Source organism: Rhodococcus sp. 14-1411-2a, assembly GCF_002259485.1.
Classification (GTDB): domain Bacteria; phylum Actinomycetota; class Actinomycetes; order Mycobacteriales; family Mycobacteriaceae; genus Rhodococcoides.
The window spans coordinates 112173-223794 of record NZ_NPGA01000015.1; the positions used below are offsets into that span (position 1 = coordinate 112173).

Below are 111622 nucleotides of genomic sequence, written 5' to 3' on the forward strand. Positions count from 1 at the left end.
GTAGAAGCGGCGCAGGTCGTCCAACGTGATGTCGGTGCCGTAGTCGATGTTGCCGAGCAGGCGTACCTGAGGCTTGTCGAGCACCTTGTGCAGGGCGGTGATGATGCCCTTGATGCGTGGGTGGTCGGGGGCGACGCCGTAGCGGATGAGCCCGAACGGCGCGGGCATGCGCTCGAAGAGGTCGATGCTGACGCCCGGTCCGCTGACATTGTGGTCGGACTTCATGAGCGCGTCGGCGGCGTAGATGCCTGCCGGTCCGGCACCGACGATGGCGACGCGGAGTGGACGAGTCTGATCAGTCATGTGCAGCGAGCTACCTTCTTCGAGGGAAGTGCGGACACCCCAGCATAAATTAAGGACAACCTGAGCTGGGGCAGTGGGCAACTTGCCGGATTTCCCGGTTTCCGGTAGGAATTGCTCTGTGGAGACGACATACCTGGTCCGACGGTTCACCGTCGACTTCTGTCGTACCTGCACCAACATGTGTTGTCGGTGACAAGACCCGACGCCCTTCCCCCTCCCTGAACAGGACGGGACCCCTCTCTCGACGGCAGCGCTGCCTGAATCAGCCCATCTGCCGTGCACAGATTCGAGGACACATGACCACTCTGGAACAGCCCGTCACGCTCACTTTCGACAAACTCGGCCCGTCGTTCGGTGCCGAGGTCATCGGCCTCGACGTCGCCGCGGCGTCCGATGCGCAGATTCACGCCGTGCGCCGAGCCCTCGTCGAGCACAAGGTTCTGGTGCTGCGCGGGCAGACGCTCGACGACGCGGCACACGTCGAATTCGGTCGCAGACTCGGCGACCTGACGGCAGGCCACCCGGTGCACGACAGCGGCCACGTCGCCCCCGAGGTCTACGCGCTCGACAGTCAGGACAACGGATTCGCCGACGTCTGGCACACCGACGTCACGTTCATGGAACGTCCGCCGCTGGGTTCGATCCTGCGGCCCGTCGTCCTGCCACCGCACGGCGGCGACACCAACTGGGCCGACAGCCAGCTCGCGTACGAATCGCTGTCCGCGCCCGTACGTCGAATGATCGACGGGCTCACGGCAATTCACGACGGCAACCGTGAATTCGGCTACTACCTCGCGCAGAAGCGCGGCGGAAAAGGCAACGTGTGGGACGGCAAGGAAGTCACCGCGCTGGTCCCCGTCGAACATCCCGTCGTGCGGGTCCATCCGGAAACCGGCCGCAAGGGGTTGTTCGTCAATCCGGGTTTCACCTCTCACATCGTGGGTGTGTCGGAGGCCGAGAGTCGCGGGATCCTGGATCTGCTCTACGCGCACCTGACCAAACCCGAGCACATCGTGCGGCACCGCTGGCGGTTGGGCGACCTGGTGCTGTGGGACAACCGCAGCACCTCGCACTACGCCAACCGCGACTACGGCACCGAGCACCGCAAGATGCACCGCATCACGTTGCGTGGAGACATCCCCGTCGGCCCCTCTCGCTGAGAGGCCCCAGCTGAACGCGGACCCGTCGGATCGAGGAAGATTGGCTTCATGGCGTCGTGGAGTGAACGTAGGCAGCAGTGGGTCGACAGTCGTGAGGAAGCGCGCAACAACGCATCCCGGGCGGCTGCCGAGTCCGGTGAGCAGCGTCCGCCCAACGCGTGGCCGTTCATCATCGCCGTGGGCATCGTCGTCGTCTTGCTCGTCGGCATCTTCGCGGCCTCGAAGTTCGCTCCCGCGGAGGACAACGTGACGCAGGCCCAGTTGCTCACCGACAGCCTCGACGGGTTCCTCGAAGCGCAGAACACCGGTAACGCGGAGCTGCTGCGTCAGAACACCTGCTTCGATCAGGTCGAGCGCCTGATTCCGGGTGACGACGCGCAGTACCGAACCGATCGGGCCGGCGAGGTCGAGCGCAACGGCGAGACGTCCATCGACGGCGTGCCGACCGAGTACCAGGTCAACGGCGACCGCGGAATGGTCACGGTTCCGCTGAAGGAAGAGAAATCCGGAGTGCAGACCGACGACGTGTGGAATTTCGTCCGTGTGGACGACAAGTGGTTGGTGTGCAATGTCTGACCGGTACGTGTGTGATGTCGAAAAAGCGAGTGACGGAAGGCTGATCAAGTGACCTACGCAGGTGACATAACCCCGGAAGCTGCCTGGGAGTTGTTGCAGAGCAACCCCGAGGCCGTGCTCGTGGATGTTCGGACGCGCGCCGAGTGGCAGTACGTCGGTGTCCCGGACACCTCCGGCATCGACCGCCCGACGCACCTGATCGAGTGGGTCAGCTTTCCCGACGGTGCCCGCAACGCCAACTTCGTCGACGACCTGAAAGCCGCAGGCGTGGACGGCGATCGGCCGGTGGTGTTCCTGTGCCGCTCCGGTCAGCGATCCATCGGTGCCGCCGAAGCCGCGACCGCTGCGGGAATCGGCCCGTCCTACAACGTGCTCGACGGTTTCGAAGGTGCCACCGACGCCGACGGCCACCGCGGAGCCACGGGGTGGCGTGCGGTCGGGTTGCCTTGGAGGCAGTCGTGAGCGGGAATCCGAAAGGCGGGGGTTTCGACAAGCCGTTACCCGAGGGTGTGGGTCTGGGAACGCTGGGCGTTCGCGGTGGTCTGATGCGATCGGGCTTCGACGAGAACGCCGAGGCTCTCTATCTCTCTTCGGGTTTCGTGTACGAGAGTGCCGGAGCCGCCGAACAGGCGTTCACCGGAGACATCGATCATTTCGTGTACTCGCGCTACGGCAACCCGACGGTCAAGATGTTCGAGGAGCGACTGCGCCTGATCGAGGGTGCCGAGGCGTGCTTCGGTACCTCGAGTGGAATGTCGGCGGTGTTCACCGCGCTGGGTGCGCTGCTGAAGGCCGGTGACCGATTGGTTGCTGCGCGTAGCCTTTTCGGCTCGTGCTTCGTGGTCTGCAACGAAATCCTGCCGCGCTGGGGCGTCGAGACCGTCTTCGTCGACGGCGAGGACCTCGAGCAGTGGGAGCAGGCGCTGTCGGTGCCGACGACGGCGGTGTTCTTCGAGACTCCGTCCAACCCGATGCAGTCGTTGGTCGATGTTCGACGCGTCTCCGAGATGGCTCATGCCGCCGGTGCAACTGTGGTGCTGGACAACGTGTTCGCGACGCCGCTGTTGCAGCGCAGCCTCGAACTCGGTGCCGACGTGGTGGTGTATTCCGGTACCAAGCACATCGACGGTCAGGGTCGGGTGCTCGGCGGTGCGATCCTCGGATCGAAGGAGTACATCGACGGTCCGGTGCAGACCCTGATGCGGCACACCGGCCCGGCGCTGAGCCCGTTCAACGCGTGGACGCTGCTCAAGGGACTGGAGACGATGCCGGTGCGCGTGCGACATTCGGTGAACTCCGCGCTGCAGATCGCCGAGTTCCTCGAAGCTCACCCTGCGGTGCGTTGGGTGAAATATCCGTTCCTGCAGTCACATCCGCAGTACGAGCTGGCGAAGTCGCAGATGTCGGGCGGCGGTACCGTCGTCACGTTCGAGCTCGATGCTCCCGAGGGCGAGGCCAAGAAGCGTGCCTTCGAGGTGCTCGACGCGTTGCGCATCGTCGACATCTCGAACAACCTGGGTGACTCGAAGTCGCTCATCACCCACCCGGCCACCACCACGCACCGCGCGATGGGTCCGGAAGGTCGTGCGGCAGTGGGGATCACCGACGGTGTCGTACGCATCTCGATCGGCCTCGAGGACACCGAGGATCTGATCGGAGATCTGGACCAGGCCCTGAAGTAGTCGGCGCAGCGGACGAATCTACGCCCCGCGTGGAGATCCGCACCCCGTTCGGCGGGCGTGGATTTCTGCGCGGGGCGTCGATCTTGTGCGGACCGGATCGAATCAGCGGTCGAAGACGCTGAGCACGGTTCTGAATTTCGCTGTGGTTTCGTCGAGTTCGGCGTCGGGATCCGAATCCGCGACGATGCCGCCACCGGCGGTGGCCGTTCCGGTCAGCCCGTCGGCCGAAAGTTCGATGCAGCGAATGGTGACCATCCATTCGCCGTCGCCGCTGCCATCGGTCCATCCGACGGCTCCGGCGTAGAAGCCGCGGGATCCCTCGACGCTGTCGATGGTGTCCATCGCCGCAGTTCGGGGCACCCCGGCGACGGCGGCGGTGGGGTGCAGCGCAAGCGCCAGGTCGAGTGCCGAGGTCGCGGGATCGGCCAGCGTTCCGACGATGGGCGTCGACAGGTGCCACAGCTGCGGAGTGCTGCTGAGCTGCGGCGACTCGGGTACCTCGAGCGTCTCGCAGAACGGCGTCAACGCAGCCCTGATCTCGTCGACGACGAAGCGATGTTCTGCCTGATCCTTCGCACTCGCCGCCAACGCCGCGCAGATCCGCGCTTCCTCGTCGGGGTCGGTCGACCGTGCTGCCGTTCCCGCGAACGGATGGCAGGTGACGATATTGCCGCGCTTGCGAACCAGCAACTCGGGACTCGAGCCGACGATGTGCCCACCCGAGTCGCCAGTGGGAGACAGGTCCGCCAGAAATCCGTTGCCCATCGGGTCCCGGGAGACCAACGCGCTCAGCACCGAGACAGGGTCGATCGGCGAATCCGCGGTCACCTCGATGGCCCGCGCGAGCACGATCTTCTCGGCCACACCGGCTTTCAATTGCTCGACGACATCCCGGACTCGCTGCACGTGAACGCTCGGATCGGGAATCTGCCGCGCAACGGTCACGGTCGGCAATGGCGGGAGAGCATCGACCGTTGCCCACGGCCCGTCGAGGCGGTAGAACTCCTCCGGCTCGATCAGCGCGGTGGCGTCGGACATGTCGAAAGGGATTGCGCCGACGACGTTTCGGCCGTCTCGCACCGCGGCCACCGCATCGGCGATATCCGGGAAGCTCTGCTGCACGCCGAGGCCGACCACGTGGTGATCCTGCCGGGAGAGAACGAATTCAAGTGTCATCAGAACGGGTTCTGCGTGCGGCCCACCAGGTCTGCGACGGAATCGAGAACCTTGGTCGGCCGGTACGGATACTGCTCGACGGACTGGACCGTCGAGATGCCGGTGAGAACCAGAATGGTCTGCAGTCCGGCTTCGAGGCCCGAGAGCACGTCGGTGTCCATCCGGTCGCCGATCATGAGCGTGTTCTCGGAATGGCCACCGATTGCACGCAGCGCCGAACGCATCATCAACGCGTTGGGCTTGCCCACGTAGTACGGCTCTTTACCGGTGGCCTTGGTGATCAGCGCGGCAACCGAACCGGTCGCAGGCAGCGAGCCCTCACGGGACGGGCCGGTGGCGTCGGGGTTGGTGGCGATGAAGCGCGAACCCTTCTCGACGAGGCGGATGGCGGTGGTGATGGCCTCGAACGAGTAGGTCCGAGTCTCGCCGAGTACCACGTAGTCGGGGCTCGAATCGGTGAGGGTGTAGCCGATGTCGTGCAGGGCCGTCGTCAGACCCGACTCGCCGACGACGTATGCGCTGCCGCCGGGCCGCTGATTGCCGAGGAACGTCGCGGTGGCGAGAGCGGAGGTCCAGATCGACTTCTCCGGAATGTCCAGACCGGTGAATGCGAGACGTGCGCGCAGGTCACGAGGGGTGCGAATCGAATTGTTCGTCAACACGATGAACGGAATCTCGTTGGCCTGCAGCTCGGCGAGGAACGTGTCGGCACCGGGAATCAGATGATCCTCGTGGACGAGCACGCCGTCCATGTCCATCAGATACGTCCACTGCTGAGGCTTCTCGATTTCACTCACCTCCGTATTTTACCTACTCGCCCATTCCGCAGGCTCCACTCGCGCGTTCGGCTCGGCGGTAGGTCGGGAAAATTGTGACGTTGTCGATTTCCGGTAACGCCGAGTCGCGCGTGCGCTGGTCACGGCGTTCAATAACGGGCAAGGCAGACGTAACGACCACAGCAGCGTTGCTTGTTCGGCGACAGACGCCACTGCATTGCAGCACCTCCCGAGCTCGATTCCGAGCCGGTGTCCGTTGGCTGAGTGTTGACCCAGTGGGGATGATCGACATGAACGACGCTTTTCGCTTCGCCGCTTCGTGCAGTTCACCGAGGGAACTGATCGCCCGACTTCAGTTCGGGATGACGGAATTGTGGCCCCAAGGCGCGGCAATTCCCGTCCGCTGGCATTACATGGCAGACATGATCGATTCGGAGCGAGGCTTGCTCGCCGAATTGGACGGTGCGGTGTCGAGTCCGGTTGTGGATGTGCTCGCCGCGACAGCAGAATTGTGTAGGCAGTCGGCGACCGAAGCTGTGCCCCAGTCGGATTGGGCACTTCTTCGTCGTGCTGCGGCATGGCTCGATCGGAGTTGTTCCGAGACCGATCGTGCGCTGCTCTCGGTGGCAGAAGAAGTGGCACTGACAGGGCTCGACGGAGTGGAGCCGGACTTCTCGGTCGTGTCATGGCTGTGTCTGGAGATGCTCGCGCAGTTCGAGGCAGGCCGGGAAACAATCGACTATTGGGTCGAGCGCGCGAACCTGACGGAGTCGAGTGTCGTTCTTCACCGCGCAGGTTCGGTCCTGGAGCGGGACGAACGAAACCAGCTGTCCGTGGCCGTCTGAGTCGTCGGACAATGAGGGTCTGACCGGAACATTCTCCACCGTGTCGGTCGTTGTGCTTTGCATGACAAAAGCAGCAGTTGCAGCGTCCTACGGTGGTCCGGAAGTCGTCGAGATCGTCGAACGAGAATTACCCGAACCCTCCGAGGGCGAGGTTCTGGTCGAGCTGAAGGCGATCGGAGTCAATCCCTTCGACTTCAAGAGCTACAGCGGTGCGTTCGGTACCGACGAATCGAAGCTCCCGATCGCCCTGGGCAGTGAGGCGTCCGGAATCGTGGTGGCAGTCGGCGGCGCTGCCGAGGGCCCGGGCGGTTCGATAGCCGTCGGCGACGAGGTGATCGTCTCCGGCGTGAACGGCACGTACACCGAGAAGATTCTCGCGCCCGCGCGCTTCGTGTTCCCGAAGCCGGCGAATCTGGATTGGGAGGTCGCCGCCGGGGTGCTGGCCGTTGCCGGAACAGCCTACGACGCACTGGAATCCGTCGGCGTGAAGAGCGGCGACACGGTGCTCGTGCACGGGGCTGCGGGCGGTGTCGGATCTGTGGTGGCTCAGCTCGCGACGGCGCGTGGTGCCACCGTCATCGGGACTGCTCGCGCTCGGAATCACGAAGCGCTGCGTGCCTTCGAGGTCGAGCCGATCGAGTACGGCGACGGATTGCTGGACCGCGTGCGGGCGGCCGCACCGAACGGCATCGACGCAGCCATCGACACGGTGGGCACCGACGAGGCCATCGACGTGTCTCTCGAATTGCTCACGGATCGAGCAAGATTGGTGACGACGGCAGCCTTCGGGCGGGCCTCGGCAGACGGGTTTTCGACCGTCGGTGGGCCGGCGAGCATGGAGCGTCGACGCCTCGCCTCCCCGGTGCTGCTGGAGCAGGCGGGTGCGGGGGTGTTCGAGGTGACGGTGGCCAAGACCTTCCCACTCGATGACGTCGCCAGGGCGCACGCCGAACTGCAGACGGCACACCCTCGCGGGAAGTTCGTCCTGATTCCCTGATTGTTCGGGTAACTTCACACCCTTTCTCCCGACCGATCACTCGAACTCGGGTCAGATCAAGGGTGATCGGTCGGCATAAGGGGTGTGAGGTCTCGGCCGCTCGAGTCGTCAGGCATCGCGGGGTTGTCGGCCCGGCCGGTATCGACGGCGCTCAGGCGGTCCTGCGGCAGTTCGCTCGGGAGTCTCGTCCGTCTTCGAGGTCGAGGATTCTCGTTCGGCGGCCGATGCGCTCAACACGGTGCAGCTCGATTGGGATCGGCTCCGTGCTCACGCTTGTCGGTGCAGCACTCGCGTTCCTACAACGCGATCTGGCATGGATGTGGATCGGACTGTCGGTCGGTCTACTGGCACGAGCTCTGTGGCCGTATCGCACTGCTTCCGAGGGACGCGAATCCGGCGAGAGCCCGCTGGTCGAAATCTCGGCCCGCCGGACCTAGTTTTCGTCTTCGCGGACCTTTTCAGTTAACGATCGGGTCTCGACACGACCGGGGCACTGCTGTGCAGGCTCTACGATTGTCGGCATGACTGCCGATCCGACCACGCCCGCACCGTCGACCAGCTCGGCGAACTGGAAGAGGCGGGGCATTCTCGTCGGAGCCGGCATCGTCCTGCTGTTGATCGCCTACTTCATCCTGGCAGCGTTCCTTCCGCGCTGGTGGAGTCTGCGGGTGGAGACCCTGGCCGACCGCACGTTCACCAAGGGCATTCTGTGGGGCCTGCTGTTCGGCATCGTCTGCACGTTCGCGCCGCTGGTGTTCTTCTGGAGCGCCTGGTCGGTTCGGAAGGGCAGGGCGGGCAAGCAATTGGCGATCGGCTCGGTCATCCTGGCCGTCGTCACGGCCATCCCGAACCTGTTGACGCTCACGATCGTTCTCGGAACCAGCAACGCCGCTCATGCCGGCGAACGCACCCTCGACACCAGCGCGCCTGGCTTCCGCGGCGCTACGGCCCTCGGGGCCCTCATTGCCGTGGTTCTGTTTGCCTTGCTGGTGTTCGTGGTGGTCCGGCGGAAGCGTCGCCGCAGAGCTGCTGCTCTGTCGCAATAACTCTCAGGCGCTGCGCAATACCGTCGGTTGCGTGATGACGCGGATTCCCGGTTCCGGGTCGAAGCGATAGCCGGTTCCCCGGACCGTGGTGATCAGTCGACCGAACTGACCGAGTTTGGTGCGCACTCGGGAGAGGTGGACGTCGACACTGCGTCCGCCGTCGGAGGTGCTGAGTTCGGATCGTCCGACCACGACCCGAGGGTGCCGCGCCAGGTAGGCGAATATCTCGAACTCGGTGTGGGAGAGACGAACGCTCCTGCCGCCGAGGATCACATCGCGGGCAGGCAGATCGATCACCAGTGGAGCGTTGAGCCCGCTGACGCGTACATCGAAGCGCGTCAGGATCTTCGCGTGCGGGGCGTAGCTCTTGGCGGCACTGCGTAGGGCATCGGCGAGTGCATGCAGCTGTGGTCGAGTCAGTCCCTGCAGGGACGCCGTGCCGGAATCGGAGATACGGACGACGACGGTCGCTTCGGTGCTCATGATGGATGGCTCCTGTGACAAGGGTGCTGCGGATGCTGGACGGATGGTCAGCGGGAGCAGCGACAGTTCTCGTTCACAGTCACAGGCTCGTCGGCTAACGGCAGTTCCGCCAGGGATCCACTCACCGTGATCGCAACGGTTGACCCCGTGGCCGTCGACTCAGGATTTCGGCAACGTCATGATCTCTGCACCGTCGTCGGTGATGATCACGGTGTGCTCGCTGTGCGCGGTGAGGCACCCCGTCGTGCTCCGCAGGGTCCAGCCGTCGGGGTCGGTGACGAGTTCGGCGGTGTCTTCCATGACCCACGGCTCGAGAGCCAACATCAAGCCGGGGCGGAGGCGGTAGCCGCGGCCGGGCCGTCCGGAGTTGGAGACGTGGGGATCCTGGTGCATCGTCGAGCCGATGCCGTGGCCGCCGAACTGCATGTTGATCGGGTAACCGGCAGCGCTCAGCACCGTGCCGATGGCGTGCGAGATATCGCCGATCTTGTTGCCCGGTCGAGCTGCTTCGATTCCGGCGGCCAACGCCCGTTCGGTGGCATCGATCATCGTGAGGCTTTTCGCGGGCTTGTTCTCGCCCACGACGAAACTGATGGCCGAGTCCGCAGCGACGCCGCCGAGGATCACGGCCAGGTCCAGCGTCAGCAGATCGCCGTCAGCCAGCGCATAATCGTGTGGAAGGCCGTGCAGCACAGCATCGTTGACGGAAGTGCAGATGTAGTGACCGAACGGACCGCGGCCGAAGGACGGCGCGTAGTCGACGTAGCAGGACGTCGCCCCGGCTCCTTCGATGATGTCCTTGGTCCACTGATCGATCTCGAGCAGGTTGGTGCCGACTGTGGCGCGTTCGCGGACGGTTCGGAGAATTCCGGCCACCAGAGCGCCGGATTCGCGCGCGAGGGGGATCTTGGTGGGGGGAAGAATTTCGATCATGTGGAGCCTTTCGCCGTGTGCCGAACAACGATACCGGTATAAGTATTGGTGACGAGCCCGACGGCACGCATAGCCGTGAGCCGGATCGTGCGACGCTGTCTGTCGTGTCTGCTCATCCTCTCGACGATCCCGTTCGCAATTCCCTCGAGGGCCCACTGTCGCGGTTCGCGGTCCGGCGCGGACGGATCATGCGTGCCGATCCTGCGGTGTCTCCGTTTCTGGTGCACCCCGACGTCCTCGAGCCCAAGGACTGGGACGACATCGCTGCGCTGTTCGGCCCACGAACCGTCGTCGGGCTGAACGGTCCGGAACGCATACTGCCCGAGGGGTGGTCGCACCTGGAGACCTTCGGTCTGGTGCAGCTCGTCGGCACGCACCTGGAAACGCGGCCCTTCGCCGAGGCGGTCGAGCTGACAGCAGCGGATGTCCCGGAGATGCTCGATCTGGTGGGCCGCACCGAGCCCGGTCCGTTCCTGCCCCGCACCATCGAACTCGGCACGTACCTCGGTGTTCGACGCGATGGCGCGCTGATCGCGATGGCAGGCGAGCGCATGCATCCACCGGGGTGGACGGAGATCAGTGCCGTCTGTACCGACCCGGCGTTCCGTGGGCAGGGGTTGGCCACCGACCTGGTTCGAGCGGTCGGTCACGGAATTCGCGCCCGCGGTGAGGAGCCGTTCCTGCATGCGTCGGACGCGAACGTGCGCGCCATCGAGCTCTATCTCTCCATCGGATTCGAGTTGCGCCGCACCTCGCACCTGACGTTGGTGAGAACTCCGGAACGTGCGCTCGACGCCTGACGTCGGAACAGCGGTATCTCTTCGTCGCCTTGCCGTCATTGTGTGTCCACGAACAAGGTGAGGCCGGGGTTCGGTCGCGCGGGTGTTCCGGGGGCGGCAGACCGGTCGACCGCAAGAGCCCGCTCAGGGAGCGGGGGCGAGCAGGCGCTGCTCGGTGCGGTCGATGATCCGCAGGAAGGTCGCGTGGTCGCCGTAGGCACGGGCCAGGATCAGTCCGCCCTGAATCGACGCGACCGCGTCCAAGGCACGGGCCGCCGCCTCCTGGGTCGAGAGCCCGCCGCGTTGCAGTGCCTCGGCGAGAGCGTCGACCCAGTCCGTGAAGTAGTTCCGGACCGCTTCGGCGAATGTTGCCTTCTCCTGACCCAGCGTGATCGCCGCGAACAGGCACACGCTTTCGCGGGTCATGAAGTAGTCGGTGACCTCCCGTGACATCGCCTCGATCGCGCTCGTGGTGTTCTCGGTGGTGCGCAAGGGAACGAAGATCTGTTCCTCGAACCACTTGCCTACCTGCTCGAGGACCGCACGGGCCATGTCCGTCTTTCCTGCGGGAAAGAAGTGGTAGAGGCTGCCCCTGCCGAGCCCGGTCTCCTGCTGGATGACGGAAAGAGAGCCGCTCTCGAAACCGCGCTTGCGGAACACGTCGGCGAGGGCTCGGACCGCATCCGAGCGTTCGAGGACAGTTCGGGCCATTACAGTCCGAGGTCACTCAGGCCGGCGTGGTCGGCGGGACGGGGGCCGGATGCATCCCAGAAGAACTTGCGGTCGGACTCCGTGATCGCGACGTCGTTGATGCTCGCGTGGCGGTGCGTCATCAGTCCGTCCTTATCGAAGTGCCAGTTCTCGTTGCCGTAGGCGCGGAACCATTGTCCGGTGACGTCACGATACTCGTAGGCGAAGCGAACGGCGATCACGTCGCCCGTGTGCGCCCACAACTCTTTGATGAGCCGGTAATCGAGCTCGCGGTCCCATTTGTCGGTGAGGAACTCCACGATCTCGGTGCGGCCTCGAACGAAGGTCGTGCGGTTACGCCACCAGCTGTCCTCGCTGTACGCGAGAGAGATGCGCTCGGGGTCGCAGGTGTTCCACGCGTCTTCTGCGGCGCGGACTTTCTGGATGGCCGTGGCCTCGGTGAACGGCGGAAGCGGAGGACGAGACATGTGGGCTCCTATCGAAGCAGTCGGGTGCCAGTCGGGTGCCAGTCGGTACAGTGTGTACTGATCGATACACACTGTACCAAAAGGTACAGGCGAAGCCAATGGCTTCTTCTGACTGCTGATGCCCTCGCGCAGCGTGCAATCCGACCGATAGGGTCTGCTCGAACTCGAGTTCCGGGAGCGGACGTGGTGACTGTGGGGTTGCGCCGACAATCGATCAGTGGCTCCCGCTGGACGTGATGCGTCCCAAGAAGGACACTGCAGTGGTGCTCACTCTCCGCCGCATCTCGCCGGTCTTCACCCCCGACGACCCGGACCAGGTTGCCCATCTGATTCGCGAGCGCATGACCCCACGGGCGTGACGCGCCCCGACGAGCGGTTCACACTCGCCAGCGAACGCACATTTCTCGCCTGGCTGCGAACCTCTCTCGGCCTGCTCGCCGGCGGAATCGCGATCGTCCACCTGGTTCCCGATTTCAGCACCGGGTGGGTTCGGACGGCGCTGGGCCTGATTCTGATCGGTCTTGCTGCGGCGGCACCGATCATCGGTCTGCGACGGTGGATGCGCGTTCGCGATGCCCTCGAAAGTGGTGCACCGATGCCCGAGTCACGAGATCTGTGGATCTTCGCGGTAGGTATCGGCTTCGTAGCGGTACTGGCGGCAGTGGTCACGGTTCTGGGGATCCAGTAGAGCGTGGTGAACCACCACAGGTGCACAATCGAAGAACTAGGACGACCAACGACAGGAGTTCGGCGTGGCGCAGGGTCTCAAGCTGGGGTACAAGGCATCGGCGGAGCAGTTCGGACCGCGTGAGTTGGTCGAGCTCGGTGTGCTCGCCGAGCAGCACGGTATGGATTCGGCGACGGTCAGCGATCACTTCCAGCCGTGGCGGCACGAAGGCGGTCACGCACCGTTCTCGCTTGCCTGGATGACGGCCGTCGGGGAGCGGACGAACACGATTCAGCTCGGCACCTCGGTACTGACGCCGACGTTCCGTTACAACCCGTCGGTCATCGCGCAGGCGTTCGCGACGATGGGTTGCCTGTACCCCGGACGCATCATGCTGGGTGTGGGCACCGGAGAGGCGCTCAACGAGATCGCGACCGGATTCACCGGCGAATGGCCGGAGTTCAAGGAACGATTCGCGCGCCTGCGTGAGTCGGTGCGGTTGATGCGTGAGCTGTGGCTCGGCGACCGCGTCGACTTCGAGGGCGAGTACTACACCACCAAGGGCGCGTCGATCTACGACGTCCCCGAGGGCGGTATTCCGGTCTACATCGCGGCCGGCGGACCCGTGGTGGCGCGGTACGCAGGACGTGCGGGCGACGGATTCATCTGCACGTCGGGCAAGGGCATGGAGCTCTACACCGACAAGCTGCTTCCGGCCGTCGAAGAGGGCGCGGGCAAGGCCGAGCGCGACGCCGGCGAGATCGACAAGATGATCGAGATCAAGATCAGTTACGACACCGATCCCGAACTGGCGCTGGAGAACTGCCGTTTCTGGGCCCCGCTGTCACTGACGCCCGAGCAGAAGCACTCGATCGACGATCCGATCGAGATGGAGAAGGCCGCCGACGAGTTGCCGATCGAGCAGGTCGCCAAGCGCTGGATCGTCGCATCGGACCCGGACGAGGCAGTGGAGAAGGTCAAGCAGTACACCGATGCCGGCCTGAATCACTTGGTGTTCCACGCGCCCGGACACGATCAGAAGCGGTTCCTGGAGCTGTTCGAGAAGGACCTGGCCCCGCGCCTGCGCAAGCTCGGCTGAATCCCGAAGAGACTAGAGATCGGCCGCGAGTGCGAACAATCGCATGTCGCGGTCGGTCCGGGTCTCGTATTCGCCGTAGACCTCGACCATCGCGTCGAACTGCCGGTAGATACGAGCCTTCTCGTCGCCGGTGATCCGGGTGGCCGTCACCGGAATCTTCTTGCCGCCGATGGCCACCACGGCCTTCGGGTCTGCGAGGAGGTTCGACGTCCACGCCGGGTGGTGCTGCTGACCGAAATTGGATCCGACGACGTAGATCTTGTCGCCCTCCCGGTAGTACAGCAGCGGACTCGTCCTGGGCTTGCCGGATTTGCGGCCGGTGGTGGTCAGCAACACCACCGGAGTCGCGATCGGCCCGAGGACGGTGAAGCGGCCGTCGGATTTGGTCAAGAGCCACCGGTCGACGCCTGCGAGGTTCCGGATTACCCACGAACCGGGCTTCGTCGACGCGAACTTCACGGCGGGCTTGCGGATGAACGATGTTTCGCTGCCCCAGCGCACATCCGGGAACGGTGATTCGGCCATGGTTCATGGGACAACCCGACCGCGCCCGGTGTCAACACCCCACCTGCTGGGCAGGAGTGGAGCCTGCGGAACGAGCCCTACCAGCCAGGAGTGGAGCCCGCGGAACGACCCCTACTAGCCAGGAGTGGAGCCCGCGGAACGACCCCTACTAGGCTGGCGGTCATGGCTGAGCCCAGCGGCACCGACGCGTCGGACATGTATCCCTCGAGCATCTACATCGCGTCACCGGAAGGGGATACCGGGAAATCGACCATCGCGCTCGGTGTGCTGCAGATGCTCGCCGCTTCCGCGGCCCGGGTGGGGGTGTTCCGTCCCATTGCTCGATCGACCGACGAACCCGATTACATCCTCGAGTTGCTCGTCGAGCACACCACCGCAGATCTGACGTACGAGCAGTCGCTCGGTGTCACGTACGAGCAGGTGCACGCCGATCAGGATGCAGCGCTCAGTGAGATCGTCAATCGCTATCACGAGGTGGCGTCCCAGTGCGACGCCGTGGTGATCGTGGGCAGTGATTACACCGACGTCGGCAGCCCCAGTGAACTCGGCTTCAATGCGCGCATCGCGGTCAATCTCGGTGCCCCCGTGTTGCTTGCGCTGCGCGGGTCCGGTCGCATGCCCGACGAAATCGCGCAGTTGGCCACTCTGTGCCAGGGCGAACTGCGTCAGCATCATGCCCACCTGGCTGCGATCGTGGCGAACCGTTGCGCCCCCGAGGATCTCGATGCGGTCACCGACGCGTTGGCGTCGGTCGGCGTGCCCGCGTGGTCTCTGCCGGAGATTCCGCTCCTCGTCGCGCCGACGATGGCGGAACTGCTCGAGGCGGTGGACGGCAAACTGTACTCCGGTGATTCGTCGTTGCTGCAGCGAGAAGCGTTGCGGGTCATGGTCGGTGGCATGACGGCCGAGCACATCCTCGAACGCCTCACCGAGGGCGTCGTCGTCATCGCGCCTGCAGATCGATCCGACGTATTGCTCGCCCTCGTCAATGCCCATGAGGCGGAGGGCTTTCCGTCTCTCGCCGGAATCATCATGAACGGCGGCATCGAGCCCCATCCGGCGATCGCTCGTCTGGTGGCAGGGCTCGGCCCCCGGTTGCCGATCCTGACCACCGAGCTCGGCACCTTCGACACCGCTTCTGCTGCAGCGCAGACGCGCGGCCGCGTGGCGGTGGGTTCGCAGCGCAAGGTGGACACCGCGCTAGGTCTGATGGAACAGCGGGTCGACGCGAAAACTCTTCTGGAGCGGCTCGACATCGCCATTCCCACCATCACGACCCCGCAGATGTTCGAGTACCAGCTGATCCACCGGGCGCGCGCCGATCGCAAGCACATCGTGCTCCCCGAGGGCGGCGACGATCGCATCCTCCGGGCTGCCGGACGTCTGCTGCAGCGTCAGGTTGCGGACCTGACGATCCTCGGCGAGGAAGGCCCCATTCGACGACGCGCATCGGAACTGGGCGTGGATCTCGACAGTGCGACGGTTCTCGACCCCAAGAACTGCGACTACGCCGAGGACTTCGCGGCCGAGTACACCGAGCTGCGCAAGCACAAGGGTATGACGATCGACCGTGCCCGCGAGATCATGGCCGACATCTCGTACTTCGGAACGATGATGGTGCACAAGGGAATTGCCGATGGCATGGTTTCCGGTGCGGCGCACACCACCGCACATACCATCAAGCCGTCGTTCGAGATCATCAAGACGACCGAGGGCGTGTCGACGGTGTCGTCGATCTTCCTGATGTGCCTGTCCGATCGTGTTCTCGCCTACGGTGACTGCGCAGTCGTACCCGATCCGACGGCTGAGCAGCTCGCCGACATTGCCGTGTCCTCGGCGCAGACCTCGGCCCAGTTCGGGATCGAACCACGGGTGGCCATGCTGTCGTACTCCACCGGCGAATCCGGTTCCGGAGCGGACGTCGACAAGGTGCGGCAGGCCACAGCGCTTGTGCGCGAACGCAATCCGGAATTGCTCGTGGAGGGTCCGATCCAGTACGACGCGGCGATCGAACCGTCCGTCGCCGCGTCGAAGTTGCCTGATTCCGACGTGGCAGGCCGAGCGACGGTGTTCATCTTCCCGGACCTCAACACCGGCAACAACACCTACAAGGCCGTCCAGCGCAGCGCCGGCGCGGTTGCCGTCGGGCCGGTTCTGCAGGGCCTCCGCAAGCCCGTCAACGATCTCTCGCGCGGTGCGCTGGTCGAGGACATCGTCAACACCGTCGCCATCACGGCGATTCAGGCACAGGGCATCGCCGCCGCGGCCGATCAGGAGGGCAAGTGAGCATTCTCGTCGTCAACTCCGGTTCGTCCTCGGTCAAGTTCCAACTCGTAGACCCCGGCTCGGGGGAGTCCGTGGCCAGTGGGCTCGTCGAGCGCATCGGTGAATCCGACGGCCGAGTCGAACTCGACTACCGGGGCGAGAGTGTCGAGCGAATCCAGCACATCGACGACCACGGTGCCGGTCTCGCACTGGCCTTCGCGATGCTCGCCGACGCAGGCGTCGAACTGGAATCGGTAACTGCGGTCGGGCATCGCGTCGTCCACGGCGGGACCGTGTTCTACCGGCCGACGATCATCGACGACGCCGTCGTGCAGCAGATCTCGGACCTCAGTAGTCTTGCACCACTGCACAATCCGCCGAACGTGCTGGGCATCGAGGTCGCCAGGAAGCAGCTGCCCAACGTGCCGCACGTGGCAGTGTTCGACACCGCCTTCTTCCACTCCCTGCCCGACGCGGCCGCGACCTACGCCATCGACGCGAACGTCGCCGCCGAGCACGACATCAGGCGCTACGGCTTCCACGGCACCTCGCACCACTACGTCTCGGACCAGGTGGCGCAGTTCCTGGAACGCAATCTCGCGGAGCTGAATCAGATCGTGCTGCACCTGGGCAACGGGGCCTCGGCCTCGGCCGTCGCCGGCGGCAAGGCGGTCGACACCTCGATGGGACTGACTCCCCTCGAAGGTCTGGTGATGGGTACCCGCAGTGGGGATATCGACCCGGGGGTGATTCTGCATCTGCGTCGCAGTGCAGGCATGAGCGTCGACGACATCGATACCCTGCTCAACCGTCGCTCCGGGTTGATCGGACTGTCCGGGGTCAACGACTTCCGGCAATTGCAGCAACGGATCGACGACCGCGACGCCTCCGCACGCTTGGCATACGACGTCTACATCCACCGTCTGCGCAAGTATATCGGTGCGTACATGATCGGGCTGGGCCGGCTCGACGCCATCACGTTCACCGCCGGTGTCGGCGAGAACGCCGCAGCAGTGCGCGCCGATGCCCTCGCGAATCTCCAGGGCTTCGGCATCGAGATCGACCCAGAGCGTAATGCGCTGCGCAGCAAGCAGGCTCGGGTGATCTCCACCGACTCGTCGACCGTCACTGTGCTGGTGGTGCCCACCAACGAGGAGCTGGCGATCGCTCGGGCAGCGGACAGCCTGGTACGCAGCTAGAACAGCGAACGCGGCCGAATGGCGTTCGCCAGGTCCACCAACGAGAAACGGTGGGCGCGATCGGTGGCGTTGCGGGCCAGTGCCCTCAGACCTTTCTCGGTGCCGCGCCGCAAGCCGTCCTCGGTGAACGGGACACTGAGAATGGGTTCTCGCTCGGCGGTGGCGGCGTGGCCGGAGACGATCCAGTCCAATGCCATCGCCAGTACGAGTGTCCGCATCTGCAGCGCCCGGCTCTCGGCTTTGGGCAGCAACGCCACTCGCCGTGCAGCAGAACGGAAATCGGATTCGGACAGCTCCGCTCGTGAGCGGTCCATCAGCAGTGTCAGCACGCTGGTCATGCGCGCCATCGAGTAGTGCCGTGAGCTGATCGGCACCTGATCGAGGGCAGCGATTGCCCCGGTCTGATCTCCGCGCCGCTGCAACTGCCGGGCTAAGCCGAACGCCGAGCTCACGATGCCGCGATTGGTCCGCCACACCGCTCGATACAGTCCTTCGGCGCGGGCCCGCCACTTCTCGGCTTCCTCGCCGTTGCCCGCAGCCGCATGGCCGAGCAATTCCGAGGTGGCTCCGAGAGCGAGCTTGGGTGCGAGTTCGCCGGGCATCGCGCCGAGTACGTTGTCGAAACTCGTGAACGCAGAATCGTATTCGTGATGCAATAGCGCGATCAGGCCTGCGTACCACTGCACTCGCCATGGATCCGCGGTGTGGTCGGTCGACTGCACCTTGGCCAGAATGTCGGTTGCTTCGACGACGTTCCCCAGATCCAGATGGGCCTTGACCTCGGCGAGGGTGATCTCGAGGCTCAGTTCCACGGGACTGGAGGACCCTGCGGAACGGCTCGATTCGGCTCCGGGGCTGACGCGTTCGATACCGTTGCGTTTGGCGTGCTGTAGCGAGTCCAGGGTCTGTCGAGGTTCGACGTGTACAGCCGCTGCCAGTAGCGGCGCGCTCGGGTCGTTGGGGTCCACCAGCGGAACCGGAAGCGCAGCAACCACTTCCGCGGCCGTCATTCGTTCGTGCCGTACCGTGCCGTCGACGTAGGTGTCTGTTCGTCCCACCGACTGCTCGGTGCCGAAGGTCGTACGCGGCGGGCTGAACACCGTCGACAGCCCCGGCCGCTCGACACCCGTCCTGATGGCCAGAATCTCACGCAGCACACCGGTGGCCTGCCCGGCGAACTCGTCCGCGGATCGGAACCGTCGAGTGGGATCCTCGTGTGTCGCGCGCAGCAACAGTCGATGCAGGGACGGAAATTGCTGTAGCACTTCGGATTCCTCGACCGAGGGGAGGCCGTCGAGGTACTTGCCGTTCTTCGACGGCATGTCCAGGGTCAACACCGCCAGCGTGCGGCCGACCGTGAAGATGTCCGACGCCACCGTCGGTCCCGTCTTGACGATCTCCGGTGCCTGGTAGCCCACTGTGCCGTACAGGTAGCCGTAGTCCTCGATACCCGCGACCGCACCGAGGTCGATGAGTTTGATCTGGTCGTCGGAGACCATGATGTTCTCGGGCTTGAGGTCGTTGTAGACCAGTCCGATCGAATGCAGATAGCCCAGTGCCGGAAGCACTTCGAGAACATAGGCCAGTGCCTGCTCGACGGGTAGGCGTGCTCCGTCGCCGCACGAGGTGAGGATGTCGCGCAGTGACCGGCCGCCGACGTACTCCATGACGATGAAGCCGACGGTCGACCCGTCGCTGCGGGGTTGCTCGACGAAGTTGTAGATCTTCACCACGCCGGGATGGGCGACCTCGGCGAGGAATTGCCGCTCTGCAACCGCGACGGCATGGGCCTCTTCGTCACCGAAATGCAGCAGTCCCTTGAGCACCACCCAGCGGTCGCTGACGTTGCGGTCGATGGCGAGGTAGATCCAGCCGAGTCCGCCGTGCGCGATGCAGCCCTGTACGTCGTACTGGCCGACCACGCGGTCGCCCGGTTCCAACAAGGGAGTGAAGTCGAACGTTGCGCCGCAGTGCGGACAGATGCCCATCGCCACGTCGGGCTCGTCCGGTTCACTGCGGCCCACCTTGGCGTTGCACTTCCAACAGAACCGCTTGTGCTGCGGCACCGTCGGATCCGACATCACGGCCGTGGCAGGATCGATCGGTTCGACGCGAGGCACTTCCACCAGACCGCCGCCGAGTCGCCGCCGAATCCCGGTGCTGCGCGATCGACCGGACCTCGACCGACCCGTCTTGGAACGGGTGGAAGCGGAGTACGACGCATTCGATGGCGGGGTTCGATCGTCGACCGGTGACCGCGAGACGGCCTGAGTGCGCTCGACGCCGTCCGTTCCCGAGACTGCTTGCGTTCTCGACACTGCCCGGGTGCGCTCGCTGTCGTCGGTGCGCGAGACCGCCTGTGTTCGCTCCGCCGGGGCCGTTGCCTGCTGTTCGTCGTCGTCCATGTTCCTACGCCCCTAATCGCTGTACGACGCGCTGGGCGGACCGGGGGAGGGGCCGAGCACGGTCAGCCACCGGTTGTAGATGCGATTCCACGTGCCGTCGGAGCGGATGCGTGCCAACGTGCCGTTGACGAACCGCACCAGATCCTCGTTGTTCTTGTTGATTCCCACCCCGTACGGCTCCGGGCTCAGGCTGTCGCCGACGATCTCGAGGTACGGATCCTGTGCTGCCAGACCAGCGAGGATCGCGTCGTCGGTGCTGACGGCGTCGACCTGCCGTTGCTGCAGCACCACAAGGCAATCCGACCACATCGGTACCGTCACCACGGTCGCGGCGGGCTGGACGCGCTGGAGGCGTCGCAGCGAGGTGGTGCCCTCCACGGCGCACACCCGCTTGTTCGCCAGGTCCTCGACTCCGCGGATGCCCGACCCCTGCACCACCAGAACACGGTGCTGCGCTTGGAAGTACACGGTGGAGAACTGGACGTCCTTGCGGCGAGCGCACGTGATGGTCATGGTCTTGACCACCATGTCCACCGAAGAATTCTGCAGAGCTTCGAGCCGCTCCGCGGAGGTGAGGATACGGAAGTCCAACCGGTTGGGATCGCCGAACAGGTCTCGTGAGACTTCCCGTGCGATGTCGACATCGAAGCCGACCAGTTGCCCGGTCATCGGGTCGCGGAAGCTGAAAAGGTTGCTGCCCGTGTCCAGTCCGACGACCAAGCGGCCCTTGGCGCGCAGTGCGTCGACGGTCGGTTGCGGCGGCGGCGGAACATCGGTGCCGGCAGCCAGTGGTCGCAGGCTGGCGGTGGGGCGGGCGCACTCGTCGTCGGCTGGGCTCTCGGTGGGCCGCGCGGCGACGGACGCGCCTTCCGGCAGCGGCGGTTCGGTGAACGTCGTCTCGACCTGCGGCGCAGAGTTCTCGGGCGGTGCACAGCCGACCAACAGGGCGGTGACCAGGATGCCGACGGCGAGTAGACGTTTCACAGGTACTCCCGCAGTCTCGGGAACAGGCCGACGCCGAAGGCAACCGACGCGACGACGGTGAGCACGTACGCGCCGTTCGACAGCCCGGACAGCACCCATACCGATCGGTCGATGTTGGACCGCAGTTCGCTTCGCGCATTCTCGATTCCGTCGACCAGAACGCTGTCCAGTGCGGTGAACGCGGCCGCGGAATCGGACTCGCCGGTGCCGGTGGCAATGGAGACCGCACCGTTGAAATCGCCGACCTCCAGGGCGGAATCGATTCTGGAATGCGAGACCGACCACGTGTTCAGTGCATCGATCACCGCGGTGTCGCCCTGGAACATCTCCGTGAGCCGAGAGACGTTCGCGTCGAACGACTGTCCGTAATCCTGACCGCCGCCGCGACGGGCGAGATCGAGAGTTTCGTCCGCTCTGGCCTGTTGCGCCAGAATGAAACCCGTCGTGTACGACTTCAGCGGAGACACGCCGCGGTCGATCGCGCGATCGGTGGCGATCGAGGAAATCAGTCCCACCACCAGCATCCAGCCGAGCAGGCCGGCGACAGCGACTGTGGCAGCGAGGAATCCGACGTTCAACGTGCGGCGAGTGGTCCGCGACAGGTACCACTGGGCCACGCCGGTCATCAGCAACAGGAACACCAGCGAGCCGATCGCGAACAGCGGCGGACTGGTGAATCGTTCCTGATCGGCCGACACCCGCGACGCCTGCTCGGTGTACAACTTCTCGGCCAGCGGCAGCAAAGTCGTCTGCATCATCGTCGACGCCTCGCCGAGATAGGCCGCGCCCACCGGATTTCCGCTGCGGTTGTTGGCTCGCGCCGTCTCGACCAGACCGCTGTACACCGGTAACCCGGCGGCGATCTGCGTCAGCACCGCGCTGGTGGCCGCGTCGTTCTCGGCGACCCCGGCCGAGGCCGCGATCAGCTCGGACGACGCCTCGCCGAGTGCCTGCGAGTAGCGCTCGCGCACCTCGGGCGGCTCGAGACCGCCGGCGATGAAGGCGGTGGCCGCAGCTGCATCCGCCACCGACAGTGCCCCGTACAGATTCTGTGCCGAGTTCGCGAAGGGCTCGGTCCGCACCAACAGGGTGCCCAGGGTGTCGACCCGATCGGTCACGGCCGTGGACGCGAGATTTCCGACCGTCAACGCCAAGAACACCAGCGCGGTTCCCATCGCGACCAACCGCGCAGGCGTCGAACGCATCGTGTATCGAACCGGCGGCTTGCCTGCAGCGGCACCGACGTGTGTAGCCGTTGTCGGTGGGACGGCAGCGGAGGGGGTAATGCCGGCCGCGATCACGCACCCGAGCATATAAGCAGGCGGACCGTACTGCAGCCACTACAGCGCAGTCACTACAGAAGGATGATTCCCCTACGCTGGAGAGCATGCGTGGTGACGGGGACGGTTGGGTGATCGGTACGGACGGTTCTCGGCACTGGGGAAAGCACGGTGCCGCCGGACTGTTGCTGCGTGCACCGTCGAACGAGCCGTCGAACACCGGTGAGCCGATGGTGCTGCTGCAGCACCGAGCGTTGTGGAGCCACCAGGGCGGAACTTGGGCACTACCCGGCGGAGCTCGCGATTCCCACGAGAGCACCGCGCACGCGGCGGTGCGCGAAGCCCACGAAGAAGCCGGTATCTCCGACGAACAGGTCAGGGTGCGCAGTGAGCGCGTCACCGCCAGTGTCGAGAGCGGCTGGTCGTACACCACCGTCGTCGCCGATACCGACCACCCTCTGACCACCGTGCCCAACGGCGAGAGCACCGAACTGCGCTGGGTGCCGGAGTCGATCGTCGACGAACTCCCGTTGCACCCGGGTTTCGCGTCCAGTTGGCCGTCGCTGCGCACCGTGCCGCTGCGGGTGCTGCTCGACACCGCCAACGTGCTCGGCTCGCGACCGAACGGGTGGTGGAAGGACCGCGCCGGATCGACCGGTGCACTGCTGACTTCGCTCGCCGAGACGCTGCCGCGCACCGTCGAACTACCCAGCGGTCAGTACGGCTGGCTCACCCGCATCGAAGCCGTGCTCGAGGGCCAGGCCAGGGACGCGGTCGTCGACGACCCCCGAACCCGGACGATTCTCGCCGACGGCAGCGGCGACGACACCCTCGCTGATCAAGCACACCGGGGCGGAGACCTGACGGCGATGGTCACCGCCGACCGTGGACTACGCGACCGGCTGCCGGAGTCGGTCCAGGTCCTGACGCCGTCGTCGGTTCTTGCGTGGCTGTAGCGCTCTAAGCCTGCAGCGCCTGAACCAACGAACGAGCGGCCGCCTGCGGGTCCCTGGCCTCGGTGATGGCGCGAACCACCACGATGCGGTCGGCACCGGCTGCCTTGACCTGATCCACATTGGTCGCGTCGACGCCGCCGATGGCGAACCACGGCCGCTCCGGTAGCGCGTCCGCAGTCGCCCGCAGAGCCTCGAGCCCGGCGGCCGAGCGGTTGGGCTTGGTGGGCGTCGGCCACACCGGACCGACGGCGAAGTAGTCGACGCCGTCCTCGATCGCGGCGAGCGAGGACTGGGCGCGGTTCTGCGTCGAGCGCCCGATCACCACGTCCGGGCCGAGGATCTGCCGTGCGTAGTGCACCGGTAGATCGCCCTGGCCCAGATGCAGCACGTCTGCACCCGAGGCCAACGCCAGATCCGCGCGATCGTTGACCGCCAACAGTGCCCCGTGCCGTTTGGTCGCGGCGAGCAGAATCGCCAGCGCAGCGAGCTCGTCCTTGGCCTCGAGGGGGCCGAACTCGCGCTCGCCCGCAGAGTTCTTGTCGCGCAGCTGGATGATGTCGACGCCACCGGACAACGCGGCCTCGGCGAACTGCGCGAGATCGCCCTTGTCGCGCCTGGCATCGGTACACAGGTACAGGCGAGCGGACGCAAGACGCTCACGGGGAGTCTGATTGCGGGCGGTCTGAGATGGATGCACAAAGCGAACTGTATTCTCATGGTGGCCGCCACCGACGACGGAGTGGCCGAGAAATCGCGGGAGTCCCAGGGATCGTGGGGCTGAGAGTGGGTTCGCCGCCCTTACCGTCAATACCTGAACCCGATCATGCGGGCGCAGGGAGTGAGGACGTGAATCGCGTGTACATCGTCGTTATCGGCGGAGGCGTCATCGGGCTGTCGACGGCGCTGCGCCTGGCCGAGGACGGTCATCGGGTCGTCGTTCACGATCCCGCGCTGGGAAAAGGCGCGTCGTGGGTCGCGGGCGGAATGCTGGCACCGTTGTCCGAGGGGTGGCCCGGCGAACACGAACTGCTGCATCTCGGTGCCGCGTCGTTGGCGCGCTGGCCGGAATTTGCCCGACGCCTTCCCGGCCCCTCGGTGTTCTCCGCAGCAGGATCGGTGACGGTTGCCCTCGACTCCGCCGATGCGGCCGATCTACGCACCATCGCCGAATGGGTGGGCGAGCAGGGACACGAACTCGAGATTCTGGGACGGGCGCAGCTGCGTGAGCTCGAACCTGCTCTGGCGCAGAACATTCGACTCGGCCTGCTGGCTCCGACCGAACTGTCGGTGGACAACCGGGCGCTGATCGCCGCGCTCGAGCAGGGATGTCTGGACGCGGGCGTCGAGTTCGTGGTTAGCTCGGTCGACGCACTTCCCGACGCCGATCAGGTGGTCCTGGCCGCCGGTTCTCGCTGTTCCGCACTGTGGCCGACACTGCCGGTGAGGCCGGTGAAAGGCGAGATCCTGCGGCTGCGTCGTAGGCCCAGCTCCGCACCGCCGCCGCACCGCACCATTCGCGGAACCGTGCACGGACGTCCGATCTACCTGGTGCCACGCGGCGACGGATTGGTCGTCGGCGCAACACAATACGAATCCGGTGAGGACACCCAGGTCACCGTCGCGGGAGTACGAGACCTGATCGCCGACGCCGAACGACTCATGCCGAGCATCGGCGAATACGAACTGTACGAAACCGCTGCCGGCCTACGGCCGATGAGCCCCGACGGACTCCCGATCATCGGCAGACTCGCCGAAAACGTGGTCGTCGCCACCGGACACGGCCGCAACGGCATCCTGCTCGCGCCCATCACCGCCGACGCTGTCACCGCGCTGATCTCCGGTGACGCCCTGCCCGAGGCGAAAGCAGCCACACCCGAACGCTTTGCACACATCGAGAGGACACCATGACACAGGTCGCGATCGGCATCACCGTCAACGGCGAGGATCACCTGCTCACCGAGGACATGACCATGCGTCGGCTGCTCGAATTCCTGGGCCTGCCCGAGAAGGGTATCGCCGTCGCCGTCGACGGGGCGGTACTGCCCAAGAGTCGCTGGGACACCACCAGCGTCGAAAAGGGTTGGACCATCGACGTTCTCACCGCAGTGCAGGGTGGTTGAGGGCATGGCGGGTTTGACGATCGCGGGCCGCACCTTCACTTCCCGCCTCATCACCGGCACCGGGGGAGCGGCGAATCTCGCAGTGCTCGAGGAAGCCCTCGTCGCGTCGGGAACCGAACTGACCACCGTCGCGATGCGCCGCGTCGACGCCGCGGGTGGGACGGGAGTGCTGGATCTGCTGCGCCGGTTGAACATCGCGCCGCTGCCGAACACCGCTGGCTGCCGTGGTGCGGCCGAAGCAGTACTCACCGCGCAGCTCGGGCGTGAGGCGCTCGAAACCGATTGGGTGAAACTCGAAGTGATCGCCGACGAGCGAACCCTGCTGCCCGACGCCATCGAATTGGTCAAGGCCGCAGAACAACTCGTGGACGACGGCTTCCAGGTGCTGCCGTACACCACCGACGACCCGGTCCTGGCGAAGCGACTCGAGGACATCGGCTGCGTGGCCGTCATGCCGCTCGGCTCGCCCATCGGAACCGGTCTCGGCATCGCCAACCCGCACAACATCGAGATGATCGTCGACGCCGCCTCGGTGCCGGTGATCCTCGACGCGGGCATCGGCACCGCCAGCGACGCCACCCTCGCAATGGAACTCGGCTGCGATGCGGTGCTGCTCGCGACCGCGGTGACCAGGGCGAAGGACCCGGCACTGATGGCGTCGGCGATGCGGAACGCGGTGGCCGCGGGCTACCAGGCCAGGCATGCGGGCCGAATTCCGAAACGATTCTGGGCGCAGGCCAGCTCGCCCATGTGATCACCTGCGTTGCCTGGGGTGCTGCGTTGCCTGGGGTGCTGCGAATCCGGCAAACGCGCGCGCGTTCGTGAAACGCGTGCGGAATAGTGGCGGGTACTGGGGCGATTCCGCGCGCGTCTGGCAAACGCGCGCGCTTTTGCGGCCTGCCCCAGGTCGCCGACGCCGCCGACACTCATATGGCTGCGTGCCGCCGACGCTGCTGCCTCCTCACCTCCGGCAAACGCGCGCGCGTTCGTGAAACGCGTGCGGAATAGTGGCGGATACTGGGGCGATTCCGCGCGCGTCTGGCAAACGCGCGCGCTTTTGCAGCCTGGCCCAGGTGGCCGCGTGCCGCCCAGGTGACCGCTGCATTGTCTGCGGCCGCACGCCCATGTGACCGCGTACCGCCGAAGTGACCGACTGTCTCAGGGTTGGGTCATCCGAAAGGATGATGCAACTGACGACTGTGGGTCGATGTGCGGACGTCGTCGATCGGGGACAGTTGTCCCATGATCGAAGTGACAGGACTGACCAAGCAGTACGGCGCGGTGACGGCGGTCGACAACCTCACCTTCACCATCAAGCCCGGCATCGTGACCGGATTCCTCGGTCCCAACGGCGCAGGCAAATCGACCACTATGCGGATGATTCTCGGTCTCGACCGCCCCACCTCGGGAACGGCGACCATCGAGGGCAAGAGCTACAGCCACCTGAAGCAGCCACTGCGTACCGTCGGCGCTCTGCTCGACGCCAAGTGGGTGCACCCCAATCGCTCGGCGCGTGCGCATCTCGAGTGGATGGCCGCCTCCAACGGCATTCCGAAGTCCCGCGTCGACGAGGTGCTGCGGCTGGTGGGCCTGTCCGAGGTCGCGAAGAAGAATGCAGGCGGCTTCTCGCTCGGTATGTCGCAGCGGCTCGGACTCGCGGGCGCATTGCTCGGTGACCCCAAGGTGCTGCTGTTCGACGAGCCGGTCAACGGACTCGATCCCGAGGGCATCGTCTGGATCCGAAAGTTCATGCAGCGCTTGGCAGCCGAGGGCCGCACGGTGCTGGTCTCGAGCCACCTGCTCTCGGAGATGGCGCAGACCGCAGAGCACCTCATCGTCATCGGACGCGGCAAGTTGATCTCCGATTCGACGGTGCAGGAATTCATCGACCACGCTTCCGAAGCATCGGTACGCGTGCGTAGCCCGCAGCTCGACGGACTCCGCCAGGCCCTGACCACCGCCGGTCTCACCGTGCGTGAGCCGGACAAGACAGACGAACTTCAGCCCTCGTTGGTGGTGCTGAACTCCACGACAGACGCGATCGGCGACATCGCCGGTCGAGCTGGAATCACATTGCACGAGTTGGCCTCTCAGCGCGGCTCGCTCGAGGAAGCATTCATGAAACTCACCGGAGACACAGTGCAATATCACGGCGCGGGAGCCGAAAACCCCAACAATCAGCAAGCAATGGGCGGTGCACTCTGATGGGCGTCTTGGCAGCAGAAAGAATCAAGTTCACCTCGACCAAGTCGCCGTGGTGGTGCAGCGCGATCATCGTGGTGCTCGGTCTCGGGTTCGCGGCAATACTGGGGTGGGCTGCACAGTTGGCCACCGACACCGATGCGCCCGAGGGCATTCCGCCCACGACGGCAGCCGACGTCGTAGGACTCGGCGTCGGAACGTTCGGTTCGATGGTGCTGATGATCCTGGCCGCGTTGACCGTGACCAGCGAGTACCGTTTCGGACTCATCCGCACCACGTTCCAGGCCGTGACCAACCGAGGATCGGTGCTGGCGGCCAAGGCCCTGCTGGTCGGTGTCTACGGTGCGATCCTGTCGTTCGTGCTCGCCGTCATCGGGCTCTACCTCGCCAAGGCGCTCGCCGGTGAGCAGGCAGGTGCGCTGCTGGGCTTCGACATCGATGGAACCTGGCGCATCCTGTACGGCACCGCCATCCTGGCGTTCGTCCAGGTGGTTCTGGCCATCGGCGTCGGCGCTCTCATGCGGCAGTCCGCCGGAGCAATTGCCATCCTGCTGCTGTGGCCACTGCTCATCGAGAACCTCGTCGGGGTGATTCCGACGGTCGGCGAGAAGATCCAGCCGTTCCTGCCCTTCCTCAACGCCAATCACTTCCTCGGATCCGGCGGCGGCGTCGATTTCCACTGGGGTCCGATCGGCGGCCTGATCTACTTCGTCGCCTTCACCGCGGTGATCTTCGGAGCAGCGGTGTTCGTCGTCAATCGTCGGGACGCCTGACGCCGCTCGCCGGTAGGGTGTCCGCTATGCGGATTTCCTTGCTTGCAAGTAGCGCTGTCACTGTCTTGATTCTGGCCGGTTGCTCGTCCACCTCGGACGAGGAACCGGCCAGAGTTTTCGCTACACCCGACGGGCCTGGCCTGGCGGAAGCGGTCACCGAGGAGGCGTTGGTGGGGCACCTCGAACAACTGGAAGCCATTGCCGCCGAGAACGACGGAAACCGCGCGGCCGGCACCGCCGGGTACGACGCGAGTGTCGATTATGTTGTCTCGCAACTCGAATCGGCCGGGTTCGAAGTAACCACTCCGGAATTCGATTTCGACACCTTCGAGGCGCAGACCCAGACCCTGTCGGTGGCGGGTACCGAGATCCCGGTGTTCGCGCTCAGTTACTCGCCGACCACCACCGCCGAGGGGATCACCGCACGCGTCGTCGGCGCTCCCGCCGGTGCAGACGGCTGCGAGGCGACCGACTACACCGGCCTCGACCTGGCCGGAGCCGTTGCGGTCGTGCCGCGCGGAGTGTGCCCGTTCGGTGTGAAGCAAACTGTTGCAGCGGAACTGGGAGCGGCCGCCGCGATCATCGTCAACAACGAACCGGGACCGCTCGATTCGGGCACACTCGGCGACACCGACACCGCTCGGATTCCGACCGGCGGCGTCAGCCAGGAGGACGCGGCGGCCGTTCTGGCCGCACCTGAGGTGACGCTGACCCTCGTCACCGAGACCGAAACGACCACCAGCCGCAACATCATTGCGCAGACCACCACCGGTTCGACCGAGAACGTGGTGGTCACCGGTGCACATCTGGACAGCGTCCCCGAGGGTCCAGGCATCAACGACAACGGAACCGGTACCGCGGCAGTGCTCGAGACCGCACTGCAGATGGGTAGCGCCCCCGAGGTGACCAATGCGGTGCGCTTCGCGTTCTGGGGTGCCGAGGAGAACGGACTCGTCGGTTCCACCGAGTACGTCGAGGGCCTGTCCGACGAGGACAAGCGAAACATCGGGCTGTACTTGAACTTCGACATGATCGGCTCGAACAATGCCGGTTACCTCGCCTACGACGGAGACGACTCCGACCAGGTGGGTGAGCCCGCCGGACCGGCCGGATCCGACGCCATCGAGCGCACCTTCGTCGAGCGACTGGCGACCGAGGGCGTAGCCGTCGACGGCACCGATTTCGACGGTCGCTCGGACTACGGCCCGTTCATCGAGGTCGGCATCCCGGCCGGTGGTGTGTTCAGCGGAGCGGACGAGAACAAGACCGCCGAGCAGGCCGAGAAGTGGGGCGGCACCGCGGATCAGACCTTCGACGAGAACTACCACACCGATCAGGACACCCTGGCGAACGTCGACCGCGCAGCATTGGCGAAGAACGGCGCGGCGGTGGCCTATGGAATCGGCGTCTACGCGCAGTCGGTGGAGGGGCCCAACGGGGTTCCGGTGGGTGCTGCACGCGAGGCCGCTCGCGCCGAAGGATGAGGGTAAGTATGTGTAACCGTGGGTTACGCTCGATGCTGTGAACGCAGTCGTCTCCTCGGTCGTGGAGTGGGTCCGCACCACCAATCGAGCGCCCGCGGTGGTCGGGGCGGTTCGGCGTGTGCGCCGCGCACTACCCGGTGACCCCACGTTCGGCGATCCACTGTCGATCGACGGTCCGGGCAGAGCCATGGCCGTCGCTCGCGTCGCCGACAGGTTTCTGGCTGCGAACGGCCTCGACGACGAACCCGGTGCGTCCCGCGAAGTGGGCCTCGGAGCATTGCAGGTGTGGCAGGCGGTCCTCGAACGAGCCGGCCGAGGCCGCGGCGAGCACGACGTCACCATCGTGTTCACCGACCTCGTCGGGTTCTCGTCGTGGTCGCTGCGGGCCGGCGACACCGCCACCCTGACACTGCTGCGCAAGGTCTCCAAAGCCGTCGAACCCGAGGTCGCATTCCGCGGTGGCCACGTCGTCAAGAGACTGGGCGACGGCATCATGGCGGTGTTCGCAGATGCGGGCAAAGCAGTCGACGCGGTCTTCGCGGCCCGCGAGGCCCTGAAGGGCGTCGACGTCGACGGCTACACCCCGACGATGCGCGTCGGCATCCACACCGGCAGCCCGCGGCAGGTGGGATCGGACTGGCTGGGCGTCGACGTCACCGTCGCCGCCCGGGTCATGCAGACGGGCGGCAACGGCAACATCATGATCTCCGCGGCGGCCCTGGAGGGGGTACCGCCGGAGGTGCTCGACGCCTTGCGCGTGGTCTCCAAGCCCTATCGACGCAGCTTCTTCGCTCCGAAGATCAAGGGCGCACCCGACGACCTACGCATCCTCCGACTCGTGCAGTCGCCACAGTGGTGACACCGGTCCGTGGCCCGCGCCCAGATCGTAGGACGCGGCCAAACAGCGGGTGACCCACTCCTTGCCGAACGCCACCGCGTCGGGCATGGAGTATCCGTGCGCCAGCGCCGATGCGATCGATGCGGCGAGGGTGTCGCCGCCGCCGTGATCGTTGCCGGTGTCGATGCGTTCGCTGGTGAATTCGAGGAAGGTGTCGCCGTCGAACAGCAGGTCGGTGCTGTGGGTCGACGTCCGCAGGTGACCGCCCTTGACCAGGGCCCACTGCGCGCCCAACCCGTGCAGGGCCTCGGCGGCGCGGTGCGCGCTGGAGTCGTCGACCACGTCGATGCCGGTGATGAGCCGCACCTCGTCGAGGTTGGGGGTCACCAGCGAGGCGATGGGAAACAGGGTGTGGCGGATGGCGTCGAGGGCCTCGGCGTGCAGCAGAGGATCGCCGTGCATCGACGCGCACACCGGATCGACGACCAACGGAACCGGCTGATCGCGGCCGATACCGACTTCGGTGCAGACTGCCGTGACCGCGTCGATGATCGCGGTGGAGGCCAGCATTCCGGTCTTCGCTGCGCCGACGCCGATGTCGGAGACGACGGAGCGAACCTGCGCGGCGACGACGTCCGGCGGAATCTCGTGGAAGCCCGTCACGCCGACGGTGTTCTGGACCGTGACCGCAGCGACCGCGACACAGGCGTGCACGCCGAGCAGTGCCATCGTTCGGCTGTCCGCCTGGATTCCGGCACCGCCACCGGAGTCGGTTCCGGCGATGGTCAGCGCGCGGACTGGAGTCTCGCCGTTGGGCGTGAGCGGTAGGAACTTCACGAGAGAAGACAGTACCGGCGCGAGGGGAGACGGGGGTCGCGCCCGCGTAATCGGATTGCCGAGTCCGTGGCGAAAACTTGGGCAGGTCTTGAATGTTGTTGTATCACAACGTCGAACAGGGCCACTTATGATCCGTACCAGCATTCGTGTCGGGTTCGACGGACAAACCTACGCATCCGAAGGTTTGTTGGTAGAAAAGGTGACAGAGCTACCGTGCGCATGTTTAATAGTGGTGCACGTCACATCGGTTTCACTCGTTCATCACTCCACACACAGCGAAGGAGGCGTCCCATGCTGGCAAGTTCTCCTAGCGCTGATGTCTCGATCAACAAAGACCAGAACCGATTCGAGCTTCGATTGAACGGTGATCTGGTCGGGATCGTCGGCTTCTACGAGGTCGAGGGAAACGGCACGCGTGCGACGCGTACTCACGTCGTGTCCTTCATGCACACCGTCGTCACCGAGGATTTCGGTCACCAGGGTCTGGCCGGCATTCTGGTGCGCCGCGCACTCGACAGTGCGCGGTCCTACGGCTGGAAGGTCAAGCCGGTCTGCACCTACGTTCAGCGCTTCGCTGCGGCCAATCCTGAATACAACGACATGCTCGTCGCTCTCTGACCTCGGGTTCCTGCACGCATCGCCCGGTCACATCAAGGCTGGTCACAGTAAGGGCACGACTCGGCGACGATCGGTGCACTCGCCTCGCGTCACATGGACAACACTGGTCTCATAAGTGACATGAGTCACATACTTCCACGGCGGGTCACCGGGCCTGCTCCGGTCGACCGGCCCGTCGTTCGCATCGAGGACGACGTCGATCACAATAGGTTCGACCTCTTCGTCGACGACGAACTCGTCGGCATTCTCGGTTATCGCTTCGGTGAGGGCGACGACGGCGGCGTCGGCCCGGTCGTCGCGCTCATGCACACCGTCGTCAAGGAAGAGTACGGCGACCGCGGATGGGCGGGCGTGCTGGTACGAGCGTCCCTGAACACCGCGCGTGATCGGCAGTGGCGCATCGTTCCGATCTGCACCTACGTGCGGCGATATCTGGCGCAGCACGAAGAATTTCTGGATCTGATCGCCGAATAGAGAGCACTGCTCTTGCCTTGCGTGCCCCTTGGGTGAATACTGCTTCCTATAGAGAGCGCCGCTCTCGAAAGGTTGGCATTCCCCGATGCGTGTATCCCTGTATCTGTTCGTCGGCATCATGTTCGCCGCGTATCCCACACTGCGTCCCTACTCGGACGAGGTGGGCACGGCGGGAGCCGACGCCTTCGCATCCTCGAGCTGGGTGCTCTCGCACACCTTCGCCATGCTCGGCTTCATCGCGCTCGGGCTGACCGTGCTCTACACCGGTGGGCGGTCGGAGCTCGCGGTCGTGACCACGTGGATCGGTGTCGGGTTGGTGCTGCCGTACTACGGCGCGGAAACCTTCGCGCTGCATGTGCTGGGTGTCGATGCCGTACAGAACGCGAACCCCGGCCTGATCGATCTGGCCGACCCGATCAGGTACTCGCTCGTACAGTCCGTCATGTTCGGGCTCGGACTGGTGCTGATCGCCGTCGGGCTGGTGGCATTCGCTCTACGCAACCGCTACGCCGCAGTGCTCGCTGCCGGGTTCGTGCTCTTCCTTCCGCAGTTCTACACCCCGCCTGCCGTGCGAATTGCGCACGGAGTGCTGATCGCCGTCGGGGCGATTCTCGCCGCCAGGGCCGTGGCGGACAGGTCGGCGGACTCTGCTCAGCCGATCTCCACGATCACCGGAGCGTGATCGCTGGCTCCCTTGCCCTTGCGTTCCTCGCGGTCGATAGACGCGCCGGTTACTCGTGCCGCCAGGGCAGGGGAGGTCAACGCCATGTCGATGCGTAGGCCCTGCTTCTTGGGGAACCGCAACTGCGTGTAGTCCCAGTAGGTGTACGTCCTGGGCTCGGGGGTGAACTGCCGCGTCACCTCGGTGAAGCCGGCGTCGCCGAACGCGCTGAAGGCGTCACGCTCGGCTCGGGAGGTGTGGGTCTTGCCCTCGAAGAGCGCGGGATCCCAGACGTCGTCGTCGGTGGGCGCGATGTTCCAGTCGCCTACGAGCGCGATCTGCGCCTGCGGATCCGCCGCCACCCAGGCCTGCGCGTCGGCCTTCAGTGCAGCAAGCCACTCGAGCTTGTAGGTGTAGTGCGGATCGGCGAGTTCCCGGCCGTTGGGCACATACAGGCTCCAGACGCGCACCCCGGCGCACGTGGCACCGATAGCACGGGCCTCCTGAGCGGGATCGATCTCGGGATCCTTGCTGAAGCCGGGCTGATCCTCGAACCCGACCTGCACATCGTCCAGGCCGATGCGCGATGCGATCGCGACGCCGTTCCACTGGCTCAGCCCGACGTGGGCGACCTCGTACCCGATGTCGGTGAAGCGCTGATACGGAAACTGTGCGTCCTTGCACTTGGTTTCCTGCATCGCCAGCACATCGACATCGGATCGCTGCAGCCAATCGACGATTCGATCCTGACGAGAGCGGACGGAGTTCACATTCCAAGTAGCCAAGCGCACGGGAACGAACCTTATCGAACGCCTCCGACAGGCCGGGCATAGCGATACTGATGGTGGTCCTCGAAGCCGAGGTCTCGGTACAGGGCAACGGCTTCGGTGTTGTCGACGGCCACCTGCAGGTACGCGTGTGTCGCTCCGTGGCTGCGTCCCCAGCGCACCAGTTCTCCGCACATCAGTGTGCCGAGGCCGTTGCGGCGATGCTCGGGGGAGACCCAGAGAGAGGTGAGTCCCACCCAGCATCGACCGTCCGGGGCGGTGGTGACGGCCGCGCGACCGACGGCGGCCGCCGACGACGAGTGGGCGCCGATCATGCCGAAACCGAGGGTGCCGCCCCGGACTGCGGTGACCACCTCCGCTGCGCCCGCGGGAGCCTCGCTGCCCTGGTAGCGCAGAGAATTCAGCCACTCGGCTGTCGGCTGCGCGGTGACGCCGATGGCCAAATCGCCTTCGCGCAGAACGAGTTTCGAGATCTCCGCAGCCATGACGGCGCTCTCGTTGTAGGTCCGCCACCCGGCCGGCGCGCTGCCGAGACGGTCGGGGAGCGAGAGCGTCGGCTGCAGTCCGCGAGCGGCGTATCGATCGACGATCTGCGCGAGAGTCTCGGCCGTCGTCGTGGCTCCGGGCTCGAGCGGTGCCGCCGAGTTGGCGCGGCCGGTGAACCCGTGACCGAACCGCAGTTGCCAACCGTCGATCCATTCCCGCTCGACGCCCGGCCAACCGTCGGCGGCAGCGGCCTCGAGCGAGCGGATCTCCGACGTTCGAATCGGCTTGGGCCCCAGAGGTTTCAACGCTACGACTCGTTCGGCGGCGACCTGCACCAGCGCGCCGTCCCGGCCGCGCACCGAGACCGAGCCTGCGTCCATGGCCACCAGTTCGCCGATCACGTCCGTCATCGGGTGGGTGTGGCCGGGTGGCAACCGATAGCGAAGCATCACCCGGGTACCCACCGGGACGGTCAGTCGTCGTCCTCGTCGTCGTGCCCGAACGGGTCGTCCACCGTGCCGGGCGTCCAGCTCAGACCGGGCACGCCCCACCCGGCGCGTTTGATCGCCTTCTTCGCGGCCCGCGCATGTCGACCGATGAGCACGTCCGTGTACAGAAAGCCGTCGAGATGACCCACCTCGTGCTGGAGCATCCGAGCGAAGAAGCCGTGACCCTCGATGTCGACGGGATCACCCTTGGCATCGGTACCGGTCACCCGGGCCCATTCGGCGCGCCCGGTGGGGTGCTGCTCGCCGGGGACGGACAGGCAGCCCTCGTCGTCGTCGTCCGGATCGGGCATCGTCTCCGGAATCTCGGAGGTCTCGAGGACCGGATTGACGACCTCGCCGCGGCGTCGGAAGACCTTGCCGTCCTCGCCTTGATCGGGGCAGTCGTAGATGAAAAGACGCTTGCCGACGCCGACCTGATTCGCGGCGAGTCCGACGCCGTTCGCGGCGGCCAACGTCTCGTACATGTCGGCGATCAGCTCGGCGAGCTCGGCGGGTGACTCGGTGACGGGAGCGGTTGCGGTGTGCAGCACCGGATCGCCGACGATCCGGATGGGAAGAATTGCCATGGTCGACAAGGATACCGGGAGTGGAGCCTGCGGAATGACCCAGTGGTGAGGAGTGGAGCCTGCGGAATGACCCAGTGGTGAGGAGTGGAGCCTGCGGAATGACCCAGTGGTGTGCGTCGCGCATGTGGTCGAGTAGGTGGAACACGCCACGCGCGGGCAGCCCGCAGGAGCCGTGTCCCCGGCGTCGAACATGGTTGAATGATCCCCGAAGTACAACTGTGTAATTCGGTCGGCGCTCCTACGGGTGCCGGCAGTGCTGGGGGAAGCAGATTTCTCCGGGTGGGTGATCCTGCCGACCCTGGGAAGTCGAGAAGTCGAGGAGTGGGATGGACGGCGCAGCAGCGCGTGACTCGAACCAGTCTCAGCAACCGGGAAGTTCGGACGGCTCTCAGGATCCGAACGAGGTCGGTGCGGACGGGCTGAGTCGACGAGAGCACGACATCCTGTCCTTCGAGCGACAGTGGTGGAAGTACGCCGGGGCCAAGGAAGAGGCCATCAAGGAACTCTTCTCCATGTCGGCGACCCGCTACTACCAGATCCTGAATGCGTTGGTCGATCGTCCCGAGGCGCTCGCCGCGGATCCGATGTTGGTCAAGCGCCTGCGCCGGTTGCGTGCGAGCAGGCAGAAGGCTCGTGCGGCACGTCGGCTGGGTTTCGACGTCTGAGCAGGTCTTGCGTTCCGTGTGCCGAGTCGCCGTCGACGGTCGGCTAGGGTCGATCAGGTGAGCAGCCCGAACCCGGAACAGACCGGGCCACCACTCCGCGCCCTGGCCATGGTGTTGATTTCGCTCGCGATCCTGTTCGCAGCGATCGGGGCGTTGTCTCTGACGGGTTCCGATTCCGACGATGCGGCCGCCGAGCCCGCCGCCGAGACGACGAGCGCACCGGCCGCGGTCGCACCGACCGCACAGGCTCCTGCAGCACAGGCCCCGGCCGCCGACGCGTCGACCGGTGCCGCGGCACCCACCACCACCTCGGGCGCACCCGCCGACGTCGAAGTGCGGGTACTCAACAACTCCAACGTCTCCGGCCTGGCCGCCGGTACCGCCAGCACGTTGACCGCCGAGGGTTGGAACGTCGCCGAGACGGGCAACTTCAGTGAAGACCAGTTCGCGCAGACCGCGGTGTACTACGGCACGACGGCAGGTGAGGAACAGGCCGCGCAGACCATCGCCACGCAGCTCGGCGTCCCGGCCGAACCCAAGCCGACCTCGCTCGAATCCACTGCAGGCGTCGTCGTCATCGTGACCCAGTAGTCCTGCAGCGGCCAGTTCCACAGCGTCGACTTCCGTGCCCGATTCGGCCGAATCGGTCGGCACGTTATCATTTCCGAGCCCGGCGAAACTGCCTGAAAGAGGAGCGATTTCCGATGGACATGTTCAAGCGACGCACTGCCGCGACCCGATCGTTGCGTTACGTGGCCCCGGTCCTCGCGATCGCAGCTCTCGGGCTCTCCGCCTGTAGCAACGGCGAGGTCCCGTCCGACGTCCCCGGCACCGTCCCGCCGGTGTGGACCGGAGAGGCCGATCCGTCGGCAGAAGCCGTCGCCGGCGACAGCCCGGCCGAGTCGAGCTCCGGCGACATCATCGAGGCCGCACTGCGCGACGCCTCCGGTGCCGAGGTCGGCACGGTGTCGTTCATGTCCGAGGGCGACAAGCTCACCGTCACCGCCGAGGTCGAGGGCATGACCCCGGGCTTCCACGGCTTCCACGTTCACACCGTCGCCGCTTGCGAGCCGAACTCCGTGGCACCGACAGGCGGGGAGCCCGGCGCATTCCTGTCCGCGGGCGGTCACCTGCAGGTCGACGGCCGCACCGAGCACCCGGCCAGCGGTGACCTGACGTCCATCCAGGTCGGCGAGGACGGCACCGGAATGCTCGTCACCACCACCGACGCGATCACACTCGACGATCTGCGTGCCGACGGTGCCGGAACCTCGGTGATCGTGCACGACGGTGCCGACAACTTCGCCAACATCCCGCCGCGGTACACCCTGCCCGACGGTGCCGCCGTGCCGGACATGACGACTCTGATGACCGGCGATGCCGGCTCGCGGGCGGCGTGCGCGGTACTGCAGTAGTTTGAGCGCTCCCCGGATCGACTTCGCGAGTTCACCGCGCCCGACGCTCGGCGTCGAGTGGGAGATCGCGCTGGTCGACAAGAACACGCGAGACCTGGTCAACTCCGCCGAGGCGGTCATGGACGGTGTCCGCGACCTGGCCGGGGACACCCCGCGGGTGACGAAGGAACTGCTCCGCAACACCGTCGAACTCGTCACCGGAGTGTGCGAGAACGTCGGGGAGGCGATGGCAGACCTCGGTGAGTCTCTCTCGCTCGTCGAGCGCGCAGCGGATCCGCTGGGGATCGATCTGTTCTCGGCGGGGACCCATCCGTTCGCGGAGTGGTCCACCCAGCAGCTCACCAGTTCCCCGAGTTACGACGAGTTGATCGCTCGGACGCAGTGGTGGGGTCGGCAGATGCTGATCTGGGGTGTGCACGTGCACGTGGGAGTGTCGTCTCCCGACAAGGTCTTTCCCATTCTCAACTCACTGCTGCTGCAGTACCCGCACCTGCTGGCACTGTCGGCGTCCTCACCGATCTGGGCGGGCAACGACACCGGCTACGCCAGCAATCGTGCGTTGATGTTCCAGCAGCTGCCGACGGCCGGGCTGCCGTTCCAGTTCGAGAACTGGCCGCAGTTCGAGGGATTCGTTCGTGATCAGCTCAAGACCGGCGTCATCGAGCAACTCGGCGGCATGCACTGGGACATCCGGCCCGCCCCCAAGTGGGGAACCATCGAGGTTCGGGTGTGCGACGGGGCGTCGACCAAGCGGGAGCTCGCGGCTCTCGTCGCGTTGACGCACTGCCTCATCGTCCATCTCGACGAACGTCTCGAAGCGGGGGAGACCCTGCCGTCGATACCGCCGTGGCACGTGCAGGAGAACAAGTGGCGGGCTGCCCGGTACGGCCTCGATGCCGAGATCATCCTCGACTCCGACAGCAACGAACGTTTGGTCACCGACGACCTGAACGACCTGCTCGAGAAGCTGACGCCGACGGCCGTCCGGTTGAACTGCGTCGACGAGTTGGCCGCGGTGGCCGACATTCCGCGGCTCGGGGCGTCCTACCAGCGTCAGCGGGCGGTGGCCGCGAAATCCAACGGTGACCTGCGAGCCGTCGTGGAATCGTTGGTCACCGACCTCCGCGCCTGATCCGGCGCGGCTCGCGCTACTCGTCGGGGTCGTTCGGTTCCATCTCGTTGACGATCAGCAGTCCGTCGCGGCCCCGCTGTTCTCGATAGGCGACGCGGCCCACGGTATGCGCGATCACCGGAGCGGTGACCAGCGTGAAGATGCCCACCAGCACGAGCATCCAGATGTCGACGTTGCCGCGAAGGCTGATGATGGCCCCGATCAGCACCATGATCAGACCGACCACCTGCGGCTTGGTGGCCGCGTGCATCCGCGAGAGGGTATCGGGGAAGCGCACGATGCCGACGGCCGCGGTGAAGGCGAGCAGTGCTCCGAACAGGATGAAGGCGGAGGCAATGACCTGGGCTACGGTGCTCATTCGTCCCTCACTGTGTCACTCATTCGTCCCTCACTCTGAATCGCGCGATGCTGACCGACCCGACGAAGCTGACCAAGGACAGCGCGACGATGGCCGGTACGAGGGTGGTGTCGCGGCTGTAGACGGCCCACACACCGAGACCGCACATCGAGACGGCCAGGATCGTGTCCATCGCGACGAGACGGTCGAGCGTGCTCGGTCCGTCGAGCAGTCGGTAGGCGGTGAGAATCGCGGCACCGATCAGAAGGGCTCCGGCTATCGCCAGGACGACGGTCACGACCAGTCCCCCTTCCTCTTGTCGTCGGTCTTCTTGTCGTCCCTCGGGGCGTCGCGGTCCGTCGATGCCGGATCGTCGCCGAGCACTCCGTGGTACTGCTCGTACTCCTGGAAATGCAGCGGGCTCGGCTTCCAGTCGGAGTCTCGCTCGAACGCCGCGATGAAGAGTTTCTCCAGGTTTCGTACGTAGGCGTAGAAGCCGTCGACGGCCTTCTGCGTGCCCATGTCCAGCACGTGCACGTAGAGCAGGCGTCGGGTTCGGTCTATCTCGAGCACCATGGTGCCGGGCACGAGGTTCATCGCGTCGACGAACAGGGTGAGCACCAGGTCGGATTTGATAGCGATGCGGCAGCGCAGCACTCCGGTGACCGGCGGTGCTTTCGGGCGGATCGCCAACCAGGCCACATTGACGCTGGATTCCCCTGCGTAGTAGAGAAATACGACGGCCAGCTTGACGAGTGACAAGACGTGGATGCGGCCCTCGACCGGAACGCGAGGCAACGGCAGCAGCACCATGATGAGCAGTCCCACCGCGATGCCGCCCAGGACGTTCGCCGCAGAGACGTTGCCCCACAACAGAACCCAGATTGCCGTCAGCCACGCGAGCGTCCACAGGCGCAGCAGAACGGAGCGGTTCATCTTCATCGGGTGCCCTCCTCGTTCGTGCGCGACTGCTCGTAGGCCTGATCGCCGACCCATTCCGCACCGCGCACCGCATCGATGTACACCGACCGATCGCGAAGATCTGCCGCAGCGCGATCGCTGATGTCGATGATGGGGCCGGCGAACACCGTCATGGCCAAGCCGACGGCCACGAGCCCGATGGTCGGAAGCAACATGAAGGCGGGCATCCGGCCCACGTCCTCGCGGTCACCGAACTGGATGTCGGACGAGTCGTCGAGAAGAGCGGACGGGCTGTTGTCCGCCAGGTCGCCCTCGGGAGCGTCGGCGCGAGCGCGCCAGAACGCCTTGGTCCAGACTCGGGCGACGACGTACAGCGTCAACAGGCTGGTGACGGTTCCACCCGCGACGAGCAACCAGGCCAACACGCTGCCCTGCTCGCTACCGGCCTGCAGCAGTGCGACCTTTCCGATGAAACCCGAGAACGGCGGAATGCCACCGAGATTGAGGGCCGGCACCAGGAACACGATCGCCAGCACCGGGCTGGCCGCAGCCAGACCGCCGAGGCGTCGAAGCGACGACGAACCGGCCTGACGCTCGATGAGACCGACGACGAGGAACAGCGTCGTCTGCACCAGAATGTGGTGGGCGACGTAATAGATCGAGCCGGACAATCCCGATTGTGTCGACAGAGCGACGCCGAAGATCATGTAGCCGATATGGCTGACGAGGGTGAACGACAACAGTCGCTTGATGTCGCTCTGTGCGATGGAGCCGAGGATGCCGACGAGCATCGTCAGCAGGCCGCAGACCATCAGTACGTTGTCGAGTGAGCCGTCGGGGAACAGCAGGGTGTGCGCGCGGATGATCGCGTACACACCGACTTTCGTCAGCAGGCCGGCGAACACGGCGGTGACCGGTGCCGGGGCGGTGGGATACGAGTCGGGCAGCCACGTCGAGAGCGGGAACACCGCGGCCTTGATGCCGAACGCGACCAGTAGAACCGCGAAGATCGCGGTTCTGGTTCCGGGGGTGATGTCGTCCATACGCACCGCGATGTGGGCCAGGTTCAGCGTCCCGGTGGCTGCGTAGACCAGCGCGATGCCGATCAGGAAGATCAGCGAGGACACCATCGACACCATCACGTACGACACGCCCGCACGCACGCGGTCGGCACTCGCGCCGAGTGTCAGCAACACGAAAGACGCCGCGAGCAGCACCTCGAAGCCGACGAACAGGTTGAACAGGTCGCCTGCAAGGAACGCGTTGCAGACACCTGCGGTCAACGCGAGGTAGGTCGGCAGGAAGATCGAGACGGGCTGATTCTCGCTACCGTCGCGGATGCCCTGGCCGATCGAGTAGACCATGACGGCCAGCAACACGATGGACGAGACGACGAGCATCATCGCCGACAGACGGTCCACCACGAGGGAGATGCCGAGCGGGGAATCCCAACCGCCGACCTGCAGTGCGCTGGTGCCGTCGCGATCGGCGAGATAGAGCATCACCGACGAGATCGCGACCACCGCGGTGAGCGCGACGATGGTGATGAATCGCTGAGCGCGAGGCCGTCGCCCCAGCACCAGGGTCGACGCGGCGGCGAGCATCGGAATCAGTACCGGCAGCGGAGTCAGAACGTCGATCACTGCGGGGGAGATCGTCATGCGTGGTCTCCCTTCTCATCTGGGCGGCTGTCGTCCTTCTCGGCGGTGTCGAGTCCGTCCAGCCCGCGCAGCTGCGGGTTGTCGTCGTCGTTGTCGAAATCACCGTCGTGCAGATCCTCGTAGCACTCGAGATCCTCGAGGTTTCTGATCTCCTCGAGCGGAATGGGGTTGCCCTTCGAGTCGAATGCGTCGCCGCCGAAGCTCGGCTCGCCCGTCACCGGGTCGTCCGAGCGGTCGCGGTCGGGGGCCTCGGCCATCGAGCGGCGCCGGGAGACCTTGGTGTCCTCGGGGTCGTTCTCGACGTCGTCCTTGGTGTTGAGGGTGAACGACCGGTAGGCCAGAGCCAGCACGAACGCCGCGATTCCCATCGTGATGACGATTGCCGTCAGGATCACCGCCTGGGCCAGCGGGTCCGCCATCTCCTGGTTCACCGCGTTGTCCCGACCCACGATGGGCGGGGCTCCCGCAGGGCCGGCGATCGTGAGCATGAGCAGGTTGACGCCGTTGCCGACGAGTAGCAGGCCCAGCAGCATCTTGGTGATACTGCGCTCGAGCAGCAGATACACACCCGCCGCGATGAGGACACCGACAATGACGAGCATTCCGAGATCAGCGGTCATGGGGCGCTCACTCGGCCTTGGCTCTGCATTTCCACCTGTGCGTCGAGACGCGCGCCGAGACTACGGAGCACGTCGAGTACCAACCCGACCACGATGAGATACACACCGAGGTCGAAGAACAATGCGGTGACCAACTTGATGTCGCCGAGGATCGGCAACGTCACCTCCAACGTCGCCGAGGACAACGCCGGGGCTCCGAGGAACATCGACGCCACCGCGGTTCCGGCCGCGAAGATCAAGCCGAGTCCGAGGATCTTTCCGGCGTCGATCGGAACTGTCTCACCGAGCTCGTAGCGGCCACCGGCCAAGTACCTCAGCACCAGCGCCAGGCCGGCGGTGAGGCCACCGGCGAAACCGCCTCCGGGAGCGTTGTGACCGGAGAAGAAGAAGTAGATAGAGAGCACCATGATCGTCGGGAAGATCAATCGCGTCGTGACCTCGAGAATCAACGAGCGATGACGCGGATCGATCAGATCGCCGCCGAGCAGCCACGTCGTCTCCGCCGCGTAGTTCGCATCGGAGGACGACGAGGGGGCGTCGGACACCCGCGGAGCGCTACCGAACCGGCGGTTGCGGAAGACCAGGCTCGCCACACCAGTAGCCGCGACGAGCAGGACGCAGATCTCGCCGAGAGTGTCCCAGGCGCGGATGTCGACGAGGATCACGTTGATGACGTTCTGGCCGTCGCCCAGGTTGTATGCGGCGTCCGGCAGGAGCAGCGACACCGGGTCTGTGTTTCGGGCGTTCATCGCGAACGCACCCAGGATGCTCACGGTCGCCCCGACGGCGACGGCGAGCACCGCGCGAGGTCCACGCGATCCGGCCGAACCCCGGTCGTCGACCTCGGCCGGGAGCTTGCGCAGGACGAGCACGAACATCACGAGGGTCAAGGTCTCGACGAGGAACTGGGTCAGCGCCAGGTCCGGGGCACCGTGGATGGCGAAGATGACTCCGCAGCCGTAGCCGGTGAGACCGACGAGAATGACGCTGGCCAAGCGGTTGCGCATCACCGTGGCTCCGAGGCCACCCGCGATCATGATGGCCCCGATGATCAGCTGCAACGGGTTGTTCCACAGGGTGTAGTCCAAGTCCGGTTCTGCGCCGAGGATCAGCACGATCATCGGCAGCAGCACCAGCGTCAGCAGGATCGTGCCCTGAGTGAGAGGGAGCGAACCGCGCTGCGTGGTGCCGGTGAGGCGGATCGACAGGGTGTCCATGGACTTGAGCACGTTGTCGTAGATGCGGTCTGCGTTGCCGAGCGGAGGATGCTCGAACTTGAGCCGGTTGACCACCCGATGCGCGATGAACAACCCGACACCACCGGTGACGACGACGACGGTCAGCGCGAGCGGAAGATTGAAACCGTGCCAGAGGGCCAGGTGGTAGGGCTCCTGGCCGTACGACGGGAGGGTGCGAGCGTAGGGACTGACGATGTGGTCGACGACCGAGGATGCGAACCCGGCGACCAGACCGAGCACCGCCAGGAAGGCGGGTGCGGCGAGGAACAGTGCGGCCGGCGCGTGCATCGCCTTGACCGACGGACTCGCTCGCTTGAGCTGCTTGCGCGCGAACGCGCCCCAGACGAACCGAATGCTGTAGGTGACCGTGAGTATCGAGCCGATCACCAGGCCTGCGACGACGACGGCCGCGACCGTGGGATCGAGCGTCGGCGTGCTGATCACGGCCGACAACGCCGTCTCCTTGCCGACGAACCCGAGCATCGGCGGAAGTCCGGCCATGCTGGCCGCGGCCAGCGCGGCTATCGCGGCGAGCCAGGGAGCCTTCTTGCCCAGGTGAGCAAGTTTGCGGATGTCGCGGGTGCCGGTGGTGTGATCGATGATGCCGACGACCATGAACAGCGTCGCTTTGAACATCGCGTGGGCGATCACCATCGTCAGGCCGGCGAGCATCGCCTTCTCCGAGCCGATGCCGACCAACACCATGAGGAAGCCGAGCTGGCTGACGGTGCCGAACGCGAGGATCAGCTTGAGGTCGAATGCGCGCAGAGCGCGCCACCCGGCCAGGATCATCGACAGCAGTCCGAGGCTGATCACCGTGGCGCGCCACGGGCCGGAATCGGCGAACCCCGGGGCCAGGCGCGCCACCAGGTAGATGCCCGCTTTGACCATGGCAGCGGCGTGAAGGTAGCCGCTGACCGGTGTCGGGGCGGCCATGGCTCCGGGGAGCCAGAAGTGCAGTGGCACGATGGCCGACTTGCTCAGTGCGCCGATGAGGACCAGCACGATCGCGACACCGGGCAACCAGCCGCCCGGCGCGTTCGCGACCAGCTCGGAGAGGTTGTAGGTGCCGGACACCTGGCCGAGGATGATGATGCCGACCAGCATCGCCAGGCCACCCGCGGTGGTGACGAGCAGTGCCTGGGTGGCCGCTCGTCTGCTCGACGCACGCTCGGCGTAGTGGCCGACGAGCAGGAACGACAGGACCGTCGTGATTTCCCAGAAGATGTAGAGCACCAGCATGTTGTCGCTGGTGATGAGGCCGAACATCGCACCGGAGAACGCGACCATTTCGGCGGCGAACAGCCCGAGCCGGGGCTCGTCGTCCTCGAAGTAACGCGCGCAGTAGAGCAGAATCAGTGCGCCGATGCCGAGAACCAGCAGCGACATGATGGCCGCGAGAGAGTCGAACCGCATGTCGATGTTCATCGACAGGCCGGGGACCCATTCGATGTTCAGTTTCTGTTCGGTTCCCCAGTTGCCGAACACCCAGATCAGGCTGAGCAGGGGTACGAGCGCGAGTGGGAAAAAGGCATTGCGACCCCACCAGCGGACGAACAGTGGCGCGAGCAGCGCGGCGGCGGCATGCGCAAGAAGAATGGCGAGCAAAAATCACTCCGTCGTCTCGGTCGCATCGGCGGTGAAACCGAGCGGTGGTCGTAGGGCGGCGATGAGTAGGGTGTGCGAAGTCCGTGTGAAGTTCGATGTGAAGCTTTGAGAAATAATGAACCGGTTGCCGAGCGGCAGCCGCGAGTTGTCGTTGTCCACTTTACTTTGCGAGGTAGGCGGCGTGCCAGGCGGTACAGAACGGTGCGGGTCCGTGAGTGAGGGGAGCGCGTCGGTGACCGATTCGAGGCTCATTCGGACCGCCGGGCTGGCGTACGTCCGCGATCGTCGAATGATTCAGACACGATCGGCCGGAAAGTCCGCGTTCTACATGGCGGGCGGAAAGATCGACCCGGGCGAGACACCCGAGCAAGCACTGCATCGCGAGATCAGGGAAGAGCTCGATGCAGCGGTGACGGACGCCCGGCTCCTCGGGGTGTTCGAATGTGAGGCCTGGGGGCACCCGGCAGGAACCCCGCTCGAGATCACGTGTTTCCTCGCCGATCTGGCGACCGAGCCGACGCCGACCAGCGAGATCGCAGAGATCAGGTACTTCACCCGAGACGAGTACGCCGCCATGCCGGACGTCGCTCCGGGATCGCTGATGGTGTTCGACCGGATGAAAGCGCTCGATTTGATCGACTGAAGCGCGTATGTTGGTCGTAGAGAGAACGTACGTTCTCTGTCGGTCACCGCGAAGGAGTCTCATGACGAACCTGTCCCAGAAAGCCACCACCCTGCTCGAGCTGCACAAGCCGGGCAACCCGGTCGTATTGCCGACGGTGTGGGACGCCTGGTCTGCCAACCTCGCCGTCTCCGCCGGGTTCGCCGCGCTGACCGTCGGAAGCCACCCCGTCTCGGACTCCATCGGCAAGCCCGACAACGAGGGCATCACCTTCGACGAACTGCTCACCCGCATCTCGCAGATCTCCGCAGCCGTCGACGTTCCGCTGTCGGTCGACATCGAATCCGGCTACGGCGAGGACCCCAAGCGACTCATCGACGGACTGATCTCTGCCGGAGCCGTCGGCCTCAACATCGAGGACACCGTGCACAGCGAAGGCGGACGCCTCCGCGAAGCGCAGGAACACGCAGACTTCGTCGGAGCACTGCGCGCAGCATCCGACGCCACCGACGTCCACGTGGTCATCAACGCCCGCACCGACCTGTTCGTCAAGGCAATCGGCGACGAGAGTGACCGCGTCGACCGAGCCATCGCCCGGTTGAAGCTGTGCGCCGCAGCCGGTGCCGACTCGCTCTACCCCGTCGGCTTCCACAACGACGCGGACTACAAGCGTCTCGCCGAGGAACTCCCGCTGCCGATCAACGCCATCGCGAACCCGGCCGAGGGCGACCTGTCGCACTTCGCCTCCCTGGGCGTGGGTCGCATCAGCTTCGGCCCGATCTTCCAGATGGAACTGGCCAAGCGGGCAGAGGAAATCCTCGGCCGCTGGAAGTGAGAGCGGCTTCGCCGCAGGTGAGCGGGAGTGGAGCCTGCGGAACGACCCAGGTGAGTGGAAACTCGTAGCCTGCTACGAGTTTCCGCTCACGACCCGTAGGCCCGCAGATGCGCCACCTGCTCGGGATCGAGTGACGGTCTGACCGTCGCCCGAGCGGCGGCGACGTCGGCGGCGGTGACGTCGGCTGCATCCATCGACCGACGCATCGCCGTCAGTGCGGCCTCGCGCAGCAACGCCGCGCAGTCTGCCGCGGAGTAGCCGTCGAGATCGCGGGCGAGAGACTCGAGATCGACGTCCTCGGCGAGCGGGATGGATTTGCCCGACGCCTTCAGAATGTCCACTCGCGCATCGGAATCCGGCGGCGGCACGAACACCAGACGCTCGAGTCGGCCCGGCCGCAGCAGTGCGGGATCGATCAGATCGGGTCGGTTGGTTGCCCCGAGTACGACGACGTCACGCAACGGTTCGACGCCGTCGAGTTCGGTCAGCAGCGCCGCGACGACTCGATCGCCGACGCCGGAATCCGAGCTCTGGCCGCGTCGGGGCACGAGGGCATCCACCTCGTCCAGGAAGATCAGCGAGGGAGCGGAATCTCGGGCGCGTTGAAAGAGTTCTCGGACAGCCTTTTCCGAGGAGCCGACCCATTTGTCCATCAGCTCTGCGCCCTTGACCGAGTGCACGCTGAGCTGCCCGGAGCTGGCCAGTGCGCGCACGAGGAACGTCTTGCCGCAGCCGGGCGGACCGTACAGAAGAACTCCCCGCGGCGGCTCGATTCCCAATCGCGCGAACGAATCCGGGTGACGCAGCGGCCACAGTACCGCCTCGGTGAGTGCCTGCTTGGTCTCCACCATGTCGCCGACGTCGTCGAGCGTGAGACTACCGATCGCCAGTTCTTCGCTTCCCGAACGCGACAGCGGGCGAATGACCTGAAGAGCGCCCACCAGATCGTCCTGCGTCAACGAGGCCGCGGCCGAATCGTTCGATGCGCGCGCCGCTGCCCGCAGCGCCGCCTCCCGCGTCAGGGCGGCCAGATCGGCGACCACGAAACCCGGTGTCCTTGAGGCGATCTCGCCCAGGTCGACGTCGCCCTGCGGAACCTTTCGGAGGAGATGCTCCAGCAATCCCTTGCGGCCTGCCGCGTCGGGCAGGGTCAGGGTGAGTTCACGATCGCACAGGTCCTGACCGCGCAGTCTGGGATCGGTCGCCTCCGGATGGGCCGTCGTAGCGATCAGGGCGAGACCCGGAGTGTCGACGGCCCGGCGCAGTACATCGAGGACGAACGTGGACGCCGGTTCGGGCTCGGAGGGCAACAACGCGTCGACGTCGGTGATGAGCAGAACCCCGGAACCGGCGAGTTCGTCCACTGCCGCGGTGACGCGATCGACCCGGGCCGACGCCTCGAGCGCGCCGATCGACGGTCCGTCCAGCACGACGCATGCGCGTTCACCGACGACCGCGCGCGCCAACGTCGCCTTGCCGACCCCACCCGGTCCGGTGATCAACACCCCCAGATGCGGCGATGCGCCGAGCGTTGCCAGCAACTCCGACTCGTCCAACGCCAGCCGCAGCCACTCGGTCAGCTTGGCCGCCTGCGCGCTCACTCCCACCAGATCGGCTGCGCTCACTCTGGCCGCCGTGGCTTTCTGTGGCGCTGACACAGGTGCGGATGCCGAGGCAGCGACGGTGCCGGAGCCCCACCCGACCGCCGAATTGGGTTGCACACTGACCGGCTCATTCGACGGGTCGACGGCCGAGACCGTCAACAGTTCGGTGGTCCACGCAACCCCGAATGTCCTCGACAGCGCCTGCGTCGCAGATGTCGTCGAGGTTCCGGGGCCGAGATCACGGGGGAGGAGTGAGACCGTGTCACCCACCGTCAGTACCTTGCCGAGCAACGCTTGTCGCAGGGTGGCGTCGGAGATGGAACCGGTGGCGAGCGCGGAGCCGGTCACGGTCACGGCCTTGGCCCCGTAGACGGTGACGGGTCCGACTGCGACAGAAGCATTTTCGCGAAGGCCGGTGTTGGAGAGCGTCACGTCGTCCAGCAACGCGGTGCCCTGAGGTGATCCCTCGGGAGCCGCGGCGACGACGGCGGCTGTGCGACGAGAACCGATGAGCGACACCGCATCCCATTCCCGCAGGCCCAGCGCCGCAAGGACTTCCGGATGCAGGCGCACGACGCCGCGTCGGGCATCGGCCGCCGAGGTGTTGAGGCGGGCAGTGAGAACGAGCTCAGGCGTCGTCGAGCGAGATTCGGTCACCACAGCCACACTAACGGGTCGGCTCCGCGCGGATCAGCTGCGAGGCCGACGCAGTCCCAGACGAGCCTGCGACCGGCGCGCATTTCCCGGAGCTCGGCGGATGGCCCGACGCTCGGCGCGACGCTCGGCCGGCTTGGCGTCCCAGGTGTACGGGCGCGCGGCGGTCCACCGCTGCGAGCGCACTGCGAACGGGATGTGCACCAGGTAGGCCAACACCAGGCCCATTAGCAGGATCAGCGGGAACGTGATGAGCGCGGCTGCGAGCAGTGCGACGAGCACCAGCAGGATCGCGGCCAGCCGCGGCGGCACCGAGACCGTCTTGAGCGCGAGCGTGGGGATGCGGCTGACGATGAGACCGGCGGTGAGGATCGCCCATCCGGCGACGACGTAGAACGAGGCCCACCAGCCGTCGCCGAACTGCTCGAAACCCGCGATCGGTGCCATGGCGATGAGCGCTCCGGCCGGTGCGGGAACACCGGTGAAGTACTCGCGCGCGTAAGCGGGAGTGTCGTCCTCGTCGAGCAGAGTGTTGAAGCGCGCGAGGCGGAGCACGATGCTCACCGCGTAGACCAGCGCCACGATCCAGCCGCCGCTGCTGCCCTCGAGCAGTGTCACGTACAGCACCAGCGCCGGGGCGACACCGAACGAGATGGCGTCGGACAGCGAATCCAGTTCGGCACCGATCTTGCTGGTGGCGTCGAGCAATCGGGCGATGCGACCGTCCAACGCATCGAGGATCGCAGCGGCACCGATCATGGCGAGCGCGGTACCGAGCTGGCCGTCGAGGGCGAACTTGACCGCGGACAGGCCGGAGCACAGCGCGAGAATCGTGACGACGGACGGGAGCAGACGAATGGCAGCAGGTGGCTTGGCGCGTCTGGTGATCATGTCGGTTTCTACTGCGAGAGCTCGGCGAGCACTGTTTCGGCACCGACGGCCCGCTGGCCGCGTTCGACCAGCAGGGTGGTGCCCGCCGGGAAGTAGGTGTCCACGCGGGATCCGAATCGGATCAGTCCGTAAGTGTCGCCGATCGACAAGGTGTCGCCGACCTTGGCGTTGTTGATGATGCGTCGCGCAATGAGGCCGGCGATCTGCACGACGGCGACATCCTGACCGGAAGCGGTTCTGATGTGCATGCTGTTGCGCTCGTTGACCTCGCTGGCCTCGGCGAGGTCGGCGGATTTGAACTGACCGCGACGGTGCACCACTTCCACGACTTTTCCGGCGACGGGAACACGCTGTACGTGGACGTCGAGGACGGAGAGGAAGACGCTGACGCGCGGGACCGGCTCGGAGCCGAGAGCGAGCTCGGCCGGAGGAACGGCAGTGTCGACGAGTGTGACCAGGCCGTCGGCGGGAGCGACGACGACGCCGGGGCGATTCGGCGGCACTCGCGACGGGTGGCGGAAGAAGGTGGCGCAGGCTCCGGCGGCAACGAGGCCGGCGTTGCGGACCCACTTGGAGCGTCGACCGAGAACGGCGACGGCCAGCGGACCGCCGACGAACGGCAGCCCTGCGGGGTGTAGCGGTGGAATCGTTTCACGGACCAAGTCGACGATGTGAGCCGCTCCGGTGCGGGGCGGTTGACCAATCGGGGCGGGACGGCGTGCCACGGTCTCCTCTAACTTTTGTCGGACATGTGTCGGCAGGTCGTGGTGCTGCGAGCGAATCGTGTGTCGAACACGCGACTGCCGGAGCCATCACAGCGTACGTGAGGGCCCCGGCAGTCGAGAGGTGCGAGTGAGATCAGACGCGGCTGCGGCCCGTCACGAGCTTGACCAGGAACAGCAGGATGCACGCGCCGAGCAGGCAGGTGATGAAGCTGAAGATGATTCCGCCGCCCTCGACGTCGAGGAACGTGCTGAGCAGGAAGCCGCCCAGGAGGCCGCCGACGATGCCGACGACGATGTTCAGGATGATGCCCATCTGAGCATCCGTCTTCATGATCTTGCTACCGATCCAGCCGGCGAGTCCGCCGATGATGATCCAGCCTACAAATCCGAGTCCCAACATAGGGTGCCCCCACTTTCCGTTCGTGTTTGTTGCTTGTCGAAACGACGGATGCCCGCGGGAAACAAACCTGAAACATTCCTGAGAAAAGTTATTTCTGGCTGGACTTCTCGCTCTCGGCCTTGATTCGACGCAGGGTCTTGTTCATGCCCTCGACGAGTTCGACGTCGAACTCGTCGATGCCCCCGAGGATGCGCTTGACCAGCAGTGACGACACTGCCGTGGTGCCCGTCGGTGCCTCCCGCTTCTCGACGACGGTTGTTCCGGTCGCGGTGGGAGTGAGCGTGTAGGACCAGATCGTCTTGTTCTCCACGACGCGGAACGCGAGTTCGCGGTTGGGTTCGAAGGTGACGACCTTGGCGGTGGTCGGCCAGACGAGCATCCCCTTGCGGTTGACGTTGAGCGTCTTGGTGCCCTTGCCGACCGGTCCGCCGAAGACCTTCATCTTCTTGCACTGCGGGCTCCACTCGCCCATGCGCTGCAGATCGGACACGATCGACCAGACGGTCTCGGGGCTCGCGGCGATGTCGATCGTGGCTTCGAGAGTCTTGCTCAACGTGGGCCTCCAGGTATGTGTGACTGAACGTTACGACAAATCGGTCACAGCATATGTGTGTCCGAGCTCATAGCGAAACGGGGCGACGGGGAATGTAAGAGAAGTTTGACATCGGAATCGAATGGGGGTGAGATATGTCAAAGAACTCGTACACGCACGGGAGGTTGTCATGAGGGTCGGACTGTCACGAGTGTCCGCAACAGTTCTCGGAACTGCCCTCGCCGCCGGTGTCGGGATCGTCGCCGCATCGGTGCGAGAAGAAGGCGGGTGGCAGGTAGGTCTGGTGTTCGCCGCGGCGGTGGCCCCTGCCCTCGTCGGCGCGATGTGGACATTGGTTCCGCAACGATCACCGAAGATGCCGGAGAATCCGGAGGATTCCGTCGAGTTCCAGTGGTTGCAGCACGCGTCGTCCGGTGCCTTCTTCGACCTGATGATCGCACTCGGCCTCGCGTCGGCTGCCTCGGCGATACTCGACACGGAGTTGGTTCCGGTAGTCGCGTTTCTGGTGTTGGCCATGGCCGACGTGGCCGTGCGGTACCTGGTCGTCTCGCGTACGCAGCGGTGACTTCGAATCACGTGCACCGGCTGCGCACTGCTGCCGGTTTGTCACAACAGCAGTGCGCCGACGCGGTCGGCGTCAGCAGGCAGACGATCATCTCGATCGAGAAGGGCCACTTCGACCCGCGGCTCTCTCTCGCGTTCCGCCTGGCCCGGCTGTTCGAGGTCAGCGTCGACGAGTTGTTCGATCCACGGTGATCGAGCAACCTTCCACAGGTGAACGGAAACTCGTAGCAGGCTACGAAGTTTCGCTCACATGCGAGCGAAGCGAGCCAATACGAAGGCGTAGAGCCCGTAGAGCGCGATGCCCACGCCGGCGAGGATCAACAGGACCTGACCGTACGGCTGCGAGCCGAGAGTCTTGAGAGCACCGTCGATGCCGGTGGCCTTGGACGGATCGGACTGCAGAACTGCCACCACGACGAGGAGTCCGGCTCCGACGAGGGCAGCGCCTTTGGCTGCGTATCCGGCGATGCCGAGTTTGACGACGGCCCCGCTCTGGTGTCCTTCGAGATCGTCGAGGAAGTTCTTCGAGACGCCCTTGTAGACGTGGTATCCGCCCACTCCGATGACGACCAGCGCGACGGCGATGAGCACGAGCTTGCCGCCGCCGGATTCCATCAGTCGGGCCGACCAGCCCGCGTTCTGTTGTCCGCTGGACTTGCCCGAGCCGGTGGCGAAGCCGTAGGTCGAGAAGGCGAACGCGATGTAGACGACGGCCAGCGCGCCTGCTTTGAGACGATCCATGGCACTACCGGCGTCGGCGTCGGATTTCTTGCCGACGATCGCTTCGACGATGCGCCACAGCGCCAGCGCCACGAAAGCCACCACCGCCACCCAGAGCGCGATCTTTCCGCCGGGCTTCTCGGCCAGTTCGGCGAGTGCGCCGGACTGGTCTGCGTTGCCGGCCTGGCCGAACGCCAACCGGACGGCGATGTATCCGATCAGAATGTGCAGCACTCCGCTGACGAAGTGACCGGCGCGCGCTGCTTTCTCGAATGCTCCGTTGTTCTGCACGGAACTGGCCACAGAATTTCCCGACGTGTTCACGAACGATCCCCGATCAGTTGATTTGGGCAGCCGTTTACCCCGACCGTAGGCGCAGGAAACTGTCTCGAACTGCGAAACGCCGCACGAGATCCCACCGAGGCGTTAACACCGGGCGGACACTGATCGATGTAGCAAGCGGAGTGTCGGGACCAACGAAGAAATTGTTCGGAGTGATCCACCGTGAAATTACAGTCGATAATGCGTCGTACCAGCAGTGATCTACCCCTGTTGAAAACCGCCAGGATGAGCGGGAGCCCGCGTACGTGGCCCGCCGAGAAGCTCGAACGGCTCCTCACCCCGCAGGAACTCGACCTGATTCGACGCGGCCGAATCTGACCCCGCTCTTTCCAGGCCCGCTTGCCTCCCATTCGGGGTGACGCGGTGGCATGCTCATGTCGTTGATGAGCACCAGTTCTGGAGGGTCATGAAACCGGTCATTCTCAGCGTCGACGACGACCCAGGAGTGTCGAGGTCGGTCGCCCGCGACCTACGTCGGCGCTACGGGGAGCAGTACCGCATCGTGCGGGCGGAGTCCGGTGCAGGCGCTCTCGACGCGTTGAAAGAACTCGCGCTGCGCGGTACCCCCGTCGCCATTCTGTTGGCCGACTACCGCATGCCGCAGATGAGCGGCATGGAATTTCTCGAGCAGGCCATGGACATCTTTCCGGCGGCCCGTCGCATTCTTCTCACCGCATACGCGGACACCGACGCCGCGATCGACGCGATCAACGTCGTCGATCTCGACTACTACCTGCTCAAGCCGTGGGATCCGCCCGAGGAAAAGCTCTACCCCGTGCTCGACGCCCAGCTCGAGGCCTGGTGTGCGTACGACCACCGAGCCGTCGAGGACACCAAGATCGTCGGCCACCGCTGGTCGGCGCGTTCGTCGGACATCCGCGAGTTCCTCGCTCGCAACCAGCTGCCGTATCGCTGGTACATGTCCGACGAGGCCGAGGGGGCGCGGCTCTTGGCTGCGGCAGGTGTGGACGACGGACGGCTGCCGGTGGTCATCACCACCGAGGGCGCCGCGCTGATCGAACCGTCCGATGCCGAACTCGGTGATCGGCTCGGTCTGACTGTCTCGCCGTCGGAGGAGTTCTACGATCTGGTCGTCATCGGTGGCGGTCCGGCCGGACTCGGAGCCGCGCTGTACGGCGCGTCCGAAGGCCTGCGGACCACCCTGATCGAGCGGACCGCGACGGGCGGTCAGGCCGGACAGAGTTCACGGATCGAGAACTACCTGGGTTTCCCCGACGGGGTCTCGGGAGCTCAGCTCGCCGAGCGGGCTCGTCGTCAGGCACTGAAGTTCGGTGCCGAGGTGGTCACCACCCAGGACGTCGTCGGCCTCGAAGCAAACGGTGCTGCGCGCACAGTGCGATTCGCCGACGGCCGCAGCATCAGCGCGCAGACGATCATCCTGTCCACCGGTGTCGCTTACAGGCGTTTGGACGCACCCGGAATCGACGACTTCACCGGACGCGGCGTGTTCTACGGATCGGCGATGACGGAGGCCGCGCGCTGCGCCGAGCAGGACGTCTACATCGTGGGTGGGGCGAACTCGGCCGGTCAGGCGGCGGTGTATCTCTCGCGCGGGGCCAAGTCGGTCACCATTCTGATCCGGGCCACCTCGCTCGAAGCGTCGATGTCGTACTACCTGATCAAGCAGATCGAGGAGAACCCGAAGATCAGCGTGCGGCCGTGCACCGAGGTCGTCGGCGTAGCGGGAGACGGTCACCTCGAGTCGATCACGCTGCACAACCGAGCGACCGAGGAGACGACGACGGTCGACGCGCAGTACCTGTTCCTGTTCATCGGTGCGGCGCCGCGCACCGAGTGGCTCGACGGGGTTCTCGTGCGGGACGAGCATGGATTCGTGGTCACCGGGCCGGATCTCGTCGTCGACGGACGCGGTCCTGCCGGGTGGACGCCCGCCCGTCTCCCACACCACCTCGAAACGAGTGTGCCGGGTGTGTTCGCTGCCGGTGACGTGCGATCCGACTCGGCCAAACGAGTCGCGTCGGCAGTGGGAGAGGGAGCGATGGCCGTGATGTTGGTGCACAGATATCTGGCGAACCCATGACCGAGCCGACGCAGAACACACCCGCATGTGATCCGGAGGAGTTACGGACGCTGTTCCTGTTCGAGCAGCTCACCGACGCGCAGCTGGTGGAGCTGTGCCGAGACGGGCGCATCGAAACGATCGAGCCGGGGCCGGTGTACGCGGAAGGTGATCCGGCGACGTGCTTCTACGTTCTGATGGAGGGGGCCGTCGTGCTCTCGAAGCTTTCCGGTGGCGAGGACCTGGTGGTCAATCGCACCTCGCAACGCGGGGTGTATGCGGGTGCGTGGCAGGCGTACCTGGGCGATCGGGTGCCGCAGACGTACCAGGGTTCGATGCGGGTGACCGAGCGCTCCCGGTTCTTCGTGCTCGACGCCGAGTGCTTCGCGTCCATCGTGCGGGAGTGGTTCCCGATGGCGTTACATCTGCTCGAGGGATTGTTCTTCGGCAATCAGAACACCAAGCAGATAGTGGAACAGCGAGAACGCTTGTTGGCGTTGGGTTCTCTGTCGGCCGGGTTGACGCACGAGCTGAACAATCCCGCGGCGGCTGCGGTGCGGGCGACGTCGGCGTTGCGAAATCGGGTGGCGCACATGCGGCAGAAGTTGGCGATGATCGCCGGTGGCACTCTCGATCGCGGCAGCTTGGCGCATCTGGTCGGACTGCAGAACGAGGCCGTGGAGCTGGTCGCCAAGGCTCCGAAGCTGACCGCGATGGAGGCGTCGGACCGTGAGGACGAACTGGGAGAGTGGTTCGAGGACAAGGGCATCGGTGACGGTTGGGATCTGGCTCCGACATTCGTCTCGGCCGGTCTCGACGTGCCGTGGCTCGATCGGGTTTCCGCGACGGTCGACGATCCAGCGTTGCTCGAGGGCGCAATTCGGTGGCTCAACTACACCGTCGAAACCGAGTTGTTGATGAACGAGATCTCGGATTCGACCACGCGCATCTCCACGCTCGTCGGTGCCGCGAAGCAGTATTCGCAGATGGATCGTGCGCCGTATCGAACGGTGGATGTGCGCGAACTACTGGACAGCACCCTGATCATGTTGGGCCGCAAGATCGGTGACGACATCACGGTGGTCAAGGACTACGACCCCGCGGTGCCGCCGATCCCGGCCTACGCCGCCGAACTCAACCAGGTGTGGACCAATCTGATCGACAATGCCGTGCAGGCGATGGCGGCTACCCCCGAGGAGAAGGGGGTGCTGACGGTGCGGACGTCGTTGGACGAGGATCAGGTCCAGATCGAGATCTGCGACACCGGACCCGGTGTGCCGCAGGAGATTCGGTCGCGCATTTTCGAGCCTTTCTTCACCACCAAGCCGGTCGGCGAGGGCACGGGGCTCGGCCTGGACATCTCGTGGCGCATCGTGGTGAACAAGCATCAGGGTGAGCTGCGGTTGGTGTCCGAACCCGGTGACACACGATTCGTCGTGCGGTTGCCCGTCGACCCTGCAATCGAGGAGGAACCATGACCATCGAAGGCATCGACCCGAAGATTCCGCCGTCGGGACCGGGTTGTGTGGAGTGCACGCAGACGCAGGGGTGGTGGGTACATCTGCGGCGGTGCGCGCAGTGCGGGCACATCGGATGTTGCGATTCCTCGCCGTCGCAGCATGCCAGCAAACATGCAGAGTCCACCCGGCACCAGTTCGTGCGCAGCTACGAGCCCGGCGAGGAATGGTTCTACAACTACGAGGACGAGCAGATGTACGACGGGCCGGAACTGGCTCCGCCGCAGCATCGTCCACTCGATCAGACGGTTCCCGGTCCGCGCGAGCGGGTGCCGTCGAACTGGCAGGCCCTGATCAATTGAACGAGAACCTGACGCGACCCACCGACGTATCGGCCGAGGATTTCCTGGCGGCTGTGGAGCACCCGGTTCGCCGTGCGGACGGGTTCGCGCTCGCCGAGATCATGGGCCGCGTCACCGGGCAACCGGCGGTGATGTGGGGTCCGACGATGGTGGGTTTCGGAAGCTATCGATACACGACGGGCAGTGGCCGCCGGGGAGAGTACTTCGTCGTCGGGTTCTCACCGCGCAAGGCGAATCTGTCGGTGTACGGCGCCACGTACGCCCCGGAGTCGGAGAGCTTGCTCGAACGGCTGGGAAAGCACAAGCGAGGAGCGGGTTGCCTGTACGTGAACAAGCTCGTCGATGTGGACATAGCGATTCTCGAACAACTGCTGGCATACAACTACCCGTACATTCTGAGTAGCCTCGCGTCATGACCTTGATCGCGGAGGACCTGCTGTTGCTGTTGCTCGACGACGACTCGGGCAAGCCGCTGGCCGACAGCACGAAGTTGCCACGGGTACTGGCAGGTGCGCTGGTCGTCGAGCTCGCCATGATCGGGTCGCTGCGCATCACCGGTCTGGACGAGCAGATCGAGAAGGATCACGTGGTCGTCGCAGGCTCGAGGCCGGAAGATGAGTTTTTGCGTCGAGTGTTCGATCTGGTCGCGTCGGCGTCGCGGCCGATGAAGCCGCAGAAGGTGATCGAGAAGTCGCAGAAGAATCTGGCGAAGGAACTGGCTGCGCGACTCGTCGCACAGGGTTGCGTCACGGAGAAGAAGGACAAGGTGTTGGGGCTGTTCCCGACGACGACGTGGCCTGCCCAGGACACCTCGCGTGAGAAGGTGCTGCGAGACGCGCTACGCAGCGCACTGGTGGACGGGACGACGCCGTCGCCGCACACGGCTGCGTTGATCTCGTTGATCTCGGCGGTGGATCTGACACACAAGGTGATCGAGGATGCGGACAAGAAGCTGCTGAAGCGGCGCGCGAAGGAGATCGCCGAGGGGGAGTGGGCCGGCGCGGCTGTGCGCAAGGCCGTCTCGGACGTCAATGCCGCAGTGATGGCCGCGGTCATGGTGCCCGTCATCGTCTCCACCACGAGCAGTTGAGGAAGAAAATGACCAGAAGCATTGCCATTCTGTTGTTCGACGATGTCGAGGTACTCGACGCGTGCGGACCGTTCGAGGTGTTCTCGGTGGCCAACCGGGTGGCCGAACGTGCAGGCAGCGCAGCGCCGTTCGAGGTGACGCTCGTCGGGATCGACGACAGGGCAGCTGTTGCTCGGGGCGGAATGAGAATCGGCGTCGACACCACGATCGACGACCCACGGCCCTACGACCTCGTCCTGGTACCCGGTGGCGTCGTGGACGCAGTCGAGGCGAACGGCAGCGTTCTGCAGTGGCTGCAGGGTCTTCGGCCCACCGCCGAGTTGGTCGCGTCGGTGTGCACCGGTGCGTTCGTGCTCGCGGCTGCGGGACTGCTCGACGGGCGTCCGGTCACCACGCACTGGGAGGACTTGGAACTGCTGCGCGAACGGTGGCCCGCGCTCGTCGTTCACGAGGGTGTTCGGTACATCGATCACGGCGATCTGGCGACGTCGGCGGGTATCAGTGCCGGTCTGGATCTGGCGTTGCATCTGGTCGCGCGGTGGTCGGGAGCCGATCATGCTCTCGCCACCGCGGGCCAGATGGATTACGACTGGTCAGGCGCTGAGCACCCGTAGAACCAGCGCGACGACGGAGAACACGGCCAGTCCGGCGGCGGGTGCGAAGTCTTTGTCCCCGGCGCGCAGGTGCGCGACGACGGCTCCGACGAAGTAGAGGATGACGCCGACGGCGGCAGCGACGCCGATCGGCCAGACGACCAAGCCGACCAGGAGGCCGACGGCACCGAGGATCTCGAGGTAGGCGAGCCACGGGATCTTGTCGGCGGGAACCCCGACCTGCTCGAGCATCGGGACGACGGAGGGATTCTTCGTCAGTTTTCCGATCGCGGAGAACGTGAGTGCGACAGCGAGCAGAACCGAGACGACGAGGGTGGCGATGAACATGTGCCCTGCTTTCATTTCTGAGGTCACTAGTAATTGCGAAGTAGCAAGGCGGACTCTAGCACCTCGGTAGGGTGGAGGCATGGTCTCGAACGAGCAGCCTCACGACCCTCGTGCCTGTGATGGAGCGCTGACCAAAGCATTCGGCTTTCTCGGCAAGAGATGGAACGGCCTGCTGCTGGCGACTCTGATGAACGGGCCGATGGGATTCTCGGACCTGCGCCGCGCCGTCGGCGGGATCAGTGACTCGGTGCTGTCCGAGCGCCTCGGTGAGCTCGGCAGAGCAGGGCTGGTGGCACGGGCCGTCACGGAGGGGCCGCCCATCTCGGTGGAATACAGCCTGACGCCGTCGGGAGAGGCACTGCTGCCGTCGCTGGAGGCTCTCACGGACTGGGCTTCGAAAAACCTCTGACCCCCGCGAAAGTTCGCGAGGGTCAGAGAGTGGTGAAAACGGTTCAGCTGGGGTTGTTCTGGTTCTGCCCCTCGGCCGATTCGGCGAACTCCTGAGTGTCGAAGATTTCTCCACCCAGGGGGTCGACCGGAGCGTTGTCGCTCGAGTACTCGACGGCTCCCGTCTCGGGATGGACTTCGAGCTGCTCGGTGGAGACCTCGTGCACTGCGAGTACGACGGTTCCGCCGGAAGCAGCCGAGGTCAACCCCTCCTGCGACGGCGTCAGGCCGGAGAACGTGCTCGAGATACCCGACGTCGCCTTCTTGCGCGGAGTCGGCCGAGCGGGGGTGTCCGTGTCGTCACCGGTGACCTCCGAGGTGGTGGTCACCCGCACGTACCGCGGAGTGGTGGCGACGTCGTAGCGGAACGCCTTGAGCATCGACACACACGCCAGCGCCAACACCACGGAGAACGGCACGGCCGTCGCAATCGACATCGTCTGCAACGCCGTCAGAGAGCTGGTCCCGCCGACGAGCAGCAGCACCGCTGCGGCGATGCCCTGCAGCACGGCCCAGTAGACGCGGGTGATCTTCGGGGTTTCCAGTTGGCCACCCGTCGAGAGAATGTCGATCACCAGCGAGCCCGAGTCCGAGGACGTCACGAAGAAGAACACGATGACCGCGATGGCGATGACGCTGGTGATCGCGGCGATCGGGAGGCCGTCGAGCACCTGGAACAGGCTGGTGTTGGTGTTCACTGCCCCTTCGGCGTCGAGCAGGTCTCCCTCGTTGCGCTGCCGCAGGATGCCGGTGTCACCGAAGATGGTGAACCACAGCGATCCGACGATGGTCGGTGCCAGCAGCACACCGAAGACGAATTCACGGATGGTGCGGCCACGGGAGATACGCGCGATGAACATGCCGACGAACGGCGCCCAGCTCATCCACCAGCCCCAGTAGAAGATGGTCCAGCCGCCGGCCCAGCCGTCGTCGGAGAACGGCGAGGTGCGCAGCGCGAGCTCGGGCAGAGCCTGGACGTAGCCGCCGAGGTTCTGCACCCAGGACTGCATCAGGAACAGTGTCGGTCCCAGGAGCAGCACGAACAGGGCGAGCGCAGCCGCCAGCCCCATGTTGATGTTCGAGAGCCACTTGAGTCCCTTGGAAACTCCACTGACCACCGAGAAGGTGGCGATGCCGGTGATCACGGCGATGAGCACGATCACGAACAGGTTGGTGGTCTCGACCCAACCGAGGTAGTCGAGGCCGGCCGAGATCTGCTGAACACCGAAGCCGAGCGACGTTGCGACACCGAACAGGGTGCCCACGATCGCGACGGTGTCGATGGCGTGGCCGATCGGACCTTCGATGCGCTTGCGGCCGAGCAGCGGCTCGAGCAGCCAGCGGACGGTCAGCGGGCGACCCTTGCGGTAGGTCATGTACGCCATGCCGAGTCCGACGACGACGTAGATGGCCCAGGCGTGCAGGCCCCAGTGGAAGAGGGTGAGCTCCATCGCCTGGCGAGCAGCGGGGTCGGTGCTACCGGGAACGCCGCCCGCCTCGGGTGGCGTCACGTAGTGCGAGAGCGGCTCGGCGACGCCGTAGAACACCAGGCCGATGCCCATGCCGGCGCTGAACAGCATGGCGAACCAGGACAGGACGCCGAACTCGGGCTTCTCGTCGTCGCGGCCGAGGCGGATGTTGCCCACTCGGCTCAGGCCGCAGTACAGGGCGAACAGCACGAAGCCGGTCGCGGCCAGGATGTACCACCAGCCGACGCCTGCGGTGATGGCTTCGTTGAGCGTCTCGAACGAATCCGCCGCCGTGCTCGCATAGACCACGGAGAAGGCGATCATCACGAAGATGATGATCGATGCGGGGATGAAAACCGGCTTGAGCAGGCCACCCCAGGCTTCTTTTATTGCTTTCACTTAACTTGACTTCCTTACAACTCGAGTCACCGTAATCGGCTGACCACTATCGGCTTGCCGTTCTTTTTCTCTTGTTTCGGTCAAGTACCGGTAATCACCATAAACGACATCGGCCCAGGTGGCGAAACGTGCGAGGGCGGCCGAACTGGGAAACGGGCGTGGGTGCGCACTCTGTCGAGTCGCCTCGAACAGTCGAACGGACTACAGTTCTGCCGATGCTGCGGACGTGTCCGATTGTGTCACCCCTCGTATTTCGCGGCGTGAAAAATGTTGTGCAGCAGGTGATTCGGTGACCAGTCGATTGCAGCCGGGTTCGGAGTTCGCCGGATTCCGGGTCCAGCGCCGCCTCGGGGTCGGCGGTATGAGCGAGGTGTATCTGGTTCTCGGCCGGGGCCACGATCGGTACGAGGCCCTCAAGATTCTGGACCGGGAGGCGTCGCGATCTCCGAGGTTGCGCAACAAGTTTCGGATGGAAGCGGCCGTCGCCGCACAGTTGGTGCACCCGAACATCGTGTCGGTGCACGAGCACGGTGAGTTCGAGCACCAGCTGTGGATGTCCATGCACTACGTGGACGGCTACAGTGCTGCGCGGCTCGTCGCCCGCGGACAGATAGCCCTCGACGTCTCTCGGGTGGCGCGCATCGTCGCCGAGGTGGCCAAGGGACTCGACTACGCCCACTCGCAGGGCGTCGTGCATCGGGACGTCAAGCCCGCGAACATTCTCATCTCCACCGAGCGATTCGACGGCTACGAACAGGTGTTGTTGTCGGACTGGGGAATTGCGCGCCTGCTCGATGATTCCACGCCGCTGGTGGCAGGCGGAACGGTGATGGCATCCATCCCGTACGCGGCACCGGAACTGCTGCGCGGGGGAGTGCTGAGCGCGCAGACCGACGTCTACGGCCTGGGGGCGACGCTCGTCGAACTTGCGACCGGCCGCACTCCGTATCCACTGGCCACGCCGTTGGCCATCACCGCCGCGCATCTCACGGCCGAGCCGCCGTCGGTGACCCGTCGTCGACGGTCGTTGCCGCGGGGGCTCGACGCGGTGGTCGCGAGGGCGTTGGCGAAGGATCCATCGGACCGTTTCCGAACCTGCGTAGAGCTCAGCGACGCCGTCGCGGCTGCAGTGGAAGCAGGAGTTCCGGAACCGCCGCCGCGACGCTCGCCGTTCACGAGGTCGCGGTGGCTCAAGTTTTCTTGACCGATCGTTCTTGACCGATCGGTCATAAACCTGTCATGCTCGACGCATGGGACGTACCAGAAGCTTCGACGAGGCCACCGTCGTCGCGTCGGCCGCCGAGCAGTTTCGATCCAACGGCTACGAAGGGACGTCCCTGGACGATCTGCTGCGCGCCACGGGACTGCATCGCGGCAGTCTCTACCAGGCGTTCGGCAGTAAGCGAGGATTGTTTCTCGCCGCGTTGACCAGTACCCGATGGGACGTGGATCTGCTGCTCGTGGCGTTGTTGGAACTTGCGCCGTTCGACGACCATGTCCGCGAAATCTGCGCGAGCAGCCTTGCTTCCGGTGCCACCGAGGACGTCGCGCGCGCCCTCGGCGAACGGTTACTGGTGCGCGCCGGTATCGATTCGACCATTTCTATCGAAGGAGAACTCAGATGAATTCCGTGACCGTCGTCGACGGCACCCTGGTGGTGGAGCCGCAGGGGCTGGACAAGGTGTGGTCGTTCACTCGGAAGCTCGAGATCCCGCTGAGCAGCGTACGCGGAGCTACCCACGATCCGGGAGCAAGCAAGGAGCCCAAAGGAATTCGAGCACCGGGGCTCGGTCTGCCGGGAAAGACCGCGGGCACGTTTCACCGCGACGGCGTCAAGACGTTCTACAACGTCACCGGCAGTGCCGACACGATCGTCATAGAGCTCGAGCAGCAGGAGTATCAGCGGCTGATTCTGACGGTGAAGGATCCGCGTGCGGTGGTGCAGCTGATCAACAACGCGGCCGCGGCGGCGTGACGGGGCACCGGTCTACGGGCCCCGTCACGCGGATCGGCTACTCCTCCGGTTCGGTCGGGCGATTGGCCACCACCGGGTACTGGCCGGTGTAGCCGAGGCGTTCCTCTGCCACCGCGAGCACCTTGGTGCGCACCAGGAACCAACCACCGATCAGTGCGGGGACGATGACCACCAGAGTGGCGATGGTCCAGCTGCCGATCGGGGCGTCGAAGGCCATCAGCACCAGTACTCCGAAGAGAAACACCAGGGTCGCGTAGCTGGTGTACGGCGCTCCGATCAGCCGGAACTTGGGCCGCTCCACGATGCCCTTCTGGGACCAGCGGAACAGCTGGATCTGGCACAGCACGATGGTGGCCCAGCTGGCGATGATGCCCAGTGCCGACATGTTCAGCACGATCTCGAAGGCCTCGCCGGGGGCGATGGCGTTGAGCGCGACACCGAACAGCGTGATGAAGCAGGTGAGCAGAATGCCGCCGAACGGAACGCCGCCCTTGGTCATCTTCTTGGTGAACTCCGGCGCACTGCCGTTCATCGCCATCGACCTCAGGATGCGGCCCGTGGAATACAAGCCGGCATTGAGGCTCGACAGTGCCGCGGTGAGCACGACGATGTTCATGATGGTGCCCGCGCCGCCGAGGCCGATGCTCGAGAAGAACGTCACGAACGGCGAGGTGCCGGACTGGTACGCGGTGTACGGCATCAGCAGGGCGAGCAGCACCAGCGAGCCGACGTAGAACAGTGCGATACGGGCGATGACCGAGTTGATCGCCCGCGGCATGATCTTCTCCGGGTTCTCGGTCTCACCGGCTGCGGTACCCACCAATTCGATTGCGGCATAGGCGAACACGACACCCGAGATGACGATGACCAGCGGCCATGCGCCGGATGGGAACAAGCCCCCGTTGTCTGTGATGAGACTGATGCCCGGCATCTGGGTGCCGACCGGGATTCGGCCCGCGAGGAACACCACGCCCACGATCAGGAACGTCACCAACGCGATGACCTTGATGATGGCGGCCCAGAATTCCATCTCGCCGAACCACTTGACCGACACGAGGTTCAGGCTCATGACGATGACCAGCGCGATCAACGCGATGACCCACTGCGGAATCACCTCGAAACTGCCCCAGTAGTGCATGTACGTCGCAATGGCGGTGACGTCGACGATGGCCGTCATCGCCCAGTTCAGGAAGTACATCCAGCCCGCGACGAAAGCGGCCTTCTCGCCGAAGAACTCGCGCGCGTACGAGACGAAGCTGCCCGACGACGGACGGTGCAGCACCAGCTCGCCGAGGGCCCGCAGAATGAAGAAGACGAAAATTCCGCAGAGCGCGTAGGCAAGGAACAGGCCGGGTCCGGCGCTGGCGAGGCGTCCACCCGCGCCGAGGAACAGGCCGGTGCCGATTGCGCCGCCGATCGCGATCATCTGCAACTGCCGAGGCTTCAGGCCCTTGTGGTAGCCCTCCTCCTCGTGGTCCATCGCCGAATTGTCGTACGAGGTGTCGACCGTATCGGACATGTTTCGATCCTTCTTGTCGCTTTTGTTGGGTTTTGTCCGAATTTTTTGACGTCGAAGCTGTTGTGGCTCAACGGTATTAGCGCCGATGGTTCGATGCACAGTATTCGGATGTTAACAACGCGTACAGATGTGAACAGTGCGTGAAGGACCCTCGCGAAGGTGAGCATCCGCTCGCGGCTGTCGCCGCGCGGTGGCGTCGGGCATGGGGGTGGCGGTGGTTCGCCCCTCGGCTTGCATGAATGGTCGACCTTGCACTCGCCATGGTCGAGTGCTAGAAATGCAGTTGGCACTCTCGACACGTGAGTGCCAGGTCGGGACACGGTGAGGCCGGGGAATCAACGACACCCCTGGTCGTCCGTCGCGGGCACCGAGCTCGGCCAGCAATGTGTCACCCCCAATCCGGAGGATCACTTCGCAATGGCCAAGATCATCGCGTTCGACGAAGAGGCACGCCGTGGCCTCGAGCGAGGCCTCAATGCCCTCGCCGACGCAGTAAAGGTGACGTTGGGCCCCAAGGGTCGCAACGTCGTACTCGAGAAGAAGTGGGGAGCTCCCACGATCACCAACGATGGTGTTTCCATCGCCAAGGAGATCGAGCTCGAAGATCCCTACGAGAAGATCGGCGCCGAGCTCGTCAAGGAGGTCGCCAAGAAGACCGACGACGTCGCAGGCGACGGCACCACCACCGCTACCGTTCTCGCTCAGGCACTCGTCCGTGAAGGCCTGCGCAACGTCGCAGCCGGCGCGAACCCGCTCGGCCTCAAGCGCGGCATCGAGAAGGCTGTTGCAGCCGTCACCGAGTCGCTGCTCGCGTCCGCCAAGGAGATCGACACCAAGGAGCAGATCGCTGCTACCGCTGGCATCTCCGCAGGCGACCCGTCCATCGGCGAGCTCATCGCCGAGGCAATGGACAAGGTCGGCAAGGAAGGCGTCATCACGGTCGAGGAGTCCAACACCTTCGGCCTGCAGCTCGAGCTCACCGAGGGCATGCGCTTCGACAAGGGCTACATCTCGGCGTACTTCGCCACCGATGCAGAGCGCCAGGAAGCCGTCCTCGAAGACGCGTACATCCTGCTCGTCAGCTCCAAGATCAGCACCGTCAAGGACCTGCTGCCGCTGCTGGAGAAGGTCATCCAGTCCGGCAAGCCGCTCGTCATCATCGCCGAGGACGTCGAGGGCGAAGCTCTCTCCACCCTCGTGGTGAACAAGATCCGTGGCACCTTCAAGTCCGTTGCCGTCAAGGCACCCGGATTCGGTGACCGTCGCAAGGCGCAGCTCGCCGACATCGCCATCCTCACCGGTGGCGAGGTCATCAGCGAAGAGGTCGGCCTCTCCCTGGAGACCGCCGGACTCGAGCTGCTCGGTCAGGCACGCAAGGTCGTCATCACCAAGGACGAGACCACCATCGTCGAGGGCTCGGGAGATTCCGACGCCATCGCCGGTCGCGTCAACCAGATCCGCGCCGAGATCGAGAACTCCGATTCCGACTACGACCGCGAGAAGCTGCAGGAGCGCCTGGCCAAGCTGGCCGGTGGCGTTGCAGTCATCAAGGCCGGAGCGGCAACCGAGGTCGAGCTCAAGGAGCGCAAGCACCGCATCGAAGATGCCGTGCGCAACGCCAAGGCAGCCGTCGAAGAAGGCATCGTCGCCGGTGGCGGCGTGGCACTGCTCCAGGCAGCGCCCGCACTCGACAACCTCAAGCTCGACGGTGACGAGGCAACCGGCGTGAACATCGTTCGCGTCGCACTGTCCGCCCCGCTCAAGCAGATCGCATTCAACGCCGGCCTCGAGCCCGGCGTCGTTGCGGACAAGGTCTCCAACCTGCCCGCAGGCCACGGCCTCAACGCCGCGACCAACGAGTACGAGGACCTGCTCGCTGCAGGCATCAACGACCCGGTCAAGGTCACCCGCTCGGCACTGCAGAACGCAGCGTCCATCGCGGCTCTGTTCCTCACCACCGAGGCCGTCGTCGCCGACAAGCCCGAGAAGGCCGGAGCGCCCGCCGGCGATCCGACCGGTGGCATGGGCGGCATGGACTTCTGAGTCCCTTGTTGCACTGAAGAAGCCCGGCACCTTTCGAGGTGCCGGGCTTTTTCGTGCGGCGGAGCTTCGAATCGGGTGCAACCAGCCGCGCTCAGCGCGGTCGGCTGCACCCGATTCGATGCAGTCAGTCCCGGTGATACGCGATGTTTATGACGTTGCCGTCGGGAGCGCGAACGAAGAACCGGCGCACGCCCCACGGCTCGGTGGTCAACGGATACACGATCTCGAAACCCAACTTCTGGGCTTCGGCGTATGCGCCGTCGACATCGTCGGTGAGCACCGACATCACCGAGTCTTCCGGTGCGCTCTGGTCGCCCGTCACCAACTGAACGCTGACCGGGCGATCGGGCGACGTCAGCCGCGCAACCCAGCCCATGTCGAACTCCTCCGAACGCAGTCCGAGAAACTCGGTGTAGAACGACTTGGCCGCGTCCACGTTCGGTACCCGCAGATTGGTGATGATGTTCCTCGTTCTCATCGAACTCTCCTCCAATTCGTGGACGGCAGGAAACCTGGACGTTCGACGCTAGCAGCGGAGTCGCCGGATGTGCGGTGGTTGAGTGAGCGGCCGCGTTGTGTTTAGTGTGGGTAATGGCTTGTATTCGCTCGATGACCGTCGCGTTGGCCGTGACCGTGGTCCTCGCGGGTTGCTCCACCTCGGGAACTGCAACGCCGGAGCCCGCACCTCCCGCTACCGCGGCGACGACGGTGAGCGTCGAGCCGACCGCGACAGCAGCGCCCGAGCCCACCGAGGAGCCGGACGCCGCCGAGCCGTACGTTCTGGGCAGCACCCGCGTCGCCGGTTCCACGGGGAATGCGACGTACGACGTGGCCATTCCGCAGCTCAGTGGTGGGGACTCCGCCGTGACGGCGGAGTTCAACGAGTCGATGCGCGCGGCGCTCCAGGATCAGATCGATGGTGACTACGGGAACGACTTCGCTCTCAGCGACGGCTACTCGACGGGGACGACCCACGTGGGGAGCCGCGTGATCAGTGCCGAGCAGATCACCGGGTGGATCGCCGTCCCGCCCGGAGCGCATGGCAACTCTCTGATTGCGACCGTGACGATCGGCACCGACACCGCGCAACCGATCTCCCTCGACGATGCGTTCACCGATCTCGACGCAGGTCTGGCTCGGCTCTCCGATCAGGCAGCGAGGATTCTTCCGACCACCCGGGCCGGCGAGAGCTTCGAGCGCTCGGGGATCGAACCGACGGTGGCCAACTTCGGAAACTGGACGGCGTCACCGGAAGGTATGAACATTCACTTCGGTGACTACCAGGTCGGGGCCTACGGAATCGGCCTCGTCACGATCACCGTTCCATGGGCGGATCTGTCGGATGTCCTCGCTCCCGGCATGCAGGATGTGCTGAGCAGCTGACCCTCTGCCCGACAATGCGAACATGGACCCATGATGATTCGCGCAGGGGTGCTGGACGTCGCCTTCGACCGATTCGGTGATCCGTCCGGTCGTTCGGTGGTGCTGCTGCACGGGTTTCCCTACGACCCGCGCGGTTACGATGACGTCGCGAGGCTGCTCGCCGATTCCGGTTACGACGTGGTGGTGCCGTACCTGCGCGGTTTCGGTCCGACCCGGTTCGTAGACGCGGCCACGATGCGCTCCGGTGAACAGGCTGCGATCGGCCACGATCTTCGCGAGCTGATCCTTGCGCTCGAACTCGACAAGCCCATCGTCGCCGGTTACGACTGGGGTGGGCGAGCGGCCTGCGTCGTTGCCGCGATGTGGCCGGAGCTGGTGTCGGGCTTGGTGAGCGTCTCCGGCTATCTGATCCAGGACATCGCCGCGGCGGTGTCGACGCCGGTGGCCCCGCACCTGGAGAAGCGGTTCTGGTACCAGTACTACCTGCACTCCGAGCGGGGTCGGGCCGGGCTCGCGGAGTACCGCGCAGAGATCGCACAGACACTGTGGACGGACTGGTCGCCCACCTGGCGGTTCGGGGACTCAGAATTCGCGGCCACCGCACCGTCGTTCGACAACCCCGACTTCGTCGACGTCTCCGTGCATTCCTACCGGCACCGCTACGGCATCGAGGTGGGGGACGCGGCCTACGCAGCGACCCAGGAGTTGCTGACCGAGCAACCGAGGATCACGGTGCCCACGGTCGTGATCGATCCGACCGAGGACACCGTCGCCTCGCTGTACGGCCGCCCGGACCACGCGGCACACTTCGACGATCTGATCGACGTTCGTCAGGTCGATTGCGGCCACAACCCGCCTCAGGAACTACCTGGGCAGTTCGCCGACGCCATCGTGACGCTGGGCCAGGTGGTCCGGGATCGCGGCTCGAACTAGTCGACCGCGAGCTCGCCCAGTTCGTTCCAGTCGGTGCCGTCCACTTCCTGGCTGATGATCTTCGGCGTCTCCTGCAGGTACGGCGGGAGATCCTTCTGTGCCTGCTTGAAGTGATCCGAATTCACGTGCGTCGCACCGGCATCGGGGTCCTTGAAGGCCTCCACCAGGACGTACTCGGTGGGGTCGTCGAGAGTGCGCGACCAGAAGTACCAGAGGCACCCTTCCTCGGCCTGGCACGCTTCGGTGAAGTCGCGTGAGATCTCGGGCCAGTTGTCGGCGTGCTCGGGCTTGATCTTGAACTTGGCGGTGATGAAGATCAACGGTGCTCCTCGTGGTCGAAGTGATGGTTCTTGCTACTACCCGTTTTCACGGTACGAGAATCGCGCGTCCGCGAACACGTCCGTTGTCGAGGTCGTCGATGGCGCTCTGGAAGTCGTCCAACGCATAGGTCTGCGTATGCAGGTTCACCGCGCCTCGCGCGGCGAGCGACATCAGATCGCACAGGTCGTTGTACGACCCGACGAGGTTGCCGACGATGTTCTTCTCCTCGGAGATCAGGTCGATCGTCGGGACGTCGATGTTCTCGCCGTATCCGACGACGTGGTAGTCGCCGGCCCGTCTGGTCATCGCCAATCCTTCTGCGGTGGAACCACCTTCGCCGACGAAGTCGAGCACCACCTCGGCACCGAACCCGCCGGTGAGCTCCATGATCTGGTCCACCTGACTGCCGTCGGCGACCACCGCGTGATCGGCACCGAGGGTCAGCGCAAGCTTGACCGCGTCGGCGTTGCGGTCGATGACGATGAGTTCGGCGGGGGATAGTGCTTCGAGAACCTGAATGCCGATGTGGCCCAGACCGCCCGCGCCGATGACGACACACTTGTCGCGGGGTGTGAGCCGTCGGGCCGCTTTCGCCGCCGCGTGATAGGCGGTCAGGCCGGCGTCGGCGAGTGCGGCCACCGCGGACGGCTCGAGCGAGTCGTCGATCTTCACCACTGTCCTGGCATTGGTCCGCAGGTAATCCGCGTACCCACCGTTGGTGTCGATTCCCGGGAAATCGCTTGTCTCGCAGTGCACGTCGTCGCCGGATCGGCAGGCGCGGCACAGTCCACACGTGACCAGCGGATGCAGAATCACCTTGTCGCCCTCGGTGACGTTGGTGACGGCCGATCCCACCGCATGCACCCAGCCAGCGTTCTCGTGGCCGATCGTGTACGGCAATGTGACACCGGACTTTTCGGCCCACTGGCCTTCGAGAATGTGCAGATCGGTGCGGCACACGCCTGCTCCGCCGATCTTCACGATCACGTCGAGGGGGCCTTGCACTTCGGGAATCGGGACCTCGGTCATCTCCAGCTTCCGGTGGTAGCCGACAACCTGGACGGCGCGCATCGTGCTCATCGTGAATGCTCCTGTTTAGTGCGTTGTGGGACAGCGACAGTGGTCAGGGGAATGAATGCGCCCTCTGCGCGTGGGACTTGCTGTTCCTCGGCGCCGGGGTATCGGGTCTGCAGCAGTCCGCGGCAGAAGTGGGCGTTGCCGTCGATCGACACGCGGGTGGCGCGGGCTCGCCGCATCACCATCGTCAGGTCCCCGGTGTGCGGGCGACCGGCGTGATCGACCAGAGCCGAGGCGGCCGGATCCGTGCGAAGTCCGAGTGCCTCACGGCGGCGGAGCAATGCGTTCGACGTTCGGTCGTCCGCAAGATCCCCGAGCACGACCGTCGACAGATCGTTCTCGGTCGCATCGGGATTCGCCCGCAACCATGCTTTGAGCGAGCGTTCCATCGCAGCTACGTACGCTTTGCGGCGGAACGTCGCTCGTAGCTCGTCGAGGTTCTCCTCGGCTTCGTGTCCGAAAGTGCCGCGGTAGCCGGCGTCGGCGGCAAGGCCGGCGTTGATCTTGTCCGAGTCGTGGTGATCGTCGAGTTCGACCAGCACTCGCTCGGTCCACGGCAATGCCGTCAGCACGTCCTTGGAGTCTCCCGCCATCAGATACGCGAAGTTCGGCGAACAGAACGACGTCGGCAGCCGGAGATGAACATGCACGACGCCATCGTCGACCTCGAGGGATCGGACGAATCCGAGATCGGTGATGGGCTCGTCCAATTCGGGATCGAGGACGAGTCCGAGTGCGGCGAACGCCTCGTCGTGCCTCGACAGGGTTGCAACTACCGACACGTCACACCCCCGCGAGGTCGGCGCGTTCGGGTTGACGCGGTCCGGTCTCGGTCTCGTCGGCGTCGGGCAACTGCAGTTCTGCCGGGACCGGGATGTCGTAGAGCTTGGCGGCGTTGAGCCCGAGCACCTTTTTCTTCTGCTCGATGGTGATGGGCGCGTATTCGTCGAGGGACTCGTGGATCTGGAAGTCGACGAATCCTTCGACCAACCACTTGGGCGTCCACAGCGCGTAGTCGGAGGAGAAGAAGATGCGGTCCTCGCCCAGCCAGTACAGCAGCTCGCCCATGATCTGCCCGAAGTACTTCGGACGCGTGTGCATGAACGGAATGGCCACGGCAAGTCCGGCATACACGTTCGGTTCCTGGGTGGCGATCCAGCAGAAGTCTTCGAGTCGCGGCAGTCCGCAGTGCTCGACGACGAAGTTCAGGTCCGTGAAATCGGTGGCCACGTGGTCGACGTCCGCGACGTCGAACGCGTCTCTGTCGAGCGGGCGGATGGTCGGGCCCTTGTGCACGTGGATGTTCTTGATGCCGACCTCGCGGCACACCTCGAGGTAGCGCCGCGTCCAGTCGTCGTCGAGCTTGTAGCCGCGGGAGTCGCCGTGCCATTCGGCGGTGTAGAGCTTGACGCCTTTCAGCCCGAAGCGTTCTGCGTCGGCCCGCAGTTGGTCGAGGCCACGCTCGCCGTTACGCGGGTCGAAGTGGTGGTTGTAGGTCAGCTTGTCCGGGTGAGCTGCCGCGAGTGCAGAGGCCTCCTCGGTCTGGCCGAAGCCGGTCTTGTAGAACTCCCCGAGGTGAGCGGGCTGGAAGATGGCGTGATCGACGTACCCGATCTCGAACAGGTCGTGCATCAGCCGCTCGCCGCCCTGGTAGAGGTACTCGTCGTACGTCCACAGCTCGCTCTCGGGCGAAAGATTGCGGTGGTAGTCGTAGAAGCAGTCGATGAACTGCTTGCCGTGGATGTTGCGCTGGTTCTGCTCCCGTGCATCCCACAGGGCGATGTGGGCGTCGACGATGAAGTAGTTCTCGCCGTTTTTCGTGTACATGCGGTGGGCCTCCCGAATTGCAGTGCGTGACGTGGGTCACGTTGATCTGTGCACGACGGTAGGGCTGTGGGGCCGCCTCGAGGGCCCCGCGACGTCTCAATTCGAGACGATCGGCGGGGTGAGATTGCGACATGCAAATGTAACGTGGGTCACATGGCTGAACCGGAGGGTCTCGTGCGGGCCCGACTCCACTCCGAGCCCCTCGCTGCCGTCTCCCACCGCCTTCTGGCGTCGTGGCATCGCAGCCAGCGGTACGGGGTCTCGCTCGACGAGGTTGTTCCCGTCTTCTCCGGAACGTACGACGGCGAATCCCTGTTCTATCGCTGCGGCCGGGAGGTGCTCGACGGTCTGCGCGACACGCTGGCGAACGAGCCGGTATCGATGATGCTGACCGACGCCGACGGTCTCGTACTGGATCGCGTCAGCGCGGACCGCGAGTTGCTGGCCGCGCTCGATCGGGTGCACCTGGCACCCGGGTTCTCCTACGCCGAGGATCAGACCGGCACCAACGGACTCGCACTCGCGCTGGCGGATCGGGTACCTGCGGTGGTGAAGGCGGACGAACACTACTCGCTCTCGTTGGCCGGGTACACGTGTGCGGCCGCTCCCGTTCTCGATCCACTGACCGGCCGGGTGGAGGGGTGTGTGAATCTCACGACGTGGTCGCAGTCGTCGTCGGATCTGCTTCTGGCCCTTGCTCAATCGGCGGCCGGAAACACCTCGGCGATGATGCTCGCACGGTCGCAGGGTCAGCAGCCCAGGCCCGCACCGCGCGGTGAGGTCTTCCGAGTCGAGACCGCGCACAGCGGAGCAGGATCCGGCATCGTCGACGACCTCTCGCCGGCCTGGCGCAGTGCACTGGGCTCGGCGACATCGGCGCTGGCCGATCACGGTTCGGTGCTGATGGTCGGCGAGGCGGGATCAGGACGAGCTACCGTCCTGGCCCGAGCGCTGCGGACATCTCGGCCCCGCGGCCGCATCCTCAGCGCCGGTGCGCCCGCTGCCCGTGACATCGAGGCCTGGCTCGACCTGTGGACCCCCGAATTGCCGAAACCCGATACCGCCGTGGTCATCCGCGACGTCGACAGGCTGCCCGCCCGTGCGGCAGACACGTTGGCGGAACTGCTTCGTCGTGCAGGGGCAGGTGTGCCGGTGACCGTCACGGCATCGAACTACGACGACGTTCCGCATGCACTCGCCGGATTGCTGCGCACAGTCGTCGAATTGCCTTCCCTGCGACATCGGCCCGACGACATCGCGCCGCTCGCCCTGCACCTCGCGGGCCGGGTACGCGGCCGGGCCGTCACGCTGACCACCGCCGCCGAGCGGGCGCTGCGGGAGTACGCCTGGCCGGGAAACGTCGCGGAACTGGCGACGGTCATGCATCGGGCCGCGATCCGCGCAGACGTCATCGGCATCGAACACCTGCCGCCGGAGGTGCTGTCGCACACCACCCATCGACTCACCCGCATCGAGACATTCGAGCGGGACGAGATGATTCGCGTGCTGTCGCAACCCGGCATCACGATGAACGACGCGGCCGAGGAACTCGGCATGAGCCGAGCGACCATCTACCGCAAGCGAGACCGATACGGCATCACGCTGCGTTCGTGATCGCCTACGCTCGATCTCATGGCCAGTAGCTCACCGTCGATCGAGTTGCCGGTCGGCGACCGCATCGTACGAATCTCCAACCCGGATCGGGTGTACTTCCCCGAGAGCGGTGCCACCAAGCTGGATCTGGTGAACTACTACCTCAGCGTCGGCGACGGCATCGTGCGGGCACTGAGGGAGCGACCGTGCATGATGCATCGCTTTCCCAAGGGTCTCGCCGGAGACAAGGTGCACCAGAAGCGCGTGCCCAACGGAGCGCCGCCGTGGCTCGAGACAGTGCAGGTGACCTTCCCTCGCTACAACCGCACTGCCGATGAGCTGTGCGTGACCGAACTGGCTCACGTGGCCTGGGCAGTGCAGATGTCCACCGTCGAATTTCATCCGTGGAACAGCCGCCGCGCCGATGTCGAGATGCCCGACGAGTGGCGCATCGACCTCGACCCGATGCCCGACTGCCCCTTCGACCGAGTGCGACGCGTCGCCGGGGTCGTTCAGGAGGTGTTGGAAGACCTCGGTGCCGTCGGCTGGCCCAAGACCTCCGGCGGGCACGGGCTGCACATCTACGTGCGCATCGACCCGGCCTACGGATTCAAGGATCTACGAAGGGCAGCACTGGCATTCGCGCGTGAGGTCGAGCGTCGCGCCCCCGAGGACGTGACCACGACGTGGTGGCGCAAGGACCGCGACCCGTCGAAACTGTTCGTCGACTACAACCAGAATGCCCGCGATCACACCATCGCCAGCGCTTACTCGGTGCGCGGAAATCAGCAGGCGACGGTGTCGACGCCGATCTCCTGGGACGAGGTCGCGAGCGTCGACCCGCGCGAGTTCACGATGTTCACGGTGCCGGCCAGATTCGCCGAGTTGGGTGACCTGCACGCGGGCATCGACGACGCAGTGTTCGCCATCGACGAGTTACTCGAATGGGCGGAGCGGGACGAGCATCAGGGCTTGGTCGAGCCTGCAGAAGACTGACCCCGCCGAACTCGCAGTTATGTACGGAAATCGGCGGAAATCCGTGCATAACTGCGAGTTCGGCAAGCAGTTCTAGTCGGTGCCGGACTCGATGGCGGCGTGGTCGAGTGCCGAGGAGTCGACGGAGCTGTCGGGGCCGCTTGCTGCGATGGCGTCGGCTCCGCCTGCGGGCAGTTCGCCGATCAGGTCGCCCCAGGCGGTGAGTTGATTCTGCGCGGCATATTGCTCGAGTTTGCTGCGTGAATCGGCGATGTCGAGGTTGCGCATGGTGAGCTGACCGATGCGGTCGCCGGGGAAGAACGCCTGGCCCTGGCTGCGCTCCATCGACAGCTTCTCGGGGTGGTAGCTGAAGTTGCTGCCCTGGGTGTCGACGATGGTGAAGTCCTGGCCGCGGCGCAGTCGCAGTGTCACGCTGCCGCTGACGACGTTGCCGACCCACCGCTGCAGGCCCTCACGGAGCATCAGCGCCTGCGGATCGAACCAGCGTCCCTCGTACAGCAGGCGTCCGAGTCGACGGCCCTCGTTGTGGTAAGAGGCGACGGTGTCCTCGTTGTGGACGGCGTTGACGAGGCGTTCGTAGGTGATGTGCAGCAGCGCCATGCCGGGGGCCTCGTAGATGCCGCGACTCTTGGCTTCGATGATGCGGTTCTCGATCTGGTCGCTCATGCCGAGACCATGGCGACCGCCGATGGAGTTGGCCTCCATGACGAGGTCGACAGCGCTGTCGAAGGTCTTGCCGTTGATGCGGACCGGGCGGCCGCGCTCGAACTCGACGGTGACCTCTTCGGCGGCGATCTCCACCTCGGGGTCCCAGAACTTAACGCCCATGATGGGGTTGACGATCTCGAGCGAGGTGTCAAGGTATTCGAGACTCTTGGCCTCGTGGGTGGCACCCCAGATGTTGGCGTCGGTGGAGTACGCCTTCTCGGCGGAGTCGCGGTAGGGGAGCGTGCGCTGGCTGAGCCACTGCGACATCTCGTGCCGGCCGCCGAGCTCGGCGACGAATGCCTCGTCGAGCCAGGGCTTGTAGATACGCAGCTGCGGATTGGCGAGCAGGCCGTAGCGGTAGAACCGCTCGATGTCGTTGCCCTTGTACGTCGATCCGTCGCCCCAGATCGAGACGCCGTCTTCCTGCATGGCGCGGACCAGCATCGTGCCGGTGACCGCGCGGCCGAGCGGGGTGGTGTTGAAGTACGTCTGCAGCGACGAGCGGATATGGAATGCCCCGCAGGTCAGTGCAGCCAGGCCCTCCTCGACGAGAGGCTCGCGGCAGTCGATGAGCCGCGCTTGCTCGGCCCCGTAGGCCAGGCCGCGCTCGGGCACATCGGACAGATCCGGTTCGTCGTACTGACCGATGTCGGCGGTGTAGGCGTACGGCACTGCGCCGTGCTCGCGCATCCAAGCCACGGCCACCGAGGTGTCGAGACCGCCGGAGAATGCAATGCCGATTCGTTCACCGACCGGGAGAGAGTTCAATACCTTCGTCACGGCAGCAGCCTAGTAGGGGTCGTTCCGCAGGCTCCACTCCCGGCCTAGTAGGGGTAGTTCCGCAGGCTCCACTCCCGGCCTAGTAGGGGTAGTTCCGCAGGCTCCACTCCCGGCCTAGTAGGGGTAGTTCCGCAGGCTCCACTCCCGGCCTAGTCGTACTACTGATCCGGCCGATCGGCGAGCGACTCCACTGCACCCCGGACCGCATCGAGATGCACGGTCATGGCGCGGGCTGCCGCGTCGTATTCGCCGGATCTGATGCCGTCGACGATCGCGTCGTGTTCGACGTTGGATTGCTGCTGCCGATGTGCGACGAGGTTGAGGGTCTCGGACTGCCGGGTCAACGCATCCCGAATATCGACGATGATCGCCTCGAATACGCGGTTCTTGCTCGCTCGCGCGATCGCCGTGTGGAACTGCGCGTCCAGCAGTACCCAGGCCTCGTGGTCGTCCTCGGAGCGCATCTCGTCGGCCAGACCGGCGAGCACCGTCAACTCCTCGTCGGTACGACGCTCCGCGGCCCAGCCTGCAGCGGGAATCTCCACGTGAGGGCGGGCCTCCATGAGCTCGCGGGCCGCGTAGTTGCCGATGTCGAGGTCGTTTCCGACGCGGTCACGAACGACGAAAGTGCCCAGGCCCGTTTTGGTTTCGGTCAGGCCGAGGGCATGGCAGGAACGTAGCGCCTCACGGATGACCGAGCGGCTGACGCTGTGCCGGGTGGCGAGCGCGGCCTCGGAAGGCAACTTCTGCCCGACGGGTAGATCGCCCGACGCGATCGCCGAGCGGAGGTCGGCGAACACCGCCTCGGCTGCGCTCATTCGGGCATTCGTGGGCGCACTGACTGCCCAGCTGTCCGACAGGTTCATGACGCAATCCTAGCCTGGGGTTGACCGATGAGGTGTTCTGCGCCACACTCTACCTGTCAGACAGCCGGACAGCTGGACACCCCATCAAGGAGCGCAACCGTGGCCGATACCCGCATCGAGAAGGATCTTCTCGGCGAACGCGACATCCCGACGACTGCGTACTGGGGGATCCACACCCTGCGCGCTCTCGAGAACTTCCCCATCACCGGGCGTCCGATCTCCACCAACGCGCACCTCGTTCGCGGACTCGCAGCGGTGAAGTGGGCGGCTGCGTCGGCCAATCAGGATCTCGGAATTCTCGACGCCACCCGCGGGGAAGCAATCCGCACGGCGTGCCAGGAAATTCTCGACGGCCAGTGGCACGAGGAGTTCGTCGTCGACGTCATCCAGGGTGGTGCGGGCACCTCGACCAACATGAACGCCAACGAGGTCATCGCCAACCGTGCGCTGGAGATCCTCGGGCACGCCCACGGCGACTACAGCATGTTGCACCCCAACGAGCACGTGAACGCGTCGCAGTCCACCAACGACGTGTATCCGACGTCGGTGAACATCGCGACCATCTTCGCGGTGCACGAGCTCATCGCCTCGATGAAGGTGTTGCGGGACTCGTTCGGCCGCAAAGCAAGCGAGTTCGCCACCGTCGTCAAGATGGGCCGCACGCAGCTGCAGGACGCGGTGCCGATGACTCTCGGTCAGGAGTTCGGCACCTACGCGATCATGATCGACGAGGACTGCTCGCGGCTCGAGGAAGCTGCACTGCTGGTGCACGAGATCAACCTCGGAGCCACCGCCATCGGCACCGGACTCAACGCCCCCGCCGGATACACCGAATCGGCCGTCGCACATCTGCGGACCATCACCGGTCTGCCGCTGGTGACGGCAACGGACCTGATCGAGGCAACGCAGGACGTCGGTCAGTTCGTCCACCTGTCCGGTGTGCTCAAGCGGGTTGCGGTGAAACTGTCGAAGATCTGCAACGATCTGCGGTTGCTGTCCTCCGGTCCGCGGGCGGGCTTCAACGAGATCAATCTGCCTCCGATGCAGGCGGGTTCGTCGATCATGCCCGGCAAGGTCAACCCCGTCATCCCCGAGGTGCTCAATCAGGTCGCCTACGAGGTGATCGGCCACGACGTCACGATCACGATGGCGGCCGAGGCAGGACAGTTGCAGCTCAACGCATTCGAGCCGATCATCGTCAAGTCCCTGTCCGACGGTATGGCGCATCTGAGTGCCGCGTGCCGCACAGTCGCGCATCGCTGCGTGGACGGCATCACCGCCAACGTCGATCTGCTGCGTGAGCGCGTCGAGAACTCCATCGGCCTGATCACCGCGCTGAGCCCGTATCTCGGATACGTGGAATCGACTGCGATTGCCCAGGAAGCGTTGGTCAGCGGGCGCAATGTGGTCGACCTCGTACTCGAGAAGGGGCTGCTGGCCCGGGACGAGCTCGATCGGCTCCTGAGTCCCGAGCACCTCGCCAACCTTCGAGTGGCGCCGGTCGAGCATGCAGATGCTCCCGAGACGTCGACGAGGTGACGCGATGAGCACCGAGAACAGGAGTGTCGATACCCGCAAGGCCTTCACCGAGGAAGACCCCGGTTATCGAAAAGAGCTGGCCCCACGTCAGATTCAGATGATCGCCATCGGCGGTGCCATCGGAACCGGGCTGTTCATGGGAGCCGGTGGCCGCCTCCGCGACGCAGGTCCGGCGCTGGTACTGGTGTATGCGCTGTGCGGATTCTTCGCCTTCCTGATCCTGCGCGCACTGGGCGAACTGGTGATGCACCGGCCGACCTCGGGCTCGTTCGTCTCGTACTCCCGCGAATTCTTCGGGGAGAAGGTCGCTTTCGCGGCCGGCTGGCTGTACTGGATGAACTGGGCGATGACGGCGGTCGTCGACGTGACGGCCGTGGCGTTGTACATGAACTTCTTCAAGAAGTACTGGGCACCGCTCGGCGACATCGACCAGTGGGTGTTCGCACTCGGGGGCCTGCTGCTCGTTCTCGGTCTGAACCTGGTGTCGGTGAAGGTGTTCGGTGAGCTCGAGTTCTGGTTCGCGCTCATCAAAGTCGTTGCACTGGTGACGTTCCTGTTGATCGGTACCTACTTCGTCATCTTCGGAACGCCCATCGACGGGCAGGAGCCGGGGTTGAGCGTGCTGACCGACAACGGTGGACTGATCCCCAACGGGCTGTTGCCGGCAATCGTGGTGATCCAGGGCGTGGTGTTCGCGTACGCCTCGATCGAGCTGGTCGGTACCGCTGCCGGGGAGACGCAGAACCCCGAGAAGGTCATTCCCAAGGCGATCAACACCGTCATCATCCGTATCGTCGTGTTCTACGTCGGCTCGGTGCTGCTGCTCTCGTTGTTGTTGCCGTACAACAGTTATCAGGCCGGTGAGAGTCCGTTCGTGACGTTCTTCGGAGCCATCGACGTCGAGGGTGCCGACGCGATCATGAACCTCGTGGTCCTCACTGCGGCACTGTCCTCGCTCAACGCCGGCCTCTACTCCACCGGACGCATCCTGCACTCGATGGCGATCGCCGGTTCGGCTCCCGCATTCGCTGCGCGGATGAACAAATCGGGGGTGCCGTACGGCGGAATCGCACTGACGTCGGTGGTGACGCTGCTCGGCGTCGTGCTCAACGCAGTGGTCCCGGCACAGGCATTCGAGATCGTGCTGAACCTCGCCGCTCTCGGCATCATCAGCGCCTGGGCCGTCATCGTGGCGTGTCAGCTGAAGTTCTGGTCGCTGTCCAAGACCGGTGCGGTCACTCGACCTGCGTTCCGCTTGTTCGGTGCCCCGTACACCGGATACGCAACGCTAGGCTTCTTGGCGTGTGTACTCGTGCTGATGGCCTTCGACAAACCGGTCGGTACCTGGACGGTGGCGTCGATCCTGCTCATCGCGCCGATGCTCGTCGGTGGTTGGTTCCTGTGCCGCAAACGAATTCGAGAGGTGGCGGCCGCCGATGAGTGACCATGTCGCGTTGTTGACCACCGGCGGCACCATTGCCAGTAGTCGCGACGAGCACGGGGTTTCTCGTCCGGTCGCCGGTGTTGGGGTGGATGTCGACGGCGTCGCGGTGCGCGAGGTGATGTCGAAGGACAGCTCGGCCTTGGACTTCGCGGATCTCGACACCATTCGTACGGCGGTGGCGGACGCGCTCGCCGAGGACGGATGCGTCGGAGTGGTGGTGCTGCACGGGACGGACACCATGGAGGAGTCGGCGTTGTACGTCGATCTGTTCCACGACAACGAGCGTCCGGTGGTGTTCACCGGCGCGCAGCGCACTGCCGATCATGCCGATCCGGACGGCCCCGGCAACATTGCCGCGGCAGTGGCAGCAGCGCAGTCCGAGCGCGGTGTGCTGATCGCCTTCGGTGGGCGCTTGCTGCCCGCACGGGGTGCGATCAAGAAACACACCACCGAGCTCGACGCGTTCCGCTCAGCCGCATTGTCGCGACCGAAACCGTTGCCGTGGAAGCCCATTGCCGGGGTCCGCGTGGACATCGTTGCGTTGTATCCCGGTGCCGACGGCCTGCAGATCGATGCGTGCCGCCAGGCGGGGGCGTCGGGCATCGTGCTTCAGGCTCTCGGCTCGGGCAACACCAACGCCGCCGTGGTGCATGCGGTGAAAGAAGCAGTGGCGGCTGGGGTGCACGTGGTCGTCACGACGCGGGTGCCGTTCGGTGAGACCTCGCCGACGTACGGCGGCGGCGGGGGTGGACACGATCTGGTCGATGCGGGTGCGGTGTTCTCCCGGGAACTGCGGGCGGGGCAGGCACGGATTCAGTTGGCGGCGCTCGTTGCCACCGGAGCGAGTGACGTGGCTGTCCACAATTCCTTCTCGTAGGCGGGAAACCGTGTGCGGAGGCGAACAGTGGACAACGGCGGCAGTGCCGTTCGAGCTACAGCTCCGACTCGCCCCAACTCTCGACGTGTAGTTCGTCGCCGACGGTCACCGTGCCGTTCTGCAGCACGGAGAATTTCGACCCGAAAGCGACACCCTTCTGTCGGCCGCGGCGGTAGTTACCCAGGGTGCGCAGCGGCTCGGGCCCGGTGCGCTCACCGGTTGTCTGCTCGACAGTGGTGACGGCGCACCGGATCGCCAGCTTGGTGTACGCGAGACGCGTGGATCCGATGGTCACTTCCCGCACCTCGTCTTCCCGATGCGGTTCGTCCCAGCCGTCGACGACGATATTGGGACGAAATCGATTCATCGGCAATGCGGCGGCGAGTCGGGAATTGAGCCCGGCGAGCGTGGCGGTCGAGAGAATGTGGACTGCCGCACTGTCAGCGAATTGTGCTGAGCCGGGCGATATTCCGTCGGTGATCCGGCCGAGGTCGCGCGGCGCGGCGACGAGCCTCGACGGTTCTCCGATCACTTCGGTCAGCCAGCCCGCGACCTCGTCGCCCTGATCGATGCCCCGGATCGGCGTGCGGAACATGGTGATGTCACGCGACTCGGAGTCGCGGTCGATGGCCACGGTCACCGAACCGATCGATGCGTGGTCGAACGTCAGCGACCCGTCCGTCACCGAGCACCGAACGACCGCGAGGCCGGGGTCGCTCCGTTGGCTGCGAAATGCGCCGTCGGCGTCGACGATCATGAATGCGCGATCGTGCTCGAGGCCGGTAGCGCTCACGTGGGCAGAATCCAACAATGCACCTGCGCATCCCTTGACTGGGTAGGTCAGCAGAGACGACACGCGCACTCGTCGAGGATACTGGGATCCATGACTCGTGCGCTGTTGGTTGTGGATGTGCAGAACGATTTCACCGAGGGTGGCGCGCTGGCGGTGGCCGGCGGGGCGGAGGTCGCGCGCAGGATCAGCGCGTACCTGGCGCGCCAGGGCGACGACTACGACCTCGTGGTGTCCTCGCGGGATTGGCACGACGCAGAGGGCGACAACGGCGGGCATTTCGCCACCGATGCCGCACCGGATTTCGTCACCACGTGGCCGGTGCATTGCGTGGCAGGCACGGTCGGTGCCGAGTACCACCCCGATTACGCGACCGGTTCGGTGGACGTGCACGTCTACAAGGGGCAGGGCAAGCCGTCGTACTCGGCGTTCGAGGGCGTCACCGAGGACGGGACGCCCCTGGCCGAGATACTCGCTGCCAACGAGGTCACCGACATCGACGTCGTCGGGCTTGCGACCGACTACTGTGTGCTGGCCTCGGCCAAGGATGCCGTCGCCGAGAAATTCGACGTCCGCGTCCTCACCGACCTCGTCGCCGGGGTTGCTCCCGAGACCTCCGCGGCGGCCCTCGACGAGCTGAGAGCATCCGGCGCTTCGGTGGTCTAGGCCGACGCGACCACCGTCGTCAGCAGCACGGCCGCGTCTGTCATGGCTCGCAAGGAGTGCGGTGCTTCGGGGACGATCAAGAAATCTCCGGACATTCCGCACCACACATTGCTGCCGCTGACCAATTCGACCCGACCGGACAGGACATGCACGGTGGCCTCTCCTGGGTTGCTGTGCTCGGACAGTTCGGCACCGGCAGCGAGCGCGATCAGTGTTTGTCGGAGAGCGTGGTCGTGGCCCCCGTACACCGCCACCGCCGCCCGACGCGACGAGGCGGCGGTGGCCGTCGCGATCTGCGTGCCGACGAGTGCGTCGAGCGAAACCTTCTTCATTCGGTCACGGTGACGGGAGACCACAGGTCCGGCCCGAACACCTCGTAGGAGATGCGGTCCGGCGGTACGCCGCGCTGAAGGGCCGCGAGCCGGACGGCGCGCAGGAACGGCAACGGTCCGCAGCTGAGCACGTGGGTGTCCGCGGTGAAGGCGATCCGGTCGAAATCCATCAATCCGGTGAACGACGTCGAATCGTCCGCGTCGACGGTCTCGTACCAGGCTTGATCGACGACGTCGTCGAGTGCTTCGGCCGCGGTGGCGATCGCCTGTCGCAATGCATGGTCGGCGCGGCTGCGGTCGGCGTGGGCCAGTATCAGTGGTCGGCCGGGCTGAGTTCGAGCGAGATGCTCGACGAGCGGCAGCACCGTGGTGATTCCGGCACCGGCCGTGGCGATCAGCAGCGGTCCTTCGCCGGTAGGTACTCCGAAATCGCCTGCAGGACTGCTCACTTCGAGAATGTCGCCGACGTCGACGGCCTCTTGGAGGTGGGTCGAGACCTGCCCGGGCGGACCGTTCCGTACCTGTGCCACCGTGATCTGCAGGCGGGTGTCGGAGGCGATGGACGAGACGCTGTACTGACGCGGCTGCCGGGTGCCGTCGGCGAGGTCGACGAACACCGTGACGTACTGGCCGGCCGCGAGTGCGGGAAGGGGAGCGCCGTCCGCGGGTTCGAGGACGAGCGAGACCGTGCCGGGGCTTTCCTGCGTGCGCCGCATCACGCGATACGGGCGCAGCGGATTGTGGGGGTCGATGTCTGCCGCTGCGTAGAGGCGCGCTTCGGTGGCGACGAGCTGAGTGGCGAACAACCAGTAGACCTCGTCCCACGCGGCAGCGACGGCGGGAGTGACGGCGGCGCCGAGGATGTCGGCTACGGCACCGAGCAGGTGACGGCCGACGAGGGTGTACTGCTCCGGGGTGATGCCGAGGGTGATGTGCTTGCCGGCGATGCGGCGCAACACCGGCTCGAACGACGGTGCGTCCGGGTCGATCAGTTGCACGGCGTAGCCGACCACCGACGCGGCCAGTGCCCGACTCTGCTCTCCGGTTTCCTGATTCGCGCGGTTGAACAGCCGCCACAGCTCGGGGCGTTCGCCGAGCATCGACTCGTAGAAGCGGGCGCTGATCGTTTCGGAGTGTTCCGCGACCACACCGGCAGTGACTCGGACGACGGCCTCGGCAGCGGGAGACAGAGCGGGGTGGGTGTCGGACGAGGGGCGGGGTGGTGCAGTGAGGGTCACGTCACCACCCTGGCCGCTGCGCTGCTGTCGCAGCAGCCCTTTACGTCCCGACGTCGAGGGACCTTCGTCCCTCGGGTGGCTTTCTAACTGTCGATCGTCGTGGTGATGGAGGTGACCGACGGTGCCGCCGGGGTGCTGCCGAATCCGAATGTCACCGGGGGTGTGACGGGGGTGAGCGATCCGAGGTCCTCGCCCTGCCACGATGCGGAGACGTCGGTGACGCGATGTTGGTGCCTGGCACCGTAGTACTCGCGTCGGCCCCCGCCTGCGCTGCCGCGGGTGCGCACTCCGCGCAGTACGACTCGGGCGATGGGGTCGCTGATCGCGCAGAACCACGGTGCCGTCGACACCGCGTCGGGCACGATGCTCAATGCGCGACCGAGCACGGTCGGCCCGGCGACGCGGATCCTGATCGACAGGTCACCGGCCTGCACCGATCGCCATCCATCCGGCTCCGCTGCGAAGGTCACCGGGACCAGCTCGGTGGAGTCGAATGTGTATGTGGCGGTGACGAATTCGCGTACGTCCTCGTTGGGGGCGATCAGCAGACGCTGTCCGTCCGCGAACTGGACCATGACGTCGGTGAATTCCCCGAGCGGCGACCGCGTCCAATGCCCGACGACGATCCGCACGCCGGACATCGTGCCTACCCCGTAGATCTCACCGTGAAACCGTGATCTGGTCATCACACCGACTGTAGCCATGCTCGGCCCGGGTCGGTGCATAGTGGAGGTCATGGCGTCCTCGCAACCCACTGTATTCGTCCTGTTCGGCGCGACCGGAGACCTCGCGAAGCGAATGGTCCTGCCGTCGTTCTACCAACTCCATATCGAGGGCCTGCTGCCCGAGAAATGGGTCCTGATCGGCAACGGCCGCAAGGACACCTCCGACGACGAGTTCCGCGATCACGTCCGCAGCGTCCTCGACGAGTTCGCCGAGAACGTGGACGACGGCGATTGGTCCGAATTCTCCGAGCGAATCCGTTTCGCGGGCAACGGCTTCACCGTCGACGATCCCGGTACGTTGCCCGAGATCGTCGCCGAGGTGAAGAAGGACATCGGCGACGACGCCCAGCTGGTGCACTACATCGCGTTGCCGCCCAGCACCTTCGTCGATTACACGAAGGCCCTGGGTGCACACGATCTCGCCGAGGGTTCCAGGGTGGTCTACGAGAAGCCCTTCGGCACTTCTCAGAGCAATTTCGAGGAACTCGACAAAGCCGTCCACGAGGTCGTCGAGGAAGAGCAGGTCTACCGAATCGACCACTTCCTGGGCAAGGAAGCGACCCAGAATCTGCACGTGCTGCGGTTCGCGAACGGCATGATCAGCGGCATCTGGAACTCCGAGCACATTGCTCAGGTGCAGGTCGACGTCCCCGAGACCCTCGACATCGACGACCGCGCCGAGTTCTACGACGAGACCGGTGCCGTGCTGGACATGCTCGTCACGCACCTGTTCCAGGTCGCGGCCGAGGTGGCGATGGAACCGCCGGCGTCACTGAAGGCCGAGGATCTGCAATCGGCTCGGGAGACGGTGATCGGGAAGTTCCGGGCGTTGGACACCGACGAGGTGGTACTCGGTCAGTACGACGGTTACCGCGACGTCGAGGGAGTCGACGACAACTCCGAGGTCGACACGTTCGTGGCGGCCAAGCTGTGGGTCGACACCGACCGCTGGCGTGGAGTGCCGTTCCTGCTGCGCACCGGAAAGATGCTGGGTGTCGGAGCGCAGCGGGTGTCGTTGGTGTTCCGCAAGCCCGCCGACAGTCCGCTCACCGAGCTGCCCGAGGACGGGGCGGTGCTGTCCTTCGATCTGTCCGGAGACGGCAGCATCGACATCGCCATGACGGTCAAGGAACCGGGCCCGGATTTCGATCTGTCGGTGGGACATCTGGCGTTACCGCTGAAGTCGGTGCCCGACGCAGAGCCGCTCAGCCCATACGCGCGCCTGATCCTCGATGTGCTCAGCGGAGACAGATCGTTGTTCACCAGGCCGGACGGTCTGGCGCACGTGTGGGATGTCGCGGCTCCCTTGCTGAGCAACCCGCCCGAGGTGAAGAGTTACGAGCCCGGTTCGATGGGACCCGCCGAGGCAGACGCGCTCGCCGCACCCTGTGGCTGGTTGATCACCGGGAATACCGAGGGCTGAGTCTGCGTCGCGTTTCGGGGTCCGAAACAGTCGGTGGGTCCTTTTTGTCCGAAACGATGGACTGTACCGAGTTGCCGACGATATGTTTCTGACGCTCTTACATCACCCGTCAGACCCCCCTCGACGTTTCTCGAAAGGCCTTCACCCATGTTCTTGGACCTCATCACCGATCTCCTGCCCATCCTCGGTGGCGGCGAGGAAGGCGGCCTCGGCGACCTCATCACCGGCGGACTGCTCGACGGCTTGCTCGAGGGACTCCTCGGAGACAGCACCGGTAGCTTCGGCTCCAGCTAGTCCCACATCGCAGAAGGCCCTGCTCCTCGTCCGTCGAGGAGCGGGGCCTTCTGTCGTGCAGGTGGGCCGTCACGGCCGGAGCGGCATCAACATCAACCCCGCGAGGTAGATCAGCACGACGGTGCCGCCGGTCAGGACCGTGCCGGCAACGGTGGCGAGGCGGACGATGTTGACGTCCCAGCCGAAATATTCGGCAACGCCGCCGCAGACGCCTCCGATCATCTTCTGCGAACTGGACCGGGTGAATTCTCTGGGGGAACCGCTCTCGAATGTCATGGTGAAAAGTCTGCGTCATCAACGGCTTTCGGCACATCGGGGGTTTCACCCATATCGACCCCGATAAACGGACGGTCCGGCAAACGGTGCTCGAACAGGATCTCCGACTTTTACGCGCCGAGACCTGGACCGGACGCTTCGGTGAGGGTTACGGTCGCACCCGATCGGTCGTAAGGCGTATCGCGCGTACCCGGCTCGTCCCCCTTGCGGGCCGGGTACGCGCAACGCTGCCGCAGGCGTGTGGTGTTCACCGAACCGCCATGGAATGGTCACCGATGAGCACTAACTTTCGGCACATGACCGACAATGATCTGCGCAACGGTGAGGCTCCACGCACGAACCTGAGCGACTTGCTCGACATCACCGAGGCGGTAGATCTTGCCGACACCTCGGGCTTCGCCGTCGACGACTCCGACGACGACGATCCGATACTGCTGACCGTCCCCGACGGCCACGTCGTCGACACCTGGCGCGAGAACTACCCGTACGACGAGCGCATGACGCGCGCCGAGTACGAGCTCGAGAAGCGTCTGCTGCAGATCGAACTCCTGAAGCTGCAGATGTGGACCAAGGAGACCGGTCGACGGCACGTCATCGTCTTCGAGGGCCGAGACGCCGCCGGTAAGGGCGGCACGATCAAGCGATTCATGGAACACCTCAACCCGCGCGGTGCGCGTGTGGTTGCGCTGGAGAAGCCGTCGGCGCGCGAGTCGACCGAGTGGTACTTCCAGCGTTACATCGCACACCTGCCCGCGGCCGGGGAGATCGTCCTGTTCGACAGGTCCTGGTACAACCGTGCGGGCGTCGAGCGGGTCATGGGTTTCTGCACCGACGAGCAGCACGCCCACTTCGTTCGCCAGGCACCGCTGTTCGAGCAGATGCTCGTGGACGACGGCATCAGTCTGACCAAGTTCTGGTTCTCGGTGTCGCAGCACGAGCAGCGCACCCGCTTCGCCATTCGGCAGGTCGACCCGGTGCGGCAGTGGAAGCTCTCGCCCATGGACCTCGCCTCGCTGGACAAGTGGGATGCGTACACCGCGGCGAAGGAAGAGAATTTTCGCGCCACCGACACCGATGTCGCACCGTGGACGGTCGTCAAGAGCAACGACAAGAAGCGGGCTCGCATCAACGCGATGCGTTTCGTGCTCAACAAGTTCGACTATGCCAACAAGGATCCCGAGATAGTCGGGGAAACAGACCCGTTGCTTGTGGGCCGCGCGAAAGAAGTGATCGGCGAATAGTTTTCACTGCATAACCGGTGAGATTTCCGGTGAACCGTTGCGGCACCATCTTTCCGGGGTCTCGAGTTGATACCGGGTGCTGCGCCAAACCTTAGCGTGCGGTAAGAACGAGGGAGGTCGTATCACCTACGGCTGTACGTACACGCGAGCATCAGGAGTTCTCATGGGTTCAGCAGCACAGTTCATTTCCGACATCGCTTCGGGCGTCTACGACGGCATCGTCGACGCGATCGTCGATCAGATCGTCGGCGTGCTGACGTCGGGTAGCGCCGCTTAATCGTCCGTAGCGCGTCGCGGTCGCAGTCGGGGGCGGCCGCGACGTCTCGGCACCGTCACCGTTTTGTGATATCGCACCAAGATTTTCGACTTTTACTGTCATTTCCGTGTACAGAGCGTGACCTTCTGAGGTAGAAATCTTCTTGCAGAGATCATCGCGTGACACAAGTCACTGCAAATCTGCATACCCCCCTCGATGAAGGAGTAGTTCCATGTCCGCTGAGCTCGGTGACCTTTTCGCGATCCTCCTCCAGCTGTTCTCCGGTATCAGTTCGTCTTCGGACTGACGTACCTCGGTTCCGTACCGTCGGCCTCGGATTCGTGAGCACCCGGTCGGAGCCTCCAGCAAGGTCCACCCGCGACATCGGCGCGGTGTTCGTGATGCCGGTTCGGCATCGAATCCCACTCTCTTCAAGGAGAATTCATGGAATTGCTCGCGATCTTGCTTCAGCTGCTCGCGCTGGGTAGCTCGGAAGGTAGCGGCTCGGGCACCATCGAGATCCCCGGTCCGTCCATCTGACCCACGACCACGAGCCGGGCTCGACGCGACGTCGAGCCCGGCTTTCGTGGTTCGAAGTCGCTCGATCGGTCGAGAAGTCCTGCGAGCCTCGATGATTCGGTAGCGGTTCGGTCCTCAGGGGCGTCGGGGCTGGCCGGTGAGTACTCGGCATAGGGTTGCCCGATGCAGACGGTTCCGATTCAGATGCCCGACGGTTCGACGGTGCCGGTCTCACTGTTCCCCGGTGAAGGCCGCGACGATGCACCCGTCATCGTCGTTCTTCCCGGCCTCGGCATTCCCGGTGGTTACTACCGACTGTTCGCCGAGGCGCTCGTCGCGCGCGGTTTCCACGCCGCGATCGGTGACCTGCGCGGCCAGGGAGACAGTGTGCCCAAGCCGAGTTCGGCGAGTCGGTACGGGTATCAGGAGCTGGTGTCGGTCGACTTACCGGCGATCTTCGAGGTGGTTCGCGAGCAGTTCCCGGAGGCGACGCCGTACTTGCTCGGGCACAGCATGGGTGGGCAGCTCGGCTCGATGTACGCCGCGCGCATCAGGGGCAGGCTCGGCGGATTGATCCTGGTGGCGTCGGGCTCGCCGTACCACCGCGGTTTCGGTACGACCCGCGGTGTACCGCTGTACGTGGGCGCGGCGGCGATGGCGATCACCAGCAACATCGCCGGGTTCTGGCCGGGGGATCGCATCGGCATCGGCGGATTCGGTCGGCAGTCGCGGGTTCTGATCGACGATTGGTCCCGGTTCGCGCGCAGTGGCTCGATCGAGCCTGCTGGGGCCGACATGGACTACGAGGAACGGATGGGCCGTCTGACGCTGCCGGTGCTGGCGGTGACCATCGAGGGCGACGACCTCGCGCCTCGCGGCTCGATGGACAACCTCGTACGCAAGCTCGCCCGTGCCGATGTCACCTCGGTACACGTCGACGAGCCGCTCGGGCACAACGGTTGGATCCGTAACCCCACGGCGGTCGCCGACCTCGTTGCGGAGTGGATGCACAGGTAATTCGCACGAACTAACTTTTGGTCGTTTCACACGCTATTCGTCATTTCTACCTACTTTCGGTTCGTTTTGGTGTAAGAAGTTTTTGAACCAGCAATTGTTCGACGACGATAGTGAGCACGACTATGAACGGCCAGGGGGATTCGGTAGGTCGAATCGGTGGTGGGGAGCGGTGTCGCCGATCGCGTGCGCTGCGCAGAGTCGTCGTCCTGTGTGTGGTGGCATGCGTCGCAGCAGTAGCGCACCCACTCGCCTCCGCGGCCCCGGCCGACTCGGTGGCCGGTCCGACGGAGTCGTACGTGGTGCGCACCGAGGTGGCCGACGACACCGCGATGACCGCGTTCGTCCACTCCGCCGCGATGAACCGAACGATCCCACTCAAGATCCTGCGATCTCCCGATCGGACGACTCCGGGCCCCACTCTGTACCTGCTCAACGGCGCGGGCGGCGGACTCGACGGAATGGATTGGTACACCCAGACCGACGTCGTGGCGTTCTTCGCCGACAAGAACGTCAACGTGGTGACTCCCGTCGGCGGGGCCTACTCCTACTACACGGACTGGCAGCAGGACGATCCGAGGCTCGGACGCAACCAGTGGGAAACGTTCCTCACGGCCGAACTGCCGCCGCTCGTCGACGATCTGTTGGATACCAACGGCCGCAACGCGATTGCAGGTATCTCGATGGCTGCGACCTCGGTCCTGAACCTCGCCGCGCACCACCAGGGGCTGTATCGAGCCGTCGGTTCCTACAGTGGATGCGCGTCGACCACCGACCCGTTGGGGCGGGCATACGTCAAGACCGTCGTGTCCATGGCGCTCGGCGCGAACGTGACGAACATGTGGGGGCTGGACGACCACCAGGACTGGGTACGCAACGATGCGGTGGTCAACGCCGAAAAGCTGCGTGGCACAGCGCTGTACATCTCCAACGGTAGCGGACTGGCCGGGGCATCGGACACCCTCGACGGCACCAATCCCAACGGGCCCGGCTTCGTGTTGCTCAACCAGATGGTCGTGGGCGGTGCCATCGAGGTGGCGACCGGAGACTGCACACGGAGGCTGAAGACGGCCCTCGAACAGCTCGACATCCCGGCCCACTTCGAGTTGCGTGAGCGCGGCACCCACTCGTGGGGCTACTGGCAGGACGACCTGCACGATTCCTGGCCGATGTTCGAGGACGCGCTCGCCGGCTGAGAATCAGCTGCGAGCGAGGTGCCGCCACAGAAATTCGTAGGTCAACGCCGTCTTGAACGCCAACTGCGCATTGTCCGACGCCCCGCCGTGCCCACCTTCGATGTTCTCGTAGTAGCTCACGTCCTGACCGAGTTCGGCCAACCGAGCGGCCATCTTGCGTGCGTGTCCCGGATGGACGCGATCGTCGCGGGTGGACGTGGCGATCAGAATTGGCGGATACGGACGCTCGGATGCAGCGACGACGTTCTGGTACGGGGAGTACTGCGAGATGAACTCCCACTCGTCCGGGTCGTCGGGGTTGCCGTACTCGGCCACCCAGGACGCGCCCGCGAGCAGCAGATGGTACCGCTTCATGTCCAGCAGTGGGACCTGACATACCAACGCGCCGAACAGTTCCGGGTACTTCGTCACCATGATGCCCATCAGCAGGCCGCCGTTGCTGCCGCCCTGAGCGGCCAACTGTTCGGTGGTGGTGATGCCTCGGGTGACGAGGTCGCGTGCGACAGCGGCGAAGTCCTCGTGCACCAGATGGCGTCCGGCACGCAGTACCTGGGTGTGCCACGACGGCCCGTACTCGCCGCCGCCGCGGATGTTGGCGACGACGTAGGTGCCACCACGTTCGAGCCACGCGCGTCCGGTTGCACCGCTGTAGCCGGGTGTCATCGAGATCTCGAAGCCGCCGTAACCGTAGAGCAACGTCGGTCCGGGTCCGGAATCCGCGCGTCGGACGACGAAGTACGGGATGTCGGTACCGTCGTCGGACCGGGCGAAGAACTGCTCCACCGTCAGGCCGTCGGCGTCGAAGAACGCCGGAGCCTGTTTGAGGACTTCGAGCTCGCCGCCCACCGTGCCCACCAGCAGTGTCGCCGGTGTCAGGTAGCCGGACGAGGAGAGGAAGTACTCGTCACCGTTCTCCTCGGCGTCGGTGCCGACGATCTCGGTGGACGTCAGGTCCGACAGCCCGTCGATCGTGCTGACGTCCCACTCGTTCGCGCCGGGGGTCAGCACGTGCAATTTCGTCCGTACGTCCTGCAGCGTCACCAGCAGCAGGTGATTCTCGGTCCACGCGTACTGGTGCAGTGACGTGTGCGCGTCCGGGGCGAAGAGGACCGTGAGAGCGATTGTGCCGGAAACGAACTCGTCGAAATCCGTAGCGAGCAGCGCGCCGGCCGGATAGGTTCGGTCGCCGACCGTCCACGGCGTCATCGTGCGGATCAGCAACCAGTTCTCGTGCACCGAGGTCGACGCGTCGGTCGGCGTCGCGATCCGGGTCAGGGCAGAACCGTCCAACACGTAGGTCTCGGAGTTGTAGAAGTCGGTGGCACGCTGGACGAAGTCGCGCTCGAAGCCGGGGGTCCGGTCGTGCCAGGCGGAGATCGAGATGTCCTGTGCTGCACCCTCGTACACGGTCTCGGCGTCGGCGAGTGGGGTGCCGCGATGCCACCGCTTGGTGATACGCGGATAGCCCGATTCGGTCAGCGAACCGGGCCCGAAATCCGTTCCTACGAAGACGGTGTCGGCGTCGATCCAACCGATGTCGGTCTTGGCCTCCGGTAGCGCGAATCCGCCGTCCTCCGGGGCGCGAAAGGTGCGGGAGTCGAGATCGAACTCACGGACCACCGTCGCGTCGGCCCCGCCGCGGGAGAGCGTCACCAGTGCCAGTCGTTGATCGGGACGCAGCACCTGCGCGCCACCCCACACCCAGTTCTCGTCCTCGCTGCCGGCCAGCGCATCGAGATCGAGCAGCACGTCCCACACCGGATTCTCGGTTCGGTACTCGTCCATCGTCGTTCGACGCCACAGGCCGCGGACGTGTTCGGCGTCGCGCCAGAAGTTGTACAGGTACTGCCCACGACGACGGGCGTACGGAATGCGGGCGTCGGTGTCGAGTACCTCGCGGATGCGGGACTCGGTGGCATCGAACTCGTCTCCGGCCAGTTCCTCGACGGTCACCCCGTTGCGGGTGCGAACCCAATCGAGGGCCTCCTCGCCGGTGACGTCTTCGAGCCAGAGGTACGGGTCGTCCGAGATTGCCATTCCACAGTTCTAGCAGCAGATGCGCCGTCGGGTCGGTCGGCGCTCGCGTGGCTACCGGCTGGTAACGAAGACCAGGTCGAGACAGCGTCGGAGGTCACGACTACGCTGGGGACTCGTGACCTCACACTATGACGTCGTTGTCCTCGGAGCCGGTCCCGGTGGGTACGTCGCTGCTATCCGCGCGGCACAACTCGGACTCAGCACTGCCATCATCGAGAAGAAGTACTGGGGCGGTGTGTGCCTGAACGTGGGCTGCATCCCCTCGAAGGCACTTCTCCGTAACGCCGAGCTGGCGCACCTCTTCACCAAAGAGGCGAAGCTGTTCGGTATTTCGGGTGAAGCGTCCTTCGACTTCGGCGCAGCGTTCGATCGCAGCCGCAAGGTCGCCGACGGCCGCGTCAAGGGCATTCACTTCCTGATGAAGAAGAACAAGATCCCCGAGTACGACGGCAAGGGCACGTTCACCGATGCCAACACCATCGAGGTCGAGCTGACCAAGGGTGGCACCGAGACGATCACGTTCGACAACGCGATCATCGCGACCGGCAGCACCACCAAGCTGCTCCCGGGAACCGAGCTGAGCAAGAACGTCGTCACGTACGAAGAGCAGATCATGACCAAGGATCTGCCGGGTTCGATCCTCATCGTCGGTGCCGGTGCGATCGGCATGGAGTTCGGGTACGTGCTCAAGAACTACGGCGTCGACGTCACCATCGTCGAGTTCCTCGATCGTGCGCTGCCCAACGAGGACAAGGACGTCTCGAAGGAAATCGAGAAGCAGTACAAGAAGCTCGGCGTCAAGGTCATCACCGGTGCGGGCGTGCAGAGCATCGACGACGACGGCTCCAAGGTCACCGTCGCGATCAAGCACAACAAGTCCGGTGAGAGCGAGACCTTCACCGTCGACAAGGTGATGCAGTCCGTCGGATTCGCGCCCCGCGTCGAAGGATTCGGCCTCGAGAAGACCGGCGTGGAGCTCACCGATCGCGGTGCCATCGGCATCACCAACACGATGCAGACCAACGTGCCGCACATCTACGCCATCGGCGACGTCACGGCCAAGCTCCAGCTGGCCCACGTGGCCGAGGCGCAGGCTGTCGTTGCTGCCGAAACCATCGGCGGCGCAGAGACATTGCCGATCGACGACTACCGCATGATGCCGCGTGCGACGTTCTGCCAGCCGCAGGTCGCGAGCTTCGGCCTCACCGAGGACCAGGCCCGCGAAGAGGCTCAGGCCCGCGGTTCCGACATCAAGGTCGCGAACTTCCCGTTCGCCGCCAACGGCAAGGCACACGGACTGGGCGACGCCACCGGCTTCGTCAAGCTCATCGCCGACACCGAGCACGGCGAACTGCTCGGCGGACACCTCATCGGACCGGACGTGTCCGAGCTGCTTCCCGAGCTGACCCTGGCCCAGAAGTGGGACCTCACGGTCAACGAGCTCGCCCGCAACGTCCACACGCACCCGACGCTGTCGGAGGCACTGCAGGAAGCGATCCACGGCCTCGCGGGCCACATGATCAACTTCTGATCCCTGCCCTACGACGACAACGGCGGCGACCACTTCGGTGGTCGCCGCCGTTGTCGTCGGTGCCCCTCGGCCCGGTCGCTTTTCGGAACCTTCACGCGGCCCGGCGAAGTCTGTGACTTGTCATAGCTCGGTAAGTGAAGAAAACGTCACTTGGTCGACGGTCGGCTGGTAATTTCCGTTCCTGCGCGGGGGAGTCGCACTGAACAGAAAGCCGGGGGGTGGGGAATTGTCGTCGCCGACATCGACGCTCGCACGCGTCAGCGACGGAGTTGCCAGTGGATTCCGGACGTTCGGGCGAACTCTGGAGCTGGGTGTACTGGCCTTCGTCCACCTCGTCCGCGACATACTCACACTGCGACATCCGTGGCGCGACACCATCGATCAGGCCTGGTTCGTCGTCACCGTCACGGTGGTGCCGGCAATACTGGTGTCCATTCCGTTCGGCGTCATCGTGTCCGTTCAGGTCGGCAGCCTCACCGATCAGATCGGTGCGACGTCCATCGCCGGAGCCGCGGGTGGCCTCGGGGTCATCCGCCAGGGCGCACCGATCGTCGCGGCACTGCTGTTGGGCGGTGCGGCAGGCGCGGCAGTGGCAGCCGATCTGGGTGCGCGCACCATCCGGGACGAGATCGACGCGATGTCGACCATGGGAATCGACCCGGTTCGCCGGCTGGTCACACCACGGCTGGCGGCCATCCTCCTGGTGGCACCGTTCCTGTGCATCCTCATCATCTTCATGGGACTGGCCGCGGGCTATGCGATCAACGTCGGTTTTCAGAGTGGGACGCCCGGTAGCTACATCAGCTCGTTCGCGTCCTTCGCCTCGGTGACAGATCTGGTCGTCGCGCTGGTGAAGACCGAGATATTCGGGGTCATCGTCATCATCGTGGCCTGCCAGCGAGGGTTGTCCGCCGCACACGGACCGCGCGGGGTAGCCAACGCGGTCAACGCGTCCGTCGTGCTCGGTGTGGTGTCCGCATTCACCGTCAACGTCGTGATCACGCAGTTGGTTGCGATGTTCATGCCGCAGAAGTTGGGCTGAGATGGCAACTCCTTCGCGGTACACCGTGCACGGCACCGCTCACCTCACCCGTGGTGCGAGATACCTCGGGCGCAGGCCGTTCGACGTACTCGAAATGCTGGGCCATCAACTGACGTTCTGCGTCAAGGTTCTCGCCGCGATACCCCATACGGTCCGCTCCTATCGGCGTCAGATGCTGCTCATCCTCAGCGACATCACCTGGGGCAGTGGCAAATTGATCGTCGGTGGCGGAACCGTGTCGGTGCTGGTCGTGCTGGGGGTCGCGGTGGGTGCGTCCGTCGGGATCGAAGGGTTTAATTCCCTCGGCATGGTGGGGATGGAGCCGTTGACCGGTTTCATCTCGGCGTACGCCAGCACTCGGGAACTGGCCCCGATGATCGCGGCCATCGGATTCGCGACGCAGGCGGGATGCAGGATGACCGCCGAGATCGGTGCGATGCGTATCTCGGAAGAGATCGACGCCCTCGAAGCTCAGGGGATTCAGTCGATGCCCTTCGTCGTCACCACCAGGGTGATCGCGGGAATCGTCACGATCGTGCCGCTCTACCTGCTGACCCTCATTCTGAGCTACCTGTCGTGTGCGGTGGTGGTTCGCGTTGTCGGCGGACAGTCCTCGGGCACCTACGACCACTACTTCAGTGCCTTCCTGCAGCCGGTCGACGTGCTGTTCTCACTCCTGAAGGCCGCGGTGTTCGTCGTGACGATCATCCTGATCCACGGCTATCAGGGGTACTACGCCTCGGGCGGCCCGGAGGGAGTCGGGCGCGCCTCGGGCCGCGCCATCAGGGCCAGCCTCGTTGCCGTGGTGGTACTGGACATGATCATGACGCTGGTCCTGTGGGGATTCGACTCGGGCATAAGGATTTCGGGGTAGAGATGGCAGTTTTCGACGATCTGACGGGACGATCGGCCGGGCCGGCCACGCTACGCCTGCGAGGGCTGGCGGTGGCCGTTGCCTTGGCAGTGTTCGCAGGCGGCCTCACCGCCTACGCACGCGGGGCCTTCGATTCGCCCTTCGAGCTGACGCTCGATGCAGCATCGGTGGGGGACGGTCTGACGCCCGGGTCGGAGGTGAAGTTCCGTGGTCTGTCCATCGGCACGGTCGACAACATCGAGACCGTCGGCTTCGGACGGCAGCGGTTGCAACTGGAGATCGATCCGAGCCAGGCGGGCGAGCTCACCGACACCATGCAGGCTCAATTCTCGTCGTCGAACGTATTCGGTTCCACTGCAATCGAATTGGTCTCCGACGGCACGGGGGCACCCCTGGCCGACAACTCGACTCTCGAAGTGTCGAAAGACCTGCGAGGCGCAACGGTGACCGGAGTGTTCCGGCGAGTCGCCGACCTCACCGAGGTTCTCGACACCGAACAGGTGGACCACCTCCTGGACCTCATCGCGAACACCTCCGTCGAGGTGAGTCGAAACCTGAAGCCGTACTTCGACACTGCTCAGATGATGGCGAACAACCAGATCGACCCGCTGGCCTGGAAGCTGCATCGCGGTGCCGAACTGGGCGAAGGAATCGGCAACCTGGTTCCGCCCTTGCTCGATCTGGTGGTGGGAGTGGTGGACAAGAGCGTGTACGTCGAGGCACCCGTCGACCGAGCGCGAACCATCGCCGCCAACAACGGTCTGAGCGATCAGTTGATGATTCCGGTGGGCGACTTGCTGAAGGCGAACAATCCGAACCTGTCCAAGCTGCTGTCCACGGTGCTGGACCTGCTGGTGCCCATCACCGCGTCGATCGGCACATTGGCGCCCAGCTACGACCGAGTGCCGCAGGTGCTCGACGGTATCTCCGACGCATTTCCCGTCGTCGACGGGAAGCCTCAGCTGCAACTCGACCTGATAGTCGAAACCATGCCCAATCTGGCCGGAGCCGTTGCCGCACACGAGGAGGCGAACGGATGAAGAAGGTAGCTGGCCCCGCGGTCAAACTGCTCGTCTTCTTCACGGTGACCGCGGTGTGTGCGGTGATCATCGTCGCTGCTCTTCGCACCCCGGTCGGCGGACCGCTGTCGTCCTACGGCGCGGAGTTCGACGACGTGTCGGGTTTGTACGTGGGCGACGACGTGCGCATGTCCGGGGTGCAGATCGGCAAGGTGTCGTCGGTCGAACTCGACGGTGCCCTCGCGCGGGTCGAGTTCGAGATCGAAGACCGACGGCCGATTTTCGCCAACACCCAGGCTGCGGTTCGGTACCAGAATCTTCTGGGGCAGCGGTACGTCGAACTCGTGCAGAAGGATTCGGCGACCGGAGCCCCGTTGGCGGTCGGGGCGACCATCTCCAAGGATCGAACGATTCCGTCCTTCGACATCTCGAAGCTGTTCAACGGCTTCGAGCCGATCTTCGACACTCTCGACACCGCACAGCTCAATCAGTTCACCGAGAACATTCTCCGGATGGTTCAGGGTGACGGGTCCGGACTCGGTCCGGTCGTGCGCGACGTGGATCGCATCACCCAATTCGCAGTACAGCGTGAATCGATCATCGGGCTCCTGATCGAGAACCTCGGCCAGATCTCGGACTCGATCGGTGGCCAATCCGCGTCGGTCGCAGACCTTCTCGAACAACTGCACGGTCTGGTCTCCAAGCTCAGCACCCAGATGGACGGCGTACTCGCGTCGCTGGATCAGGCCAATTACGGGCTGCGACCGTTCGTGGGGCTGATGGAGGGCCTCGAGCGGGCGTACGACAACAGCTACGCGCCGGTCGACGGGGCACTGCGTCGAATGCTTCCGCAGACCGAACAGGTGACCGAGATGTTGGCACTCGCGCCGGGATTGCTGACCGGACTCAATGCGAGCATTCCGGAGCCGGGCGCACAGACGTACTCCTGCAGTCGCGGACAGCAGGACATCCCTGGGATCGGGCAGATCGTGCTCGGCGGACAGAATTTGGTGGTGTGCCGATGAGCCGCGTACTACGCAAGGGCGTTCGTGACGAGCAATCGGAGAACAAAGCGCACTTCTTCTGGGGCGCGGTCGGTGTCGCGGCCTCTCTGGTCCTGCTCCTGATCGCGGCGGCGTTGTACACGATTCCGTTCGGCGAGCGGACCTACACCGCGGAGTTCGGCTCGGCAGCCGGGGTGAAGCCGGGCGACGAAGTGAGGATCGCCGGTATCGCGGTCGGGTCGGTGCGCTCGGTCGAGCTGGCGGGTGCGCATGTCGACGTCGAATTCAGCGTTCGCTCCGATGTTTTCGTCGGCGATGCGTCTACCGTCACGGTGAAGTTGTTGACACCGATCGGCGGTCACTACGTGATGCTCACCTCGCACGGTGACGACGAGCTCGGCTCGGCACCGATTCCGCCGGAGCGGGTCGAGCTGCCCTACGAACTGTCCGACGCGATCGAGTCGGCAACACCGCTGGTTCGCGACATCGACGGTTCGACGCTGCGGGAGACCGTGGCCGAGTTGGACAAGGCCGTCACCGAACAGCCGCAGTCCACTCGCGCGATCGTGGACAACCTGTCTTCGCTCACCGACACGCTCGCGACGCGGTCCGATCAACTCGAGCGCGGGCTCGTGGTATCCGACGAGTACGTCGGGGCATTGGCCGCCGATCGGGTCATGCTCACCGAACTCGTACGCGAGCTCGGCACCCTGACCAAAGGATTCGGCGACAAGCGCGTCGAGGTTGTCAGTGCTTTCGACCTGCTCGGGAGAATGTTCGAGCTCTTCCACCGTCCCGTGGTCGCATTCGAGAAGGGGCTCGAGCCGTCGATCGTCCAGCTAGAGGAGATCACGCAGAAGCTCTTCGCACAGTTGGGTGACGTGGACGGGGCGATCACGACCATGAAGGAAAGCTCGGACGGTCTCGCCACTCTGATCGGCGGCGGGCAGGGGCCCGTGATCGACCAGTCGCAGGACACGGTCGTCGGTGTCGGCGTGTGTATTCCGTTGCCGGGGAGGGTGTGCTGATGAGACGCAGATCGGTACGCATCGCCGTGGCGGCAGCAGTCGTCGTCACGCTCGTCGGTTCGGTTGCGTCCGCCACATCGGTCATCGACCCCGGTGCGGGCAACTCCTCGCTGTGTGCCGAGTTCACCGACACGGTCGGGTTGTACGAGGGTAATTCGGTCATGATGCTCGGTGTGGTCGTCGGAACGGTGACACGCATCGAGAACACCGACACCGCGGTGGTGGTCACCATGGATATCGACGACAGCCTCAGGCTGCCCGCCGAGGTGGGGGCCGTGACACTGTCGAATTCGATCGTCACCGACCGGCACGTGGAATTCACGCAGCCCTACATCGACGGTCCCGAGTTCGACCGGTCGAGTTGTATTCCGTTGGATCGCACCAGAACTCCACTGGGAATCAGCGACACACTCGACGCCGTGTCGGGCCTGGCGTCCGATCTGCTCGGTCCGGCCGACGCCGAGGGCAACCACGACGAGATCCTCGGCGACACCTTGCGTTCGGCCGACGATTCGCTCCGCGGCTCCGGCACCCAGCTCAACGACAGCCTTCGGCAACTGGCGCAGCTGGTCGGCGATCCTGCCGACAAGGACACCACCGTGCGGCGTCTGATCGACAACCTCGACGGCCTGATCGACACGTTCGTGGTGAGCTGGCCCGAGGTGGCGAAGCTGCTCGACAATCTGAAGCGGGGGATGATCACGCTGTCGGAGTTCACCCAGTCCTTCGGCACCACGGTCGCTTTGACCACCGAGTTCATTCCGCCGCTGGCGCGCAACGTCGCGAAGTACGACGAGAAGGTCTACGCATTTCTCGACCAAGCGGTGCCGGTGGTCGACGTACTGCTCGGACGGGTGGGCGATATCAAGGACATCCTGGCGCAGGTGCCGACCGTAGGCGAGAACTTGATGACGATGTACGACAACGATTCCAGGAGCGGTCGGGTGATCTACCACCCGCCGCAGTTCGAGATCGACACCAATTCCCCCAACGAGGTCTGCGCTCTGCTCAACAAGTACAGACCGACGTGCTCGGCGGACCAGCAACGAGGCGATGTCATCGATGTCGGTCTGGTGCAGCTGATACTCGGTTCGGCGGGATGGCGATGAGGCGCGCGATCACCGGGTTGTGCTGTGTCGCCCTGCTGTCGGGGTGCAGCGTCGACCCGGCCGACCTGCCGATTCCCGGCAGCTACGTGGCAGGCGACAAGTACTCCCTGCGAATCGAATTCGCGAGCGTGCTCAATCTTCCGGAAAAAGCGAAGGTGATCGTCGAAGGCGTCGACGCTGGCGTCCTCGACACCGTCGAGTTGGTGGGGTCGACCGCCGTGGCAACGGTGGACCTGTCCACCGATGTGCAGCTGCCGTCCGACACCGTCGCCGAGCTTCGGCAGTCGTCGATTCTGGGCGAGATCTACATCTCGCTGCAGCCGCCGGAGGATTCGACTCGCGCCGGAGGGGGCGACGCCGGGCCGTACCTTCGAGACGGCGATGTCATTCCGGTCGAACGTACGGTTCCGGCCGACAACGTCGAGGACGTGCTGCGAGGAGTGTCGAATCTGGTGACCGGTGGTCACTACGTTCAGCTGCAGGAGGCGGTGAACAACGTCAACGCCGCGATTCCTCCCGATCCGGCGGAGATCGACAAGGTCAACAACGCGGCGCGGATCGCACTGACCGACATCGGCGACAACACCCCCGAGATCGATCGAATCCTCGGAGCGGCGGAGAAGGTGTCGAACACCGTCGTGACACAGCGAGACGGCGTCGAACGCGTCCTCGAACTCGGTCCGAGACGATCGGACGGACTGGCCGAGGTGCTGTTCAGCGTCGTCCACATGATCTTCACGCTGGGTTACATGTCGCAGAACATCGGTGACGTCCTCGCCGGTCCGTACCCGGAACTCGCGGGCGCGGTCGAGACGATCTCACCGGCACTGATCGCGATCGCCAATTCCGACTCCTCGGTACCGATGAACATGGAGAAGGCGAACACCCTGTTGCGCGAGCGGTTGATTCCCTACTTCGAGTCGACACCGAACATCGCAGTGCGCTCGGTCTCGACCGATGGCGGAGCCGGTGCACTGGCGGACGACATGATCGGGATCCTGCGCGGGATAGGAATCGTGCGATGAGGCCGGGCACAGTCGTTTCACTCCTCGCATTGATGGCCATGACGGTTATCGGTGTCGTCTACCTGACGGTCGGCGTCCTGGACATGAACCCCACGCGGAGTACCAACCGCGTTGTGGTGCACATGGATACGTCGGGCGGTTTGATGGACACCTCGCAGGTGACCTCGCGCGGAATCCACGTCGGTCGGGTCGAGCGCATCGCGGTGGTGCCGGGCGGGCTCGACGTCACTCTCGCCCTCGACGCCGATCATCGAATTCCCGCGGACTCGGAGGTGGTCGTCGCAAATCTGTCCGCTGCCGGGGAGCAGTACCTGGATCTGCGCCCGCGAGGAACCGGGGGTCCCGACCTGACGGACGGGGACGAGATCGGCAACGAGCAGGTCCGCGAGTCGATCACCGTCAGCGAGGCGCTGAGTCTCGGTGATTCCCTTGCCGCACAGCTCGATACGAATGCAGTGAAGGGGCTGACCGAGACCGCGTCGGCAGCGGTCGACGGTCGCGAAGGCGATGTCGATCGCCTGGTGGAGGCCTTCCGATACCTGTCGGCGACGCTGCGTGACAAGAGCGGTGAGATCCGAAGGCTCTACGACAATGCTCAACAGGGCGGACGCAACGCCTACGGTTACGGCCCGGTCATGACCGACGCCGCGCCGTGGGTCGGTGCGACGGGTTCGGGTGTGGCAAATCTGCTCGAGGGCTTCAACGACTACTCGTACGTCGGCGCGGACGTCTGGGACGATCCACTGGGCAAGATCGGCCCGAAGATAGATCAGTATCTGACGCCCCTGTCACCTGACCTTGCCCTCATCGCAACGCTTCTCAAGCCGTACACCGCGCCCATCAAGCCGATGCGAGTGGACGCCGGTTCCATCGTCGACATGCTTCAGGCCGTCTTCCCTCCGGGCGGACCGGCCAAACTGTCCGTCCAGATTCCGAACTGATTGGAGTGACCCCCTCATGGTCGAAGTAGATGCATCCGAAAAGAAGACAGAAACAATGCCCGAGGACAAGACTGCGACTGCGCCCGAGAACCCCGAGCGGCGACGCCGTATCCGGTGGTCCGTCGTGGGTGCGGCGGTACCGGGGGTAGTGCTGGCAGTGGTGTTCGGCGTGCTGTGGCATTCTGCGGCAGGCGATCTGGCAGCCGAACGTGCACTTGAGCAGGACCGGCAGATGGCGCTGAACACGGCCACCGAGTACACCGCACGGTCGTTGACGTACGACTACCGCAACCTCGACGCCTTCTTCGAAGGAGTCGACCAGGGCGCGTCGCAGTCACTGCAGGACAGGTACGACGCTGTCCGGGAAGCACTCACCGCGATCATGAACGAGTCCCAGGTGGTGGCGACCGGTGAGGTTCTTTCGGCGGCAATCGATTCCGAATCCGGTGGAGAGTACAAGGTGGCGGTGTTCGCCCAGCAGACGACACAGAACGTACAGCAGCCCGACCCCGGCAACGTTCCCAATCTTCTGCTGGTGACGGTCACCGACCAGGACGGTCAGTGGATCGTCAGCGACTACGGTCCCAAGACCTAGATCCGCTCCGTTGCGCGGGCATTGGTAGCGCTGACGAACTGCGCGAGGCCGCGCACTTCCTGCTCGATCTCGGTCAGTCCCGATGCCTCGAACACGTCGACGAACAGGTTCTTCGGGAACATCCTCACACCCGCCAGGCCCGTTCCGAAGCCGACGACGGTACCCAGCGGTGCCGGGCGTGGCTCGCAGCTGGTCATGATTGCGATGCGTCCACCCGGGCGCACGACGCGAATCAGCTCGTCCAGCACCGTCATCGGCTGCGGAACGAGATACAGAGCGGCGTAGCAGCACACGGCGTCGAACGCGCCGTCGGCATAGGGCAGTCGGGCGGCATCTCCCCGCACGTACGCCGCGCGGGGGCCGCGGTTGTCTCGCACCGCGCGGGCGATCATCGCCTCGGAGATGTCGAATCCGACGGCGAGCCCATCACCGTTGAGAGCCTCCGAGAGGAACCTGGTGAAGTTGCCCGGGCCGCACGCGACATCGAGTACCCGTTGCGGGCCGTTCAATCGAAGGTCGGCAACGGCTTTCGCACGTTCGGCCGACATGGACATGCCGGCGACGCCCATCATCGATACACCGAACGGGCGCCACACCTTCTCGTAGATCGCCGCCACCACGCGGTTGTTCATCGCGATGCTGGCCGGCGACGGATTCGGTGCGGGCACGTTCGGTAAGAGTTCGACGTACCCGCCGTCGGTGCGCGCCAGCCCCCGCAGCACCTCGGGCTCGATCATCTCGAGTGCGCGGTGCAATGCGGTCTCGGCAGAGTCGATCATGGTCGCGGAGGCCGGTCGCCGTAGTCCCGCTCCACTCGCAGAACGCCGAGAGTGGTTGCCAACCCGTCGTATTGAGTGACCAGCAGGACGAATTCGATGAGTCGTCGCTCGTCGAACTGGGTGGCGAGTTGGTTCCAGGTCGCGTCGGAGAGAATTTTGGTGGCGATGAGTTCGTCGACCGCAGTGAGGATGGTCCGATACCGCGTCGACAGTCCCGGTGCGTCCGGTCCGGTCTTGATCAGCTCGAGCAGATCCCGATCGATGCCTGCTCGCTTGCCCAGCCGGACGTGATGGTCCATCTCGTACGCGGAATCGCGCAGGTGCGCCACGCGCAGGATCACCATTTCGGTTTCCTTGCGTGAGATCTTCCCGCCGGGCATCAGGTGGCCGCTGTAGAACAGCCATGCCCGATACAGCCCACCGGTGCGCCCGAGGGTGGTGAACAAGTGAGGATTGGGCACCCCTGCACCCTTGGCGATCACCTTGCAGATGACCCAGTTGATGGGCCCGAGGGTTCTGGCGGTACCGGACGGAATGCGTGGTGTGGTCACAGCCACACCGTACCGATTGCCCGGCCGGACGTCACCGGGAGGAAAAAGGCTAGGCTACCCTTCTTGTCATCCAGCACAATTTTTCCTCGGAGGACCCTTGACGAAGTCCCATGCCCGCATCACGGCCCTCGCGCTCACCATCGCCGCCCTCGGAGTGACTGCGACGGCGTGCTCGTCCACCGACGCCGCCCCCGACAGCGCAGGCAGCGCCACGAGATCCATCGAGACCGTCCGGGGAACGGTCGACGTTCCCGAGACCCCGCTGCGCATCGTCACCCTGGAGCCGGTCGAGCTCGACACCACCGTCGCCCTCGGCGTCGTGCCCGTCGGCACCGCCGTGCTCAGCGAGACGAGCGGCGTGCCGTCGTACCTCGGTACCGAAGCGGCGAACATCGCGACCGTCGGTACGGTTGCCGAACCGACCATCGAGGACATCGCGGCCCTGCAACCAGATCTGATCCTGGGCACGGAGACTCGACACGCCGAGTACTACGACCAACTCTCCGCCATTGCACCGACGGTGTTCATGGCATCCCAGTCCGATCCGTGGCGCGAGAACGTCAGGTTCGTCGGGCGCACTCTCGGCAAGGAGAACGACGCCGAGGAACTGCTCACCGACTACGACGACCGGTGTGCCGAGATCGCCGAGGAATTCGACACTGCCGGGCAGACGGCACAACTCATCAGGCCGCGCAACGGTGAGCTGACCCTGTACGGGCCGTCGTCGTTCGCCGGGAGCACCCTCGAATGTGCAGGCTTCACCACTCCGCCGCGGCCGGAATGGGCGGACGAGATCTCGGTCGACCTCTCGCCCGAGCTGGCGGCTCAGGCGGCAGCGGATCTGATCGTCGTCACCGCCGCCGACCCGTCGGACCCCGCGGCGATTCCGGCGTCGATCACCGCCAACGCAGCGATCCTGCCGAACCCGCACGCGGTGGACATGTCGTACTGGATCACCGGGGTCGGGCCCATGGGTGGGCAGACCGTGCTCGACGACATCGATCGGATTCTCTCGGGTCGCGCCTGACGCATCAGATACGGACCGCGCCGGCCAGCGCCGCCGCCTGCTGCGCCCGCGCGACCACTCGATCGCGTGATGAATCGATATGGGCGAGTAGCAGTTCCAGTGCCGAGTCCAGGGTCCCGGCGAGCACGCGTTCGACGATGTCGATGTGTTGATCGATCGCCGAGACGACGGCTGCGGCGTCGAGTCCGCCGAGTATCCGAACCGGACGCACCTTGGCGTTCACGGTGCACAGCGCCTCGGTCAGAGCCGGATTACCCGACGCGGCCAGCAAGGTGACGTGAAAGTTCTCGTCCAGGGACACCAGATCGTCGGTGGTGCCGGGAGGGTCGTCCCGCAAACCGATCCAGGTGTCCAACAGGTTCGACAGCGACGCCCGGTCGACGGACTGGGATGTCGAGCGCGTGATGCCGCGAGCCTCGAGAGTGGCCCGTAGCTCGTACAGATCGGGCAGGTCGCTCAGTCGTGGACGATAGGCGTGCAGCCCGGCGTCGTCGCGAGTGACGAGACCGTCGGCCTGCAATCTGGCCAAGGCCTCACGCACCGGAGTGCGCGAGACACCGTACAGCTCGGCGAGACGCTCCTCGCCGAGCCGTTCGGTGGAACTGATGGCACCGGAGATCAGATCCCGGCGCAGTGACGAATAGACCTTCTCGCGAAGGTCCCTGCGCGGCACGATGCGTCCGGTCAGATCGCCATGGCTGCGCGGACGTCTGCCTCGGACTCGGCTCCGCCCACGCCGGTGGACGTGATGCGGCCGGCTTCGAGGATGTAGTAGTTCTGCGCCGACTCCAGAGCGAAACCGATGTGCTGCTCCACCAACAACACTCCGAGACCGCCGCGTCGAGTGAGTTCGATGACGGTGCGTTCGATCTCGGCGACCACCGACGGTTGGATGCCCTCGGTGGGCTCGTCCAGGATCAACATTCGCGGTTCGGTGATCAGGGCCCTCGCGATCGCCAGCTGCTGGCGCTGTCCACCCGAGAGCAATCCCGCTCTGCGACCGAGCAATTCCTTCAATGCCGGAAACAGATCGAGTGCCTCGTCGATCAGCGCCTTGCCGCGCTTGCGGCCGTCGGCGACCACCTGCAGGTTCTCGGCCGTCGTCAGCTGGCCGAACGACTGCTGACCCTGCGGCACATAGGCGAGCCCGCGAGCGACGCGGGCGCTGGGGCGCAACGCGCTCACGTCCTCGCCGTCGAACAGAACTTTGCCGGAATTGACCTTCAGCAAGCCAACCGCTGCCCGCAGCAGGGTGGTCTTGCCGGCACCGTTGTGTCCCATCACTGCGGCGACACCGTCGGCCGGAACCGTCAGCGACGCACCGTGAATGACTTCGCTGCGGCCGTAACCGGTACGTACATCGACCAGTTCAAGCATGACCGGCTCCCTCTTCTGCGATGTGATCGAGTTCCTCGCCCGCAGCCGCGGTGCCGAGGTACACCTCTTGGACCTTCGGATCGGCCTGTACCTCGGCCACTGTGCCCTCGGCCAGGACCCGTCCGGCTGCCAACACCGTCACCGAAGTGGCGAACATGCGCATGAAGTCCATGTCGTGCTCGACCACCACGACCGTCCGCTCACCGCCGATGCGCTGCAGCAGCTGGCCCGTTTCCTCGCGTTCCTCGTGACTCATGCCGGCGACCGGCTCGTCGAGCAGCAGCACGTCGGCGTTCTGCACCAACAGCATTCCGATCTCGAGCCACTGCTTCTGACCGTGCGCGAGAATTCCTGCCGGCTTGTCGCGCTCGGCCGTCAGGCCGATGGTCTCGAGTGCCTCCTCGATCTGCGGCAGCACCGATCCTCGACGACGCAACATTGTCAGCACCGACCGACCGGACCCGGCGGCGATGTCCAGGTTCTGCAATACCGTCAGATTCTCGAAGATGCTGGCGGTCTGGAAGGTTCGGCCGATGCCCAGGCGGGCGATCTGATGCACCTTCTTGCCGAGCAGTTCCACGCCGGATTTGGTGACCGAGCCGGTCGCCGGGACGAGGCCGGTGATGGCGTCGATCAGCGTGGTCTTGCCTGCGCCGTTGGGCCCGATGAGGAAGCGCAGATCGCCCTGCATCAGCGTCAGATCGACGTTGGTGTTGGCCTTGAAACCGTCGAAACTGACTGTCAGGTCTCGGACTTCGAGGTACTGACTCGACATGCCGGCGTTGCCGCCGAACGTGGGTTGTGGACCTTCGACGTGGATCATCGTGCGAGTTCCTTCTCTGGCTCGTCGCTCGACTCGGGTTGGGGATCGGGTTGCTTCTTGCGTTTGCGTAGCGCGAACACACCGGCGACACCCGCCGGGAAGAACCCGACGACCACCACGAACAACAGACCCTGCGCGTACGTCCAGCCCGACGGGAACTGCTCGGACAGCGTGGTCTGAGCCCACGCGACTCCGAGCGCGCCGAGGACCGGACCGAGCAGGGTGGTACGACCGCCGATCGCGACACCGATGAGGAACGCGATTGACGGGACGATGCCGACGTCGTTGGGGGAGATGATGCCGACGATCGGAACGAACAGCGCGCCTGCGAGACCCGCGAAGAACGCGGCCGCCACGTAGGCCACGATCTTGACGTTGGCGGGGTCGTAGCCGAGGAACCGCACCCGCTCCTCCTGGTCGCGTACCGCCACCAACAGTTCGCCGTAGCGCGAGTACATCAGCTGGCGGGTGATGGCGACGACGACGAGGAGTACGCCTGCAGCGATGAAGAACAGCATCTGCTTGTTGGCCGGGTCGTTGAGGTTGAACCCGAAGAAGGTGCGGAACCTGTTGAGGCCGTTGGATCCACCGGTGGTCTGCTGGCCGATGAGCAGAATCGCGAAAGCCGCGGCCAGTGCCTGGCTGAGGATCGCGAAGTACGCGCCCTTGACCCGACGCTTGAACACGCCGAGACCGAGCACCAGCGCCACCAGGGCCGGCACGAACAGAATGCCCAGGATCGTGGTGATCGGCGAGGTGAACGGCACCCAGTACGAGGGCAGTTCACGGATACCGGCGATCGACATGAAGTCCGGTACGTCGTCGCCGCGGAGATCGGCGTCGGAGATCTTCAGGTGCATGGCCATGATGTAGGCACCGATACCGAAGAAGACACCCTGACCGAGGGTGAGCATTCCGCCTCGGCCCCAGGCCAATCCGATTCCGACGGCCACGATGGCGTAGCAGATGAACTTGCCCAGCAGGTTCAGCCGGAAGTCGCTGAGGACGGCCGGAGCGACGGCGAACAACAGAATCGCGGCGAGCGCGAATCCCAGTAGAGCGCCGCGCTTGGCGATGAACTCGCTCATACCAGGCTCCTTGTCTTGACGGCGAACAAGCCCTGCGGTCGGGCCTGCAGGAAGATCACGATGAGCACGAACACGATGACCTTGGCGATCGACGCCGTGGTGCTGTACTCGATGAACGAGTTGAGAATTCCCAGAGCGAAGGCCGCGATGACCGCGCCCTTGATCTGGCCGAGACCACCGACGACGACCACCAGGAAGGCGTCGATCAGATAGCTCTGTCCCACAGTGGAACTGGTGGAACCGATCAGGGTGAGTGCGACACCGGCGACGCCGGCGAGTCCGGAGCCGAGGAAGAACGTCGAGATGTCGGTCCTGCGGCTCGAGATGCCCGAGGTCTCTGCGAGATCGCGGTTCTGCACCACCGCGCGGATGCGTCGACCCATCGCGGTCTTCTTCAACGCGATCGACAGCGCAACAACGGCGACCACCGCGAGGACGAGGATGAAGATTCTGGTCTTGGGCACCACGGCACCGAGGATGTCGACGCCGCCGGTCAGCCACCCCGGGGACACGACGTTGACCGCCGGTGCCCCGAAGATGTCGCGAGCGAGCTGCTGCAAGATGAGCCCGACGCCGAACGTGACGAGCAGGGTGTCCAGTGGTCGGTGGTACATACGCTGAATCAGCGTGACCTCCAACAACACTCCCATGGCGCCGCCGACGAGGAAGCCGACGATCAGAGAGATGAACAGTGATGCGCCGCCGGTGGAGACGATCTGCTGCACCACGTAGGCCGTGTACGAACCGGCCATGATGAACTCGCCGTGCGCCATGTTGATGACGCCCATCTGACCGAACGTCAGTGAGAGCCCGAGGGCGGCGAGCAAGAGAATGGATCCGATCGACAGGCCGGTGAACAACTGTCCGATCACGACGTCCATAGGGGAGCTCCTTCGGAGCATGTGAGTGGAACTTCGTAGCAGGCTACGAAGTTCCACTCACATGGGTGGTGGTCAGTTGAGGTCGGAGGCCCAGTCGTAGGTCTCGAGGAACGGGTCGGGTGCGATGGGCTCGGGGGACTCCCACACCGTGTAGATCAGTCCGTCGGCGCGGATCTCACCGATGCGGGCGGTCTTGGAGATGTGGTGGTTGTCGCCGTCGATGACGACCTCGCCCTCGGGAGCGGCGAAGCTGACTCCGTCGGCCGCGGCCTGAACGTCTGCCACGGCAAAGGAATCGGCCTTCTCGACGGTGTTCTTCCACAGGTAGACCGAGGTGTACGCGGCTTCCATCGGGTCCGAGGTGGGCTTGTCGGCACCGTACTTCGCCTTGTAGTCGGCGACGAACTTGGTGTTCTCGGGGCTGTCGACGGTCTGGTAGTAGTTCCAGGCGGTCAGCTGGCCCTCGATGTTGGCCGCACCGATGCCGGCGACCTCTTCCTCGGCGATGGAGACCGAGATGACCGGCATGTCAGCAGCTTTGAGGCCGGCATTGGTGTACTCGCGGAAGAACGCGACGTTGGAATCGCCGTTGAGGGTGTTGAACACCGCGTCCGCGTCGGCCGAGCGGACCTTGTTGACGATGGTGGAGAAGTCGGTCGAGCCGAGCGGGGTGTAGTCCTCGCCCTTGATCTCGATGTCGTTCGCCGCGGCGTAGGCCTTGATCTCGCGGTTGGCGGTCTGCGGGAACACGTAGTCGCTACCGACGAGGTACAGCGACTTGACGCCCTGCTCCTTGAGATAGTCCAGCGCCGGAATGATCTGCTGGTTGGTGGTGGCTCCGGTGTAGAAGATGTTGTCCGACGCCTCGAGTCCCTCGTACTGCACGGGGTAGTAGAGGAGAGCGTCGTTGTCCTCGAACACGGGCAGCATCGCCTTGCGCGACGACGAGGTCCATCCACCGAAAACCGCTGCGACACAGTCGCTGCTGATGAGCTTCTCGGCCTTCTCGGCGAACACCGTCGGCTCGGACGCACCGTCCTCGGCGACGACCTCGATCTGCTTGCCGTTGACTCCGCCCGCTGCGTTGATCTGCTCGACGGCCAGTGCGATCGAATCACGCACCGTCACTTCGCTGATCGCCATGGTGCCGGACAGGGAGTTGAGCGAGCCGACCTTGATGGTGTCACCGGAGGTGTCGACACACGAGGCGGCAGAACCGCCGCCGTCGGCGGAGGCGGTATCGCTCGCCTTGCTTCCGCAGGCGGTGGCAACGAGGCTCAATGCAGCCAGCGCTGCGGGAACGACCATGACGCGCTTGAAGGACATGCGCTTCGAGACAGCAGGCATCTACGGCCCTTTCGGAGGTTTTGTATACGGAGTTGTATTCGCGATTGCGAACAGTAAAGGGAAGTTATTGCGTCGGTATGTTCTGCGGTCACGAGTCTGTTTCCCGCGTTACGCGGACGTAAATGCCGCGGGATGACAACTCCTCTTGACATTTCATGACAAGCAGAGTTGACTTTCTGGCATGTCCGGAACGAACAACGTTCGCGCGCATCGCAAACAGGCACGGATCACCCAGGCCGAACTCGGCAAAATCTGCGGGGTGAGCCGACAGAGCATCGTCTCCGTCGAGGGCGGCGACTATGCGCCGAGC

General features: G+C 65.0%; 121 protein-coding genes (2 of these 121 only partly in view). 69 read left to right on the forward strand and 52 right to left on the reverse strand.

The genetic code is table 11. From position 1 onward, the window contains the following. Nucleotides 1-303, reverse strand: partial view of an FAD-dependent oxidoreductase gene (locus CH291_RS14100; RefSeq protein WP_094687850.1) — the 5' end (the start) only. 1083 nt of this gene lie to the left of the window's left edge; 303 of the gene's 1386 nt are visible here — the first part of the coding sequence; it begins with the start codon at nucleotides 301-303; its stop codon lies beyond the left edge, outside the window. Nucleotides 304-599: 296 nt separating this feature from the next. Between CH291_RS14100 and CH291_RS14105 the strand changes: the two genes are divergently transcribed. The 4 genes from CH291_RS14105 to CH291_RS14120 are packed head-to-tail and all read left to right on the forward strand — an operon-like array spanning nucleotide 600 to nucleotide 3721. Beyond that, nucleotides 600-1463 (forward strand): TauD/TfdA dioxygenase family protein, encoded by an 864-nt coding sequence (locus tag CH291_RS14105; protein ID WP_068053988.1) that lies wholly within the window; start codon nucleotides 600-602, stop codon nucleotides 1461-1463. Between the two features lie 48 nt (nucleotides 1464-1511). Then, nucleotides 1512-2039 (forward strand): Rv0361 family membrane protein, encoded by a 528-nt coding sequence (locus tag CH291_RS14110; protein ID WP_068053991.1) that lies wholly within the window; start codon nucleotides 1512-1514, stop codon nucleotides 2037-2039. A 48-nt stretch (nucleotides 2040-2087) separates the two neighbouring features. After that, nucleotides 2088-2501 (forward strand): rhodanese-like domain-containing protein, encoded by a 414-nt coding sequence (locus CH291_RS14115; RefSeq protein ID WP_068053994.1) that lies wholly within the window; start codon nucleotides 2088-2090, stop codon nucleotides 2499-2501. Further along, nucleotides 2498-3721 (forward strand): O-succinylhomoserine sulfhydrylase, encoded by a 1224-nt coding sequence (locus CH291_RS14120; protein ID WP_094688066.1) that lies wholly within the window; start codon nucleotides 2498-2500, stop codon nucleotides 3719-3721. Before CH291_RS14115 ends, CH291_RS14120 begins: the two co-directional genes overlap by 4 nt. Nucleotides 3722-3823: 102 nt before the next feature. Here the strand turns inward: CH291_RS14120 and CH291_RS14125 are convergent, their stop codons facing one another. Together CH291_RS14125 and CH291_RS14130 are read right to left on the reverse strand one after the other, a co-directional pair. Next, nucleotides 3824-4897, reverse strand: a complete 1074-nt coding sequence (locus CH291_RS14125) for an isochorismate synthase (protein ID WP_094687851.1) — start codon at nucleotides 4895-4897, stop codon at nucleotides 3824-3826. Further along, nucleotides 4897-5655, reverse strand: coding sequence for an HAD-IIA family hydrolase (locus CH291_RS14130; protein ID WP_068053998.1), 759 nt, complete (start codon nucleotides 5653-5655; stop codon nucleotides 4897-4899). The genes CH291_RS14125 and CH291_RS14130 overlap by 1 nt, the downstream gene beginning before the upstream one ends. A 308-nt stretch (nucleotides 5656-5963) precedes the next feature. On the opposite strand from CH291_RS14130, the gene CH291_RS14135 reads away from it, so the two are divergent. From CH291_RS14135 to CH291_RS14145, 4 genes are all read left to right on the forward strand, one after another. Then, nucleotides 5964-6518, forward strand: a complete 555-nt coding sequence (locus CH291_RS14135) for a hypothetical protein (RefSeq protein WP_143545926.1) — start codon at nucleotides 5964-5966, stop codon at nucleotides 6516-6518. 61 nt (nucleotides 6519-6579) lie between these two features. Then, entirely contained in the window at nucleotides 6580-7515 is a 936-nt protein-coding gene (locus CH291_RS14140) for an NADP-dependent oxidoreductase (protein ID WP_094687853.1), read from the forward strand. 263 nt (nucleotides 7516-7778) lie between these two features. Continuing rightward, nucleotides 7779-7952, forward strand: a complete 174-nt coding sequence (locus CH291_RS26785; RefSeq protein WP_179276538.1) for a hypothetical protein — start codon at nucleotides 7779-7781, stop codon at nucleotides 7950-7952. 84 nt (nucleotides 7953-8036) lie between these two features. After that, nucleotides 8037-8561 (forward strand): permease, encoded by a 525-nt coding sequence (locus CH291_RS14145; RefSeq protein WP_068054006.1) that lies wholly within the window; start codon nucleotides 8037-8039, stop codon nucleotides 8559-8561. Nucleotides 8562-8564: 3 nt separating this feature from the next. Here CH291_RS14145 and CH291_RS14150 read toward each other — a convergent pair whose 3' ends face one another. After that, the gene (locus CH291_RS14150) at nucleotides 8565-9044 is read right to left on the reverse strand and encodes a winged helix-turn-helix domain-containing protein (protein ID WP_094687854.1); all 480 of its coding nucleotides are present in this window, start codon (nucleotides 9042-9044) and stop codon (nucleotides 8565-8567) included. 159 nt (nucleotides 9045-9203) lie between these two features. Then, on the reverse strand, nucleotides 9204-9977 hold the full coding sequence (map, locus tag CH291_RS14155; protein WP_094687855.1) for a type I methionyl aminopeptidase: 774 nt from the start codon (nucleotides 9975-9977) through the stop codon (nucleotides 9204-9206). 104 nt (nucleotides 9978-10081) lie between these two features. Between map and CH291_RS14160 the strand changes: the two genes are divergently transcribed. Continuing rightward, the gene (locus tag CH291_RS14160) at nucleotides 10082-10777 is read left to right on the forward strand and encodes a GNAT family N-acetyltransferase (protein WP_094669943.1); all 696 of its coding nucleotides are present in this window, start codon (nucleotides 10082-10084) and stop codon (nucleotides 10775-10777) included. 123 nt (nucleotides 10778-10900) lie between these two features. Here the strand turns inward: CH291_RS14160 and CH291_RS14165 are convergent, their stop codons facing one another. Both CH291_RS14165 and CH291_RS14170 read right to left on the reverse strand, forming a co-directional pair. After that, nucleotides 10901-11467, reverse strand: a complete 567-nt coding sequence (locus CH291_RS14165; RefSeq protein ID WP_094687856.1) for a TetR/AcrR family transcriptional regulator — start codon at nucleotides 11465-11467, stop codon at nucleotides 10901-10903. After that, nucleotides 11467-11934: a nuclear transport factor 2 family protein gene (locus CH291_RS14170; protein ID WP_094687857.1), complete on the reverse strand. Its 468-nt coding sequence runs from the start codon at nucleotides 11932-11934 to the stop codon at nucleotides 11467-11469. The genes CH291_RS14165 and CH291_RS14170 overlap by 1 nt, the downstream gene beginning before the upstream one ends. Before the next feature lie 236 nt (nucleotides 11935-12170). Here CH291_RS14170 and CH291_RS27195 point away from each other — a divergent pair, with 236 nt between their 5' ends. The 3 genes from CH291_RS27195 to fgd all read left to right on the forward strand — a co-directional run bounded on the left by CH291_RS27195 (nucleotide 12171) and on the right by fgd (nucleotide 13700). Continuing rightward, on the forward strand, nucleotides 12171-12293 hold the full coding sequence (locus tag CH291_RS27195) for a hypothetical protein (RefSeq protein WP_256980847.1): 123 nt from the start codon (nucleotides 12171-12173) through the stop codon (nucleotides 12291-12293). Beyond that, nucleotides 12290-12622 (forward strand): YidH family protein, encoded by a 333-nt coding sequence (locus CH291_RS14175; RefSeq protein ID WP_068048031.1) that lies wholly within the window; start codon nucleotides 12290-12292, stop codon nucleotides 12620-12622. Before CH291_RS27195 ends, CH291_RS14175 begins: the two co-directional genes overlap by 4 nt. 64 nt (nucleotides 12623-12686) lie before the next feature. Then, complete coding sequence (gene fgd / locus CH291_RS14180) at nucleotides 12687-13700, forward strand: glucose-6-phosphate dehydrogenase (coenzyme-F420) (RefSeq protein ID WP_032401751.1); 1014 nt, start codon at nucleotides 12687-12689, stop codon at nucleotides 13698-13700. Nucleotides 13701-13712: 12 nt separating this feature from the next. Here the strand turns inward: fgd and CH291_RS14185 are convergent, their stop codons facing one another. Beyond that, the gene (locus CH291_RS14185; RefSeq protein ID WP_094687858.1) at nucleotides 13713-14225 is read right to left on the reverse strand and encodes a nitroreductase/quinone reductase family protein; all 513 of its coding nucleotides are present in this window, start codon (nucleotides 14223-14225) and stop codon (nucleotides 13713-13715) included. A gap of 162 nt (nucleotides 14226-14387) precedes the next feature. Between CH291_RS14185 and pta the strand changes: the two genes are divergently transcribed. Both pta and CH291_RS14195 read left to right on the forward strand, forming a co-directional pair. Beyond that, entirely contained in the window at nucleotides 14388-16511 is a 2124-nt protein-coding gene (gene pta, locus CH291_RS14190) for a phosphate acetyltransferase (protein WP_176460418.1), read from the forward strand. After that, complete coding sequence (locus tag CH291_RS14195; RefSeq protein WP_094687859.1) at nucleotides 16508-17689, forward strand: acetate kinase; 1182 nt, start codon at nucleotides 16508-16510, stop codon at nucleotides 17687-17689. Before pta ends, CH291_RS14195 begins: the two co-directional genes overlap by 4 nt. Here the strand turns inward: CH291_RS14195 and CH291_RS14200 are convergent. From CH291_RS14200 to CH291_RS14210, 3 genes are read right to left on the reverse strand one after another with little or no spacing between them, the layout of a single operon-like run. Further along, on the reverse strand, nucleotides 17686-20094 hold the full coding sequence (locus CH291_RS14200; protein WP_094687860.1) for a serine/threonine-protein kinase: 2409 nt from the start codon (nucleotides 20092-20094) through the stop codon (nucleotides 17686-17688). The genes CH291_RS14195 and CH291_RS14200 overlap by 4 nt on opposite strands. 12 nt (nucleotides 20095-20106) lie before the next feature. Beyond that, the gene (locus CH291_RS14205) at nucleotides 20107-21078 is read right to left on the reverse strand and encodes a glutamate ABC transporter substrate-binding protein (RefSeq protein WP_094687861.1); all 972 of its coding nucleotides are present in this window, start codon (nucleotides 21076-21078) and stop codon (nucleotides 20107-20109) included. Beyond that, the gene (locus CH291_RS14210; RefSeq protein ID WP_231893724.1) at nucleotides 21075-22379 is read right to left on the reverse strand and encodes a hypothetical protein; all 1305 of its coding nucleotides are present in this window, start codon (nucleotides 22377-22379) and stop codon (nucleotides 21075-21077) included. Before CH291_RS14210 ends, CH291_RS14205 begins: the two co-directional genes overlap by 4 nt. An 86-nt stretch (nucleotides 22380-22465) precedes the next feature. Here CH291_RS14210 and CH291_RS14215 point away from each other — a divergent pair, with 86 nt between their 5' ends. Then, on the forward strand, nucleotides 22466-23314 hold the full coding sequence (locus CH291_RS14215; RefSeq protein ID WP_068048051.1) for an NUDIX hydrolase: 849 nt from the start codon (nucleotides 22466-22468) through the stop codon (nucleotides 23312-23314). 4 nt (nucleotides 23315-23318) lie between these two features. Here CH291_RS14215 and thiE read toward each other — a convergent pair whose 3' ends face one another. Beyond that, entirely contained in the window at nucleotides 23319-24011 is a 693-nt protein-coding gene (gene thiE / locus CH291_RS14220) for a thiamine phosphate synthase (protein ID WP_068048054.1), read from the reverse strand. Nucleotides 24012-24169: 158 nt separating this feature from the next. Between thiE and thiO the strand changes: the two genes are divergently transcribed. The 7 genes from thiO (at nucleotide 24170) to CH291_RS14255 (ending at nucleotide 30752) form a co-directional block, all read left to right on the forward strand. Continuing rightward, complete coding sequence (gene thiO / locus CH291_RS14225; RefSeq protein WP_094688067.1) at nucleotides 24170-25222, forward strand: glycine oxidase ThiO; 1053 nt, start codon at nucleotides 24170-24172, stop codon at nucleotides 25220-25222. Continuing rightward, the gene (thiS, locus tag CH291_RS14230) at nucleotides 25219-25434 is read left to right on the forward strand and encodes a sulfur carrier protein ThiS (protein WP_037186702.1); all 216 of its coding nucleotides are present in this window, start codon (nucleotides 25219-25221) and stop codon (nucleotides 25432-25434) included. Before thiO ends, thiS begins: the two co-directional genes overlap by 4 nt. A gap of 4 nt (nucleotides 25435-25438) precedes the next feature. Beyond that, nucleotides 25439-26188 carry a thiazole synthase gene (locus CH291_RS14235; protein WP_094687862.1) on the forward strand — a complete coding sequence of 250 codons (750 nt, stop codon included), beginning with the start codon at nucleotides 25439-25441 and terminating at the stop codon, nucleotides 26186-26188. A gap of 488 nt (nucleotides 26189-26676) precedes the next feature. Beyond that, nucleotides 26677-27639, forward strand: coding sequence for an ABC transporter ATP-binding protein (locus CH291_RS14240; protein WP_094640986.1), 963 nt, complete (start codon nucleotides 26677-26679; stop codon nucleotides 27637-27639). Continuing rightward, nucleotides 27639-28409, forward strand: coding sequence for an ABC transporter permease (locus CH291_RS14245; RefSeq protein WP_068048066.1), 771 nt, complete (start codon nucleotides 27639-27641; stop codon nucleotides 28407-28409). Before CH291_RS14240 ends, CH291_RS14245 begins: the two co-directional genes overlap by 1 nt. Nucleotides 28410-28435: 26 nt before the next feature. Then, nucleotides 28436-29893 carry a M28 family peptidase gene (locus CH291_RS14250; RefSeq protein WP_094687863.1) on the forward strand — a complete coding sequence of 486 codons (1458 nt, stop codon included), beginning with the start codon at nucleotides 28436-28438 and terminating at the stop codon, nucleotides 29891-29893. Nucleotides 29894-29930: 37 nt separating this feature from the next. Beyond that, nucleotides 29931-30752, forward strand: a complete 822-nt coding sequence (locus CH291_RS14255; RefSeq protein WP_094687864.1) for an adenylate/guanylate cyclase domain-containing protein — start codon at nucleotides 29931-29933, stop codon at nucleotides 30750-30752. Here the strand turns inward: CH291_RS14255 and thiD are convergent. After that, a complete protein-coding gene (gene thiD, locus CH291_RS14260) occupies nucleotides 30714-31568 on the reverse strand; it encodes a bifunctional hydroxymethylpyrimidine kinase/phosphomethylpyrimidine kinase (RefSeq protein WP_068048074.1) in 855 nt (284 codons plus the stop codon). The genes CH291_RS14255 and thiD overlap by 39 nt on opposite strands. 291 nt (nucleotides 31569-31859) lie before the next feature. Here thiD and CH291_RS14265 point away from each other — a divergent pair, with 291 nt between their 5' ends. The 3 genes from CH291_RS14265 (at nucleotide 31860) to CH291_RS14275 (ending at nucleotide 33342) form a co-directional block, all read left to right on the forward strand. Next, nucleotides 31860-32186, forward strand: a complete 327-nt coding sequence (locus CH291_RS14265) for a GNAT family N-acetyltransferase (protein WP_068048077.1) — start codon at nucleotides 31860-31862, stop codon at nucleotides 32184-32186. Nucleotides 32187-32306: 120 nt separating this feature from the next. Beyond that, nucleotides 32307-32660 carry a GNAT family N-acetyltransferase gene (locus CH291_RS14270; protein ID WP_094641420.1) on the forward strand — a complete coding sequence of 118 codons (354 nt, stop codon included), beginning with the start codon at nucleotides 32307-32309 and terminating at the stop codon, nucleotides 32658-32660. A gap of 85 nt (nucleotides 32661-32745) precedes the next feature. Continuing rightward, the gene (locus CH291_RS14275) at nucleotides 32746-33342 is read left to right on the forward strand and encodes a hypothetical protein (protein ID WP_094640991.1); all 597 of its coding nucleotides are present in this window, start codon (nucleotides 32746-32748) and stop codon (nucleotides 33340-33342) included. Here the strand turns inward: CH291_RS14275 and CH291_RS14280 are convergent. From CH291_RS14280 to CH291_RS14290, 3 genes are read right to left on the reverse strand one after another with little or no spacing between them, the layout of a single operon-like run. Then, nucleotides 33312-34112, reverse strand: coding sequence for an exodeoxyribonuclease III (locus CH291_RS14280; RefSeq protein ID WP_094640992.1), 801 nt, complete (start codon nucleotides 34110-34112; stop codon nucleotides 33312-33314). The two genes, CH291_RS14275 and CH291_RS14280, sit on opposite strands and share 31 nt — an antisense overlap. 11 nt (nucleotides 34113-34123) lie before the next feature. Next, nucleotides 34124-35071, reverse strand: a complete 948-nt coding sequence (locus CH291_RS14285) for an N-acetylglutamate synthase, CG3035 family (protein WP_441347265.1) — start codon at nucleotides 35069-35071, stop codon at nucleotides 34124-34126. Continuing rightward, the gene (locus CH291_RS14290) at nucleotides 35068-35670 is read right to left on the reverse strand and encodes a peptide deformylase (RefSeq protein ID WP_094640994.1); all 603 of its coding nucleotides are present in this window, start codon (nucleotides 35668-35670) and stop codon (nucleotides 35068-35070) included. The genes CH291_RS14285 and CH291_RS14290 overlap by 4 nt, the downstream gene beginning before the upstream one ends. Nucleotides 35671-35996: 326 nt before the next feature. On the opposite strand from CH291_RS14290, the gene CH291_RS14295 reads away from it, so the two are divergent. From CH291_RS14295 to CH291_RS14310, 4 genes are all read left to right on the forward strand, one after another. Beyond that, entirely contained in the window at nucleotides 35997-36335 is a 339-nt protein-coding gene (locus CH291_RS14295) for a DUF3263 domain-containing protein (RefSeq protein ID WP_032393769.1), read from the forward strand. 57 nt (nucleotides 36336-36392) lie between these two features. Continuing rightward, nucleotides 36393-36926 carry a LytR C-terminal domain-containing protein gene (locus CH291_RS14300; RefSeq protein WP_256980849.1) on the forward strand — a complete coding sequence of 178 codons (534 nt, stop codon included), beginning with the start codon at nucleotides 36393-36395 and terminating at the stop codon, nucleotides 36924-36926. Nucleotides 36927-37039: 113 nt separating this feature from the next. Continuing rightward, on the forward strand, nucleotides 37040-37750 hold the full coding sequence (gene sodC / locus CH291_RS14305; RefSeq protein ID WP_068048094.1) for a superoxide dismutase[Cu-Zn]: 711 nt from the start codon (nucleotides 37040-37042) through the stop codon (nucleotides 37748-37750). Next, nucleotides 37713-38882, forward strand: a complete 1170-nt coding sequence (locus CH291_RS14310; protein ID WP_094640995.1) for a glutamate--cysteine ligase — start codon at nucleotides 37713-37715, stop codon at nucleotides 38880-38882. Before sodC ends, CH291_RS14310 begins: the two co-directional genes overlap by 38 nt. A 16-nt stretch (nucleotides 38883-38898) precedes the next feature. Here the strand turns inward: CH291_RS14310 and mnhG are convergent, their stop codons facing one another. Genes mnhG through CH291_RS14340 form a run of 6 tightly spaced genes read right to left on the reverse strand, consistent with a single transcriptional unit; the run spans nucleotide 38899 to nucleotide 45267 of the window. Continuing rightward, nucleotides 38899-39240: a monovalent cation/H(+) antiporter subunit G gene (mnhG, locus tag CH291_RS14315; protein WP_068048100.1), complete on the reverse strand. Its 342-nt coding sequence runs from the start codon at nucleotides 39238-39240 to the stop codon at nucleotides 38899-38901. A gap of 19 nt (nucleotides 39241-39259) precedes the next feature. Further along, nucleotides 39260-39517, reverse strand: coding sequence for a monovalent cation/H+ antiporter complex subunit F (locus tag CH291_RS14320; RefSeq protein ID WP_032393772.1), 258 nt, complete (start codon nucleotides 39515-39517; stop codon nucleotides 39260-39262). Further along, nucleotides 39514-40155 carry a Na+/H+ antiporter subunit E gene (locus CH291_RS14325; RefSeq protein ID WP_373455139.1) on the reverse strand — a complete coding sequence of 214 codons (642 nt, stop codon included), beginning with the start codon at nucleotides 40153-40155 and terminating at the stop codon, nucleotides 39514-39516. Before CH291_RS14325 ends, CH291_RS14320 begins: the two co-directional genes overlap by 4 nt. A 2-nt stretch (nucleotides 40156-40157) precedes the next feature. Further along, the gene (locus CH291_RS14330; RefSeq protein ID WP_094640997.1) at nucleotides 40158-41801 is read right to left on the reverse strand and encodes a Na+/H+ antiporter subunit D; all 1644 of its coding nucleotides are present in this window, start codon (nucleotides 41799-41801) and stop codon (nucleotides 40158-40160) included. Further along, complete coding sequence (locus tag CH291_RS14335; RefSeq protein ID WP_068048108.1) at nucleotides 41798-42421, reverse strand: Na(+)/H(+) antiporter subunit C; 624 nt, start codon at nucleotides 42419-42421, stop codon at nucleotides 41798-41800. The genes CH291_RS14330 and CH291_RS14335 overlap by 4 nt, the downstream gene beginning before the upstream one ends. Beyond that, nucleotides 42418-45267, reverse strand: a complete 2850-nt coding sequence (locus CH291_RS14340) for a Na+/H+ antiporter subunit A (RefSeq protein WP_094687867.1) — start codon at nucleotides 45265-45267, stop codon at nucleotides 42418-42420. The genes CH291_RS14335 and CH291_RS14340 overlap by 4 nt, the downstream gene beginning before the upstream one ends. Before the next feature lie 232 nt (nucleotides 45268-45499). Between CH291_RS14340 and CH291_RS14345 the strand changes: the two genes are divergently transcribed. Further along, nucleotides 45500-45910, forward strand: a complete 411-nt coding sequence (locus tag CH291_RS14345; protein WP_373455140.1) for an NUDIX hydrolase — start codon at nucleotides 45500-45502, stop codon at nucleotides 45908-45910. A gap of 61 nt (nucleotides 45911-45971) precedes the next feature. Then, entirely contained in the window at nucleotides 45972-46724 is a 753-nt protein-coding gene (locus tag CH291_RS14350; protein WP_068048114.1) for an isocitrate lyase/PEP mutase family protein, read from the forward strand. Between the two features lie 86 nt (nucleotides 46725-46810). Here CH291_RS14350 and CH291_RS14355 read toward each other — a convergent pair whose 3' ends face one another. From CH291_RS14355 to CH291_RS14375, 5 genes are all read right to left on the reverse strand, one after another. After that, nucleotides 46811-48985, reverse strand: a complete 2175-nt coding sequence (locus tag CH291_RS14355; RefSeq protein ID WP_094688069.1) for an AAA family ATPase — start codon at nucleotides 48983-48985, stop codon at nucleotides 46811-46813. A 33-nt stretch (nucleotides 48986-49018) separates the two neighbouring features. After that, nucleotides 49019-49873, reverse strand: a complete 855-nt coding sequence (gene pssA, locus CH291_RS14360) for a CDP-diacylglycerol--serine O-phosphatidyltransferase (RefSeq protein WP_068048120.1) — start codon at nucleotides 49871-49873, stop codon at nucleotides 49019-49021. A gap of 8 nt (nucleotides 49874-49881) precedes the next feature. Further along, nucleotides 49882-50598 carry a phosphatidylserine decarboxylase gene (locus tag CH291_RS14365; protein ID WP_094687868.1) on the reverse strand — a complete coding sequence of 239 codons (717 nt, stop codon included), beginning with the start codon at nucleotides 50596-50598 and terminating at the stop codon, nucleotides 49882-49884. Nucleotides 50599-50731: 133 nt separating this feature from the next. Next, a complete protein-coding gene (locus CH291_RS14370; RefSeq protein ID WP_068048126.1) occupies nucleotides 50732-50998 on the reverse strand; it encodes a GlsB/YeaQ/YmgE family stress response membrane protein in 267 nt (88 codons plus the stop codon). A gap of 88 nt (nucleotides 50999-51086) precedes the next feature. Continuing rightward, nucleotides 51087-51551, reverse strand: coding sequence for an SRPBCC family protein (locus tag CH291_RS14375; RefSeq protein ID WP_068048129.1), 465 nt, complete (start codon nucleotides 51549-51551; stop codon nucleotides 51087-51089). 169 nt (nucleotides 51552-51720) lie between these two features. On the opposite strand from CH291_RS14375, the gene CH291_RS14380 reads away from it, so the two are divergent. Together CH291_RS14380 and CH291_RS14385 are read left to right on the forward strand one after the other, a co-directional pair. Beyond that, nucleotides 51721-52116 (forward strand): hypothetical protein, encoded by a 396-nt coding sequence (locus CH291_RS14380; RefSeq protein WP_141215320.1) that lies wholly within the window; start codon nucleotides 51721-51723, stop codon nucleotides 52114-52116. Further along, entirely contained in the window at nucleotides 52113-52307 is a 195-nt protein-coding gene (locus tag CH291_RS14385; RefSeq protein WP_068048135.1) for a helix-turn-helix transcriptional regulator, read from the forward strand. The genes CH291_RS14380 and CH291_RS14385 overlap by 4 nt, the downstream gene beginning before the upstream one ends. Before the next feature lie 54 nt (nucleotides 52308-52361). Here CH291_RS14385 and CH291_RS14390 read toward each other — a convergent pair whose 3' ends face one another. Beyond that, nucleotides 52362-53159 (reverse strand): DUF1206 domain-containing protein, encoded by a 798-nt coding sequence (locus tag CH291_RS14390; protein ID WP_068048138.1) that lies wholly within the window; start codon nucleotides 53157-53159, stop codon nucleotides 52362-52364. A 424-nt stretch (nucleotides 53160-53583) separates the two neighbouring features. Here CH291_RS14390 and CH291_RS14395 point away from each other — a divergent pair, with 424 nt between their 5' ends. The 6 genes from CH291_RS14395 to CH291_RS14420 are packed head-to-tail and all read left to right on the forward strand — an operon-like array spanning nucleotide 53584 to nucleotide 58741. Continuing rightward, a complete protein-coding gene (locus CH291_RS14395; RefSeq protein ID WP_094687869.1) occupies nucleotides 53584-55239 on the forward strand; it encodes an FAD-dependent oxidoreductase in 1656 nt (551 codons plus the stop codon). Further along, nucleotides 55236-56696 (forward strand): ATP-binding protein, encoded by a 1461-nt coding sequence (locus CH291_RS27340; protein ID WP_094687870.1) that lies wholly within the window; start codon nucleotides 55236-55238, stop codon nucleotides 56694-56696. The genes CH291_RS14395 and CH291_RS27340 overlap by 4 nt, the downstream gene beginning before the upstream one ends. Then, complete coding sequence (locus CH291_RS14405) at nucleotides 56693-57037, forward strand: UBP-type zinc finger domain-containing protein (protein ID WP_094641005.1); 345 nt, start codon at nucleotides 56693-56695, stop codon at nucleotides 57035-57037. The genes CH291_RS27340 and CH291_RS14405 overlap by 4 nt, the downstream gene beginning before the upstream one ends. Beyond that, nucleotides 57034-57453 carry a DUF1801 domain-containing protein gene (locus CH291_RS14410; RefSeq protein WP_094641006.1) on the forward strand — a complete coding sequence of 140 codons (420 nt, stop codon included), beginning with the start codon at nucleotides 57034-57036 and terminating at the stop codon, nucleotides 57451-57453. Before CH291_RS14405 ends, CH291_RS14410 begins: the two co-directional genes overlap by 4 nt. Continuing rightward, nucleotides 57450-58127, forward strand: a complete 678-nt coding sequence (locus tag CH291_RS14415) for a GOLPH3/VPS74 family protein (RefSeq protein ID WP_094687871.1) — start codon at nucleotides 57450-57452, stop codon at nucleotides 58125-58127. The genes CH291_RS14410 and CH291_RS14415 overlap by 4 nt, the downstream gene beginning before the upstream one ends. Nucleotides 58128-58135: 8 nt before the next feature. Further along, nucleotides 58136-58741: a DJ-1/PfpI family protein gene (locus tag CH291_RS14420; RefSeq protein WP_068048154.1), complete on the forward strand. Its 606-nt coding sequence runs from the start codon at nucleotides 58136-58138 to the stop codon at nucleotides 58739-58741. On the opposite strand, the gene CH291_RS14425 is transcribed toward CH291_RS14420, so the two are convergent. Then, a complete protein-coding gene (locus CH291_RS14425; protein WP_094641008.1) occupies nucleotides 58721-59068 on the reverse strand; it encodes a DoxX family protein in 348 nt (115 codons plus the stop codon). The genes CH291_RS14420 and CH291_RS14425 overlap by 21 nt on opposite strands. Before the next feature lie 79 nt (nucleotides 59069-59147). Here CH291_RS14425 and CH291_RS14430 point away from each other — a divergent pair, with 79 nt between their 5' ends. Then, entirely contained in the window at nucleotides 59148-59477 is a 330-nt protein-coding gene (locus tag CH291_RS14430) for a winged helix-turn-helix transcriptional regulator (protein WP_094641009.1), read from the forward strand. A 43-nt stretch (nucleotides 59478-59520) separates the two neighbouring features. Here the strand turns inward: CH291_RS14430 and CH291_RS14435 are convergent, their stop codons facing one another. Beyond that, entirely contained in the window at nucleotides 59521-61383 is a 1863-nt protein-coding gene (locus tag CH291_RS14435) for a BCCT family transporter (RefSeq protein WP_179276539.1), read from the reverse strand. A gap of 289 nt (nucleotides 61384-61672) precedes the next feature. Between CH291_RS14435 and CH291_RS14440 the strand changes: the two genes are divergently transcribed. Genes CH291_RS14440 through CH291_RS14450 form a run of 3 tightly spaced genes read left to right on the forward strand, consistent with a single transcriptional unit; the run spans nucleotide 61673 to nucleotide 63358 of the window. Beyond that, nucleotides 61673-62587 carry a serine/threonine-protein kinase gene (locus tag CH291_RS14440; RefSeq protein ID WP_094687872.1) on the forward strand — a complete coding sequence of 305 codons (915 nt, stop codon included), beginning with the start codon at nucleotides 61673-61675 and terminating at the stop codon, nucleotides 62585-62587. A 46-nt stretch (nucleotides 62588-62633) separates the two neighbouring features. Next, nucleotides 62634-63008, forward strand: a complete 375-nt coding sequence (locus CH291_RS14445; protein WP_068048166.1) for a TetR/AcrR family transcriptional regulator — start codon at nucleotides 62634-62636, stop codon at nucleotides 63006-63008. Continuing rightward, the gene (locus tag CH291_RS14450) at nucleotides 63005-63358 is read left to right on the forward strand and encodes a PH domain-containing protein (RefSeq protein ID WP_094687873.1); all 354 of its coding nucleotides are present in this window, start codon (nucleotides 63005-63007) and stop codon (nucleotides 63356-63358) included. The genes CH291_RS14445 and CH291_RS14450 overlap by 4 nt, the downstream gene beginning before the upstream one ends. A gap of 37 nt (nucleotides 63359-63395) precedes the next feature. Here the strand turns inward: CH291_RS14450 and CH291_RS14455 are convergent, their stop codons facing one another. Further along, a complete protein-coding gene (locus CH291_RS14455; protein ID WP_094687874.1) occupies nucleotides 63396-64877 on the reverse strand; it encodes an amino acid permease in 1482 nt (493 codons plus the stop codon). A gap of 417 nt (nucleotides 64878-65294) precedes the next feature. On the opposite strand from CH291_RS14455, the gene groL reads away from it, so the two are divergent. Then, complete coding sequence (gene groL, locus CH291_RS14460) at nucleotides 65295-66920, forward strand: chaperonin GroEL (RefSeq protein ID WP_008713461.1); 1626 nt, start codon at nucleotides 65295-65297, stop codon at nucleotides 66918-66920. Nucleotides 66921-67044: 124 nt separating this feature from the next. On the opposite strand, the gene CH291_RS14465 is transcribed toward groL, so the two are convergent. Beyond that, nucleotides 67045-67398, reverse strand: a complete 354-nt coding sequence (locus CH291_RS14465; RefSeq protein ID WP_094641430.1) for a VOC family protein — start codon at nucleotides 67396-67398, stop codon at nucleotides 67045-67047. Between the two features lie 131 nt (nucleotides 67399-67529). On the opposite strand from CH291_RS14465, the gene CH291_RS14470 reads away from it, so the two are divergent. Both CH291_RS14470 and CH291_RS14475 read left to right on the forward strand, forming a co-directional pair. Then, complete coding sequence (locus CH291_RS14470) at nucleotides 67530-68303, forward strand: RsiV family protein (protein WP_256980850.1); 774 nt, start codon at nucleotides 67530-67532, stop codon at nucleotides 68301-68303. Nucleotides 68304-68333: 30 nt separating this feature from the next. Further along, complete coding sequence (locus tag CH291_RS14475) at nucleotides 68334-69236, forward strand: alpha/beta fold hydrolase (protein ID WP_094687876.1); 903 nt, start codon at nucleotides 68334-68336, stop codon at nucleotides 69234-69236. Here CH291_RS14475 and CH291_RS14480 read toward each other — a convergent pair. From CH291_RS14480 to CH291_RS14495, 4 genes are read right to left on the reverse strand one after another with little or no spacing between them, the layout of a single operon-like run. Next, entirely contained in the window at nucleotides 69233-69556 is a 324-nt protein-coding gene (locus tag CH291_RS14480) for a putative quinol monooxygenase (RefSeq protein ID WP_068048178.1), read from the reverse strand. The two genes, CH291_RS14475 and CH291_RS14480, sit on opposite strands and share 4 nt — an antisense overlap. A 46-nt stretch (nucleotides 69557-69602) precedes the next feature. Continuing rightward, on the reverse strand, nucleotides 69603-70628 hold the full coding sequence (locus tag CH291_RS14485) for an NAD(P)-dependent alcohol dehydrogenase (protein ID WP_094641432.1): 1026 nt from the start codon (nucleotides 70626-70628) through the stop codon (nucleotides 69603-69605). A 5-nt stretch (nucleotides 70629-70633) separates the two neighbouring features. Beyond that, nucleotides 70634-71416 carry an iron-sulfur cluster assembly protein gene (locus CH291_RS14490; RefSeq protein ID WP_256980851.1) on the reverse strand — a complete coding sequence of 261 codons (783 nt, stop codon included), beginning with the start codon at nucleotides 71414-71416 and terminating at the stop codon, nucleotides 70634-70636. A gap of 1 nt (nucleotide 71417) precedes the next feature. Next, entirely contained in the window at nucleotides 71418-72461 is a 1044-nt protein-coding gene (locus CH291_RS14495) for an amidohydrolase family protein (RefSeq protein ID WP_068048183.1), read from the reverse strand. Between the two features lie 153 nt (nucleotides 72462-72614). Here CH291_RS14495 and CH291_RS14500 point away from each other — a divergent pair, with 153 nt between their 5' ends. Then, nucleotides 72615-74075 carry a helix-turn-helix domain-containing protein gene (locus tag CH291_RS14500; RefSeq protein WP_094688072.1) on the forward strand — a complete coding sequence of 487 codons (1461 nt, stop codon included), beginning with the start codon at nucleotides 72615-72617 and terminating at the stop codon, nucleotides 74073-74075. An 18-nt stretch (nucleotides 74076-74093) separates the two neighbouring features. Then, entirely contained in the window at nucleotides 74094-75050 is a 957-nt protein-coding gene (gene ligD / locus CH291_RS14505; protein ID WP_094641014.1) for a non-homologous end-joining DNA ligase, read from the forward strand. Between the two features lie 72 nt (nucleotides 75051-75122). On the opposite strand, the gene argG is transcribed toward ligD, so the two are convergent. Together argG and CH291_RS14515 are read right to left on the reverse strand one after the other, a co-directional pair. Beyond that, nucleotides 75123-76538, reverse strand: coding sequence for an argininosuccinate synthase (gene argG / locus CH291_RS14510; RefSeq protein WP_068048189.1), 1416 nt, complete (start codon nucleotides 76536-76538; stop codon nucleotides 75123-75125). 158 nt (nucleotides 76539-76696) lie between these two features. Next, nucleotides 76697-77404 carry a FadR/GntR family transcriptional regulator gene (locus tag CH291_RS14515; RefSeq protein ID WP_068048192.1) on the reverse strand — a complete coding sequence of 236 codons (708 nt, stop codon included), beginning with the start codon at nucleotides 77402-77404 and terminating at the stop codon, nucleotides 76697-76699. Between the two features lie 99 nt (nucleotides 77405-77503). Between CH291_RS14515 and aspA the strand changes: the two genes are divergently transcribed. Genes aspA through CH291_RS14530 form a run of 3 tightly spaced genes read left to right on the forward strand, consistent with a single transcriptional unit; the run spans nucleotide 77504 to nucleotide 81264 of the window. Next, nucleotides 77504-78943 (forward strand): aspartate ammonia-lyase, encoded by a 1440-nt coding sequence (gene aspA / locus CH291_RS14520; protein WP_094687877.1) that lies wholly within the window; start codon nucleotides 77504-77506, stop codon nucleotides 78941-78943. Between the two features lie 4 nt (nucleotides 78944-78947). Further along, complete coding sequence (locus CH291_RS14525; RefSeq protein ID WP_094687878.1) at nucleotides 78948-80387, forward strand: amino acid permease; 1440 nt, start codon at nucleotides 78948-78950, stop codon at nucleotides 80385-80387. Continuing rightward, a complete protein-coding gene (locus CH291_RS14530; RefSeq protein ID WP_094687879.1) occupies nucleotides 80380-81264 on the forward strand; it encodes an asparaginase in 885 nt (294 codons plus the stop codon). The genes CH291_RS14525 and CH291_RS14530 overlap by 8 nt, the downstream gene beginning before the upstream one ends. 55 nt (nucleotides 81265-81319) lie before the next feature. On the opposite strand, the gene CH291_RS14535 is transcribed toward CH291_RS14530, so the two are convergent. After that, entirely contained in the window at nucleotides 81320-82126 is an 807-nt protein-coding gene (locus CH291_RS14535; RefSeq protein ID WP_094687880.1) for an MOSC domain-containing protein, read from the reverse strand. Between the two features lie 21 nt (nucleotides 82127-82147). Between CH291_RS14535 and CH291_RS14540 the strand changes: the two genes are divergently transcribed. Continuing rightward, nucleotides 82148-82720, forward strand: coding sequence for an isochorismatase family protein (locus CH291_RS14540; RefSeq protein ID WP_068048205.1), 573 nt, complete (start codon nucleotides 82148-82150; stop codon nucleotides 82718-82720). Here the strand turns inward: CH291_RS14540 and CH291_RS14545 are convergent. From CH291_RS14545 to CH291_RS14555, 3 genes are all read right to left on the reverse strand, one after another. Then, on the reverse strand, nucleotides 82717-83052 hold the full coding sequence (locus CH291_RS14545) for a cupin domain-containing protein (protein WP_094641020.1): 336 nt from the start codon (nucleotides 83050-83052) through the stop codon (nucleotides 82717-82719). The genes CH291_RS14540 and CH291_RS14545 overlap by 4 nt on opposite strands. After that, complete coding sequence (locus tag CH291_RS14550; RefSeq protein WP_176460415.1) at nucleotides 83049-84290, reverse strand: globin domain-containing protein; 1242 nt, start codon at nucleotides 84288-84290, stop codon at nucleotides 83049-83051. Before CH291_RS14550 ends, CH291_RS14545 begins: the two co-directional genes overlap by 4 nt. 83 nt (nucleotides 84291-84373) lie before the next feature. Beyond that, nucleotides 84374-84976, reverse strand: a complete 603-nt coding sequence (locus tag CH291_RS14555; RefSeq protein ID WP_094688073.1) for a hypothetical protein — start codon at nucleotides 84974-84976, stop codon at nucleotides 84374-84376. Nucleotides 84977-85025: 49 nt separating this feature from the next. Between CH291_RS14555 and CH291_RS14560 the strand changes: the two genes are divergently transcribed. After that, a complete protein-coding gene (locus CH291_RS14560; protein WP_094688074.1) occupies nucleotides 85026-86438 on the forward strand; it encodes a glucose-6-phosphate dehydrogenase in 1413 nt (470 codons plus the stop codon). A gap of 147 nt (nucleotides 86439-86585) precedes the next feature. After that, nucleotides 86586-86732 (forward strand): hypothetical protein, encoded by a 147-nt coding sequence (locus CH291_RS26790; RefSeq protein WP_156516122.1) that lies wholly within the window; start codon nucleotides 86586-86588, stop codon nucleotides 86730-86732. 69 nt (nucleotides 86733-86801) lie between these two features. On the opposite strand, the gene CH291_RS14565 is transcribed toward CH291_RS26790, so the two are convergent. Then, nucleotides 86802-87008 (reverse strand): PspC domain-containing protein, encoded by a 207-nt coding sequence (locus CH291_RS14565; RefSeq protein ID WP_068048215.1) that lies wholly within the window; start codon nucleotides 87006-87008, stop codon nucleotides 86802-86804. Between the two features lie 296 nt (nucleotides 87009-87304). Between CH291_RS14565 and ppk2 the strand changes: the two genes are divergently transcribed. From ppk2 to CH291_RS14580, 3 genes are all read left to right on the forward strand, one after another. Further along, nucleotides 87305-88249, forward strand: coding sequence for a polyphosphate kinase 2 (gene ppk2 / locus CH291_RS14570; protein ID WP_179276540.1), 945 nt, complete (start codon nucleotides 87305-87307; stop codon nucleotides 88247-88249). Between the two features lie 958 nt (nucleotides 88250-89207). Next, on the forward strand, nucleotides 89208-90041 hold the full coding sequence (locus CH291_RS14575) for an alpha/beta hydrolase family protein (RefSeq protein ID WP_094668700.1): 834 nt from the start codon (nucleotides 89208-89210) through the stop codon (nucleotides 90039-90041). A gap of 122 nt (nucleotides 90042-90163) precedes the next feature. Continuing rightward, complete coding sequence (locus CH291_RS14580) at nucleotides 90164-91234, forward strand: alpha/beta hydrolase (protein WP_094687881.1); 1071 nt, start codon at nucleotides 90164-90166, stop codon at nucleotides 91232-91234. 3 nt (nucleotides 91235-91237) lie between these two features. Here CH291_RS14580 and CH291_RS14585 read toward each other — a convergent pair whose 3' ends face one another. Further along, nucleotides 91238-93271, reverse strand: a complete 2034-nt coding sequence (locus CH291_RS14585) for a prolyl oligopeptidase family serine peptidase (protein WP_094668699.1) — start codon at nucleotides 93269-93271, stop codon at nucleotides 91238-91240. A gap of 115 nt (nucleotides 93272-93386) precedes the next feature. On the opposite strand from CH291_RS14585, the gene lpdA reads away from it, so the two are divergent. The 10 genes from lpdA to CH291_RS14635 all read left to right on the forward strand — a co-directional run bounded on the left by lpdA (nucleotide 93387) and on the right by CH291_RS14635 (nucleotide 103439). Continuing rightward, on the forward strand, nucleotides 93387-94802 hold the full coding sequence (gene lpdA, locus CH291_RS14590) for a dihydrolipoyl dehydrogenase (protein ID WP_037186801.1): 1416 nt from the start codon (nucleotides 93387-93389) through the stop codon (nucleotides 94800-94802). Nucleotides 94803-95028: 226 nt separating this feature from the next. After that, nucleotides 95029-95844 carry an MlaE family ABC transporter permease gene (locus tag CH291_RS14595; RefSeq protein WP_068048004.1) on the forward strand — a complete coding sequence of 272 codons (816 nt, stop codon included), beginning with the start codon at nucleotides 95029-95031 and terminating at the stop codon, nucleotides 95842-95844. Between the two features lie 94 nt (nucleotides 95845-95938). Further along, on the forward strand, nucleotides 95939-96718 hold the full coding sequence (locus tag CH291_RS14600) for an ABC transporter permease (RefSeq protein ID WP_231893723.1): 780 nt from the start codon (nucleotides 95939-95941) through the stop codon (nucleotides 96716-96718). 2 nt (nucleotides 96719-96720) lie between these two features. Next, complete coding sequence (locus CH291_RS14605; RefSeq protein WP_094687882.1) at nucleotides 96721-97758, forward strand: MlaD family protein; 1038 nt, start codon at nucleotides 96721-96723, stop codon at nucleotides 97756-97758. After that, nucleotides 97755-98762 (forward strand): MlaD family protein, encoded by a 1008-nt coding sequence (locus CH291_RS14610; protein WP_094687883.1) that lies wholly within the window; start codon nucleotides 97755-97757, stop codon nucleotides 98760-98762. The genes CH291_RS14605 and CH291_RS14610 overlap by 4 nt, the downstream gene beginning before the upstream one ends. Beyond that, nucleotides 98759-99769 carry an MlaD family protein gene (locus CH291_RS14615; protein WP_094688076.1) on the forward strand — a complete coding sequence of 337 codons (1011 nt, stop codon included), beginning with the start codon at nucleotides 98759-98761 and terminating at the stop codon, nucleotides 99767-99769. Before CH291_RS14610 ends, CH291_RS14615 begins: the two co-directional genes overlap by 4 nt. Beyond that, nucleotides 99769-100878: an MCE family protein gene (locus tag CH291_RS14620; RefSeq protein WP_141215319.1), complete on the forward strand. Its 1110-nt coding sequence runs from the start codon at nucleotides 99769-99771 to the stop codon at nucleotides 100876-100878. The genes CH291_RS14615 and CH291_RS14620 overlap by 1 nt, the downstream gene beginning before the upstream one ends. Next, a complete protein-coding gene (locus CH291_RS14625) occupies nucleotides 100869-101903 on the forward strand; it encodes an MlaD family protein (protein ID WP_094641027.1) in 1035 nt (344 codons plus the stop codon). The genes CH291_RS14620 and CH291_RS14625 overlap by 10 nt, the downstream gene beginning before the upstream one ends. Further along, on the forward strand, nucleotides 101900-102844 hold the full coding sequence (locus tag CH291_RS14630; protein ID WP_094687884.1) for an MlaD family protein: 945 nt from the start codon (nucleotides 101900-101902) through the stop codon (nucleotides 102842-102844). The genes CH291_RS14625 and CH291_RS14630 overlap by 4 nt, the downstream gene beginning before the upstream one ends. Nucleotides 102845-102860: 16 nt before the next feature. Beyond that, nucleotides 102861-103439, forward strand: a complete 579-nt coding sequence (locus CH291_RS14635; protein WP_143545927.1) for a hypothetical protein — start codon at nucleotides 102861-102863, stop codon at nucleotides 103437-103439. On the opposite strand, the gene CH291_RS14640 is transcribed toward CH291_RS14635, so the two are convergent. Together CH291_RS14640 and CH291_RS14645 are read right to left on the reverse strand one after the other, a co-directional pair. Further along, entirely contained in the window at nucleotides 103436-104218 is a 783-nt protein-coding gene (locus CH291_RS14640) for a class I SAM-dependent methyltransferase (RefSeq protein ID WP_256980852.1), read from the reverse strand. The genes CH291_RS14635 and CH291_RS14640 overlap by 4 nt on opposite strands. Further along, nucleotides 104215-104775 carry a carboxymuconolactone decarboxylase family protein gene (locus CH291_RS14645; RefSeq protein ID WP_094687886.1) on the reverse strand — a complete coding sequence of 187 codons (561 nt, stop codon included), beginning with the start codon at nucleotides 104773-104775 and terminating at the stop codon, nucleotides 104215-104217. Before CH291_RS14645 ends, CH291_RS14640 begins: the two co-directional genes overlap by 4 nt. Nucleotides 104776-104866: 91 nt before the next feature. On the opposite strand from CH291_RS14645, the gene CH291_RS14650 reads away from it, so the two are divergent. Continuing rightward, entirely contained in the window at nucleotides 104867-105796 is a 930-nt protein-coding gene (locus CH291_RS14650; RefSeq protein ID WP_094687887.1) for an ABC transporter substrate-binding protein, read from the forward strand. Between the two features lie 4 nt (nucleotides 105797-105800). On the opposite strand, the gene CH291_RS14655 is transcribed toward CH291_RS14650, so the two are convergent. The 6 genes from CH291_RS14655 to urtA all read right to left on the reverse strand — a co-directional run bounded on the left by CH291_RS14655 (nucleotide 105801) and on the right by urtA (nucleotide 111312). Then, complete coding sequence (locus CH291_RS14655) at nucleotides 105801-106469, reverse strand: GntR family transcriptional regulator (protein ID WP_094641032.1); 669 nt, start codon at nucleotides 106467-106469, stop codon at nucleotides 105801-105803. An 11-nt stretch (nucleotides 106470-106480) separates the two neighbouring features. Continuing rightward, entirely contained in the window at nucleotides 106481-107173 is a 693-nt protein-coding gene (urtE, locus tag CH291_RS14660) for an urea ABC transporter ATP-binding subunit UrtE (RefSeq protein WP_094641033.1), read from the reverse strand. Then, a complete protein-coding gene (gene urtD / locus CH291_RS14665; protein WP_068046248.1) occupies nucleotides 107166-107996 on the reverse strand; it encodes an urea ABC transporter ATP-binding protein UrtD in 831 nt (276 codons plus the stop codon). Before urtD ends, urtE begins: the two co-directional genes overlap by 8 nt. Beyond that, nucleotides 107993-109084 carry an urea ABC transporter permease subunit UrtC gene (gene urtC / locus CH291_RS14670; protein ID WP_094687888.1) on the reverse strand — a complete coding sequence of 364 codons (1092 nt, stop codon included), beginning with the start codon at nucleotides 109082-109084 and terminating at the stop codon, nucleotides 107993-107995. The genes urtD and urtC overlap by 4 nt, the downstream gene beginning before the upstream one ends. Further along, nucleotides 109081-109965 (reverse strand): urea ABC transporter permease subunit UrtB, encoded by an 885-nt coding sequence (urtB, locus tag CH291_RS14675; RefSeq protein ID WP_037186827.1) that lies wholly within the window; start codon nucleotides 109963-109965, stop codon nucleotides 109081-109083. The genes urtC and urtB overlap by 4 nt, the downstream gene beginning before the upstream one ends. Before the next feature lie 72 nt (nucleotides 109966-110037). After that, the gene (gene urtA / locus CH291_RS14680) at nucleotides 110038-111312 is read right to left on the reverse strand and encodes an urea ABC transporter substrate-binding protein (RefSeq protein WP_094687889.1); all 1275 of its coding nucleotides are present in this window, start codon (nucleotides 111310-111312) and stop codon (nucleotides 110038-110040) included. A 181-nt stretch (nucleotides 111313-111493) separates the two neighbouring features. On the opposite strand from urtA, the gene CH291_RS14685 reads away from it, so the two are divergent. Then, on the forward strand, nucleotides 111494-111622 hold the 5' portion of the coding sequence (locus tag CH291_RS14685) for a helix-turn-helix transcriptional regulator (protein ID WP_068046235.1). 84 nt of this gene lie beyond the right edge of the window; the window shows 129 of its 213 coding nt (coding positions 1-129); its start codon is at nucleotides 111494-111496; the stop codon falls past the right edge of the window.

Bases quoted from the DNA above. Each gene is read 5' to 3' on its own strand.
- CH291_RS14105 (WP_068053988.1), top strand. From the start codon at position 600: ATGACCACTCTGGAACAGCCCGTCACGCTCACTTTCGACAAACTCGGC.
- CH291_RS14110 (WP_068053991.1), top strand. From the start codon at position 1,512: ATGGCGTCGTGGAGTGAACGTAGGCAGCAGTGGGTCGACAGTCGTGAG.
- CH291_RS14125 (WP_094687851.1), bottom strand. From the start codon at position 4,897: ATGACACTTGAATTCGTTCTCTCCCGGCAGGATCACCACGTGGTCGGC.
- CH291_RS14130 (WP_068053998.1), bottom strand. From the start codon at position 5,655: ATGGACATGGACGGCGTGCTCGTCCACGAGGATCATCTGATTCCCGGT.
- CH291_RS14135 (WP_143545926.1), top strand. From the start codon at position 5,964: ATGAACGACGCTTTTCGCTTCGCCGCTTCGTGCAGTTCACCGAGGGAA.
- CH291_RS14140 (WP_094687853.1), top strand. From the start codon at position 6,580: ATGACAAAAGCAGCAGTTGCAGCGTCCTACGGTGGTCCGGAAGTCGTC.
- CH291_RS14145 (WP_068054006.1), top strand. From the start codon at position 8,037: ATGACTGCCGATCCGACCACGCCCGCACCGTCGACCAGCTCGGCGAAC.
- CH291_RS14150 (WP_094687854.1), bottom strand. From the start codon at position 9,044: ATGAGCACCGAAGCGACCGTCGTCGTCCGTATCTCCGATTCCGGCACG.
- map (WP_094687855.1), bottom strand. From the start codon at position 9,977: ATGATCGAAATTCTTCCCCCCACCAAGATCCCCCTCGCGCGCGAATCC.
- CH291_RS14165 (WP_094687856.1), bottom strand. From the start codon at position 11,467: ATGGCCCGAACTGTCCTCGAACGCTCGGATGCGGTCCGAGCCCTCGCC.
- CH291_RS14170 (WP_094687857.1), bottom strand. From the start codon at position 11,934: ATGTCTCGTCCTCCGCTTCCGCCGTTCACCGAGGCCACGGCCATCCAG.
- CH291_RS27195 (WP_256980847.1), top strand. From the start codon at position 12,171: ATGCGTCCCAAGAAGGACACTGCAGTGGTGCTCACTCTCCGCCGCATC.
- CH291_RS14185 (WP_094687858.1), bottom strand. From the start codon at position 14,225: ATGGCCGAATCACCGTTCCCGGATGTGCGCTGGGGCAGCGAAACATCG.
- pta (WP_176460418.1), top strand. From the start codon at position 14,388: ATGGCTGAGCCCAGCGGCACCGACGCGTCGGACATGTATCCCTCGAGC.
- CH291_RS14200 (WP_094687860.1), bottom strand. From the start codon at position 20,094: ATGGACGACGACGAACAGCAGGCAACGGCCCCGGCGGAGCGAACACAG.
- CH291_RS14215 (WP_068048051.1), top strand. From the start codon at position 22,466: ATGCGTGGTGACGGGGACGGTTGGGTGATCGGTACGGACGGTTCTCGG.
- thiS (WP_037186702.1), top strand. From the start codon at position 25,219: ATGACACAGGTCGCGATCGGCATCACCGTCAACGGCGAGGATCACCTG.
- CH291_RS14235 (WP_094687862.1), top strand. From the start codon at position 25,439: ATGGCGGGTTTGACGATCGCGGGCCGCACCTTCACTTCCCGCCTCATC.
- CH291_RS14240 (WP_094640986.1), top strand. From the start codon at position 26,677: ATGATCGAAGTGACAGGACTGACCAAGCAGTACGGCGCGGTGACGGCG.
- CH291_RS14245 (WP_068048066.1), top strand. From the start codon at position 27,639: ATGGGCGTCTTGGCAGCAGAAAGAATCAAGTTCACCTCGACCAAGTCG.
- CH291_RS14250 (WP_094687863.1), top strand. From the start codon at position 28,436: ATGCGGATTTCCTTGCTTGCAAGTAGCGCTGTCACTGTCTTGATTCTG.
- CH291_RS14265 (WP_068048077.1), top strand. From the start codon at position 31,860: ATGCTGGCAAGTTCTCCTAGCGCTGATGTCTCGATCAACAAAGACCAG.
- CH291_RS14270 (WP_094641420.1), top strand. From the start codon at position 32,307: ATGAGTCACATACTTCCACGGCGGGTCACCGGGCCTGCTCCGGTCGAC.
- CH291_RS14275 (WP_094640991.1), top strand. From the start codon at position 32,746: ATGCGTGTATCCCTGTATCTGTTCGTCGGCATCATGTTCGCCGCGTAT.
- CH291_RS14290 (WP_094640994.1), bottom strand. From the start codon at position 35,670: ATGGCAATTCTTCCCATCCGGATCGTCGGCGATCCGGTGCTGCACACC.
- CH291_RS14295 (WP_032393769.1), top strand. From the start codon at position 35,997: ATGGACGGCGCAGCAGCGCGTGACTCGAACCAGTCTCAGCAACCGGGA.
- sodC (WP_068048094.1), top strand. From the start codon at position 37,040: ATGGACATGTTCAAGCGACGCACTGCCGCGACCCGATCGTTGCGTTAC.
- CH291_RS14310 (WP_094640995.1), top strand. From the start codon at position 37,713: ATGCCGGCTCGCGGGCGGCGTGCGCGGTACTGCAGTAGTTTGAGCGCT.
- mnhG (WP_068048100.1), bottom strand. From the start codon at position 39,240: ATGAGCACCGTAGCCCAGGTCATTGCCTCCGCCTTCATCCTGTTCGGA.
- CH291_RS14325 (WP_373455139.1), bottom strand. From the start codon at position 40,155: ATGAACCGCTCCGTTCTGCTGCGCCTGTGGACGCTCGCGTGGCTGACG.
- CH291_RS14330 (WP_094640997.1), bottom strand. From the start codon at position 41,801: ATGACGATCTCCCCCGCAGTGATCGACGTTCTGACTCCGCTGCCGGTA.
- CH291_RS14335 (WP_068048108.1), bottom strand. From the start codon at position 42,421: ATGACCGCTGATCTCGGAATGCTCGTCATTGTCGGTGTCCTCATCGCG.
- CH291_RS14350 (WP_068048114.1), top strand. From the start codon at position 45,972: ATGACGAACCTGTCCCAGAAAGCCACCACCCTGCTCGAGCTGCACAAG.
- pssA (WP_068048120.1), bottom strand. From the start codon at position 49,873: ATGATCACCAGACGCGCCAAGCCACCTGCTGCCATTCGTCTGCTCCCG.
- CH291_RS14370 (WP_068048126.1), bottom strand. From the start codon at position 50,998: ATGTTGGGACTCGGATTTGTAGGCTGGATCATCATCGGCGGACTCGCC.
- CH291_RS14380 (WP_141215320.1), top strand. From the start codon at position 51,721: ATGAGGGTCGGACTGTCACGAGTGTCCGCAACAGTTCTCGGAACTGCC.
- CH291_RS14395 (WP_094687869.1), top strand. From the start codon at position 53,584: ATGAAACCGGTCATTCTCAGCGTCGACGACGACCCAGGAGTGTCGAGG.
- CH291_RS27340 (WP_094687870.1), top strand. From the start codon at position 55,236: ATGACCGAGCCGACGCAGAACACACCCGCATGTGATCCGGAGGAGTTA.
- CH291_RS14405 (WP_094641005.1), top strand. From the start codon at position 56,693: ATGACCATCGAAGGCATCGACCCGAAGATTCCGCCGTCGGGACCGGGT.
- CH291_RS14415 (WP_094687871.1), top strand. From the start codon at position 57,450: ATGACCTTGATCGCGGAGGACCTGCTGTTGCTGTTGCTCGACGACGAC.
- CH291_RS14420 (WP_068048154.1), top strand. From the start codon at position 58,136: ATGACCAGAAGCATTGCCATTCTGTTGTTCGACGATGTCGAGGTACTC.
- CH291_RS14425 (WP_094641008.1), bottom strand. From the start codon at position 59,068: ATGTTCATCGCCACCCTCGTCGTCTCGGTTCTGCTCGCTGTCGCACTC.
- CH291_RS14430 (WP_094641009.1), top strand. From the start codon at position 59,148: ATGGTCTCGAACGAGCAGCCTCACGACCCTCGTGCCTGTGATGGAGCG.
- CH291_RS14445 (WP_068048166.1), top strand. From the start codon at position 62,634: ATGGGACGTACCAGAAGCTTCGACGAGGCCACCGTCGTCGCGTCGGCC.
- CH291_RS14450 (WP_094687873.1), top strand. From the start codon at position 63,005: ATGAATTCCGTGACCGTCGTCGACGGCACCCTGGTGGTGGAGCCGCAG.
- CH291_RS14455 (WP_094687874.1), bottom strand. From the start codon at position 64,877: ATGTCCGATACGGTCGACACCTCGTACGACAATTCGGCGATGGACCAC.
- groL (WP_008713461.1), top strand. From the start codon at position 65,295: ATGGCCAAGATCATCGCGTTCGACGAAGAGGCACGCCGTGGCCTCGAG.
- CH291_RS14465 (WP_094641430.1), bottom strand. From the start codon at position 67,398: ATGAGAACGAGGAACATCATCACCAATCTGCGGGTACCGAACGTGGAC.
- CH291_RS14470 (WP_256980850.1), top strand. From the start codon at position 67,530: ATGACCGTCGCGTTGGCCGTGACCGTGGTCCTCGCGGGTTGCTCCACC.
- CH291_RS14475 (WP_094687876.1), top strand. From the start codon at position 68,334: ATGATGATTCGCGCAGGGGTGCTGGACGTCGCCTTCGACCGATTCGGT.
- CH291_RS14485 (WP_094641432.1), bottom strand. From the start codon at position 70,628: ATGCGCGCCGTCCAGGTTGTCGGCTACCACCGGAAGCTGGAGATGACC.
- CH291_RS14495 (WP_068048183.1), bottom strand. From the start codon at position 72,461: ATGTACACGAAAAACGGCGAGAACTACTTCATCGTCGACGCCCACATC.
- CH291_RS14500 (WP_094688072.1), top strand. From the start codon at position 72,615: ATGGCTGAACCGGAGGGTCTCGTGCGGGCCCGACTCCACTCCGAGCCC.
- ligD (WP_094641014.1), top strand. From the start codon at position 74,094: ATGGCCAGTAGCTCACCGTCGATCGAGTTGCCGGTCGGCGACCGCATC.
- CH291_RS14515 (WP_068048192.1), bottom strand. From the start codon at position 77,404: ATGAACCTGTCGGACAGCTGGGCAGTCAGTGCGCCCACGAATGCCCGA.
- CH291_RS14525 (WP_094687878.1), top strand. From the start codon at position 78,948: ATGAGCACCGAGAACAGGAGTGTCGATACCCGCAAGGCCTTCACCGAG.
- CH291_RS14530 (WP_094687879.1), top strand. From the start codon at position 80,380: ATGAGTGACCATGTCGCGTTGTTGACCACCGGCGGCACCATTGCCAGT.
- CH291_RS14540 (WP_068048205.1), top strand. From the start codon at position 82,148: ATGACTCGTGCGCTGTTGGTTGTGGATGTGCAGAACGATTTCACCGAG.
- CH291_RS14545 (WP_094641020.1), bottom strand. From the start codon at position 83,052: ATGAAGAAGGTTTCGCTCGACGCACTCGTCGGCACGCAGATCGCGACG.
- CH291_RS14555 (WP_094688073.1), bottom strand. From the start codon at position 84,976: ATGACCAGATCACGGTTTCACGGTGAGATCTACGGGGTAGGCACGATG.
- CH291_RS14560 (WP_094688074.1), top strand. From the start codon at position 85,026: ATGGCGTCCTCGCAACCCACTGTATTCGTCCTGTTCGGCGCGACCGGA.
- CH291_RS26790 (WP_156516122.1), top strand. From the start codon at position 86,586: ATGTTCTTGGACCTCATCACCGATCTCCTGCCCATCCTCGGTGGCGGC.
- CH291_RS14565 (WP_068048215.1), bottom strand. From the start codon at position 87,008: ATGACATTCGAGAGCGGTTCCCCCAGAGAATTCACCCGGTCCAGTTCG.
- ppk2 (WP_179276540.1), top strand. From the start codon at position 87,305: ATGACCGACAATGATCTGCGCAACGGTGAGGCTCCACGCACGAACCTG.
- CH291_RS14575 (WP_094668700.1), top strand. From the start codon at position 89,208: ATGCAGACGGTTCCGATTCAGATGCCCGACGGTTCGACGGTGCCGGTC.
- CH291_RS14580 (WP_094687881.1), top strand. From the start codon at position 90,164: ATGAACGGCCAGGGGGATTCGGTAGGTCGAATCGGTGGTGGGGAGCGG.
- CH291_RS14585 (WP_094668699.1), bottom strand. From the start codon at position 93,271: ATGGCAATCTCGGACGACCCGTACCTCTGGCTCGAAGACGTCACCGGC.
- CH291_RS14600 (WP_231893723.1), top strand. From the start codon at position 95,939: ATGCTGGGCCATCAACTGACGTTCTGCGTCAAGGTTCTCGCCGCGATA.
- CH291_RS14605 (WP_094687882.1), top strand. From the start codon at position 96,721: ATGGCAGTTTTCGACGATCTGACGGGACGATCGGCCGGGCCGGCCACG.
- CH291_RS14610 (WP_094687883.1), top strand. From the start codon at position 97,755: ATGAAGAAGGTAGCTGGCCCCGCGGTCAAACTGCTCGTCTTCTTCACG.
- CH291_RS14615 (WP_094688076.1), top strand. From the start codon at position 98,759: ATGAGCCGCGTACTACGCAAGGGCGTTCGTGACGAGCAATCGGAGAAC.
- CH291_RS14620 (WP_141215319.1), top strand. From the start codon at position 99,769: ATGAGACGCAGATCGGTACGCATCGCCGTGGCGGCAGCAGTCGTCGTC.
- CH291_RS14625 (WP_094641027.1), top strand. From the start codon at position 100,869: ATGGCGATGAGGCGCGCGATCACCGGGTTGTGCTGTGTCGCCCTGCTG.
- CH291_RS14630 (WP_094687884.1), top strand. From the start codon at position 101,900: ATGAGGCCGGGCACAGTCGTTTCACTCCTCGCATTGATGGCCATGACG.
- CH291_RS14635 (WP_143545927.1), top strand. From the start codon at position 102,861: ATGGTCGAAGTAGATGCATCCGAAAAGAAGACAGAAACAATGCCCGAG.
- CH291_RS14640 (WP_256980852.1), bottom strand. From the start codon at position 104,218: ATGATCGACTCTGCCGAGACCGCATTGCACCGCGCACTCGAGATGATC.
- urtE (WP_094641033.1), bottom strand. From the start codon at position 107,173: ATGCTTGAACTGGTCGATGTACGTACCGGTTACGGCCGCAGCGAAGTC.
- urtD (WP_068046248.1), bottom strand. From the start codon at position 107,996: ATGATCCACGTCGAAGGTCCACAACCCACGTTCGGCGGCAACGCCGGC.
- urtC (WP_094687888.1), bottom strand. From the start codon at position 109,084: ATGAGCGAGTTCATCGCCAAGCGCGGCGCTCTACTGGGATTCGCGCTC.
- urtB (WP_037186827.1), bottom strand. From the start codon at position 109,965: ATGGACGTCGTGATCGGACAGTTGTTCACCGGCCTGTCGATCGGATCC.
- urtA (WP_094687889.1), bottom strand. From the start codon at position 111,312: ATGCCTGCTGTCTCGAAGCGCATGTCCTTCAAGCGCGTCATGGTCGTT.